The sequence below is a fragment of the Variovorax sp. GW821-FHT09D04 genome (genome assembly GCF_059416405.1).
The window spans coordinates 501,245-611,498 of record NZ_JBWKPA010000002.1 but is presented as its reverse complement, the minus strand read 5'-3'; the positions used below and the strand labels follow the sequence as shown (position 1 = coordinate 611,498).

The following is a 110,254-nucleotide window of genomic DNA, read 5'->3' as shown; positions in this document are numbered from 1 at the left end:
CCGAGGCGGAAGGCGGCAAAAAGAAGAAGGACGCGGCCGAGCGCTACCTGAAGGCCCTGCGCCCCGCGCAGGACGCACTGGGCGCGTTCAACGACGAGGCGGTCGCACTTGCGCTGTACCGCGAGGTCGCGGCGCGCGATCCGCGTGCGTGGTTCGCGGTCGGCTGGTTCAGCGCGCGCCGCGCAGCGGGGGCGACGGCGTGTCGCGATGCGTTGGAGACGATCGGCGAGGCGCCGAGGTTCTGGAAGAAGAACTAAGAAGAAACAACTGGCGAAGCGAACGCCGGGCCACGCGGCCCTCGGCGTTCGTCACCGACCCTGTCACTCAGTGATGGTGCCCATGCGCCCCATGCACATGTCGGTGCTCGATCTCCACCGGCAGCGCCGCGCGCACGTCCGTCACCTGCAGGCTGAACTTCAGCGCCTTGCCGGCCCAGGGGTGGTTGCCGTCGAGCAGCACGACCGGGCCCTTGATCTTGGTCACGGTGAACACGTGCTCGGTGCCGTCGTCGAGCCGGCCCTGCAACTGGCCGCCGACCTTCACGCCGGGTGGGAACTCGGTCTTGGGGATGGTGCGCACCAGCGCCTCGTCGCGCAGGCCGAAGGCGTCTTCGGGGGCGAGGTTCAGCGTGGTCTGGTAGCCCTTTTCCTGGCCGTCGAGCGCCTGCTCGATCTTGGGCAGGGTGTTCTCGTAACCGCCATGCAGGTAGGCCATCGGCTCGGGGCTGGCTTCGATGAGCTTGCCCTGGGCGTCGGCGACTTTGTACTTGAGGGTGACGACGGTGTCTTTTTCGATTTTCATGGCGGGCATTTTCACGCGAATGCCCATCGTTGCGCTGGGAGGCCGGACGAACCCCCAGGTGCCATGCCAGGGCGACGGCGTGAATGCCGGCGGATGCGCGTGGCGCCCTAAAGGCGCTTGCCGAATGCCGCGTCGCCGCTGACCGTGATGAAGAGCGCCTGGGTCGCCCGCGTTGCCGCGACATAAAAGAGCCGGGCTTCTTCGCGTTCGTCGTCGGTTTCGCGGGGCATGGCACCGCTTCCGACCACCGCAACGACGGGAAACTCAAGTCCCTTGCTGGCGTGCATCGTGAGCACCTTGATGGTGTCTGCGTCGGGCTTGAAGTCGCCCGTTCCCTTGCGGACTTGGTGCGGCAACTTTCGATGTCGCAGCGCGCTTGCGCACTCTTCCATGGCGGCGTACTGGCGACAGATCACGGCCATGTCGCCCCATGCATGCCCCTCCTGGTGTGCGGCGCTCAGCAACTCAGCGACCTTGACCGCCTCGTCACGCAACGTGGGCAGGCGAATCACCAAGGGCGCATGGCCTTCGCGTCCGCAACTGATGGGGTGCAGCAGCGGAATGCCGTCGTCGTCCTTGTCTTCCGCGGTCAGCAGATCGGAAGCGATCAGGCTCGCGGTCTGCAGGATCTGCTTGGTATTGCGATAGTTGATCTTGAGCACCGTGGTGCGGCCCTGCGCCTGGATGCCTACGCTCTTGAAGCTGAATTGCTTGGTGCGCTGCCGTTCGTAGATGCTCTGCGCATCGTCATACAGCAGCAACAGGCTGTTGGTGCCGGGGTCGACCATCTGCGTCACAAGCCGCAGCCATTCAGGCTGGAAGTCGTGGCCTTCGTCGATCAGCACGGCTTGGTACTGGCCTGAGGGAATCTGCTTGCGGTCCACGCCGCGGATCACGCGGTCGACGATTTCTTCCATGAGCTTCGACGTGCTCATTTTTTCCGTCGGCACCTGCCCGTACGCAACCAACTGGTCCCGGCACCATTTGTGGAAGTGGCGCGCATGCACCTTGTCGCTCAGGCCCTTGGCTTCCATGATCGACGCAAGTTTCACGGCCAACGGTTCGTTGTAGCAGAGCACGAGGATCGGCTTGGTGGTCACGCTCTTGGCCAGGTACTCGGCGCGATAGCCGAGGATCATGGTCTTGCCCGAGCCGGCCACCCCGTGGATCACGCGGTGGCCGTCCCCCAGGCTTCGAGCCAGTTGCTCCTGCTGCAGGTCCATCACCCGCAGAAGGTCGGGAACCAGCGCTTCCGCGTCGTTGTCGTCGAACAGGATGCCTTGGCTCTGTACCCTCACCTCAGGAAACAGCGTCCATCGCACACGGTCGATCTGCGGCAAGGAAAGCGTGCCGCGCATGAGCACTGGGAACATGCTCCAGAACTGGCTTTGCAGCGCTTCGGCGTCGACGCTTTCGGTCATTTCGTCAGAGCACACGACGCGATGGGCTTCGATGGCGCGATGCAATTCGGCTGCTTCGAACTGCTTGCGCGTGATGTTGGTCAGGACGACGCCGTAGCTCCACGGAAAGGTCAGCATGCCCTGCCATTTGCCTTCTGCGTGGACCAACTGCGCGTCGCGCTTGAGGGCGTCGACGACCTGATGCGCATGCTGGCGAGCCTGCTCGGCCGGGTTGATGACGGTCTTGGGGACGCCATCCGCCAGGATTTCCCAACTGCCCTTGCTGGCCTGGCGAATGGTGTCGAGCCGCCAGTCCTTCACTTCAAGAATCAAGAGTCCGCGATGCGGATGCAGCACAACGAAATCGGGATGCGAGCGTTTTGGCCCGACGGGCACGTCGTACCAAAGGAGGTAGTCGCTGTCGAGCTTTTGTTCCAGGCGCTCCGCGAGGCGCCGCTCGCCGGAGGTCATGCGGGAAACGCAACTGCCTAAGGCTGGGATGAGGGTGGCCAAGCTTCGGTCCGCTCCGAAATGATTGTTTCAAAACGTCTCTTGTAAAGCAGGCGGCGTTGCACCGCATCGCGGAACTACCCTGAAAGAGGGGCAACCCCTTTCAACTGCCAAATAAGTCACGAAATCAGAGGGCGCACTCGCGTCGCCCGCCATACATCCGGCAACGCCTCCTCCTCCCGCAGCTTCTGCGTCACCATCCCGATGAACGCCGACACCGCCCGCGGCAGGTGCTTGCGGCTCGGGTAGACCACGCTCAGCCCGTGCCCGGTGCGCTGGTACTGCGGCAGCACCGGCACCAGCCGCCCCGCCTCCACGTCGAGCCGCCCCATGGCCGGTGGCAGCAGCGCGATGCCCAGGCCGGCGATGGCGGCCTTGCGCAAGGCCTGCGCGGTGTTGCCGCTGAAACGGCCGCCCACCTGCACTTCTTCTTCCTTCCCGCCGGGCCCGGTCAGGCGCCAGGTGGTGCGGCCGCTCGGGTGGGCGGGAGTCACGCAGTCGTGGTCGGCCAGGTCTCCCAGCGTGGCAGGGGTGCCGCGCGCGGCCAGGTAGGCGGGGCTGGCGACGAGGCCGTCGGTGCGCGGGCCGAGCAGCTGGCGGGCGACGTACCCCGAGTCGGCCAGCGCGCCGCCGCGGAAGGCGATGTCGATCTGTTCGGCGATCAGGTCGGCCTTGGCGTCGCTGAGCACGAACTCGACGCGCACCAGCGGGTACGCCGCCAGGAAATCGGCCACCCAGGCCATGGGGAAGAAGTCGAAGAAATCGGCCGTGGCCGCCACGCGCACCCGGCCGCTGGGTTCCTGGCTGCCGGTGATGAGCGCCTGCCCGGCCTCGACCAGCCCGTCGACCGCCTCGGCGCAGCGCTCGTGAAAGTCCTGCCCGGCGCCGGTGAGCGTGAGCTTGCGCGTCGAGCGCTGCAGCAACCGGGTGCCGAGCTGCGCCTCCAATTGCTGGATGCGCCGGCTCACGGTGTTGGGCGGCAGGCCCAGCCGGCGGCCGGCCTCGGCAAAGCTGCCGTGGCGCACCACCTGCACGAAGACGGCGATGTCGTTGAGGTCGAGCATGGCGAGGCCTATTCCTTCTGTTCGTGGACGAGTGCAATCCGACTCTACCGTCTAGTCGATCAATGCGTGCGTGCCTAACCTTGGGTCCATGGCCTTGCGGCCTTCGACCACCCCCATTTCATTCAGGAGCACGCACCCCATGACCGGACAGCAACAACAACCCCGCATCGGCATCGTCATCGGCTCGACCCGCGAAGGCCGCTTCGGCGAGAAGCCCGCGCACTGGATCCACGAGATCGCGAAGCAGCGCACCGACCTCGCCTTCGAGCTGGTCGACCTGCGCGAGCACCCGCTGCCCTTCTTCAACGAAGCCGGGGCGCCCGCCTGGGGCCCGGTGAAGAACGAGGCCGCGCAGCGCTGGCAGGCCAAGCTGGCCACGTTCGACGGGCTCATCATCGTCACGCCCGAATACAACCACGGCCCGAGCGCGGTGCTGAAGAACGCGATCGACTGGGCCTACAAGGAGTTCATCCGCAAGCCGATCGGCTTCGTGGGCTACGGCGGCGTGGGCGCGGCGCGGGCGGTGGAGCAGCTGCGGCTGGTCGCGGTCGAGATGCAGATGGCGCCGGTGCGCCACGCGGTGCACATCGGCATGGTCGAGTTCCTGGGCATCTGGCAGCAGGGCAAGTCCTTCGACGACTTCCCGCACCTGGCGCAGTCGGCCACGGGCCTGCTCGACGACATGGCGTGGTGGACCCGCGCACTGAAGAACGCCAGGGAGGCCGTATGAGCGCGGTCGTTGCAGCAGACACCCGCGCCATCGTCTACCGCACGCGCGGCGCGAAGCACGGGCCGATCACGCGGCTCATGAGCCCCGGCGACCTGGGCGAGTACCTCAAGCCCTTCGTGTTCCTCGACCTGTTCGGCTTCGATGTCGACGGCGGCCACAAGGGCTTCGGCCTGCACCCGCACTCGGGCATCGCCACGCTGACGTGGCTCATCGAAGGCGACACGCTCTACGAGGACACGACGGGCGAACAGGGCGTGCTGCGCGGCGGCGGCGTCGAGTGGATGCGCGCCGGCAACGGCGTGTGGCACACGGGCGCACCGGCGCCGGGCGTGACGCGCGTGCAGGGCTTCCAGCTCTGGGTGGCGCTGCCGGCCGCCGAAGAAAACGCGCCCGCGCAGAGCATCTACCTCGCGCCCTCGCAGGTGCCGCAGGAAGGCCCGGCGCGCGTGCTGCTCGGGCGCCATGGCGCGGCGCAGAGCCCCATTCCGGCGCCCTCGCCGATGAGCTACCTGGCCGTGCAATTGAAGGACGGCGAACGCTGGCGCTACACGCCGCCCGCCGGCCACACGGTGGGCTGGGTGGCGGTGAATGCGGGCCGGCTCGACGCGGGCGACGGCACCGGCGGCCCCATCGGCACGGGCGAGCTCGCGGTGTTCGAGGAGTCCGGTGCGGCCATCGACGTCGTGGCGCAGGGCGACACGGCCTTCGTGCTCGGCTCGGCGGTGCCGCACCCGCACGAGCTGGTGATGGGCCACTACTCGGTGCACACGAGCCGCGCGACGCTCGACCGGGGCGAGGCCGAGATCCGGCGCATCGGCGCGAAGTTGCGCGAGGAAGGCCGGCTCGGCTGAGCGACGAACCGCGCGTAAGCCAGCATGCGCCGCGCGGGCGGCTGCGCCAGAATCGTTCGCTTCTGTTTTTCGCGAACGATCCCGCAGCCGCCCGCCATGAATCTCGTCGACGCCTTCGCCGCCCACGCCACCCGTTTCATCGACATCCGGCGCGACATCCACGCGCACCCCGAACTCGGTTTCGAGGAGCACCGCACCTCCGAGAAGGTCGCGAGCCTGCTCACCGAATGGGGCATCGAGGTGCATCGCGGCATCGCGGGCACGGGCCTGGTCGGCGTGCTACGCAAGGGCACGGGCACGCGCTCCATCGGCCTGCGCGCCGACATGGACGCGCTGCCGCTGCACGAGGCCAACGAGTTCGCCCACAAGTCGACGAACCCCGGCCGCATGCACGCCTGCGGCCACGACGGCCACACGACGATGCTGCTGGCCGCCGCCTGGCACCTGTCGCAACAAGGGCCTCATGACTTCGACGGCACCGTGCATTTCATCTTCCAGCCCGCCGAGGAGATGGGCAAGGCGGGCGCCAAGAAGATGATCGACGAGGGCCTGTTCGAGCGCTTCCCGTGCGACGCGGTCTTCGGGCTGCACAACTTTCCCGTCGGCGACGTCGGCCGCTTCGCGCTCAACGAAGGTGCGCTGATGGCGTCGAGCAACACCTACAAGATCACCGTGCACGGGCGCGGCACGCACGCCTCGATGCCGCACACCGGCATCGACCCGGTGGCCGCGGTGGTCACGCTGGCGCAGCAGCTGCAGACCATCGTGGCGCGCACCATTCCCAGCACCGAGCGCGCACTGCTGGCGGTCACGCAGCTGCAGGGCTCGGATGCGCCGAACGTGATTCCCGATGTGGCGACGGTGGGCGGCACGATCCGCACCTTTTCCATCGAGGCCATCGACAAGCTGGAGGCGCGGCTGCGCGAAGTGGCGGCCGGCGTGGCGGCGGCGCATGGCTGCACGGCCGAGGTGTACTTCAACCGCTCCTCGCCGCCGACCGTGAACCATCCGGCTGAGGCGCGCTTTGCCGCCGGCGTGATGCGCGAGGTGGTGGGCGACGACATGGTCACCGACAACTTCCCCGCCGTGATGGGCGCCGAGGACTTCGCGCACATGCTGCTCGCACGGCCCGGGTGCTATGCGTTCCTGGGCAATGGCGACGGCGACCACCGGCTCGATGGCCACGGGCCCGGCCCTTGCATCATCCACAACACCTCGTTCGACTTCAACGACGAGATCATCCCGATCGGTGCCAGCTATTTCGTGAAGCTGGTGCAGCGCTGGCTGCCGTCGGGCACCTGAAAAACGACTTTTTTGTTGACGATGAAAGCGGCCACCTCGATGACTTTTCCCCTGTTCACCCGACGTTCGCTGGCTGCGCTTGCAGCCGCCGTGGCCCTGGGCGGCCTTGGTGCCGCGCACGCGCAGCAGCGCGTGATCCACATCATCGTGCCCTTCGGCACGGGCGCCGTGCAGGACACGGTGGCGCGCGCCTTCAACAACGAGCTGGGCGTCGCGCTCGGCGGCAGCGCCATCGTCGAGAACCGCGCGGGCGCGGGCGGCACGGTGGGCGCCGCGGTGGCGGCCAAGGCGCCGGCCGACGGCAACACGCTGGTGCTGGCGGCGGCCAGCCACAACATCGCGGGCTTCCTGTACAGCAAGCTGCCTTACGACCCGCTGAAGGACTTTGTCGGCGTGGCCAACGTGGGCAATGCGGGCTACGTGCTGGCGGTGGCCAGCGGCATGAACGTGTCCAACACGGCCGACTTCATCAAGGAGGTCAAGGCCAACCCCGGCAAGTACAACTACGCCTCGGCGGGCAACGGCAGCGCCACGCACCTGGCGATGGCGTCGTTCCTCGCGAAGGCGGGCCTGCAGATGACGCACATCCCGACCAAGTCGACCGGCGAGGCCGTGAACGAGGTGCTCGCGGGCCGCGTGCAGGCGGTGATCTCGTCGAGCATCGGCGTGATGGGTTTCCAGGACGACGCACGCGTGAAGCTGCTGGCCTCCACGGGCCAGTCGCGCAGCCCCTTCCTGCCGAAGCTGCCGACGGTGGGCGAGAGCGGCCTGCCGGGCTACGCCTTCGATTCGTGGATTGGCCTGCTGGCACCGGCGGGCACGCCGAAGGCCGAGGTCGAGCGCATCAACGCGGCGGCCAACAAGGTGCTGGCCGATCCGGCGATCCAGGAGCGCTTCAAGCGCCTGGGCGTGGAGCCGCGCAGCCAGAGTGCCGAAGCTTTCCAGAAGCTGCTGCGTGCGGATTGGGATGCGATGGGGGTGGTGGTGAAGGCTTCGGGGGCGAAGGTCGACTGACCTTCTTGTTGTTGTCCGGGTGGGTGCTCCTGTCCGGGGCGCGTGCCCGGGCCACCGGGTACTTCCCTCCGCGAATGTCCCCCGGGGCTGCGCCCCTCCTCCTTGATTTCGCTGCGGGAAGCACCCAGTGTCCCGGGCACGGGACACGCTGCTGGTTCTCTGCCGATCAACCACCGCACTGATCCGATCACGTCGATGGGTTGCCTTGCGCAGCGAAATCAAGGGGGAGGCCGCAGGCCGGAGGACATTCGCGGAGCAAGGTGCCCCGTCGGCGGGATCGCCGCCCTGAACGGCCCGTTCGTTCACAGATATCACAGAACCCCAGCCACCGAAAGAGCGCTTGCCCCACAGATATCCACAAGATATGTACTTAATATATTTAAACTGAGGCAGGTATCCCATGCAGTCGGGCCCTGTCGTTTTTCATTGTTCCCAACCCTAGGAAGAAGCATGAAGTCACAAGCAGGCATGGTTTCCTCACTCAGTCTCGCGGGCCTGGTCGCCCTGGCCGTGGCCAGCCCCGCGCAGGCACAGGAGCAGGTGGTCAAGATCGGCCACAGCGGTCCGCTGTCGGGTCCCAACGCCTTCGCGGGCAAGGACAATGAAAACGGCATCCGCCTGGCCATCGAGGAGCTCAACGCGAAGAAGCTCAGCGTCGGCGGCAAGACGCTGAAGTTCGAGCTGATCTCCGAAGACGACCAGTGCGACGCCAAGACCGGCGTCAGCGTGGCGCAGAAATTCGTCGACGACGGCGTCAAGTTCGTCATGGGCCCGTACTGCTCGGGCGTGGCCATTCCGGCCTCGCGCATCTACAGCGACGGCGGCACGTTGGTGTCCACCGTGGGCACCAACCCGAAGGTCACGCAGGGCGGCTACAAGAACCTGTACCGCATCATCGCCAGCGACAACCAGATCGGCGGCGCCATGGCCGTGTACGCAGCCAAGGAACTGAAGGTGAAGAAGGTCGGCGTGATCGACGACCGCACCGCCTTCGGCCAGGGCCTCGCCGAAGAGTTCACCAAGGAAGCGAAGAAGCAGGGCCTCACCATCGTCGGCCAGGAGTTCACCACCGACAAGGCCGTCGACTTCACCGCCATCCTGACCAACATGAAGGGCAAGGCGCCCGAGGCGATCTTCTTCGGCGGCTACGCGCCGCAGGCCGCGCCCATGGCGCGCCAGATGAAGCAGCTGGCCGTGCCCGGCAAGCTGCTGGGCGGCGACACGGTGTGCAGCCCGGCCACCGGCAAGATCGGCGGCGACGCGGTGAACGACCTGGTGTTCTGCGCGCAGGGCGGCTCCATGCTCGAGAAGGCGCAAAGCGGTCCGGCCTTCAAGGAGAAGTTCAAGAAGCGCTTCAACGTCGACCCCGACGCGTACGCCGCCTCGTACTACGACCAGGTGCTGTTCATCGGCGAGTCGATGAAGAAGGCCAACGCCATCGATCCCGACAAGGTCGGCGCCGAGCTCTACAAGGCCACCTACAAGGGCGTGGCCGCCACCTACGCGTACGACGACAAGGGCAACATGAAGCAGGCGCCCATCACCGTCTTCACCTTCAAGAACGCGGCCCCGGTGCCGATCGCCAGTTACTGAGTGAGCCCCACACCCATGCAACGCATCCAGGTCATCGACTCGCACACGGGCGGCGAGCCCACGCGCCTTGTGATCGGCGGCTTTCCCGATCTGGGAAAGGGCTCCATGGCCGAGCGCCGCGCGCTGCTCGCAGATCAGCACGACAAGTGGCGCGCCGCGGCCGTGCTGGAACCGCGCGGCAGCGACGTCGTGGTCGGCGCGCTGCTGTGCGAGCCGGTGTCGCCGGATGCGGCGGCCGGCGTGGTCTTCTTCAACAACGCCGGCTACCTGGGCATGTGCGGCCACGGCACCATCGGGCTGGTCGCGAGCCTGGCGCACATGGGGCGCATCGGCGTGGGCGAGCACCGCATCGAGACGCCCGTGGGCACGGTGACGACCACGTTGCATGAAGACGGCTCGGTGAGCGTGCGCAACGTGCCCGCGTACCGGCACCTGCACCAGGTGGCGGTCGAGCTGCCGGGCCACGGCCCGGTGCGCGGCGACGTGGCGTGGGGCGGCAACTGGTTCTTCCTCGTGAGCGACCACGGCCAGCGCGTGGCGAGCGACAACCTCGCGGCGCTGACTGACTACACGGCCGCCTTGCGCAAGGCGCTGGCGGCGCAGGGCATCACGGGCACGAACGGCGCGGAGATCGACCACATCGAACTCTTCGCGAACGATGACCAAGGCGCCGACAGCCGCAACTTCGTGCTGTGCCCCGGCAACGCCTACGACCGCTCGCCCTGCGGCACCGGCACCAGCGCCAAGATCGCCTGCCTCGCGGCCGACGGCAAGCTCGCGCCGGGTGCGGTGTGGCGGCAGGCCAGCGTGATCGGCAGCGTCTTCGAGGCGAGCTACGCGATGGACGGCGACCAGGTCATTCCCACGCTGCGCGGCCGCGCGCACATCAGTGCCGAGGCCACATTGCTCATCGACGACGAAGACCCCTTCGGCTGGGGCATCCGCCTCTGACACCGGGGCGCATGGACGCGGACGTCATCGTCATCGGCGCCGGCATCGTCGGAGCGGCGTGCGCCTATGCGCTGGCGCAGGCCGGGCGCCGCGTGCGCGTGCTCGACGCGCGCCTGGGCGGTGCCACCGGCGCGGGCATGGGCCACCTCGTGGTGATGGACGACAACGCGGCCGAGCTCGAACTCAGCCGCCATTCGGTCGCGCAATGGCGCGCCCTCGCGCCGCGCCTGGGCGCCGACTGCGCCTACAGCCCCTGCGGCACGCTCTGGATCGCGGCGAACGACGAGGAAATGGCCGAGGCCGAACGCAAGCAGCAACGCTTGGGCGCGCTCGGCATCGAGAGCCGCCTGCTGGGCGCGGCCGAACTCGCACGCGCCGAGCCCGCGTTGCGCCCCGGCCTGTCGGGCGCGCTCGAAGTGCCGGGCGACGGCATCCTCTATGCGCCGAATGCGGCACGCTGGCTGCTCGCGCAGCACGCGGCCTTGGTGCAGGTCGAGTACGCGAAGGTCGAGGCCCTCGAGGACGACGGCACGCTGCGCCTGGCCGACGGCAGCCGCCGCACCGCGCCGCAGGTCGTGCTCGCCAACGGCATCGAGGCGACGACGCTGTGCCCCGAACTGCCGATCCGCCCGAAGAAGGGCCACCTGCTCATCACCGACCGCTACCCGGGCACGGTGCGCCACCAGCTCGTCGAGCTGGGCTACGTGACCAGCGCGCACCACAGCGACGGCGACTCGGTCGCCTTCAACGTGCAGCCGCGGCCCACGGGGCAGCTGCTGGTGGGTTCGTCGCGCCAGTTCGACACGACCGACCTGGCCGTGGAGGCGCCGATGCTCGCGCGCATGCTCCAGCGCACGCTCGACTACCTGCCGGGGCTCGCCGACCTGAACGCCGTGCGCGCGTGGACCGGCCTGCGCGCCGCCTCGCCCGACGGCCTGCCGCTGCTGGGCAGGCACCCGTGGCGCGAGAAGCTCTGGCTCGCCGTCGGCCACGAAGGGCTGGGCGTGACCACGGCACCGGGCAGCGCGCATGTGCTCGCGGCGCTGATGACCGGCGCGACGCCCGATTTCGACGCCGCGCCGTATGCGCCGCGCGGCCTGCGGGAGCGGGCATGAGCGCTCAGACCTTGCTGCACATCGATGGCCAGCCCGTGCGCGTGAAGGCGGGCAGCTCGGTCGCCGCTGCCTTGCGCGTTGCGGGCGGCATGGGCGCGGCGCGCACCTCGGTCACCGGCCAGCCGCGCGCGCCGTTCTGCGGCATGGGCGTGTGCCAGGAGTGCCGCGTGCAGATCGATGGGCGGCGACGCCTCGCATGCCAGACCGTGTGCGCCGAGGGCATGCGCGTGGAGACCACGGCATGAGCGGCGTGGCGATCGACGCGTGCGATGTGCTGGTCGTCGGCGCGGGCCCCGCAGGCATGGCCGCGGCCGTGGCGGCAGCGGCCAGTGGTGCGTCGGTCGTGGTGATCGACGACAACCCCGCGCCCGGCGGTCAGATCTGGCGTGACGGCCCCGGCGCGTCGCTGCCCCCGGAGGCACGCCGCTGGCGCGAGGCGCTCGCACGCCACGCGAACCTGCGTGTGCGCAGCGGCGCGCGTGTGGTCGCTGCGCCTGCTTCGCATGAACTGCTGCTCGAAGACGCCGAGGGCGCGACGCGCATGCGATGGACAAAGCTCATCCTGTGCACCGGCGCGCGCGAACTGCTGTTGCCCTTCCCCGGCTGGACGCTGCCCGGCGTGACGGGTGCGGGCGGGCTGCAGGCGCTGATCAAAGCCGGCCTGCCGGTCGAGGGCGAACGCATCGTCGTCGCGGGCAGCGGGCCCTTGCTGCTGGCCGCCGCCGCCACGGCCAAGGCGGCGGGCGCGCAGGTGCTGCGCATCGCCGAGCAGGCGTCGTTCGCTTCGGTCGCGGCCTTCGGTGCGAGCCTCGTGCGCTGGCCCGGCAAGGCCGTGCAGGCGCTCACGCTGGCCGATGCGCGCTACCGCACGGCGTCGCGCGTGGTCTCGGCCCAAGGCACGACGCAGGTCGAATCGGTGCGGCTGCGGCAAGGTGATCGTGAGGTCGAGATGGCCTGCGACCGCATCGCCTGCGGCTTCGGCCTCACGCCCAACACGCAGCTGGGCCAGCTGCTCGGCTGCGCGCTGGCGGGGCCGGGGCTCGCGGTCGACGCACTGCAGGCCACGAACGTCGCAGGCCTCTACGCGGCCGGCGAATGCACCGGCTTCGGCGGCAGCGAGCGCGCGCTGGCGCAGGGCACCATCGCCGGCCACGCGGCCGTCGGCGAGACCGCCCAGGCCCGCGCGCACGACCGCGAACGCGCCCGCTGGGACGCCTTCGCCGCCCAACTGCACCGCCGCTTCGCGCTGGCCGACGACCTCAGGGCCCTGCCCCGCCCCGACACGCTCGTGTGCCGCTGCGAGGACGTGCCCTTTGCCGCGCTCTCGGCCTGCACCGGCTGGACCGACGCCAAGCTGCACCGCCGCTGCGGCATGGGCGCCTGCCAGGGGCGCGTGTGCGGCGACGCGGCGCAGTTCCTGTTCGGCTGGACGCCGCCCGCGCCGCGCCCGCCGCTGGTGCCGGTGCGCATCGAGACACTGGCCGGGCTTGCAGCCCCCTGCGACGCCCGACAATGACGGCCACGCATCCGCACACGCACGAGCACATCCACACCCCCACCATGGCCGCCCCGAAGACCGCTCCCCGACCCCCGCCCAAGCGCCGCGCGGCCGACCTGGCCTACGACGCCATCGAGGCGCTGCTGTCCACCATGCAGCTGGAGCCCGGCAGCCAGATCGTCGAGGCCGAGCTGGCCGAGCGCACGGGCCTGGGCCGCACGCCGGTGCGCGAAGCGCTGATGCGCATGGTGTCGATCGGTCTCATCGTGCAGCAGCCGCGCCGCGGCCTGCTGGTGTCGACCATCGACCTGGCCGACCACCTGGACGTGATCCAGACCCGCCGCGTGCTCGAGCAGCTGATCGCCGCCTGCGCCGCGCGCCGCGCCACCGCGCCGCAGCGCCAGGCCATCGTGCGCTGCGCCGAGGCCATGGTCGAAGCCGCGGGCCGTGGCGACCTGAACGACTACATGCAGGCCGACCGCGCGCTCGACCTCGTCACGCACCAGGCGAGCCACAACGACTCGGCGGTGAAGGCGGTGGTGCCGCTGATCGTGCAGTGCCGGCGCTTCTGGTACGCCTACCAGCACGAGGGCGAGATCGTCGAGGGCGCCAACGCGCACCTCGAACTGGCGCAGGGCATCGCCACCGGCGACGAGGCCGCGGCCATCGCGGGCGCCGAGCGGCTCATGGACTACCTCGAAGTCTTCGCCCGGAAAATCATCGACAAGTAGGCCGAAGGGCCTCGCCCGCAGGCGTCCACACCGGGGAACTACGCGTGATCTGCCGGCGCCTTCGCCGCATACTGGCCCGATGGCCGCTGCACCCCGCGCTCGACCCGAAGACTTCTTTACCCCCGACGAGTGGCAATCGCTCACCGCGCGCTCGTCCTGGCGGGGCCTGTGGCTGGTGGCGCACTGCTGGGGCGTGATCGGCGCCGCGATGCTCGTGGGCATCATGTGGCCGTGGACGATTCCGCTCATGGTGCCGATCGTCGGCACGCGCCAGCTGGGTTTGTTCATCCTCATGCACGACGCCGCGCACGCGGGGCTGCACCGCAACCGCAAGGTCAACGACTGGGTGGGCTACTGGCTGTGCTCGCCCACGCTGCGCGACTACCGGCCGTATCACCTGCAACACCACCGCTTCGTGCAGCAGACCGAAGACCCCGACCTCGTGCTGTCGGCGCCTTTCCCGATCTCGCGCGACTCGATGTGGCGCAAGGTCGTGCGCGACCTCAGCGGCCAGACCTTCTACAAGCAGCGCTTCGGCCACATCGCTGACGGCATTCGTCAACGTGCACCGGGCGAATCGGCGCTGCGCGTGTTCGGGCGCGAACTCGCGAAGGACAGGCGTTTTCTCGTCGGCAACGGCCTGGGCCTGCTGGCCTTCACCGTGGCGGGCTATGGGTGGGCCTGGGTGGCGATGTGGCTGCTGCCGATGGCGACCTGGTTGCCGCTCGTGAGCCGCGTGCGCAACATCGCCGAGCATGCGCTGGTGGCGCAGAACGAGGCCGACCCGCTGCGCCAGGCGCGCACCACGCATGCCGGCTGGCTCGAACGCATCTTCGTGGCGCCCTACTGGGTCAACTACCACTGCGAGCACCACATGTTCACCAACCTGCCCTGCTGGGCGCTGCCGAAGGCGCACCGCCTGCTGCAGCGCCAGGGCGCGACCGCGCGCATGGAAGTGCAGCCCGGCTACCTGCAGCTGCTGCGCCAGGCAGCGCCAGTGGCGTAAGCCTTCAGCGGCTGGGTGCGGGCTGCACCGCCGCCACCGGCTGCGCACCGCGCTGCGCCTGCTGGCTCAGCCAGATGCTCGCGATCACGATGCCGATGCCCGCCATCTGCCAGCCCGAGAGGCTCTGGCCCAGCAAGGCCCAGCCCAGGATCACCGCCGTCACCGGGCTCAGGAAGGCCAGCGGCGCGATCGCCGAGGGCTCCAGCCGCGCCACGCCGCGGAACCACACGATGTAGGTGAGCGCGGCGCCGACCAGGCCGAGCCAGGCGAAGCCGACCCAGTTCATCGCCGTGAGCGCCGGCAGCGGCGGTTCCAGCCACAGCGCCACCGGCAACAGCAGCAGGCCGCCGGCCGTCAGCTGCCAGGCCGTGAAGGTCAGCGCCGACACCGGCGGCTGCCAGCGGCGGCTGAGCACCGTGCCGAAGGCCATCGACACGGCCGCCGCGAGCGCCGCGGCGATGCCCAGCGCGTCGAGCGTGGCATTCGGCGTGAGCACCAGCAGCGCCACCCCGCCCATGCCGATCACGGCCGCCGCCACCGACAGCGCGCGCACCGGCGCGCCCAGCAGCAGGCCGGCGAGGAACACCACGAACAGCGGCTGCACCGAGGTGATGGTGGCCGCCACGCCGCCCGGCAGCCGGTAGGCGGCCAGGAACAGCATCGCCCACAGCACCGAGAAGTTCAGCGCGCCCAGCAGCAGGATGCGCCCCCACCACGCCCGGGGCGGCAGCTGGCGCACGATCAGCATCAGCAGCAGGCCCGCCGGCAGCGCGCGCAGCAGCGCCACCGTCAGCGGGTAGTTCGCCGGCAGCAGCTCGGTGGTCACGATGTAGGTGCTGCCCCAGACCGCGGGCGCGATCGCGGTGAGCAGGAGGTCGGTGGTGCGGGAGGTCATGGCTCGAATCTACGGCGTTGACCTGTGGTTGTGAATGCTCGAATAATGAATTGATTCTTTGCTGACAGTCGTCAATCGAGCGCCGGCCCATGGACCATCTCACCGCCCTCAAGGTCTTTCGCACCACCGCCGCGGCGGGCAGCTTCGCCGGCGCCGCGCGGCAACTGGGGCTGTCGGCCGCAGCGGTCAGCAAGAACATCGCCGAGCTGGAGGCGCACCTGAAGGTGCGGCTGATCAACCGGACCACGCGCAGCATGAGCCTCACCGAGGCCGGCGCGGCCTACGTGGAGCGGCTCGCGCGCATCCTTGACGACCTGGACGAGGCCGACGCCGCGCTGGCGCCCGTGGGCGCGAGCCCGGGCGGCGTGCTGCGCGTGAGCGCGCCGCTGACCTTCGCGCTGACCTGCATCTCGCCGCACATCCCCGCCTTCATGGCGCGCCACCCGAACCTGCGGCTGGAGCTGAACCTGCAGGACACCCGCATCGACCTGATCGGCGAGGGCTACGACCTCGCGATCCGCGGCAGCGACCGACTTGAAGATTCGAGCCTGGTCGCGCGCGAGCTGATGACCATGACCCACGTGCTGTGCGGTGCGCCCGGCTACTTCGCGGCCCACGGCCGGCCCGCCGCGCCCGAAGACCTGAAGGCCCACGAGTGCGTGCAGTTCACGCTGTCGGGCCACGCGAACAAATGGACCTTCCGCCGCGCCGGGCGCAGCGTGGCGGTGCCGATCGACGGGCGCTACAAGGTCAGCTCCAGCATCGCCGTGCGCGACGCCCTGCTCGCGGGCTTCGGCCTGAGCCTGGTGCCGCGCATCTATGTCGAACCGGAGCTGGCGGCGGGCCGGCTCGAAGCCGTGCTCGCCGACTGGGAGGCGGATCGCACGCCGGTGTACGCCGTGTACCCGTCGCGTCACCTGGCGGCGAAGACGCGGGCCTTTGTCGACTTCCTGCTGGAGCGGTTCGCGGCGCGTTGAAGCGCGCGGGGGCTAGTCGCCCGCCGGCTCGGCGATCTCGGGCGCTTCCCACCCCAGCAGCTCGGCCAGCCGCTGCACGATCCAGCCGGCCTCGGGCACCGACACGCCCGATTCCGGCGTGGCGAGCCCCGCGTGGATGCGCCGCAGGATCTCGCTTTCGACCGGCACCTCGGTGTGGTGCTGGATCTGCGCATGGCCCACGAGGTGGCCGGCGAGGTCTTCGCAGATCTCGTAGCGCGCGCGCACCACGTCGATCGGCTCGCGCAGGCGCTGGCGTGCGTCGCTGTAGACCGCGAAGAACGAGGGCGGGATGTAGATCTGGTTGTCGTCGGACATGGCGGCGCGTGATGCAGGGCAGGCCCCAATGACAAAACGCGCCCGGGGGCGCGCTCGTCGTGGCTCCGAAGAAAGAGCCGCGGGGGCTGGATCAGCCGCCCTTGCTCGGACGCTTGCCCGGGTTCTTCTTGCTGCGCGTGGCGGTGCCGCGCTCGAGGCTGATCTTCTGGCCGCCACCGTTGCGCGGCACGGTGTAGCCGGGCATGGGCGTCGGCTTCGGGCTGGCAAGACGGTCGGCTTCGGTACGGATTTTCTTGGGCATGGAAAGCTCGGATAAAAAAGATGTTCGACCCCCGATTAGGCCACATCGGCAGATTTCGTCTGCCAAGCGCCCAAACAGGAGCATGGGAGGGATGTCAGGTCGACTGCGGTGTCAGCAGGCGCACCTTGACGCTCTTGCCCTTCACGCGGCCGTTGCCGAGCTTGCGGGCGGCTTCTTCGGCAATGCCGCGGTCCACCGCGACATAGGTCGAGAACTCGTTGACGTTGATCTTGCCGACCTGGTCCTTGGTGTAGCCGCAGTCGCCGGTCAGCGCGCCCAGCACGTCGCCGGCGCGGATCTTTTCCTTGCGCCCGCCCACGATCTGCAGCGTGGCCATGGGCGGCGTGAGCGGTGCGCCCTTGGCGGGCGTGAGCTCGGCCAATTGGTGCCATTCGGACTCGCGGCCCTGCAGCTGTTCGATCTTCCCGACGAAGCCCATCTCGTTCATGCTGGCCAGGTTCAGCGCCAAGCCTTCCGAGCCGCCCTGCTGGCCCACGCGGCCGGTGCGGCCCACGCGGTGGATGTGGATTTCGGAGTCGGGCGTCACGTCGACGTTGATCACGGCTTCGAGCTGCGCGATGTCCAGGCCGCGCGCCGCCACGTCGGTGGCCACCAGCACCGAGCAGCTGCGGTTGGCGAACTGCACCAGCACCTGGTCGCGCTCGCGCTGCTCCAGCTCGCCGAACAGCGCCATCGCGCTGAAGCCCTGCGCCTGCAGCACGTCGACGAGGTCGCGGCACTGCTGCTTGGTGTTGCAGAAGGCCAGCGTGCTCACGGGACGGAAATGGTCGAGCAGCAGGCTCACGGCGTGCAGTCGCTCGCTGTCCTTCACCTGGTACCAGCGCTGGCGGATCTTGCTGCCTTCATGCTGGGCCTGCACCGTGATCTGCTCGGGGTTCTTCATGAACTGCTGCGCGAGCTTGGCGATGCCTTCGGGGTACGTGGCCGAGAACAGCAGCGTCTGGCGTTCCTTCGGGCACTGGCGCGCCACCTTCACGATGTCGTCGAAGAAGCCCATGTCGAGCATGCGGTCGGCCTCGTCGAGCACCAGCGTGTTGAGCGCCGAGAGGTCGAGGTTCTCGCGCTCCAGGTGGTCCATGATGCGGCCCGGCGTGCCCACCACGATGTGCGCGCCGTGCTCCAGGCTGGCGATCTGCCCGCGCAGCGCGACGCCGCCGCACAGCGTGACGACCTTGATGTTTTCTTCGGCGCGCGCCAGGCGGCGGATCTCGGTCGTGACCTGGTCGGCCAGCTCGCGCGTGGGGCACAGCACCATCGCCTGGATGGCGAAGCGGCGCGGGTTCAGGTTGGACAGCAGCGCCAGCGCGAAGGCGGCGGTCTTGCCGCTGCCGGTCTTGGCCTGGGCGATCAGGTCCTTGCCGAGCAAGGCGGGCGGCAGCGCGGCGGCCTGGATGGCCGTCATCTGCGTGTAGCCGAGCTGGGTGAGGTTGGCCAGCATCTGGGGCGACAGCGCCAGCGTGGCAAAGCCGTGGGGTTCGGCCTGGAGGCCGCCGGCTGGGGAGGTGGTGGAGTTCATCGTTCGGCAGCCGGAGACAGACAGACAGGAAAACGCAAGAGGGAAAAAGTGACGGCCCGGAAAAGACAAAGGCCTTGCAGGGCCCCCTCCGGGAGGGCGCTCTGCAAGGCCGGCCGGGCGTCGCTCAGCGGCGGGGCGTGTTGTTGCCCGAGTTGGTCGGCGGGGGGCCGCGGCGTTCCAGGTGACGGAACGTGATGCGGCCCTTGGTCAGGTCGTAGGGCGACAGCTCGAGCGAGACCTTGTCGCCGGCCAGGATGCGGATGTGGTGCTTGCGCATCTTGCCGCCGCTGTAGGCGATCAGCTGGTGGCCGTTGTCGAGCGTGACGCGGTAGCGCGAGTCGGGCAGGACTTCGGTCACTGCGCCGTTCATTTCGATCAGTTCTTCCTTGGGCATGTGTGATTACCTCTGAATCGTTCGATGTGTGTTGGAGATGAAGATGGGCGTGTTGGTTTCAGTCGGCCGGCGGGTCAGCCGGCGTCCAGGAATCTGTCGTTGCGGTGCGGGAAGCAGAAACCTGCCCACCGCGATGCTGTTGCGAAAGTGTCCATGAAGCCTGGGGCGCTGCGTGCCGGTGCGGGGCGCGCAATGCCGAAAAATTAGTGAGAACGGACGCGCCGCACGCGCGATTCGCTTCAACAGGAACGAAGGCAGTGGTGGCATTCATGGGCGCCCGGTCTGGCGCTCCAACACACTGTGAAAGCCGGCGTGGCCCGAGGGCTGGAAACGAGAAGCCTGATGAATCCTGGATCCCGGATTCAGATGGCAACGCAGATCGGCCGGCGGGGGTGACGAAATTCTTCGTCGTGGTATCGAAACGAACCCGACATTATAGCTTGCAGGGCATGACAGTTGCTTGTCTTAAAAACAACGCTCGCATGAAAAAGGCCCCGAAGGGCCATCCATCCTATCAATTTAGCTATTGAAAATATAGCAACCCGCAGGATCAGGCGCAGGCCGGTACCGTCGACGCCGCAGGCGCCGCCGACCGGGCCCGCCGCGCCGCGCGCCACAGCAGCACCAGCCCCGCCAGCTGGGCGGCGGCGCCCACCCAGCCCACCGCGCTCACGCCGAACCACGCGATCGTCGCGCCGCCCAACCCCGAGCCCGCCGCGATGCCCAGGTAGACCGCCGAGGCGTTGAGCGACAGCGTCATCGGTGCGCGATCGGGCGCCAGCCGGATCAGCCGCACCGCCTGCGCCGGCCCGAAGCCCCAGCCGGCGAAGCCCCACAGCGCCGACAGGCCCACGATCAGCGGCAGCGCCAGCCCGCGCGGCAGCATCTGCGCGGCGAACGAGAGCCCGCCCATGATCACCACCAGCGCCAGCGCGAAGCCCCGCGCCATGCGGTCGGCGCCGAAACGGTCGGTGGCCCAGCCGCCGGTCGCGGTGCCCAGCGCGGCGGCCACGCCGATCGCGAAGAACACCGCGCCCACGCCCTCGGCCCCGAAGCCCAGCGTGTGCCCGAGGAACAGCGCGATGTAGGTGTAGAAGCTGAAGCCGCCCGTGGCCCACAGCACCGTGGCCAGCAGCGCCGGCGCCACGCCGGGCTCGCGCGCCACGGCGAAGGTCGAGGTGCGCGGGGCCGCGTCAGTGGGGGCCTGCGCCAGCGTGCGCGGCAGCCCCACGAACAGGCCCCAGGTGGCCAGTGCCGCCACCGCGGCGATCAGCAGGTAGGCCGTGCGCCAGCCGCCCCAGCCCGCGATCCAGGCGCCCAGCGGCACGCCGAGCGCCACCGCCACGGTGCCGCCGCCGGTCACGATGGCCAGCGCCCGGCCGCGCAGCGCGGGCGACACCATCGCCGCCGCCACCGCGCTGGCCGTCGGCAGGAACACGCCCGCCACCAGCCCGAGCGCGACGCGCGCCAGGGCCAGCTGCGCGATGCCGTGCGCCATCGAGGCCGCCGCCGTGAGGCCCGCGAACGTCGCCAGGCTGGCGATGAGCAGCGGGCGGCGCCCGAAGCGCGCGAGCAGCGCGGCCATCAGCGGCGAGCCGATCGCATAGCTCAGCGCGAACAGCAGCACCAGCTGGCCGGCCCGCGCGGCGCTGACCTGCAGGTCGGCCGCCAGCACCGGCAGCAGGCCGGCGACCATGAAGCTTTCGGTGCCGATGGCGAAGGCGCCCAGCGCGAGCCAGGCCAGGCCCAGGGGCAGGCGTTCGGCGGGCGGTTGCTGCTGTGAGGTTTCAGGAGCGGTGTGCATGGTGAAGGACTCCATGGATAAGTGTTCCAAGGCCTCCAGAATAGGATTGCAGGCGGCTCTTCAAAAGAACCACAATCGGCAAAGATCATGGAGCCACTTTTCGAGCTTGCCCTGCGCCTGCCGGCCGCCGGTTCGCGCGACCTGCTGCGCGCGCTGCACCGCCAGCTGCGCGACGCCATCCTCGATGGCCGGCTGCAGCCCGGCGCGCGCCTGCCCGCCACGCGCGCGCTGGCGCAGCGGCTGGGCGTGTCGCGCAACACCATGCTGGCGGCCTACGACCTGCTGCTGAGCGAGGGCTACCTGCTGGCGCGCCCGGGCTCCGGCACCTACGTGGCCGACACGCTGCCCGCGTTGCGGCGCGGCCGGGCCGCGCCCAAGGAGGCGGGCGCCGCGCCCCGGCGCGATCCGCGGCTGGTGCCGCTGAACGTGCCCGGCGCCGACCTCGCCCCCACGCTGCAGCCGCGGGCCGCGCGCGACGACTTCCGCGTCGGCCTGCCTGATGTCGGCGCCTTTCCGTTCGACATCTGGCGCCGCCTGTCCGACCGCGCGCTGCGCCGCGTGGCGCGCCAGACCGCCGACTACGCCGACCCGCAGGGCCAGGGCGCCCTGCGCGAGGCGATTGCGGCGCACGTGTCGTTCACGCGCGCGGTCGGCTGCACGGCCGACGACATCGTGGTCACGGCCGGCGCGCAGCAGGCCTTCGGGTTGCTCGCGCGCATCCTGGTGGTGCCGGGGCGCACGGTGGTGGCGGTCGAGCAGCTGTTCTATCCCTCGCTGCGCGAGGCCATGCTGGCCGCCGGCGCGAAGGTGGTCACGGTGCCGACCGACGACGAAGGCCTGTGCGTGGACCGCATCCCGCCCGAGGCGCGCGTGGTCTGCGTCACGCCCTCGCACCAGTTCCCGACCGGCGTGGCGATGTCGCCGCCGCGCCGGGCCGCCCTGCTGGCCTTTGCGCGGGCGCGCAACGCCGTGCTCATCGAGGACGACTACGACAGCGAGTTCCGCTTTGCCGGCCGTCCGCTCGACGCGCTGCAGACGCTCGACCGCGCCGGCTCGGTGTTCTACGTCGGCACCTTCTCCAAGAGCCTGTTTCCCGCGCTGCGCCTGGGCTTCGTGGTGGCGCCGCCCTGGGCCCGCGCGGCGCTGGTGCGGGCGCGCGAGCTGGCCGACTGGCACGGCCCGGTGCTCGGGCAGGAGGCACTCGCGGCCTTCATCGCCGAAGGGCACCTGGCGCGCCACATCCGCCGCATGCGCAAGTTGTACGGCGCACGGCGCAGCGCTCTGCTCGACGCGCTGGCGCGCCACGGCGCGGGCCGGCTCGAGGCGATCCCGTCCGATGCCGGCCTGCACCTGTCGGCCTGGCTGCACGGCGGCGCGCGCGACCATGTGGTGGTCGAGCGCGCCGCGGCGGCCGGCATCACCTTGCCGCCGCTGTCGCGTTTCGCGCCCGACCCGCAGGCACCTGACGCGCCCAACGGGCTGGCCTTCGGCTTCGGCCTGATCGCCGAGTCGCAGATCGACGGTGCCATCCGGCGGCTGGTGCGCCTGCTGTAGCGGCGGCGCCCTCAGGCGCTGTCCAGCGGCAGCCGGGTCGTGAACTTGGTGGTCGACAGCACGATGTCGCTCGAGTAGTTCTCCAGCTCCAGCGCGTCGCCCAGCTGCTCCTGCGCGAAGGCCTGGTAGTCGGGCAGCGAGCGCGCGCAGATCACCAGCACGAAGTCGGTCTCGCCGGCCACGCAGTGGCACTGCAGCACCTGCGGCAGCGCATGCACCTTGCGCTCGAAGGCCCCGATCGCCTCGCGCGTGGTGCTGCGCAGCGACACGCGCGAGATCACCAGCACCGGGAACCCCACGCGCGCGGCATCGAGGATCGCCACCTCCTCGCGGATCACGCCCGCGCGTCGCAGCCGCTGCACGCGCTTGAGGCAGGCCGAGGGCGAGAGGTTCACGCGCTCGGCCAGCGTCTGGTTCTGCAGGCCCGCGTCGGCCTGCAGTTCGGCCAGGATGCACTGGTCGATGCGATCGAGGGTGCCGGTTTTCATGGTGCCGCCAGTGTGGCGCAAGGTGCGCGCAATCGGCTTCGTTTTCGGGCCCGCACAACGACACCGGATTTCGCGGCCGATGGCTACGCTGGGGCTCCCCCGACGAACAAGGAGCATCCGATGGCCGAAGGCGCAACCTACGACCCCGTGGTCAGCAAGCACCTCGTGCGCTACGGCATGGGGCTGAGCCCGCATGTCATCGTCAAGGCGCGCGGCGCCACGCTGTGGGATGCGAGCGGGCGCGAGATCCTCGACTTCACCTCGGGCCAGATGTGCGCCACCATCGGCCACAACCACCCGCGCATCGTCGCGGCGATCGAGAAGGCCTGCGAAGGCGCGCTGCACCTGTACAGCGGCTTCGTCGGGCCGGCCGTGCCGGCGCTGGCCGGGCGGCTGGCGGCGATGCTGCCGCCGTCGCTGTCGAAATCGCTGTTCCTGTCCACCGGCGGCGAGGCCAACGAGGCCGCCGCACGCATGGCCCGCGTGACCACCGGCCGCTACGAGATCGTGGGCCTGAACGGCGGCTGGCACGGCGTGAACGGCGGCATGGCTGCGCTCACCTTCGCCGGCCGGCACCACGTCGACTACGGGCCGCGCAAGCCCGGCACCATGTCGATCCCCGCGCCGAACTGCTACCGCTGCCCCATCCGCCATTGCCGCGACGCCTGCGACACCGCCTGCCTCGATGTCGGCTTCGACATGGTCGATGCGCAGTCCAGCGGCTCGCTCGCGGCCTTCATTGCCGAGCCAGTGCTGAGTTCGGGCGGCGTGATCGTGCCGCCCGCCGGCTACTTCCCGAAGCTGCAGGCCAAGTGCCGCGAGCGCGGCATGCTGCTCATCCTGGACGAAGCGCAGACCGCCTTCGGCCGCCTGGGCAGCAACTTCGCGTTCGAGCAGGCGGGCGTGGTGCCCGACTTCCTCACCGTCTCGAAGACGCTGGGCGGCGGCCTGGCGATCGGCGCCACGGTCACCAGCGAAGCGATCGAGCAGGACTGCCACGAGAAGGGTTTTGTGCACGTCACCTCGCACGTGTCCGACCCGCTGCCAGCCGAGGTCGGCCTGGCGGTGCTCGACGTGCTCGAGGAAGAAGGGCTCAACCAGCGCGCCGCCGCCATGGGCGAACGGCTGAGCCGGGGCCTGGCCACGCTGAAGGCGCGGCACGAGGTGATCGGCGACGTGCGCGGCCACGGCCTGCTGCAGGGCGTGGAGCTGGTGAAGGACCGCGAGACCCGCGAGCCCGACGCCGAGCGCGGCCGCGCCATCACCGACGCCTGCATGGCGCGCGGCCTGAGCATGAACATCGTGGCCGTCGGCGGCATGGCGGCCGTGTGGCGCATCGCGCCGCCGCTGAATGTGAAGCCGGAGGAAATCGACCGCGGCCTGGAAATACTCGACGACGCGATCCGTTCGATGAGTTAGATCCCGAGCATCCGCCGGTTCGCCGCCACGTCCGCCCCACCGGCCGCGAAGTCGTCGAAGGCCCGGTCGGCCACGCGGATGATGTGGTCGCGGATGAAGGTCGCGCCTTCGCGCGCGCCGTCTTCCGGGTGCTTGATGCAGCACTCCCATTCGAGCACCGCCCAGCCCGGAAAGTCGTACTGCGCCATCTTCGAGAAGATGGCCTTGAAGTCAACCTGCCCGTCGCCCAGCGAGCGGAAGCGCCCGGCGCGGTTGATCCAGCTCTGGAAGCCGCCGTACACGCCCTGCTTGCCGGTCGGGTTGAACTCGGCGTCCTTCACGTGGAAGAGCTTGATGCGCTCGTGGTAGTGGTCGATGTAGGCCAGGTAATCGAGCTGCTGCAGCACGAAGTGGCTCGGGTCGTACAGCAGGCAGGCGCGCGGATGGTTGCCCACGCGCTCCAGGAACATCTCGTAGCTCACGCCGTCGTGCAGGTCTTCGCCGGGGTGGATCTCGTAGCCCACGTCGACGCCCACGGCGTCGAAGGCATCGAGGATCGGGCGCCAGCGGCGCGCCAGTTCGTCGAAGGCTTCCTCGATGAGGCCCGGCGGGCGCGGCGGCCACGAATACAGGTACGGCCAGGCCAGCGCGCCCGAGAAGGTCGCGTGCGCCGTGAGTCCGAGGTTCGCCGAGGCCTTGGCCGCGTGGTGCAGCTGCTGCACCGCCCACTGCTGGCGCGCGACGGGGTTGCCGCGCACCTCGGGCGCCGCAAAGCCGTCGAAGCCCGCGTCGTAGGCCGGGTGCACCGCGACCAGCTGGCCCTGCAGGTGGGTCGAGAGCTCGGTGATCTCCAGGCCGTGGCCTGCCAACGTGCCCTTGATCTCGTCGCAGTAGGTCTTGCTCTCGGCGGCGCGCTTCAGGTCGATGAGGCGCGTGTCCCAGCTGGGGATCTGCACGCCCTTGTAGCCGAGGCCCGCGGCCCATCCGGCGATGGCGTCGAGCGAGTGGAACGGGGCCGTGTCGCCCGCGAACTGGGCCAGGAAAATGCCCGGCCCCTTGATCGTCTTCATGCGTGTCTCCTGATGCGCCGCACAGCATACTTCGGGGGTTCGGCTGACACACGACCGAAGTTCGATGGGCGCACAATGAACTTTGTCCACAGGGAACCCATCGACATGTCTCAGCCTGTCGCCGCCCGGCTCAAGATCGGCTTGTCCGCCTGCTTCTCGCACGCCGACCCGGCCCGCTCGCTTTTCACGAACAAGACGCTGCAGTACGTCGAACAATCGATCGCCCACTGGCTCATGTCGGCCGGCGCGATGGTGGTGATGGTGCCCTGCCCCACGGGCGAGACGGCGCGCGGCGACACCAAGCTGTCGCACTACGCCGAGTGGCTCGACGGCGTGGTGATGCACGGCGGCGCCGATGTCTGGCCCGGCAGCTACGGCGAGGAGCCCCTGAAAGACGCCTGGATCGGCGACCAGATCCGCGACCTGTACGACCTCGCGCTGGTGGAAGCCTTCGAGCAGGCCGGCAAGCCGATCTTCGGCGTGTGCCGGGGCCTGCAGCTGATCAACGTGGCCTTCGGCGGCACGCTCTACCAGGACATCGAGGAGCAGCACGGCCACCCCGAGACGCTGCGCCACCGCGACCCGGTGACCTACGACCAGAACTTCCACCAGATCGAGATCGTCGAAGGCACGCGCCTGGCGAAGCTGTACCCCGAGGTGCGCACGGCGCGCGTCAACAGCATCCACCACCAGGGCATCAAGGGGCTCGCGCCCGGCTTCGAGATCGAGGCCTGGAGCCTGCCCGACCGCGTGCCCGAGGCGATCCGCCGCCGGCCCGAGAAGGGGCGCGGCTACATCGCGGCGACCCAGTGGCACCCCGAGTTCCACAAGTACGGCAGCACCGAGACCGTGGACGACACGCCGATCCTGCACGACTTCCTGTGGGCCTGCGCCACCGCCCGCGTGGCGCCGCGCACCAGCATGCGCGAGATGCAGGGGCGCATTCGCAACCGCGCGGCGCGGTTGCTGCGGCAGGCGCTGTTGCGGCGCTGAGTGTTGCTGTTCGGGGCGCGTGCACAGGCCACCGGGTACTTCCCTCCGCGAATGTCCCCCGGCCTTCGGCCTCCTCCTTGATTTCGCTGCGGGAAGCACCCAGTGTCCTGCGCCCGCTGAGCGCTGTCGTTGTGCCGGTCGATCAACGACTGCACTGCTCAACGCTCACGCCGCGTCGCGCAACAGGTGCTTGAGCAGCTTGCCCGTCGCCGTGCGCGGCAGGCTCTCGCGCACTTCGAAGATGCGCGGGATCTTGTAGCGCGCCAGCCGGTCCTCGAGAAAACGCACCAGCTCGCGCGCCTCGAGCGCGCGCCCGCCGCGCGCCACCAGCACCGCCGTCACGGTCTCGCCCCACTCGGGGTGCGGGCGACCGATGACGGCCACGTCCTGCACGTCGGGGTGGGCGCCCAGCGCGTCTTCCACTTCCTTCGAATAGACGTTCTCGCCGCCCGTGATGATCATGTCGCGCAGCCGGTCGACGATGAACAGGAAGCCGTCCTCGTCCACGCGCGCCAGGTCGCCCGTGCGGTACCAGCCTTGGGCGTCGAAGGCCTCGGCGCTCGCCTGCGGGTTGTCGAGGTAGCCCTGCATCGCGGCCGGCGAACGCAGGTGGATCTCGCCGACCTCGCCCGCGCCGCAGCGCCGGCCGTCGGCGTGGCGCACCTCGATCGCCACGCCGGGCACGCCCGCGCGGCCGATCGAGCCGGCCTTGGCGATCGCGTCTTCCGGGTAGAGCACCGTGCCCAGCGGGCCCGATTCGGTCATGCCGTAGACCTGCACGAAGCGGTCGCTGCGGTAGCTGTCGGCCAGCTTGCGTGCCATGTCGGCACCGAGCGGGCCGCCGCCGTAGGCCCACAGGCGCATCGCGCTGAAGTCGTAGCGTTGCACGTCGGGCACCACCGACAGCGGCGCCAGGAAGGCGATGGGCGCGCCGAAGGTGAAGGTGATGCGCTCTTCGGCCAGCGTGTCGAGAAAGGCCTTGGGCGCGTACTCGCGCAGCAGCACCACGGTGCCGCCCATCAGCAGCGTGCCCAGCAGCCAGTTGTTGAGCGGCGACGAATGCCACACCGGCATCGCGACCAGCGTGCGCTCGTTGCGCGACAGCGACATGCCCGCCGCCGTGCACACCGCCGCCATGAAGACGTTGCGGTGGCTGTGCAGGCAGCCCTTGGGCTTGCCCGTGGTGCCTGAGGTGTAGAGCACCTGGGCCAGCGTGTCGGTGCCGGGCGCCGGGGCGCTTGTGTCGTCACCGCCCAGCGGCGCGGCTTGCGCCATCAGGTCGTCGAACATCGGCAGGCCGTCGGCGGCGCTGTCGGTCGCGAGCCAGTCGCAGCGGTGCGCGATGCGCGCGGCGACCTGCGCCGCGAGCGTGCCGTCGGCCACGCACAGGCGCACGCCGGCATGGGCCAGCACGTAGTCGATCTCCGGCGCCTGCAGCTTGTGGTTGACCGGCACCACGGCCGCGCCGAGGCGCCAGGCGCCGAACATCGCGGCGACGAAACCGACCGTGTTGAAGCTCAGCAGCGCGACCTTGTCGCCAGGGCCCACGCCCTGGTCGCGCAGCACGGTGGCGGCGCGGCGCGAGAGGTCGGCGAAGTCGGCGTAAGTCCAGGCGCGGCCTGCGGCGCGCAGGCATTCGTGGGTGGGCTGGGTGCGGGCGTGCTGGTCGAGCAGGGAAACGAAATCCATCCGGGTTGTCTCCGCGTGCTCAGTGCCAGGCGGCGCGCACCAGCGCCGCGGGGTCGCTGGTGCCGGCGCTGATGCCGGTCACTGGGCCCCAGTCGGGATCGAAGCGGCTGGACACGAACGCCGCCGCCGCGAGCGGGCTCGCGTGCTGCAGCATCAAGCCGGCCTGCGCCGCGCGCACCAGCCGCTGCGTGAAGCGGCGCGCCTGGCGTTCCAGGTCTTGCGGCGCGAGCTGCACCATCTGGCGCAGGGCCTGCACCTCGGTCTGCAGGCGCGCTTCGCCGGCGGTCACTTCCTGCAGGTGGTCGAGCACGAGGTGCGCGTCGTCGGGGTTGCGCGACACGGCGCGCAGCACATCGAGGCACATCACGTTGCCCGAGCCTTCCCAGATCGAGTTGACGGGCGCCTCGCGGAACAGGCGGCCCATCGGGCCGTCTTCCACGTAGCCGTTGCCGCCGAACACCTCCATCGCCTCGCCCGTGAGCGCCACCGCGCGCTTGCAGTTCCAGAACTTGGCGGCGGGCGTGAGCAGGCGGCGCCAGGCCGTGTCCAGCGGCGCGGGCGAGCCGAAGCGCGAGGCCAGCTCCATCGCCAGCAGCGTGGCGCTTTCGGTTTCCAGCGCCATGTCGGCCAGCAGCTCGGTCATCACGGGCTGGTCGACCAGCGCCTTGCCGAAGGCAAAGCGGTTGCGCGTGTAGTGCAGCGCCTGCGCGAAGCCCTGGCGCATGAAGCCGGCGCTGGCGAGTGCGCAGTCCAGGCGCGTCACGGTGGCCATCTCGATGATGGTCGGGATGCCGCGGCCTTCGTCGCCCACGAGCACGCCCCAGGCCTCCTTGAACTCGACCTCGCTGCTGGAGTTGGAGCGGTTGCCGACCTTGTCCTTCAGGCGCTGGATGTGGATCGCGTTCTTGCTGCCGTCGGGCCGCCAGCGCGGCACGAAGAAGCACGAGGAGCCGTGCTCGTCGGTCTTGGCCAGCACCAAGTGGCCGTCGCACATCGGCGCCGAGAAGAACCACTTGTGGCCCGTGATGAGGAACTCGCTGCCCCACGGGCCGCTGCCCGCCGGCACGGCGCGCGTGGTGTTGGTGCGCACGTCGCTGCCGCCCTGCTTCTCGGTCATGCCCATGCCGACGGTCATCGAGGTCTTGCCTTCGAGCGGGATGTCGCGTGGGTCGTGCACGTGGGCGGCGAGCTTGTCGCGCAGGTCGGCGTACAGCGCGGCGTTGCGGCGCATCACGGGGATGCAGGCCTTGGTCATGGTGGTCGGGCAGGTGGAGCCCGACTCGATCTGGCTGTGCATGTACAGCGAGGCGCCGTAGCCCACCCAGGCCGAGGGCCGTTCGTCGAAGAACGGCAGGTTGGCGATGCCGTTGCGCCGCGCGATCGACATCATGGTGTGCCACGCGGGGTGGAACTGTACGCTGTCGATGCGCGTGCCGGTGCGCGAGTGCGTGTGCAGCTCGGGCTCGTGGCGGTTGGCGTCCTCGGCGGCGCGCAGCGTGGCCTCGGCGCCGTACTCGGCACCCTGGCGCACCAGCTCGTCGTCACGCCAGGCGGCGCCGCCGCGCCCCACCGCGCCGCGCAGGGCGGGGTCGCTGGTGTAGACGTTGTAGTCCTTGAGCTCGGGGACCTGGTTGTCGGGGTGGATGCCGGGAATGGTCATGGCGTTGTCTCCGTGAATCGGTGAAAGAAGGGCGTGTTCAGGCGGCGGCGCGTTCGCGCACCACCAGCGTCTGGGTCGCGAGGCCGATGAGGCCGCGCGTGTCGTACAGGTGGGACACGGTGAGGCCCGCGCCGCCGGCGTGCATCTCGGTGCTGGCGCGCAGGCCGATCCACTCGCCCTCGGGCACGCGGAACAGGTTCAGGCTGAGGTCGGCGTTCGAGAACAGGAAGTCGGCGGGCGACAGCACCCAGCTCAGGCCGTTGCCGAAGTCGGCCGCCGCCGCCGCGCGCATCGCGGGCGAGGTGGCCACGCCGCGCACCAGCGGCACCGCCAGCCGGAACCACGCGGCGCCCGCGCCGGGCTGCGCGATGTCGCCCTGCGCCAGGCGCGATTCGACGGCGGTCTGGTGGAACGAGAGGCCGTCGGGCAGGCCGGGAATGCGCAGGCGCTCGGTGCAGTCCTCGGGCAGCGGGCGCAGTTCACGCGGCGCGTCGCCCGCGGGCAGGTTCGCCGGCAAGGTCAGCGGCGATGTCTTCAGCAGCAGCGCGTGCGCGCGGGCCACCACCGTGTCGCCCGCGAGCAGGTCGATGCCCACGCGCACCGTGGCGCGCGAGGCCTGCGACTGCGTGCGCGTGGTCAGCGGCGCCACCGGCACCGGCTTCACCAGCTCCAGCGTGAGCCGCGCCAGCTGCCAGCCGGGGCCGGGCGCCGCGCGTTCGGCGATGTGCGCGAGCAGCGCGGCGGGTGCGCCGCCGTGCTGCGCGCGCGGGTCCCACGGGCCGCGCGAGAGCGCGTCGGGCAGCCACGCATCGCCCTCGCCGGTGTAGACGGCGGGGGGCGTTGTCTCGGGGGCGCGGTCGGGCGAGGTCATTGCAGAATGCCTTTCGATGGGATCAAAAATTCTAGGAACAACCCGCCCGCGAGGTGTTCGGGTTCGGCGGCCATGACCCGCGCCCGCGCACCCGCTGCCACCCCGAGGAGGAAGCCGCGCCAGTCCCGCGCGCGCCACACCTCGCAGGCGCTGCAGGAAGCCTTTGTTCGGCTTTTGGTCGAGAAGGGCTACGCCGCCATCACGATCCGCGAGATCGTGGCCGTGGCGGGCACGGGCCTGGGCAGCTTCTACGAGTACTTCGAGAACAAGGAGGACCTGGCGCGCGTGTGCCTGCACCTGCGTTCCAAGGCGCTGCTGCTGGACATGCGCGCGGTTGTGGCCACGAATGAAGGCCGACCATGGCGCGAGATCGTCGACGCGGTGATCGATGCGCAGCTCGAGGCGCACCGCACGCAGCCCGTGGCCTGGGGCGCGCACTACCTGCTGGAGCGCCACCTCTCCAGCCCCGAGGCCTACCGCAAGATGTACGACCGCTTCGTGGCCGAATGGGTGGGCGTGCTGGACGCGGCGGGCGACGTGGGGGCCGACGCCCCGCAGAAGAAGGAAGCGGCGCGCGTGTGCCAGACCATCATCTACGGGCTGGTCGCGCACACCCACATCGGCACGGGCGGGCGGCCCGACCTGCAGACGCTGTCACGCCAGTTGCGCGATGCGCTGCGGGGCTACCTGGCGACAGTCGCCTGAGGCTCTCGCTCAGCGCGACGACTTGTTCGTCGTGCCGCTGACGCCGGCGTCGATGGTGCCGAACACCGTCACGCCGCTGCCCGATGAAGACGTGGAGGAGGACGAAGACGGCGACGGCGCGGTGCCGGCGCAGCCCGAGACCAGCAGACCGGTCGCAAGGACGGCGAGGGCGGCAAGGATCGACTTCACGGCAGGACTCCAGAAAACTAAGGACGTCCCACTATAGGCCGGGGGCTCCGGCCGCCCTGTAACAAAGACACCAGCCGCCGCAGGGGCGGCGGTGTTCAGCCTGCCACGCGCGGGTCGGTCGCCAGCAGCATTTCGACCATCGAACGCAGGTCGGCCTGCAGCCGCGTGGCGCCGGCTTCGTCGAGCGCCAGCGTGGCCTCGTCCATGTAGAGCTTGCGGTTGATCTCGACCTGGATGCTGTGCCGGTTCGCCGCCGGGTTGCCGTGCCGGCGCACCAGCTCCACGCCCTTGTACGGGTGGTTGTAGTCCACGCTGTAGCCGCGTGCGCGCAGGTGTTCGCACAACTTGTGCGACAGCGCCGGGTCGGCCGTGCTGCCGTCGCGGTCGCCGATCACGAAGTCCGCGTGCGCCAGCCCCGGGAAGTCGGTGGCGTGGCTGCCCGCGATGGCCGGCATCGAGTGGCAGTTGATGTGGATGCTGTAGCCGTGCCGCGCATGCGCGTCGTCGATGGCCTGGGCCACCGCCGCGTGGTACGGGCGCCAGCACTGGTCGATGCGCTGGCGCACCTCGGTCACCGTGAGCGGCCGGTCGTAGATCGGCAGGCCCTCGTCGGTGAGCTTCCAGATCAGGCCCTTGCCCAGGCGCACCTTCGACAGCACGCGCGGGTCGGTCGACACCGGGTCGGTCCATGGACCGTCGAGCATCGTGGTGTCGACCTCGGTCATGTCGCGGTTGGCGTCGAGGTAGCTGCGCGGAAAGTGCGCCTCGATCCAGGCGGCGCCCATGTCGCTCGCGAAGGCGTAGAGCTTCTCGACGTGGGTGTCTTCGGCCCGGCGCAGCGTGGCGAGCTCGCACACGGGCCGGAAGTCCTCGGGGTAGACGGTGCCGCTGTGCGGGGAGTCCAGCACCAGCGGGGTGTGCCCGGCGACGCTCGTCACTTGGGCGCGGGTTTGAATCAGTTTCAGGACTGGATGCATAGGCGGTGTCGGTCAGTCCAATCGGATGCGCGCGAAGGCGGCCACCTTCTTCATCTTCTCGATCTCGCTCGCGATCTGCTTCGTGAACTCGGCCGGCGTGGTGCCCGAGGCGTACAGCCCCTGCAGCGCCAGGCGCTCGCGCACCGCGGGGTCCTTCAGCGCGGTGGCCACGGCCTGCTGCATGCGCAGCACCAGCTCGGGCGGCGTGCCGGCGGGCGCGATCATGCCGAACCACGAGGGGTCGTTGCTGGCCGCGTAGCCCAGTTCGCCATACGTCGGCACCTCGGGCAGCACGTCGAGGCGGCCGCTCCAGGACACGGCCAGCGCCTTCAGCTTGCCGGCCTTCACGTGCGGCAGCGACGAGGCCACCTGGTCGAAGTACACCGGCACCTGGCCCGCGAGCACGTCGTTGATGGCCGGGCCCGCACCGCGGTAGGGGATGTGCACCATCGAGGTTCCGGTGCTGCTCTTGAACAGCTCGCCCCACATGTGGCCGATGGTGCCGTTGCCCGGCGAGGCGTACGACACCTTGCCCGGGTTGGCCTTCAGGTACTTCACGAGTTCCGCGAAGCTGCCGACCGGCAGCACGGCCGGGTTGATGACGATCACGCCCGGCGCCTTCACCAGCTCGGTCACGGCGGCGAAGCCCTTGATCGGGTCGTAGGGCAGCTTCTGGTACACGGCCGGGTTCACGCCGTGCGTGGACAGCGTGGCCACGCCGAAGCTCAGGCCGTCGGGCGTGGCGCGCGCCAGCTCGGCCATGCCGATCGAGCCGCCCGCGCCGGCGCGGTTGTCGATCACCACGGGCTGCTGGAGGATCTTGGCCAGGGGCTCGGAGAGCACGCGGGCCGTGATGTCGGTGGCGCCACCGGGCGGGAAAGGCACGACCAGGCGGATCGGCTTGCCTTGGGCAAAAGATATTCCTGGGGCGAAAGAAACGGCAGCCAGGGTGGAGAGGAAATGACGACGTTGCATGAGGGTTCTTCCAATGGAACGATGAGTGAATGTGCAAAGCTGCAGCTCACCTGAAGCAAAGGATATACCCGATATCATTCCAATCTGGAATGACTTGATGGGCTCCCCCATGCCGCTGCGACGCCTCAACCCGCCCCTGAACCTGCTGCGCGCCTTCTCCACCGTGGTGCGCTTCGGCGGCGTCTCGCGCGCGGCCGAGGCGCTGCACCTCACGCAGGGTGCGGTCAGCAAGCAGGTGCAGGAGCTCGAGCGCTGGATCGGCGCGCCGCTGTTCGAGCGCAGCCGCAAGCGCCTGGCGCTCACGCCGGCCGGCGAGCGCTACGAAAAGGCGGTGCGTGCCCTGCTGGCGCAGCTGGAGGCGGCCACGCTGGAGCTCATCACCAGCGGCGACGGTGGCGGTGCGCTGCACCTGTCGACCCTGCCCACCTTCGGCGCCAAGTGGCTGATTCCGCGCCTGCCCGATTTCCAGCAGCGCCATCCGCAGATCACGCTGCATTTCGTGCCCTTCGTGCACGGCTACGACTTCGAGCGGCCCGAGCTCGACTGCGCCATCCTGTTCGGCGACGGCCACTGGCCCGGCGCGCGCTCGCACTACCTCGCGGGGCAGGACGTGGCGCTGATCGCGCCGCGCGCCGCGCAGGCCGAGGCCGCCATCCGCACGCCGCAGGACGTGGCGCGCTGCACCCTGCTGCGCCATGTGAGCGTGCCGCAGTCGTGGCTGCACTGGAGCGAGGCGCACGGCGTGCGCGGGCTCGACCCGCTGGCCGGCCTGCAGTTCGACCAGTTCCAGACCATGATCCGCGCCGTCATGGCCGGCATGGGCGTGGCGCTGGTGCCGCGCTGCCTGGTGCAGGACGAGATCACGTCGGGGCTGGTGGAAGAGCCGCTGCCCAACGGCGGCTACCGGGGCAGCGAGGGCTACTGGTTCTGCTACCCCGAAGGGCGCGGCCAGCTGGCCACGCTGGATCATTTCCGCAACTGGCTGCTGGCCGAGGTCGACCGCAGCGGGGAAGCGACGGCGCTGCCGCTGGCTGCGCCGCCCTGAGCTGCTACTCGGGCTTGGCGCCCGAAGCCTTCACCGCCGCACCCCAGAGCCCGATCTCGCTCGCCACGAAGCGGTCGAACTCGGCACCGGTCGTCGGCGCCGGCTCGGAGCCCCGGTCGCGGATGAAGCGCGCCATCTGCTCGCTCTTCAAGATGTCGGTCACTTCGTGGTTCAGCCGCGCCACGATCTCGGGCGGCGTGCCGCGCGGCGCCATCAGGCCGAGCCAGCCCACGGCCTCGAAGTTCTTGGTGCCCGCCACGCCGCTCTCGCGCACGGTGGGCACCTCGGGCAGTTGCGACGAGCGCGTGGCCGACGTCACCGCCAGCGCAACCGCCTTGCCCGACTTGATGTGCGGCAGCGCGGCCGTCACCGAGTCGACCATCAGCGGTACCTGGTTGCCCAGGAAATCCGCCTGCGCCGGCCCGCTGCCCCGGTACGGAATGTGCGTGATGAACACATGCGCCGCCGATTTGTACATTTCGCCCGACAGGTGCTGCGTGCCGCCGATGCCGGCGCTCGCGTAGCTCAGCTTGCCGGGCTCGGCCTTGGCGCGCGCCGTGAGCTCGGCCAGCGTGCGGATGCCGCTCTCGGGCGTGGCCAGGAACACCAGCGGCACCTTCGCGATCAGCGAGATGCCGACCAGGTCGCGGCGTGGGTCGAAGCCCGGCTTGGTGTAGAGCGTCTGGTTCACCGCCATCGCGCTGCCCGCCACCACCAGCGTGTAGCCGTCCGCCGGCGCGCGCACCACGAACTCGGTGCCGATGTTGCTGCCCGCGCCCGCCTTGTTGTCGACGATCACGGGCTGGCCCAGCCGCTTGCCGAGCTGTTCGGCGAGCGCGCGGGCAAAGATGTCGGTGGCCTGTCCGGGTGGGAAAGGCACGACCAGCTTGACGGGCTTGTCAGGCCACGCGGCGGCCTGGGCCAGGCCCGCGCCGCCCAGCAGCATCGCTGCACACAGGGCGGTGGCGAGGTGTCGGCGCTGCATGCGTCGTCAGGCCGCGTCGGGCGCCGAGAGGTGCTTGCCCACGATGCCCGCGAGTTCGAACATCGTCACCTGGTCCTTGCCGAACACCGGCTTGAGCTTGGCGTCGGCGTTGATCGCGCGCTTGTTGGTTGCGTCCTGCAGGCCGTTGGCCTTGATGTAGTCCCACAGCTTCTTGATGACCTCGGTGCGCGCCACCGGTTCGGCGCCGATCACCGCGGCCAGCGAGTCGCTGGGCTTGAGGCCCGCGCCCGGCTTGCGCGGCTTGGCTGCCTTCTTCTCGGCCGGTGCCTTCTTGGCGGCGGGCGTCTTCTTCGCCGCGACCTTCTTGGCCGCCGCGGTCTTGGCGGCCGGCTTGCCGAAGGTCTTGCGCGGCGGGAACTTGCTGCCGCCTTCGCGCGGTGCGAATTCGAAGGTCACCTTGCCTTCTTCGGCGTTCCACGTGAGGAAGGCCTTGAAGGCGCGGCGCGTGCGCATCGAGACGAACTTGTCGAGCAGGTCGGTCTTGCCGGTGGCGAGCAGCTTTTCCATCTGGTCGCGCTCGACGGGCTGCTGCAGGATGATCTTGCCGGTCTTGAAGGTGCAGCTGGGGGTCGGCTGCTCGTTCGTCGGCACCGACTTCTCGCAGACGTAGTTGCTGCCGTGATCGAACACCGGCGCGCCGCAGACCGGGCACGGGCCCACGGTGTCCTGCTGGCTGAAGTCGACGATCTCGCCGCTGTCTTCGTTCTTGTCGTCGCCGAAGTCGAACTCGAGCTTCCAGTTCTTCGCTTCTTCCCCGTCGTACTTGAGGATGATCTCGGCGGTGAAGGGCCAGCCCGCCTTGGAGCGGAAGCCCTCGAGCGGGCCGATGTGCTTGTTGGCCAGCAGCTGCTCGGCCTCGGCCACCTCGAAGGTGCGCCCCGCCGGCGACTTGCCGAACGAGAAGCCGCAGGCGTCCTCGCCCGTGCCGCTCTTGCCGGTGCAGCCGTAGCGGCGGTAGTTTTCCTTCACCACGCCGCCGCAGTTCGGGCAGGGCGTGGCGAGCGTGGCGTAGTCGCCCGGCACGGTGTCGCGGTCGTACTCCTTGGCCTTCTTGACGATGTGTTCCGTCATCTCGGCGATCTCGCGCATGAAGGCGTCGCGGCTCAGCGCGCCCTTCTCCATCTGCGCGAGCTTGTATTCCCACTCGCCCGTGAGTTCGGCCTTGGACAGTTCTTCCACGCCCAGGCCGCGCAGCAGCGTCATGAGCTGGAAGGCCTTGGCGGTCGGGATGAGTTCGCGGCCTTCGCGCAGCATGTACTTCTCGGCGATCAGCCCTTCGATGGTGGCCGCGCGCGTGGCTGGCGTGCCCAGGCCCTTCTCCTGCATGGCCTCGCGCAGCTCGTCATCGTCGATCGTCTTGCCGGCGCCTTCCATGGCGCCCAGCAGCGTGGCTTCCGAATAGCGTGCGGGCGGGCGCGTCTTCAGGCCCTTGAGGTCGGCCGACTCGTTCTGCACGATCTCGCCCGGCTTCACCGGCACGAGGCGCTTGCCGTCCTTGTCGTCTTCCTTCTCGTCGTCCTGGGCTTCCTTGCCGTAGATGGCGAGCCAGCCCGGCTTGACCAGCACCTTGCCGTCGGTGCGGAAGGGGTACTTCTTGCCGCCCTGCTCCACCGTGCTGATGCGCGTAGTCACCTGGTGCTCGGCGCTCGGGAAGAACACCGACAGGAAGCGGCGCACCACGAAGTCATACAGCTTCTGCTCGGCCTCGCTCAGGCCGCTCGGGGCCTGCAGCGTCGGGATGATAGCGAAGTGATCCGACACCTTGGCGTTGTCGAAGATGCGCTTGTTCGGCTTGACGTAGTTGCCGTCGACCGCCTGCTGCGCGAACGGCGCCAGGTGCTTCATGCCGCTGCCGGCGAGCATCTCCATGGTCTGCTTGACCACCGGCAGATAGTCTTCCGGCAGTGCGCGCGAATCGGTACGCGGGTAGGTCAGCGCCTTGTGGCGTTCGTACAGGCTCTGCGCGAGCGCGAGCGTGGTCTTGGCACTGAAGCCGAAGCGGCCGTTGGCCTCGCGCTGCAGCGAGGTCAGGTCGAACAGCGCGGGCGAGGCCTGCGTGGTGGGCTTGCTCTCTTCGGTGACGGTGGCGGGCTTGCCGCGCGAGGCGTCGGCGATGGCGCGGGCTTCCTGCTCGGACCACACGCGGTCGGCGCGCTGCTCGGCATCGGGTTCGCCGTTGGCCAGGAGCGGCGCGTTGGCCTTCTTCCAGTCGGGGTTGAACCACTTGCCGGGGTACTGGCCGGCCTCGGCCGCGAAGCTGCCGTGGATTTCCCAGTACTCGCGCGAGACGAACTTGCGGATCTGCTCCTCGCGCTCCACCACCACCGACAGCGTGGGCGTCTGCACGCGGCCCACGGTCGTGAGGAAGAAGCCGCCGTCGCGCGAATTGAAAGCGGTCATGGCGCGCGTGCCGTTGATGCCCACCAGCCAGTCGGCCTCGGAGCGCGAGCGCGCGGCGTCGGCCAGGCCCTGCATCTGCTTCTCGGTGCGCAGCGCGTCGAAGCCGTCGCGGATCGCCTGCGGCGTCATCGACTGCAGCCATAGCCGCTTCACCGGCTTGCCCAGCGGGCTCTTGCCGCCGGCGTACTGTTCGATGAGGCGGAAGATCAGCTCGCCCTCGCGGCCCGCGTCGCAGGCGTTGATGAGCTGCGTCACGTCCTTGCGCTTGGCCTGCTTGACCACGGCGTTCAGGCGCGTCTTGGTCTTGTCGACCGGCTTGAGGTCGAAGTGCGGCGGGATCACCGGCAGGTTGGCGAAGCTCCACTTGCCGCGCTTGACGTCGAATTCCTCCGGGGCCTGGATCTCGACCAGGTGGCCCACGGCGCTGGTCACGACGTAGGTGTCGTTCTCGAAATGCTCGTCATGTTTGTCGAACTTGCCGGCCACCGGCGTGAGGGCCCGGACGATGTCCTGGGCCACCGACGGCTTTTCTGCGATTACCAAAGTCTTTGTCATCTGAGGGCTCTCTATACTCTGCGGCTTCCGCGTGCGCACGCGCGCACACGCATGTGTGCATATTCAACCTAACAGACTTCGGCGATGCCTTCCAAATCCCCACTTTCCGCCGGCCGCGACAAGGAAGCCGTCCCCGTGACCGAGCCCGAGGCCCGGTCCGCCGCCACGCGCTCCGGTGGCCGGCGCATCCAGATGCGCCGCTCGGACGTCCACGGCAACGGCGTGTTCGCCCTGCAGGACCTGGCCGAAGGTGAAACGCTGATCGAATACAAGGGCGAGGTCATCAGCTGGAAAGAGGCGCTGCGCCGCCACCCGCACGACCCGACCCAGCCGAACCACACCTTCTACTTCCACATCGACGACGGCCGCGTGATCGACGGCAATGTGAAGGGCAACGACGCGCGCTGGATCAATCACTCGTGCGAGCCGAACTGCGAGGCCGACGAAGTCGATGGGCGCGTTTATATCAAGGCCCTGAGAAACATCGCCGCCGGCGAGGAACTGAACTACGACTACGGCCTGATCATCGACGAGCCGTACACCGAGAAGCTGCTGTCCGAGTTCCCGTGCTGGTGTGGTTCCGAGATGTGCCGCGGCACGCTGCTGACGCCCAAGGACGAGGACGAAGAAAAAGACAAGAAGAAAAAGAAGAAGGCCAAGAAAAAAGCCGAGAAGAAGAAGGCCGAGGCCAAGGAAGCGAAGAAGGCTGAAAAGAAAGCCGAGAAGAAAAAATCGGACAAGAAGGCCGACAAGAAAAAGGCCGACGGCAAGAAGAAGTCCAAGGGCGACGCCCCGGCCGCCGCCGGAGACTGACGATGGCCACGACGCCGGCCAGCGCCTGGTTCGAAGACCGGATCGCCGCGACGGTCGCGCCGCTGCTGCCCGGCTTCGCGGTCGAGGCCGTGGCCGAAATCGATTCCACCAACACCGAGCTGATGCGCCGCGCGCGCGCCGGCCGCACCGACCCCGTGCTGCTCGTGGCCGAGCGCCAGACGGCCGGGCGCGGTCGCCTCGGCCGCCCGTGGCAGAGCGCGCAGCAGCCCGAGGCGCCCGCCTCCCTCACCTTTTCGCTCGGCATGCCGCTGGCGCCGGCCGACTGGTCGGGCCTGTCGCTGGCCGTGGGCGTGAGCGTGGCCGAAAGCCTCGACCCGACGGGCGCGCACCAGGTCGGCCTGAAGTGGCCCAACGACATCTGGGTGAACGACCGCAAGCTGGTCGGCATCCTCATCGAAACGGCGATGCCGCAGACGGCGCGGCCCGATGCCGCGCGCTACCTCGTGGTGGGCATCGGCATCAACATCGGCCCGCGCGAGGGCGACGGCATGCGCACGCCGCCGGCCTGGCTGCGCCAGTGGCAGCCCGACGCGTCCGCGCCCGAGGTGCTGCTGTCGCTGGCCGAGCCGCTGGTGCGCAGCGTGCTCGCCTTCGAGGCCCACGGCTTCGCGCCCTTTGCCGAACGCTTCGCGGCGCGCGATGTGCTGCGCGGGCGCGAGGTGACGCTCAGCGACGGCACCGCCGGCCTGTGCGAAGGCGTGGCCTGGGGCGGCGAACTGCAGGTGCGCACCGACGCCGGCCTGCAACTGATCTCGAGCGACGAGGTGAGCGTGCGCCCGCGCGGCATGTCTTTCTGAGCGAGGGCATGAAGCTGCGCCTGGTCCTCATCGCCCTGCTCGCCGCCAACGCGGGCTACTGGCTGTGGACGCGCGGCGACCTGGCCGGCTTCGGGCTCGCGCCCGCGGCGCTCGACGAGCGCGAGCCGCAGCGCATGGCGCGGCAGATCCACCCCGAGTGGGTGCAGATCCGCAAAGACGCCAAGCCTTCGGGCACGCCCGCGCCCTGAGCGGATCAGGCCGCAGCAGCGCGCGCGAACATGCGCCGCGCCTTGGCCAATGCGGCCTGCAGCTTTTCTTCGGACGGCGGTTCGTGCGAGCTGGAGCTCAGGCCGAACTTCTTGCCCGCGATTTCCTGCACCGCGACCAGGATGCCGCCCAGCACGGCCGGATCGGTCTCGGTGTCGAGCGCCTGGCGCAAGGGCTCGAGCGCCTTGGGCGCAGCGCTGCGGCGGTTGAACACGATCTGCATCAGCGCGCTCGCGGCCCATCGGCGGTTTGCGGCGACGGCGTCGTGCGCGAGCAGCGGCACGACCTTGGCGATGTCGGTCGTGCCGCCGAGCCAGCCGATCACCCACAGCCCCTTGCAGCGCAGCTCGTCGTTCGGCGACGCGAGCGCGGCGCGCGCGAGGGCCGCGGTCTCTTTCAGGCGCCGGCCCTTGCGGTACTTGAAGCCGCCGAGCAGCTGCAGCACCGTGGCCTGCATCGCAGGGTCGGGCTCGCGGTCGAACTGCGCGAGCAGGTGGTCTTCGGCTTCGTCGCCGCGCTCGCCGAACTTGCGGCAGAGCCAGTCGTAGAGCTCGCTGTCCATGCCGGTGTCGTGCAGCAGCGTGTAGTGGAAGGCGAGCGCTTCGGGCGATTGCAACTCGAGCAGATCGGCGCCGAAGTCGAACATGTCGGACACGTCGGTGTCGATGCGGATTTCCAGGAAGCGTTGGCGCAGCGTGTCGAGCGGATTCATTCGGACGGGGCCTCCTCGAAGCGCACGGTGAAGAGCGCGCCCGGCGGGTGCTTGCCGGGGTGCGCGTCTTCGAGCTTGACCCGCGCGCGGTGCTGGTTGGCGATCTCGCGCACGATCGGCAGGCCCAGCCCGGAGCCGTCGGCCTCGTTGCCGAGCACGCGGTAGAAGGGCTCGAACACCAGCTCGCGGTCGGCCTCGGCGATGCCGGGGCCGTTGTCTTCCACCTGCACCAGCTGCACGTGGCCGAAGGGGTCGGCCAGCACGCGCGCCGTGACCACGCCGGGGCGCTCGGGCGTCGAGGGCGTGTAGTTGAGCGCGTTGTCGACCAGGTTGCGCACCAGCTCCTTGAGCAGCGTCGGGTTGCCGTCGACCATCACGCCGGGCGCGCCGGCCTGGACGCCGTCGTAACCGAGGTCGATGCGCTTTTCGATGGCGCGCGGCACGGCCTCGCGCACCACCTCGATGGTCAGCCGCGCGAGGTCGCAGGGCTGGCAGTGCGTCATGGCGCTGGTGCCCTCGGCGCGCGCCAGCGACAGCAACTGGTTCACGGTGTGGGTGGCGCGCACGCTGGCGCGGCCGATCTGCTTGAGCGACTGCTTGAGCTCGTCGGCGTTGGCGCCCTCGCGCTGCGCCAGGTCGGCCTGCATGCGCAGGCCTGCGAGCGGCGTCTTGAGCTGGTGGGCGGCGTCGGCCAGGAAGCGCTTCTGCGTGAAGATGGAGTCGTTGAGCTTGTCGAGCAGCTCGTTCACCGACGACACCAGCGGCACCACCTCGAGCGGCACCGAGGATTCGTCGAGCGGGCTCAGGTCGCCCGGGCGGCGCTCGCGGATGCGCGCCTCGACCACCGACAGCGGCTTGATGCCGCGCACCAGCGCCAGCCAGATCAGCAGCACCGCCAGCGGCAGGATCGCGAACTGCGGCAGCAGCACGCCCTTGATGATCTCGGTGGCGAGCACCGCCTGCTTCTCGCGCGTCTCGGCCAGCTGCAGCAGCGACGGCGGCACCTCTTCGCTGCCGCTGGGAATCCACAGCGAGGCCACGCGCACCGGCTGGCCGTGCACCGTGCTGTTGTGCAGCAGGACCACGTTGGTGCCGGGCGGGTCGTCCACGTTGGGCTGCGGCAGGTCGCGCTCGCCGTGCAGCAGCGTGCCGTGGCCGTCGAGCAGCTGGTAGTAGATGTGGCCCGCGTCGTCGGCACGCAGGATCTCGCGCGCCGACTGCGACAGCACGAACTGCGTCTGCCCCTGCTTCACCGTGACCAGCTCGGCCAGCACCTTCACGTTGTGCTCCAGCGCGCGGTCGAAGGGCGCGTTGGCGATGCCCTGCGCCACCAGCCAGGTCACGCCGATGCTCACCGGCACGAGCAGCAGCAGCGGCGTGAGCATCCAGTCGAGGATCTCGCCGAACAGGGAGCGCTGGGCGCGCTGGAAGAGCTTCAAGGGAGTTCCTGGCAAGACGAAAGAACGCGGGCGAGCGTGAACTAGTACTGCGATTCGCAGGTGTGACGTTTCATTGACAAGGTGTGACTGGTTGTAGCCTTGACGTGCAGTTTCTGCAATTCAAAAACATCAGGGAGAAATCATGAAGCAAAAGACCGTGGGCGGCTGCCCCAAGCCGCTCTGGATGGCCGCGACCGTGTTGGCCGCCAGCGTGGGTGTCACCGCATGCGGCGGTGGAGGTGGTGGAGGCGGCGGTGGCATGCCGATGCTGCCGATCGCACCGGTTCCGGCGCCCGCCCCTGCGCCCTCCCCAGCCCCGGCGCCCGCGCCCGCACCGGCCGAGAACCGTGCCGCTGTGCCGGGCTCCGAGCCGTCGCCCTCGCTGAGTGCGCCGCAGCCCGGCTCCACCGCCGCGGTGGGCAACGACAGCGAAGGCATCTACGCGGGCGTGCGAGGCATTGCCTTCGTCGGCACCAACGGTTCGTTGGCAGGCAGCTTCCTCGGGGGCACGATGTGGGGTTCGCTGAAGGTCACGGGGCTCGACTGGTCGTTCAACCCGGACACCGAGTTGTATGTTCCGCCCAACGCATATCCGGTGACGGGCTCGGGCACCTTCACGCCGAAGAAGTCGGTGGATGGCACCTACGCCTACGACAACCGCAGGCCGTCCGATGTCGGCCCGCTGGCCTACACGATCGAGAACGCGCTGGCGGTGTCGCAGGCGAGCATGACCGGCACGTGGTCCAACACCGACAGCAGCCCGAGCCTGGGCGTGACGGTGCAGGTCGATGGCCAGGGCGTGTTCACTGGCAGCACGAGCGGCGTGCAGATCGGCCAGTGCACGCTCTCGGGCACTGTCGCCCTGGCGCAGCCCGGCTCGGCCAAGAACATGTACAGCCTCACGCTGAAGGCCGTGAATGCCGCCACGGCCAGCACCAACGACTGCAAGCTCACCCCCGCCGCCACCGGCAGCTATGCCGGGCCAGCCATCATCGGGCTGGTACCGGCGGGCGTGTACGACAGCAATGGCTACTTCCGCAGCCTCATGTTCCTGATCCGTTCGAACACCGGCGCCACGCTGCTCGTCAATCTGCGCAAGCAGCCCTGACGGCATTTCGCGCGGGCGGGGCACGCTCAACCGGGAATCTTCTCGAGGCAGTAGCCCAGCCCGCGCACCGTCGCGATGCGCACCGGTCCCTTCTCGATCTTCTTGCGCAGGCGGTGGATGTAGACCTCGATGGCGTTGATGCTCACCTCTTCGCCCCACTCGCACAGCCGGTCCACCAGCTGGTCCTTGCTGACCAGCCGGCCGGCGCGCTGCAGCAACACCTCGAGCAGGCCGAGTTCGCGCGCCGACAGCTCGATCATCTTGCCGTCGATGGTCGCCACCCGGCCGGCCTGGTCGTAGACCAGCGGGCCGTGGCGGATCGCGTTGCTGGTGGCGCCCATGCCGCGTCGCGTGAGGGCGCGCACGCGCGCCTCGAGTTCCTGCAGGCTGAAGGGCTTGGCCATGTAGTCGTCGGCGCCGTGGTCCAGGCCCTTGACGCGCTCTTCCACGCTGTCGGCCGCCGTGAGCACCAGCACCGGCAGCTGCGAGCCGCGCGCGCGCAGGCGCTTGAGGATCTCGATGCCGTGCAGGCTGGGCAGCCCGAGGTCGAGGATCAGCAGGTCGAACTCGCTGTGGGTCATGAGCGCGGTGTCGGCCTGCGAGCCGTTGGCCACGTGATCGACCGCCGCGCCCGAGGTGCGCAGGCTGCGCAGCAGGGCATCGGCCAGCACCTGGTCGTCTTCGGCAATCAGTATTCGCATGAGCCACCTCCGGCGGATTCAGGCGCCATGCCGGCGCAGTTCACATTTGTCTCAGCGCGAGTCTAGCCCGCTGTATAGGCTTCGAGTCCGATGGTTACCACGGTGGCGATCTCGTCGCCCACGCTGGCGCGGAACTCGCGCTCGGTCTGTGTCACGGCGCGGCGGAAGGCGTCCAGCCAGGCCAGCCCGTCGGCCGTGAACAGCACGCGCCGCGCGCGCGCATCGAGCAGATCGGGCCCGCGCGTGACCAGCCCCCAGGCCTCGCACTGGTCGACCAGCGTGCCCATGGCCTGCTTGGTCATGCCGGCGCGCTCGGCCAGTTCGGTCAGGCGCGAGCCCTCGCGCGCCAGGTGCCGCGTGATGTGGATGTGCGCCGCGCTCACCTGCGCGCGCGCCGCCAGGTTGGACAGCGCCAGCGGCACGTCGATGTCGTGCGCCATGAGCGCCAGCACACGCTCGTCGAAGCGGCGCATCGCATGGCCCAGCAGGCGGCCCAGGTGGGTCTGGCGCCAGGCGTCGGGATCAGTGGGAAAGGCGGGGTCGGCCATGGCCTCAGATGGTAAGGCAAACTGACTTTAAAGTGGGTTTGCGAAACGCCATGAGCCCCTACACTACTGTTCAAGCATCCAGCCTGTGGTTAAAAGCAGATGGATGAACCCCGACACAAACCGTTGATATTCAAGGAGATTTCCACATGGACGCAGTCGTCAAGGGCGCAAGCATCTCGGTCGCCAACAGTGAAAAGGCCAAGGCCCTGCAGGCCGCGCTGGCCCAGATCGAAAAGCAGTTCGGCAAGGGCACGATCATGCGCCTGGGCGAAGGCGAGGCGCTCGAAGACATCCAGGTGGTGTCCACCGGCTCGCTGGGCCTGGACATCGCGCTGGGCGTCGGCGGCCTGCCCCGTGGCCGCGTCGTTGAAATCTACGGCCCGGAATCCTCGGGCAAGACCACGCTCACGCTGCAGGTGATCGCCTCCATGCAGAAGCAGGCCGGCACCTGCGCCTTCGTCGACGCCGAGCACGCGCTCGACGTGCAGTACGCCCAGAAGCTCGGCGTGAACCTGTCCGACCTGCTGATCAGCCAGCCGGACACCGGCGAGCAGGCGCTCGAGATCGTCGATTCGCTGGTGCGCTCGGGCGCCGTCGACCTGATCGTGGTCGACTCGGTCGCCGCGCTCACGCCCAAGGCCGAAATCGAAGGCGAAATGGGCGACTCGCTGCCCGGCCTGCAGGCCCGCCTGATGAGCCAGGCGCTGCGCAAGCTCACCGCCACGATCAAGAAGACCAACTGCATGGTCATCTTCATCAACCAGATCCGCATGAAGATCGGCGTGATGTTCGGCTCGCCCGAAACCACCACCGGCGGCAACGCGCTGAAGTTCTACGCCTCGGTGCGCCTGGACATCCGCCGCATCGGCACCATCAAGAAGGGCGACGAAGCCATCGGCAACGAAACCAAGGTGAAGGTGGTGAAGAACAAGGTCAGCCCGCCGTTCAAGACGGCCGAGTTCGACATCCTGTTCGGCGAAGGCATCAGCCGCGAGGGCGAGATCATCGACATGGGCGTGAACGCCAAGATCATCGACAAGTCGGGCGCCTGGTACGCCTACAACGGCGAGAAGATCGGCCAGGGCCGTGACAACGCCCGCGAATTCCTGCGCGAGAACCCCGACCTGTCGCGCGAAATCGAGAACAAGGTGCGCGAATCGCTGGGCATTCCGCTGCTCGCGGCCGATGCCGGCAGCGAACCCGAGAAGGCCGAGAAGCCCGCCAAGGCCTCGAAGGCTGACAAGGCGGCAGAGTAAGTTCGACGGGGCGGCCTTCGCGTGTTGCGTGGGCCGTCTGAGCGACCCACCCCCGAATGGCCTTCAGCGCCCCCTCCCTCAAAGGCCGCGCCCTGCGCCTTCTGAGCCAGCGCGAGCATTCGCGCGCGGAGCTGGAGCGCAAGCTGGCCAGGCACGAGGAAGAGCCCGGCACGCTGGCGAAGGCGCTCGACGAGCTGGCCGCCAAGGACTTCATCAGCGAGCCGCGCGTCGTCGCCTCGGTGCTGCACCAGCGTGCCGCTCGCTCGGGCGCGCTGCGCGTGAAGCAGGAACTGCAGGCCAAGGGCATCGCGCCCGAAGCCATCGCGCAGGCGGTGGCCGGCTTGCAGGAGACCGAAGTCGAGCGCGCCACGGCCCTGTGGCGCCGCCGCTTCGACGCGCCACCCGCCGATGCGAAGGAGCGCGCGAAACAGATGCGATTCCTGATGGCGCGCGGTTTCTCGGGCGCCGTCGTGTCCAAGGTGCTCAGGAGCGACTTCGATGACACAAGCGACGACCCCAACGGCGAATGAAGGCGACGCGGCCCTGTCCCGCGTCATCACGCAGCGCGTGCAGTGCGAATGGCGCGACGCCTACGCGCTCGCGTCCGACCCGAAGCGGCTGCCCGACTGGGCCAGCGGCCTCGCGAAGAGCGCGCTGGTGCCGCACGGCGACCACTGGATCGTGCGCACGCCCGAAAGCGGCGAGGCCCGCATGCGCTTTGCGCCGCCCAACGACCTGGGCGTGCTCGACCACTGGGTGGCGCCCGAAGGCGTGCCCGAGGTCTACCTGCCGTTTCGCGTGATCGGCGTGGCGCCTGGCGTGTGCGAGCTGCAGTTCACGCTGCTGCGCCAGCCGCACATGGACGATGCGGCCTTTGCACGCGATGCCGGATGGATCGCGCGCGACCTGCAGGCCCTGCGCCGCCTGCTCGAGGCGGGCTGAGCCCGGCCTGGTTTACTCGGTGGCCGTGACGTCGTCGGCCAGCGGGTTCTCGGCCTTGTACGCGGCGATGTCGCGCACGTTCTTCTGCACCGCCACCGCGCCGAACAGGCTCAGCAGGAAGGCCATGGCGTAGAAGCCCTTCTCGCTCGCGGCCAGCGAGGCGTTGAACAGGCCCACGGCCAGCAGGCCCACCGACAGCAGCAGCGAGACCCAGCACAGGCCGAAGTAGATGCCGGTGACCGAGATGCCCTCGAGCCGGTCGCGCACCGTCTTTTGCAGCGACACGGCCGAGAACAGACCGTACATGAGGATGGTGAAGTAGTAGCCCTTCTCGTTGAGCTGCATCGCGGCATTCCACAGCCCGAGCAGGTACACGATGGCGCCGATGATCAGCGCGGCCCAGGATGCGGCGACGAATGCGCCGGTCGGTTTCTGAAACTTGACGGTTCCCATGACGATCCTCCTCGTTGTTGTGTGGCGCGATTATGGTGCGGGAAGGCGGTGGCATGATCGCCAGCGACCGGCCTCGCAGGAGGCGGCTTTCCAGAAAAACCGGAGGAACCCTTCATGTCGTCGCCACCCGCCCACCCGCAATCTCTCGTTCGCACCGGCGCCAAGGCCGGCTTCGCCTTCGCCGGCTCGGCCATCAAGGGCGCGCTGATCGGCCTGTTCCTCGGCGGCGGGGTGTTTTTCTACTACCTGAGCCAGCTGCAGGGCCCGGGCATCCCGGCGGCGCGCGCCGGTGGCGCGGGCGCCATCCTGGCGCTGATCATGTCGCCGCCGCTGCTGGTGGCCGTGCTGCTGTCGCTGTTCGTCGGCGTGTACTTCCTGCTCGGCGTGCAGCGGGGCCGCGCCCGCGCGATGCAGCACCTGGTCGCGGCGCGCGGCGAGGCCGTGTCGCAGCGGCTGGGCGACGCGATCGCGGGCCGCATCGAAGCCATGCCGCGCACCCACGGCGGCCTGCAGCGCGTGGCCGACTGGCTCTCACCCGACGCCCTGTGCCAGCAGCTCGCGCCGGTGCTCGGCGAAGGCCGGGCCGTGCGCGCGGTGGTCGGCTTCGTGCTGGGCCGCCTGCCCCTGAGCGACATGCTGGCCGAGTGGCAGCAGGAGCGTGCCGCGCACGGCGCGACGACGCCCGCAACGGGCGAAGACCCCGCGTTGCGCGCCCTGCTCACGCGCCGCATCCACGAGGTGCTGCAGGAGATGTCGACGCCCTCGCGCAAGCTCTTCTACATCGCGCTGGTGGCGCAGGCCGTCCTGCTGGGCGTGGGGCTGTGGCTCGTGCGCTGAGCCCGACCGTCTTCGTTGGTCTTGAGGCGTGCAGCTGCTGCGGCGCTGACGCCTCGGCGACAATCAGCGCCCGCGCGGGCCTTGCGGTGTGCGCGGCCTCCATGCCTGCCTGTCTCCCCTGCCCCCCGCTTTCATGATCGTCCGGAAACGCCCGTCCGGGCTCAAGCTGTTTCTGTCCTGGCGGGGCTCCGTCCTGCCGCGCATCGCTGCGGCGCTCACGCTCAACGTGATCGTGGCCATCGTCGTCACGGTGCTGCATGGGCGCTTCGGCTCCATCAAGATCCCGCTGGGCACCGTGCCCTTCGCGCTGCTCGGCTTGCCGCTGGCGATCTTCCTGGGCTTTCGCAACACCGCGGCCTACGACCGCTTCTGGGAAGCGCGCAAGCTCTGGGGCGAAGTGATCCTGCGTTCGCGCAACCTGGCGCGCCAGTGCCAGAGCCTCATCGACGGCGATGCGCCGGTGAACGCCGGCGCCGACACCGTCCGCCGCCTGGACGACCTGCGCGTGCGCATGACCCTGCGCGCCGCGGCGTTTGCCCATGCGCTGCGCCACCAACTGCGCGGCACCGATGCCGCCAGCGACACCAAGCCTTTCCTGCGCGACGCGGAGTGGCAGGGCCTGACGCAGGTCGCCAACCGGCCGCATGCGCTGCTGATGCACATGGGCGCCGACCTGCGCGAAGCGCTGCGCGCGCGGCGCATCGACCCGGCGCTGGCGGCGGGTGTCGACGGCACGCTGTCGGCGCTGAGTGCCGCAGCCGCATCGTGCGAGCGCATCCTCAGCACGCCCATTCCCTTTTCGTACACGCTGCTGCTGCACCGCACGGCGTACCTGTACTGCTACCTGCTGCCCTTCGGGCTGGTGGACTCGGTCGGGTTCATGACGCCGGTGGTGGTGCTGATCGTGGCCTACACCTTCTTCGGCCTGGACGCGCTCGGCGACGAGATCGAGGAGCCCTTCGGCACCGAGTCGAACGACCTGCCGCTCGAGGCCCTGTGCCGCACGCTCGAGATCGACCTGTGCCAGTCGGTGGGCGCCCCGGCGCCGGCGCCGCTGGTGCCGGTCGACTACTTCCTGCGCTGACACCCGCCGCGCGCGCGGTGCCGGCTTTTCTTTTTCCTGCCTGACGAAAGAAAGACGTTTTGTCCCCCATGCCGCACGAAGACCGCATCCGCCTGCCCGCCCTGCGCAGCAGGATCACCACCGCCGAAGCCGCCGCCGAATGGATCCGCGACGGCATGGTGGTCGGCATGAGCGGGTTCACGCGCGCCGGCGACGCCAAGGCCGTGCCGCTGGCCCTCGCGGCCCGCGCGCGCCGCGCGCCGATGAAGATCACGCTGATGACCGGCGCCTCGCTCGGCGGCGACGTGGACCGCCAGCTGACCGAGGCCGGCGCCATCAGCCGGCGCATGCCGTTCCAGGTCGATACCGTGCTGCGCCAGGCGATCAACCGCGGCGAGGTGATGTTCATCGACCACCACCTGTCGGAAACCGTCGAGATGCTGCGCACGCGGCAGATCCCGCCGATCGACATCGCGATCATCGAGGCGGTGGCCATCACCGAGACCGGCGCGCTGGTGCCGAGCACCTCGATCGGCAACAGCGCGAGCTTCGCGATCCTGGCCGACAAGGTGATCGTCGAGATCAACACCTCGCAGTCGACCGCGCTCGAAGGGCTGCACGACATCTTCATTCCCAAGCACCGCCCGCAGCGCGAGCCGATGCCGCTGGTGGCGCCGCACGACCGCATCGGCACCAGCGCCATCGAGATCCCGCCCGAGAAGATCCTGGGCATCGTGATCACCGACAAGGCCGACAGCACCTCCACCGTGCTGCAGGCCGATGCCGAGACCGCGGCCACCGCGGCGCACCTGGTGGCCTTCTTCGAGCGCGAGGTGGCGCAGGGCCGGCTCACCGAGCGGCTGCTGCCGCTGCAGGCGGGCATCGGCACGGTGGCCAACGCGGTGATGTCGGGGCTGGGCGCGGGGCCGTTCGAGCACCTCACGATGTATTCAGAGGTGCTGCAGGACTCGACCTTCGACCTGTTCGACGCCGGCAAGCTGGACTTCGCCTCGGGTTCGTCGATCACGCTGTCGCCTGCAAAGGCGCGGCAGGTGTTCGGCGACCTCGAGCGCTACAAGGACCGGCTGGTGCTGCGGCCGCAGGAGGTGAGCAACCACCCGGAGATCATCCGGCGGCTGGGCATCATCGCGCTGAACACGGCGCTGGAGGCCGACATCTACGGCAACGTCAATTCGACGCACGTGCTGGGCACGCACATGATGAACGGCATCGGCGGCTCGGGCGACTTCGCGCGCAACGCCTACCTGTCGATCTTCGCGACCAAGTCGGTCGCCAAGCAGGGCGCGGTGTCGAGCATCGTGCCGATGGTGTCGCACGTGGACCATGCGCCGCAGGACGTCGACATCCTGGTCACCGAAGTGGGCCTGGCCGACCTGCGCGGGCTGGCGCCGCGCGAGCGGGCGGCGGCGATCATCGCCAACTGCGCGGCCGAGCCGTACCGCGCGATGCTGCAGGACTACCACGCGCGCGCCGTGGCGACCTGCGGCGGCCACACGCCGCACCGGCTGGAAGAGGCGTTTTCGTGGCACGTGCGCTACCGCGACACGGGCACGATGCGGGTCGACTGAAAGCAAAAAAGGCCGGTCCTTGCGGGCCGGCCTTTCCTTCTTGTCAGCGCTTGAAGCGGGGGCTCAGAGCGCCAGCATCAGCTTGAGGTTCTGCACCGCGGCGCCGCTGGCGCCCTTGCCCAGGTTGTCCAGGCGCGCGATCACCACGGCGTGGCGGTGGTCCTCGTTCGGGAACACGCGGATCTCGAGCTGGTTGGTGTCGTTGAGCGCCAGCGCGTCGAGCTTGCCGTCGTCGGTCGGCGGGAGCACCTTCACGAACTGCTCGGGTGTGTTGCTCTTGGCATAGTGGGCGGCCAGGGCGTCCTGTAGGTCGCCGGCCTTCGGCTTGCCGGGCAGCAGGTCGAGGTGCAGCGGCAACTGCACCAGCATGCCCTGCTTGAAGTTGCCCACCGACGGAATGAAGACCGGGCGGCGCGTGAGGCCGGTGTAGGTCATGATTTCAGGGATGTGCTTGTGCTTCAGGCCGAGCGCGTAGGTCTCGAACAGCGGCGCCTTGCCGGCCTCGTAGTCCTCGATCATGGTCCGGCCGCCGCCCGAATAGCCGCTCACCGAAGGCAGCGACACCGGGAAATCGGCCGGCAGCAGGCCCGCGTCGACCAGCGGACGCACCATGGCGATGGCGCCCGTGGCGTAGCAGCCGGGGTTGCCGACGCGGTCGGCCTTGGCCACGGCCTGCCAATGGCCTTCGACGAGTTCGGGGAAGCCGAAGACCCAGCCCGGCGCGATGCGGTGGGCGGTCGAGGCGTCGATGATCTTGGGCTTCTTGCCCGGGAGCTGGTCGATCAGCGCGACCGACTCGCGCGCCGCATCGTCGTGCAGGCACAGCACCACGAGGTCGACGCCGGCCATCAGCTCGCGCTTGGCGGCCACGTCCTTGCGCAGCTCGGGCGCGATGCTCACGAGCTCGATCTGCGGCATCGTCTGCAGCCGCTCGCGAATTTGCAGGCCGGTGGTGCCGGCTTCGCCGTCGATGAAAACCTTGGCCATATCGGAGTATGCGTAGGGTGGCTAGAAGAAAGTACGTATTGACCGCAACCGCGCATCAAGTATTGGTGCGGCGCACCATGATACAGTCCGCGGTTGTTCGCCGCCCCCAGCCGTCAGGCTGCCGTCGCCCGCGAACAACAGAGCAGAAACAACAGTCTCACTCCCGATCTCCCGTTCTCAACCTCCTCCTTCCGAGAGACATCCCTCATGAAGATTCACGAGTACCAAGGCAAGGAAATCCTTGCCAAGTTCGGCGTGCCGGTGCCGCGCGGCATCCCGGCCTATACGGTTCAGGAGGCGGTCGAGGCCGCCCAGAAGCTTGGAGGCCCGGTCTGGGTCGTCAAGGCCCAGATCCACGCGGGTGGCCGCGGCAAGGGCGGCGGCGTCAAGGTCGCCAAGTCGATCGAAGACGTCAAGAAGCTGGCTGGCGAGATCCTCGGCATGCAGCTCAAGACCCACCAGACCGGCCCTGAAGGCCAGAAGGTGCGTCGCCTCTACATCGAAGACGGCGCCGACATCAACAAGGAATACTACATTTCGGCCGTGACCGACCGCGCCACCCAGAAGGTGGCGTTCATCGCTTCGAGCGAAGGCGGCATGGACATCGAGGAAGTGGCCCATTCCACCCCCGAGAAGATCATCACGGTCTACGCCGACCCCAAGGACGGCCTGACCGACGCGCAAGCCAAGGAAATCGCCGACGGCATCGGCATGCCGGCCGACTCGACCGCCCAGACGGTCGACATCCTGAAGAAGCTCTACACCTGCTACATGGAGACGGACGCCTCGCTGGTCGAGATCAACCCGCTCAACCGTGACAGCAAGGGCAACGTCGTCGCCCTGGACGCCAAGTTCAACTTCGACAGCAACGCGCTGTTCCGCCACCCCGAAATCGTGGCCCTGCGCGACCTGGACGAAGAAGACGCGGCCGAAGTCGAAGCCTCGAAGTTCGACCTCGCCTACATCTCGCTGGACGGCAACATCGGCTGCCTGGTGAACGGCGCCGGCCTGGCCATGGCCACCATGGACACCATCAAGCTGTTCGGCGGCGAGCCGGCCAACTTCCTGGACGTGGGCGGCGGTGCCACCCCCGAGAAGGTCACGGAAGCCTTCAAGATCATGCTGAAGAACAAGAACGTGGAAGCCATCCTCGTGAACATCTTCGGCGGCATCATGAAGTGCGACACCATCGCCACCGGCGTGATCGCAGCCTGCAAGGCCGTGAACCTGCAAGTGCCGCTGGTCGTGCGCATGAAGGGCACCAACGAAGTCGAAGGCAAGAAGCTGCTGGCCGAGTCGGGCCTGCCGATCATCAGCGCCGACACCATGGCGGACGCGGCCCAGAAGGTCGTGGCAGCAGTCAAGAAGGCCTAAGGAACAAGTCATGTCGATCTACATCAACAAAGACACCAAAGTCATCACGCAAGGCATCACCGGCAAGACCGGCCAGTTCCACACCGAGAAGTGCCAGGAATACGCGAACGGCAAGAACGCCTTTGTGGCGGGCGTGAACCCGAAGAAGGCCGGCGAGTCGATCTTCAACATCCCGATCTTCGGTTCGGTGAAGGAAGCCGCCACGCAGACCGGCGCCACCGTGTCGGTGATCTACGTGCCGCCGGCAGGCGCCGCGGCCGCCATCTGGGAAGCTGTCGAAGCCGACCTGGACATGGCGATCTGCATCACCGAAGGCATTCCGGTTCGCGACATGCTCGAAGTGCGCAACAAGATGAAGGCCAAGGAAGCGGCCGGCGGCAAGAAGACCCTGCTGTTGGGCCCGAACTGCCCCGGCCTGATCACGCCCGACGAGATCAAGATCGGCATCATGCCCGGCCACATCCACCGCAAGGGCCGCATCGGCGTGGTCTCGCGTTCGGGCACGCTGACGTACGAAGCCGTGGCTCAACTGACGGAAATCGGCCTGGGCCAATCGTCGGCAGTCGGCATCGGCGGCGACCCGATCAACGGCCTGAAGCACATCGACGTGATGAAGGCCTTCAATGATGACCCGGACACCGACGCCGTCATCATGATCGGCGAAATCGGCGGCCCCGACGAGGCTGACGCAGCCCGCTGGTGCAAGGACAACATGAAGAAGCCGGTCGTCGGCTTCATCGCCGGTGTCACCGCCCCTCCCGGCAAGCGCATGGGCCACGCCGGCGCGCTGATCTCGGGCGGTGCCGACACGGCCGAAGCCAAGCTCGCCATCATGGAAGAGTGCGGCTTCACCGTGACGCGCAACTTCTCGGAGCTGGCCAAGCTGCTCAAGGGCAAGCTGTAAAAAGCACACCCACCGCTGGCGGCATTCCCGCCGCTCGCATTACCACGCAGAAATGAAAAAGCGCCCGCATTGAGTTGCGGGCGCTTTTTTAACTACAACACAGTGGAATCAGAGACATGGAACTTCTTCAAAGCACGGACTTCTGGATCGGTCTGATCAAGATCGTCTGGATCAACATCATCCTCTCGGGCGACAACGCCGTCGTGATCGCCATGGCGGCGCGATCGCTGCCGCCCGCGCAACAGAAAAAGGCCGTGCTGTTCGGCTCGGGCGCGGCCGTCGTGCTGCGCATCGTGCTGACGGTGGTGGCGGCCAAGCTGTTGGCGCTGCCCTACCTGCAGATCATCGGCGGCGCCCTGCTGCTGTGGATCGGCCTGCAGCTGCTCAGCGAGGAAGACGAAGGCGACGGCGATTCCCAGGAGTACGGCAGCATGTTCGCGGCCGTGCGGACCATCCTGCTGGCCGACCTGGTGATGAGCCTGGACAACGTGATCGCCGTGGCGGCCGCCGCGCAAGGCAGCATGGTGCTGCTGGTGTTGGGTTTGGCCATCAGCATCCCCTTGGTGATTTTCGGCAGCACGCTCATGATCAAGCTCATGGAACGCTTCCCGATCATCGTCATGCTGGGTGCCGCGCTGATCGGCTGGGTCGGCGGCGAGACCATCGTGAGCGACGTGTCGCTGCACGAGGCGCTGGCGGCCAACCCCTGGATGCACTACGTGGGCGCGATCGCCGGCGCGGTGCTCGTCGTGGCCCTGGGCCGCTTCCTGCAACGGCGCGCACGCGCTGCTGCGCACTGATCCCTTCAAAAAGCGAGCGCTGACAAACGATGGCAGGTGTTGGCGTTTCCCTTTTCTCCAGTCGACCGGCGCTGAGCTGGGAGTTTGCGGCGCTGACCGATGTCGGGCGCCTGCGCGCTCACAACGAAGACGCTGTGCACGTCGACCCGGCCCTCGGTCTGGCGCTGCTGGCCGACGGCATGGGCGGCTACAAGGGCGGCGAGGTGGCCAGTGCCATGGCCATTTCGCTGATGCACGCGAGCTTCGGCCGCTGGTTCGCCCAGGCCGGCATGCAGGCGCCCGCCCGCGTGGTCCGGCGTGCGCTGCAGGCGGCCACCGACGAGGCCAACGGCGCCATCCTCCAGGCGGGCATCACCCACGAAGAACTGCGAGGCATGGGCACGACCCTGGTGCTGGCGGCGTTCCGCCCCCAGCGCGTGGTGGTCGGCCACATCGGCGATTCGCGCTGCTACCGCCTGCGCAACAACAAGCTGGAGCAGCTCACGCGCGACCATTCGCTGCGCCAGCAGCAGCTTGACGCGGGCGCCATCACGCCCGAAGAGGCCCTGAACTCCCCCACCCGCAACCTCGTGACGCGGGCCGTGGGCGTGGAAGCCCAGGTGTTGCTGGAGATGCACGAGCACAGCGCCAGGCCGGGCGACCTGTACATGCTGTGCTCCGACGGGCTCAGCGAGATGGTGCCGGATGCGCAGCTTTTCACGCTTTTGAGCCGTGATCTGGGGCTGAAGGAGATGGCTTCACTTTTGGTTGCAATTTCAAACGACAATGGCGGACGGGATAACATTTCAGTTGTTCTGGCCAAGGCGGGCGTCAGCGAAGCGACCCGCGGGGCCATGTAGCAGCCAACCCAGGCGGCGGACCGTTTGCGCCGCCTGACGGTGCTGGATCTTTGCAAACGGGGAGTAATCGGCCATGCCGAAGATGATCATTTCGGTCGATGGCGTCGTCATCGGCCAAGTGGCGCTCGCCAAGAACCGCACGACGTTGGGCCGGCGCGCCTACAACGACATCGTGATCGACAATCTCGCCGTCAGCGGCGAGCATGCCGTGCTGCACATGAGCGGCGGCGAAGTCGAAATTGAAGATCTCAACAGCACCAACGGCACCTACGTCAATGCGCTGGCCGTCCAGAAGCAGGCGCTCCAGGACAACGACGTCATCGAGGTCGGCGGCTGCCGCATCCATTTCCGCTCGCACAGCAACCTCATGGCCGGCCCCGGCTCCGTGCGGGCCTCGCTCTCCGAGTATTCGGCGCCGATGCCGCTCTCGTCGGCACCCACCGAATCGGGCGCGCTGGTCGAGCTGGGCGTGCCCGTGCTGCGCGTGCTCTCGGGCGCCAACGAAGGCCAGGACGTCCCGCTGCAGAAGGTGGTCACCACCATCGGCAAGCCCGGCGTCGCCGTGGCCGTCGTCACCCGCCGCCGCCAGGGCTACGTGGCGGCCACCGTCGTCGGCAGCGTCACGCTCAACGGCGCCCCGCTGGGCGCCGAGGCCGTCGCGCTGCAGGAGGGCGACGTGCTCGAACTCGGCGGCGCCTCGCGCATGCAGTTCGTCCGGGTCTGAGCCGGCCCGGACGCCCTGCTCCGCTCCCCGTTTTCTCGCCGGCAGGCATCCGTTGTCCAAGGCTGATCGGCCATGAGCGCAGCGCCGGGCCGCCCCAAGCAAGCTCGCACCGCAGTGCGAAGCACGGAGGTACGTCAATGAGCGCATTGCGGCGGCACTGGCCGCGCATCGCCATCACGCTGCTACCGGTGGTGCTGGCGCTGCTCCATGCCACCGGCGCCTGGCGGCTGGGCGTGATCGAGCACCTGGACCACCTGATCTACGACGCCCGCCTGCGCGCCACCATGCCGGGCACGCCCGACACGCGGGTCGTGATCGTCGATGTCGACGACGCCAGCCTGGCGCGCGAGGGCCAGTGGCCCTGGCCGCGCGACAAGATTGCCAACCTCACGACGGAACTGCTGGCCCGCCAACACGTGGCTGTGCTCGGCTTCGACGTGATGTTTCTCGAGCCCGATCGCAGCTCCGGCCTCGGGCGCCTGAAGGAGATCGCAGCCGGGCCATTGAGCGGCGTGCCGGGCCTCGCTGCCGAAATCGATCAGCTCGCGCCGACCCTCGACCACGACGCCACACTGGCCCAGGCCCTGCGCGGCCAGCCCGTGGCGCTGGGCTACTACTTCACCCGCACCGAACAGCCCAGCGCCAAGGGGCTGCTGCCGGCGACGCCCGTGCTGCCGCCCGACGCCTTTCCGCCCCATGCTTCCTTCGTCACGCTCTGGAACGGCTTCGGCGCCAGCCTGCCGGTGCTGGGGCGCGCGGCGCCGGTCGCGGGGTTCCTGAACACCCTGGTTGGTGACGGCAGCGACGACGGCGTGATTCGCAGCGTGCCGCTCATTGCCCGCTACGAAGGCGAGCATGCGTCGCCCGGGCACTACGAGTCGCTGGCGCTGGCGGTGTACCGGCTGGCGAACGGCTCGCCGCCCGTGCGGCCGGCGCTCGTGGCCGGCGACGGCAACTTTCCGCGCCTGCAGGCGCTGGTGCTGGGGTCGCTGCGCATCCCGGTCGACCAGAGTGCCAGCCTGCAGGTGCCGTTCCGCGGCCCCGGCGGGCCGCGCGCAGGGTCGTTCCGCTACGTGGCCGCCGCCGACGTGCTCGATGGCCGGCTGGCGCCGGGCGAACTCAAGGACAAGATCGTGCTGCTCGGCGCCACCGCGCCCGGCCTGCAGGACCTGCGCGCCACCCCGGTCGGCGCGGCGTTCCCGGGCGTCGAAGTGCACGCCAACATCGTCTCGGGCTTGCTCGACCGGCGCCTGCTGGCCGTGCCCGACTACGCGCCGGGTTATGAAGTGCTGACCGTGCTGGCGGCGGGGTTGCTGCTCGCGTTCGGGCTGTCGCTGCTGTCCGCGTCGCGCGCCGTGCTGCTCGGCGCGGGCGTGGTCGCCGCGCTGGTCGGCCTCAACACCTGGCTCTACGTCGGCCACAGCCTCGTGCTCCCGCTGGCGTCGGCGCTCGTTATGGTGGCGCTGGCCTTCGCGCTCAACATGAGCTGGGGCTACTTCGTCGAATCGCGTGCGCGGCGCGGGCTGGTGCGGCTTTTCGGCACCTACGTGCCACCGCAACTGGTCGACGAAATGCTCGTGCGCCCCGGCCGCTACAGCATGCGCGCCGAGAGCAAGGAAATGACCGTGATGTTCTGCGACATGCGCGACTTCACCCGGCTGTCCGAGCAGATGGCGCCGGCCGAGCTGCAGGCCTTCCTGAACACCGTCTTCAGCCGGCTCACCGAGGTGATCAGTGCACACCGCGGCACCGTCGACAAATACATGGGCGACTGCGTCATGGCCTTCTGGGGCGCGCCCATCGACACGCCCGGCCATGCCGCGCTTGCCGTGCAGGCGGCTATCGACATGGCCGCCGCCGTGCACGACATCAACCGCCAGCACCGTGCCAACGGCCGCCCCGAGATCAGCGCGGGCATCGGCCTGAACAGCGGCCTCATGAGCGTCGGCGACATGGGCTCGACCGCAAGGCGTAGCTATACCGTGGTCGGCGACGCGGTCAATCTCGCGTCCCGGCTCGAGGGCCTGAGCGGACACTACGGGGTCGAGATCGTGGCCAGCGGCGCCACCCGCGAGGCGGCGCCCGGGTTCGTCTGGCAGGAACTCGACAGCGTGCGCGTCAAGGGCAAGGCCCAGGCTGTGGCCATCTACACCCCGCTCGCGCCGCAGGCCGATGCCGAGGCGCAGGACCCGACACGGCAGCAACTCGACCGCTGGAGCCAGGTGCTCGCCGCCTACCGCCGCCAGGATTGGGCGCTGGGCCGGAACTTGCTGGCTCCCCTGCTCGCCGCGGATGCGAAAAAAGTCCTTTACCAGCTCTACGCCCAGCGTTTAGCCTCGATGGCGCTTCGCCCGCAGGACCCGGACTGGGACGGCGCCACCCGGTTCGACACCAAATGACGACAGACGCATACAAGGGGTCTTCCACAATGCAGGTTCGCGTGCTGGGTTGCTCGGGCGCCATCGCCAAGGACTGCCGCACCACCTCGTTCCTGGTCGATGCGGACCTGCTCGTGGACGCCGGCACGGGTGTCGGCGACCTCACCCTCGACGAGATGGCCGCCATCGACGACGTGGTGCTCACCCACTCGCACCTCGACCACATCGCCGCCCTGCCCCTGATGCTCGACGCCGTCGGCAGCCGCCGCGCCCGGCCGCTGCGCGTGCATGCCCTGGCCGCCACCATCGACGCGCTGCGGGCGCATGTGTTCAACAACGTCATCTGGCCGAATTTCGAACGCATTCCCAGCCCCGAATCGCCGTTCGTGAGCTTTCACGAGATCGCGGTCGGGCAACGCCTCGAACTGGGCAGCGACGCCCCCAAGCTGATCGAAGTGCTGCCGGCCGTCCACACCGTGCCGGCCTGCGGCTTCGCCATCCGCCGGGCCGAAGGTGGCGCCCACTGGGTCTTCAGCGGCGACACCGAACGCAACCCGCCCTTCTGGGAGCGCATCAACGCGATCGACGTGGCGATGCTGGTCATCGAGACGGCCTTCAGCTCCCGCGAGGAGGCTTTGGCCGAACGCAGCCTGCACCTGTCGCCGGTGGCGCTGGCGCACGAGCTGGCGCATATCGATCCGGGCAAGCAGTACCCGATCTACATCACCCACACCAAGCCGGCCGAGACCGAGGAAATCATGAGCCAGATCGAGATGCTGGCGGGGCGGGAGGTGGCTGGGTTGGCGCAGCGGGACATCCGTTGGCTCAAGGCGGATGGAGTGCTGACCTTCTGACAGGGCCCGGTCGGGCATGACAAATTTGTCGACACAATTGGCATCTGAGTGCGAGTTGTGTCACATCATGTAACCATCTTGTGACCAAAGACGGCCTGATCGAGGGCTGCAGGGTGGGGAAACCGGGTGGCACGGATGCTGCGGAAGTTACCCCGCTCCGGGCTGGTTCCCGGGCTCTACAAACCAACCTGGAGTTAATGAATGAACCGTCGTTCTATCGCACGCAATGTGCAAAAGGGTTTCACCCTGATCGAATTGATGATCGTTGTGGCGATCATTGGTATCTTGGCTGCTGTGGCTCTGCCGGCGTATCAGGATTACACCAAGCGCGCAAAGGTGACGGAGCTGATTTTGGCTGCGTCGGCGTGCCGCACGACGATTAGCGAAGTCGTGCAATCGGCCACAGGCACCTCATTGCCGAACGCAGGTGCATGGGGGTGCGAATCGACTTCTGCCACTTCCCAGTACGTGGCCAGTGTGGCAACCAGCAATGCCGGCGTGGTTACCGTCACGGCTCAGAATATTCCGGGCGTTACCGGAACCATTACCTTGACGCCGTACGTAGGCGCCACTGGAACGACTGTTCCCACTGCCGGTTCGGTTATCGGTCGTTGGGTCTGCAACGGCACCATCGATCCCAAGTTCCGTCCGGGTTCATGCCGCGGGTAATAATTCTCTGAAAGAAATGGGCAGCTTCGGCTGCCTTTTTTTATGTCCAAATTTTCGCTTCGGCAAGTCCTGATTTTTATTACGTCGAGCCTGATTGGGGTTGGCTGGCTTGTTCCCAATCATTACGCGCCATGGGTATCTGCATGGAGCGACGGAGCCTCAATTCTGGTCTTTTTCTTGATGGCGGCTCTGATTCTTGCCGAAGTCAAAATAATAGATCGAGGAAAACAGTCGGCGTTGCTGATGTTTGTCGCGTGCGTTTCGGTTGTTGTTGTTGTTTTTCAGGTTGCATTCGGGAAAATAATATATAGCGGTGATGCACTTGTTTCTGTCTTTTACATACTGATTTGGCTCGGTTGTGTCATTGTTGGGTCTATTGCAAAAGATAAATTGGGAAATGAGTGGTTGTTGGCTTTCTTGGGCGGGCTTGCCGGATTTTCGATTCTGAGTGTCACTATTGCATTGCTTCAGTGGACCGGTTCCCAGGAGTTGGGCGTTTATTTTGCGGAGCTGAAACCGGGGGGGCGCCCATTTGCGAACGTTGCACAGCCCAATCATTTTGGGACTATTTGTTTCGTGGGGCTGTGCGTTGCGCTTTATATTTATGAGCGAAAATTGGTCGGGAGGCTGCCATTTTTTCTTTTTGCCTGCTTTTTTGTCATTGGCATGGTACTGTCTCAGTCACGGACTGGTTTGCTTCAGTTGGCCATTCTTGTGATTTTGCTATGGATGAAGAAGGGGAAATTTCTAATTCGAATTTCAGGAGTTCTGTTATTGCTCTTGTGCGTGCTTGCATTGATTGGCGTCTTCAAGTTTCGTGAAATAAACGATTTTCTGCTTCTTGGTGGCGGGCGTAATTTCCAAAGCTCAGTTGGACAAGAAATAAGGCTGTCTTATTGGGTATCAATGGTCGATGCATTAAGACGCGAGCCGCTCTGGGGTTACGGATGGCAACAGGTCGGGGCGGCGCAATATGCGATTGCACCTGATCATCCTAGCGTCGGAGCTTATTTTGAACACAGTCACAATCTTATTCTTGACTTGATGCTCTGGAATGGGGTTTTTTTGGGTGCTGCTCTTGTGTTGGCCTTGGCCATTTGGTGTTTTGGGGTATTTTTTAAATTGAGGGATGCATCGGAGTTGTGGGTATTTGCCATAATTGTCGGGCTCTTTGTTCATTCGATGCTGGAATACCCTTTTGACTATGCGTATTTTTTAATTCCGCTTGGAATTTTGATGGGATGGCTTCAGAGGGGGGGAGGGGTTGATTTGAAAATGAAAAAAGGGAAGAGTCTGTGTTGTATTCTTGCTCTCACATTCCCACTTTTTCTTGTGATTGTGTTTGACTATGCTCGCTTTGAAGAATCCTTTCGAGAATTTCGACTGGAGGCGGCTGGGATAGGGGCGGAAGCGATGGTGATCTCCACTCCGAATGCTATCGTATTGAATCAGCTAGAGAGTTTTCAAAAATTCGCTGCCAAAGAGGCGCGGCCGAATATGACAGTGGATGAGTTGAATTCAATGAAAATGACAGCGTTGCGGTATGGATATCCTCCTGTCTTATTTCGATATGCTCTTGCGTTGGGGATGAATGACAAAAGTGATGCTGCTCAAGCCGTGATTCTTAGAATTTGCAAAATTCACGGAAGAAAAATGTGCCAAGAAGCTATTGAAAATTGGGGTGCCCTAGCAAAAAGGAATCTTAACTTGCCAAGCATTAATTTCAATGCCGAGAGCGCGATTGAGTAGTGATTTTGTGAGTTGGAGAAATTCAATGACGTGGATCTTGAAATTTTTGCGTAGGCAAGATGCTGCCTTTGAGGGTTTGCAATTCATTTGTCAATCTCAACAATGAAAATCCGAGGCTTTGCTTTGGCTAATATTCGAGTGATGGTGCCAATTAGTTCGGAATTCATCGATCCAGCGTCAACACTTTTGAGTCGGTGATTTTGAGTCGGGTCACGCGCGAAATCGATCAAACTATTGACTCGGTGCAATGTCGTGAGTTGTGGTAACTCGTGTCGCCATAAGCCTAGGCGCCCTTCGCGAGGCCGCAGCAACCGTCGATAAAGTTGGTGCAAAAAGAGCCAGCGCAAGCTGGCATGTCTCTGCCAGATGGTCGCTTGGGAGCGATGAGCGGCGGCTTTGTGTCCTCCAAGAATGGATAGCATTCGATTCACATATGGACACATTACAAAACAAATGCAAACGCTCGTCGCCAGGAAGCGTCAGCGCGGCCTGACGGCCATCGAGCTGCTCGTCACGCTCGCCATCCTCGCGATCTTGGTCGGCATCGCCGCCCCGTCGATGTCGCGCTTCATCAATCAGTGGCGCGCCTCCAATACCGTCAATGCCCTGACTGGCTCGCTGCGCATTGCGCGCACCGAGGCGATTGCGCGTGGACGCCCGGTTGTTGTGTGCCGGGTGGCGTCCAGCACCGCCACCGCCTGTGAGACCGCCGCGGGCGCCAAAGGCTACGCCAGCGGCTGGATCGTGTTCGTCAACAACGATCGCGACGCCAACAACGACTTTTCTTCGACGAACGGCGATGAACTGTTGCTTCGTCAGGTGGAGCCCTCCGGCATCGCGTCCATCAAGCTCAAGACCGCAGGGCGCTTTGTCTTCATGCCCAACGGTCTGCTGAACGGCGCTGCCAACGGCATCGACATCGACGCCACCGGTTTCAGCAGTGCCAGCGCCACGCCGTGGGCGCGCAAGGCCCTCTGTATCACCAAGCCCGGCCGTGTTCGTTCCGTAGCGAACGCGTCCGACTGCGATAGCAACGAGGGATGAGGTCGCCCGACAGCTCGGCCGTACCTGGACAGCCCCGCCCTCTTTTCACGGACATGAAAACCCACAACAGACAACGAGGCGCCACCCTCATCGAGGTGCTGGTGGCCATCGTCATCCTGGCCGTTGCCCTGTTCGGCATGGCGGGGCTCACATCCTCGGCCATCAAGTACAACCAGTTCTCCCGCATGCGGGCCACCGGCTTGAGCCTCGTGACCGACTACACGGAGCGCGCCCGAGCCAATCTCTCCGGCTTTGCGAACTACGCCAACACCACGGCGTACACCGCCAGCACGCGTTCGGCCGCTACGACCGACCCCACGGAGGCACCGGCCAGTTGCCAGGTCGATACCTCCAATCCCACGAATCCCATCAATACCTGCGGCGCGGCCATTGCGAACTACGACAAGTCCCAGTGGCTCACCAACGTCGCCAATCGGTTGCCGGGCGGCACCGCCTACGTCACCGCAGACCTGACGGACGCACCGGCGGGCGTGAACGGCCTGCCAGCCACCCGCGTGCTGAACATCTGGTTGATCTGGACCTCGATCCAGGAGGGCGATGGCTTTCGTCAGTCGCAGCCGTGTCCCAAGGGCGCCAACATTTCCGAGACGACCGAGGCTTCGCTGACCTGCATGTATTTCCGGGTCACGCTATGAGGAACACCGCAACCTTCTCGCCCCGTGCGCGCCGGCAGCACATCGCCGGCTTCACCCTGCTCGAATTGCTGATCGCGCTGACGCTCGGGCTGGTGATCTTGGCGTCCAGCCTCTCGATCTATGTCGCATCCAGTCGGGGCAGCCAGATGTCCCAGGTCGAAACGCAGATGAACGAGGACGGCATCCTCGCGCTCAACCTGATCCAGCAGCAACTCAAGCAAGCTGGTTACTCGCGGCAGATCATTCCAGGCAGCGGTGCCACTGTGATGGGCAACTACGCGGGCCCGGCTGTGCGTGGGTGCGACGGTGGCTTTACCGATGCCACCGCTGCGGGCGCCTTTGGCAGCCTAGCGTGCAAACCGGGCGGCGGCAGCGACGCCATCGCCATCCGGTACGAGGCCACCACGGACAACACGACGCCCTCGACCGACAGCACGCCGTTGGCGACAAATTGCGTGGGCACCGGCATCTTCGCGGCGACCCCCTCGCAGGTGGCCCCACCTCCGACGCCCGCGTCTGCAGCGCCAAACTACACCCTGGCAGACAACCGCTACTCGGTGACTGACGCGAGTACGCAGCCCATGCTGTCCTGCCGCGGATCGGAGAAAAGCGGCGCAACGGCCAACATCATCGGCACCGCGCAGCCGCTGCTGGCCAATGTCGAAGACATGCAGATCCTCTACGGCGTGGCCAATCGCCCCAGCGCCGAACTGGCCTCTACCTACGATCCCATGCGGCACCAGATCGTCCAGTACCTGGGTGCGTCCGGGGTCGACGCGTTGGCCAGCAGCGGTGTCCTTCCCGATCTCACTGAAGACCGCTGGAGCCGTGTGCTGAGCGTGCGCGTGTGCCTGCTCATGCGCAGCGATCGGACCGTGAAGGACGTGCCCGCCGGCGGGACGTCTTACAAGAACTGCAGCAACGTTGACATCACGAACAACGATGGCTATCTGCGCAGGGCCTACATCACCACGGTGCTGTTGAGAAACCGCCTGATCATCCAATGAGCACCACGCCTTTTATTCATCGCTGCCCGCACATACTGTTGGGACGTACCCCTGTTGTCCGGCGAGAGCGTGGTGCGGTGCTGGTCATCACCCTGATCCTGATCGTGATCATGTCGCTGCTGGGCACATTCGCCATCCGCAATGCGACCCAGAGCGAGCGCAGCATCAACGGCATCCGCTCCACCGAAGTAGCTCGGGAGGCCGCGGAAACCGCGCTGCGTTTCTGCGAGCAGGTGGCCATTTTCGATGGCGACGGCAAGGACTACACCGAGTACTCCACCACGGGCCTGCGCGGCAAGATCATTACCACCACGATCGGTTCGGAGTTCGACCTCGCCGCCGAGTGGCGCAAGAGCGCCAGCTGGACCGGCAATAACGTGATCAGCCTTCCGTCGGACTATTACAACAAGAAGCCCTCCGGCACCGACGTCGACTCCGCACAGCTGGACATCGCGCCGCGTTGCCTCATTCAGAAGATCGAAAGCACGTCCACGCCCAAGCTCACGGGCTACCTGATCACCGCCCGGGGCTTCGCCAACAACGCCAAGTTCGACAGCTCGACCGGGAAATCCACCCGGGGCTCCGAATCATGGATGCAGTCCGTGCTGTCGCGCAGCAGTTGATTCCATGCACCCGCCTCTCTCCGCTATGACATACCTACCTTTCGATTCCCGTCGGTCCCGTCGCGGCTTCACCTTGATCGAAGTCATGATCGTCGTCGCGATCGTTGCCATCCTTGCGGCCGTCGCGTTGCCGAGCTACCAGGAGCATGTGCGTCGTTCCAAGCGTGCCGAAGCCCAAGGCATCCTGATGGAAGCCGCGCAGTTCATGCAGCGCTATTACTCGGCCAATGACCGCTACACCGCCAGTGCGGGAGGCACAAGCGCCAGCGAAGTCGAACAGAAGAACGGCGACGTCAGCATGCTTCCCGCGAACCTGCGCAATTCGCCCAAGACGGGCGCCGCCAACTACACCATTGCCGTGTTTGCGCCCGACACCACGCACAGCTACACCCTCAAGGCCACCCGCACCGGCAGCATGAGCGCAGACAAGTGCGGCACGTTGACCCTGAACAGCCAAGGCGTGAAGGGGGTAGCGAGCCCCGCCACGGGCATCGACGTTGCGGATTGCTGGAAATAGCGAACGCAACGGTTCGCTCAAACAAATAGCAGTGCCTGAGATCCGGTTGGTTGCGCACCACGAGCGTCGCACCACGTCACCGGCCTCACGGCACCCTTGAAGAAACACCAGATCGCCCGGGGAAATAAGCGATGAACACTGCATTCCAGACCCTTGCACCGACCACGCAGACAACCTGCGCGTGGCGAGCTTTTCGACGGATCGCGCACCGTTTGATCGCTGCGCTCGTTGTTGCAGCTTTTCCTGTGGTCGGCGCGTTTGCTGCCGGCTCGCCCAGCCAAGCGCCATTGTTCAGTGCAGTGCCGGGCGCCAAGCCCAACCTGATGTTCGTACTGGACAATTCAGGATCGATGGCGTACGAATACCAGGAAGGGTATTCGATGCCTGAAAGATGCAAAGGCAGTTCGTGTGATTACGCGTGGTATCGCATGCGATCGAGCAGCGTCAACACGCAGTACTACAACCCTTCGATTACTTATTCGCCTCGAGTCAATTCAAACGGTGTCGCAGAAGTCAATCCGCTTGTTTTCATAGACAACCAATCATCCAGAAAATTTACGTATTCGGCGCCGGGCATCGATTACACGATCAATGACGATAATTACGTCCCGTCCTATGTCACGTACACGACGGCGGGCAGCATAGACAGTGATGCGAAATTTTCCTATGTTCGATGCACGAACACCAGCTGCTCCTCCAATACCACGACAGATATCACTCCGACATCAGGCAGCGTGACGTTGCCCACCGGGCACAAGCGCACAGATTGCGGAGCAAATGCGACCGAGTGCACCAAAGCAAAAGAACTTCAAAACATTCTCAATTGGTATCGCTGGTATCGCACTCGCACCCTCGCGGTCAGTACGGCCGTGGGTCAGGCGATGCAAAACTATGACAACAAGTTTCGTGTGGGATATGTTCAATACAACTACACCAACACGGCAACCGAAAAAAGCGGAACGGCAACCAGCATCGTACGAGGTGTTCGGTATTTCATCGACGACAAAGATGATGCCAATAAGAAGTGGAAAACACAGTTCTACAACTGGATCTATGGAATCATTCCGGCTCAAGGAACGCCAAGCCATAATACGCTGTCCCTCGCAGCCAGCTATTACAATGGTGACGTCAAATCGACTTACGGAAATCCCTGGAAAAATGATCCAACAAGCACGGGTGAAACCAGCGCAGCCAACGATCTGAGCTGCCGGCGCGCTTATTCAATCGTGTTGTCCGATGGCGCGTGGAATTCTGCAACCACAAAAAACGCCGATATCAAATATGCCAGCACGCAGGGCACGAATTACAGCGGAAATCCGTCTGGCAACCCCGCCGCGCTTCAATTCAACCCGAGCGGAGCCACGGGGTCCAGCAATACCAATACCAATCTGGCAACCAGGCTCGCAGCCCGCAATCTCTACATCCCTTACAGCGATGGAGAGGCCAGCAGCTACGGTTTCGCCGACCTGACGGCCCGTTACTTCTGGCGCACGGACTTCTCCGACACACTGCCTAATAACGTCCCTCCCATTGAAGGCCAGCACAACCCCACTTTCTGGCAGAACATGACAACCTTCACGATTGGCTGGGGGTTGACGCCGTCGGGGGAGTCTGGAACGGCCAACGGTTTGACCTGGGCACAAATCAATGCATACAACAACGATTGGCTTGCCGGTAATTCAACAACGCGTCCCAAGTGGGCATCTGGCGATTTGAACTCGACCTCTGGCAGTGCGGCCGATGCCCGGCGCGTCGATGACTTCATCCGCGCCGGCTTCACTGGTGGTGGTCGCGCGTACAGCGTCTATTCGGGCGAAGATGTTCGCCAAGCTCTCGACAATGCGCTCAGCAGCATGGTGGGTTCGGGCAACGATGCCGGTGTGGCCGTGTCAGGCAACAGCAGCGAATTCCAGACACTGGAAAACCAATACAAGTACACGACGGAATATCAAACGGCCGACAACAGCGGCGACATCAAGGCTTTCCAGCTGAATGCCAGCGGCGGCTATCTTTCCGTGGATTCGTCCGGCAAGGCAGTTCCCGCATGGTCCGCCAATGCCAAGATGCCGGCCCTGACGAGCCGGAAGATTTTTTCCCTGTCGGACTACGACGCCAATGCGCCCAGCAAACTCGCCACCAAGCGTGTGGAGTTGAACTACAACACGACGCTGAATAATTTGCCGCTCGACTTCAAGGCGCTGTTGAATGCGGACAACCTGCAAAAAACCGACAGCAGCTTCATCCGCTACCTGTTGGGTGAGGACCCGCAGAAGGACATCAACAACACCGTCTATCGCTCACGCAAGCAGCCGATCGGCGCCTCGGTCAATTCGCCGCCGGTGTTCGTGGGTGGACGTATCGACATGGGCTACAACATCTATGGCTCGGTCGATGGCAAGGACACCTATGCCGCCTATAAGGGCAACAAGACATCGCTGCCTCCGACCATCTTTGCGGCCACCAACAACGGCAAGGTCCATGTGCTGAACGCCGCCAAGAACGACACCACGCTGTCGGGCATTCCGGCCGGTACGGAACTGGCCGAATTCATGCCCAAGGGGGCCATGGCCTCACAGATCGATCTGGCCAACTCGAATTTCCGCTTCCGCTACACGCTTGACGGGCCATTGGTGGAGCACGACGTGTACGACACGAACAACCTGACCCCTGCGGGCGGAGCCGCCGCATGGCGCCAACTGGTGTTCGGCACGGGTGGGCGCGCGGGCAGTTTCATGTATGGCTTGGAGTCACCCATGAACTCGGGGAACCGGACCCCGACCAAGGATCACTTTCTCTGGGAATTGAACAACAAGACCGAGGGATACGACAACCTGACCAATGTGACCAACAACCCCACCGCAGGTCAGCTGGACGACGGCACTTGGGTTGTGTTGACGGGCAGCGGCCACTACCCGGCGACGGGCAAGCAGGTCGGCCTGTATGTGGTGGAGGCGATCACCGGAAAACTCAAGAAATTCATCCCGCTGCCAGCCGCGTTTGGCAACGCCGTCACCGGCGGCAACCGCGGCCTGGGCGGTGTAGTCGCCGTGCGGGACACCACCCGCAAGATCGTTGCCGCCTATGCCGGTGACGCCAACGGCAATCTGTGGCGTTTCGACCTGCGTAGTTCGAAGTTCGTGGTGTCCTATGACCGGCCGCTGTTCACCACGCCGGGTGGCAAGACGCAGCCCATCTACGCGGCGCCGACATGGCAGGTCCACCCCGGCGACGCGAGCGCCTGCACGTACAGCACCACGTCGCAGTGCGGCGCCATCGTGGTGGTGGGCACCGGCATCCTGTTGGACGAGGACGACCTGACGACGCCTGCAACAAAGCAGGCCATCTACGGCATCTGGGACCAGACGCCGATCGGGGGCAACGACAAGACGGGCTTCAACAAGGTCGTGCTCGCGGATCTGGTGGCGCAAACCATCGACACGGGGTCGGCGAAACTGGGAACCGGCATCGAGAATGGCAAGAATTTCTACCAAGTCAGCGCCAACCCCGTGGACTGGAAAACCAAAAAGGGGTGGTTGCTGAATCTGGGGGTGATCAACTACACCGGGGCCATGGCCAATGGTGAACGCGTTGTGGGCGACCTGGCCAACCTGGGCAGCAGCGTGATGATCACGTCATTCCTGCCGGAAGACCGGAACCTGGGCCTCGAGTCCTGCACGGCCACCGGCAGCCTGCCCAACATCATCTATGTGCTCGACGCGCTGACGGGCAAGAACAAGTATTCCTTCGACGTCGATTCCAATGGCAGCTTCGATTTCTATTCGATCGTCTCCATTCCTGCTGGTGGCTTCACGCGTGGCAACGTGAGTTCGCGCAACATGATCGGCCAGCCGAACGAAGGCCGGCCGGACCTGAGGCCCGATGTCGATTGCACCAACGAGACTGGCTATCTGACCGGGGTGGGCGGCACGCAGAAGGCCGGTGACGGCTGCTCGGCGCCCAAGGTCTGGCGCCGCGCCTGGAGGCCGGTGGTTTCGCCACCGTTCTGAGATCCTGACGGTACGGCAAGCTGTCGCCGGCAGGGTTGTCGGGCGTTGCTCTCTGGCCCGACCGGGCCGCCGTTCGGAAATTCGGGCCAAGGGCACAATGTCAACGGATGACCGTTGACATTGCCTGCGCCCCCGCACCTGTGGCCGACCGCGCAAGTCTCGTGGTGCTTGCGGGGCTGGTGGCATTCCCTTTCTTGAGCCCGCTGGTCGCGGGACCCTCAGTCAATACTTGGCAGTCGTTCGTCACAGGGGCATGCCTTGCAGGACTGCTGGTGCTGATGCCAACAGGCCCTCTGCAACGAAAGATGTGGATCTGGTTGGCCGCAAGTGCGTTCTTCGTCGTGCTGTCAGACGTGGGCCGAGTCACCGCGATCCTGTGGCCCACATTGGGCGTGTTCGTGGGAATAGGCGCTGCAGCCTCCATTGGCGCGGGGGCGGTCAGCGGTCAAGGGTCGCATGCCCGTTCAGTGGCGATGGGCCTGCTCGTCTCAGGCTTGCTGACCGCGGTCCTTGGCCTGCTCCAGTACTACGGCTGGACGGAGTTTCTTGGCCACCTGACCACCTCTCCCTCCGAAGGACGTGCCTGGGGGAATCTTCGCCAGCGCAACCAGTTCGCGACGCTGATCAACCTTGCCTTGGTCGCGGCGTTATGGCTGTATGCGTCGCGGCGATCTCGACGCACTGGATGGGCGTTGAGTGTCGCAGCCGTTCTGCTGGTCGCAGCCGTGGCGGCGTCAGTATCCCGCACGGGCTTGCTGCAATTGCTGTTGATCGCCAGCATCGCCGCCGTCATGGCATGGCGGGAGCGCCGCGGATCGCAAGGAGGCGCGCAGAGCGAGCGTTTCGGTCTTCCTGCGCCGTGGGTCCTGTTCGGCGCGATTCCCTTGTATGTCGCATTTCATTGGCTGTTGCCGTATCTGGCCAGTGCCGGCACTGCGGTTTCCGGCACCGGCATGCTCCACCGCCTGCAACCCGCCGTCGTCACCACCGACAGCCGCATCGTCCTCTGGCAGAACGTCCTGACCCTGATCGCCCAGCGCCCCCTCACCGGCTGGGGCTGGGGCGAGCTCAGCTTCGCGCATTTCGCCACGCTGTACGGCGGCCCGCGTTTCCCCGTGATCCTCGACAACGCCCACAACCTGCCGCTGCACCTCGCGGTCGAGCTGGGCATTCCGGCGGCGCTGCTCATCTGCGGCGGCTTTCTGTGGATGGTGGGGGCGGCAAAGCCTTGGCGCGAGCGCGATCCTTTGCGGCTGATGGCGTGGGGCCTGCTCGGCGTCATCCTCGTGCACAGCCTGCTCGAGTACCCGCTCTGGTACGGCCCGTTCCAGTTAGTGTTCGGCCTGTGCCTCGGCATCCTGTGGCCGGCATCGCCCAAGCGCCCGGAAGCGAACGGCAGAAAACTCGCTGCATTCGCAGCCGCCGCGGCCTGGGTCGTCGTCATCGGCTACGCCGCCTGGGACTACACCCGCATCAGCCAGATCTACCTGCCGCGCGACGCCCGCATGCCGGCCTACCGCGACGACACGCTCGCCAAGCTCCAGGGCTCATGGCTGTTCTCACGCCAGGTGGACTTCGCCGAGGTGACGCTGACAGCCGTCACGCCGGCGAATGCCGCAAACATGCTCGAACTGGCCGGGCGCGTGCTGCACTTATCGCCCGAGCCGCGTGTCATCGTGAAGCTGATCGAAAGCGCCGAGCTGCTGGGGCGCGATGCAGAAGCGCACGCGCTGGCCGAGCGCTTCCGTGTAGCGTTTCCAGCCGCGTTCGCCCGCTGGCTGGACAACCGCCCGGACGACGCGCCCGAACTGTAGCCGCTGGATTTCAGCCCGCCGTCGCGACGTAGCTGCCCGACTTCCCGCCGTGCTTCTCCAGCACATGCACGTCGGTGATCCGCATCCCGCGGTCCACGGCCTTGCACATGTCGTAGATGGTGAGCAGCGCGACCTGCACGGCGGTCAGGGCTTCCATTTCCACGCCGGTCGGGCCGACGGTCTCGACGGTCGCGGTGCAGGCCACCTGCGGCGCCTGGCCGCCCTCGGCGAGCGCGAAGGCCACGGCCACGCGGGTCAGCGCCAGCGGGTGGCACAGCGGGATCAGGTCGCTGGTCTTCTTGGCCGCCTGGATGCCGGCGATGCGCGCGATGCCCAGCACGTCGCCCTTCTTGGCGGTGCCCGATTCGATCAGCGCCAGCGTCGCGGGCTGCATCTCGATGCGGCCGGTGGCCACAGCCACGCGGTGGGTGGCGGGCTTGGCCGCCACGTCGACCATGTGGGCCTGGCCCTGGGCGTCAAAATGGGTGAGGGTGCTCATCGGTGAACGTTCGTTTTGAAGATGCATCATACGAGCCCGAGCCACAGACGAGGAATGCCGCGCTTGACTCCCTCTTCCCACAAGAAAACGCGCCCGACGCCCCTCCGGCATGCGGTGTGCGCTACCTTTTTGATAGCTTCCCAGGTGCTGTTGCCGGCCCCCGCGCTGGCGCAGGTGCAGCAGATCCTGCCGGGCCTCGGTGACGGCGGCGAGATGACGGCCAGCGCCGAGCGCCGGCTGGGCGACCAGATCGTGCGCGAGCTGTACCGCGACACCGACTACATCGACGACCCGGTGATCGCCGCCTACGTGCAGGACATCTGGCAGCGGCTGCTGGCCGCTGCGCGCTCGCGCGGCGAGCTCACGCCCGAGCTCGACGAGCGTTTCGCTTGGACCATCCTGCTGGGGCGCGACCGAAACATCAACGCCTTCGCGCTGCCGGGCGGCTACCTCGGGCTGAACCTGGGGCTGCTGGCCGCGGTCGGCAGCCGCGACGAGTTGGCGACGGTGCTCGGGCACGAGCTGTCGCACGTCACGCAGCGCCACATCTCGCGCATCATGAGCAAGCAGGGCAAGCAGATGCCCCTGATGATCGCCGGCCTGATCTTGGGGATGATCGCGGCCAGCAAGAGCCGCAATTCCGACGCCGGCCAGGCGGTGATAATGGGCAGCCAGGCGCTGTTCATGCAGAACCAGCTGAGCTTCTCGCGCGACATGGAGCGCGAGGCCGACCGCATCGGCTTCGGCGTGATGACGCAGGCGGGCTTTGCGCCGCAGGGCGCCGCGGCGATGTTCGAGAAGCTGCAGTACGCCTCGCGCCTGAACGACAACGGCTCATACCCCTACCTGCGCAGCCACCCGCTGACGACCGAGCGCATCTCGGACATGCAGGGCCGGTTCCAGTTCCGTGCCGAAGCGGCACCGCCGACGGTGCCGCTGGTGATGGACCACGCGATGGTCGCCTCGCGCGCCCGCGTGCTGACGCGCCCGGGTGTCGACGTGCTGCGGCTGTGGGTCAATGCGGCGTCGAGCGGCGAGTTCGCGGGCAGTTCACCGGCCCAGCAGGCGGGCACGCTCTACGCGGCGGCGATGGCGGCCAAGGAGCTGCGCGATTTCAAGGCGGCGCGCGCATTGGCCGAGCGGCTCGTGGCCCGCACGGCCGACGATGCGGCCGCAAGCAAGCAGGCGCGCTGGCTGCAGGCCGAGATCGAACTCGCGGCCGGTGGCGCCTCTCGCGCGGCGGCACTGCTCGACGCCAAGTCGAAGGAGCGGCCTGAGATGATCCTCGCGGCCGAAGCGGCGATCGCCCAGCGCCAGCCTGCGCCGATGGTGCCCGTGCTGCGCGACTGGGTGGCCGTTCATCCGCGGGACGCCACGGCCTGGCGCACGCTGGCCAATCTGTACGGCGCGCAGAACGACACGCTGCGCGCGATCCGCGCCGATGCCGAGGCCAACGTGGCGATCCTCGACTACCCGGCGGCGCGCGACCGCTTCAAGGCGGCGCAGGAGCTGGTCCGCAAGTCGGGCGCGCCCATCGACCACTACGAGGCATCGATCATCGACACGCGCGCGCGCGCCGTCGACGTGCTGGTCAAGCAGCAGGCCGAGGAGCCGCCGCTGAAGTAGTGAAGCGACGAGGGGCGGCGCTCAGCGCCGGGAGGACAGCAGCCCGCCCAGCGCGCTCTCGATGAGCAGCCCGAGCAGCGAGTAGATCAGCGAGCCCAGCAGCGCGGCGAGGAAGCCGTTCACATGGAAGCCGCCGAGCAGGCCCGAGGCGGCCCAGAACAGCAGGGCGTTGATCACGAACAGGAACAGCCCGAGCGTGACGATGGTGACCGGCAACGTGAGGATCACCAGCACCGGCCGCACGACCATGTTGAGCAGGCCGATCACGGCCGCCGCGAGCAGCGCCGAACCGAAGCTCTGGACCTGGACGCCGCTGTAGAGGTAGGCGACCGCGAGCAGCGCGACGGCGCTGAGCAGCCATTTGAGGAGGATGCGCATGCGCCGCAGGATACCCCACGGGCCCGCACAAAAGAACAAGCCCCGCTGCGTTGCCGCAGCGGGGCTTGTGTCGGTTCGGGAGGGCGTGCGGCCCTGATCAGGCTTATTCGGCCAGCTCGTTGGCCAGCACCAGCAGCGCGCCCATGCCCATCACGGCGCCGGGAAAGGCCCAGCCCGATTGCTTGGCCGGGGTCTGGTCGGGCGTGACCGGTTCCAGGTCGACGCCGATCTTCGGGCGGCGCGCATCGACCACGTGGGTGGCCGCGTGCTCGCGCTTGAGTTGCTGCGTCAGGTCGGTCAGCGGGCCCTTGGCCAGCACCGCCGTCACCTGGCCGCCGTTGCGTTCGAGCAGCGGCAGCATCTGCGCCTGCACCTTGCTGAACCACTTGGCGCGCCAGTTCTCGCGCGCGCTGTGGCTCACCCACTTGCTGATCCGGTGTGTCATGCGCGGCGCGCAGGCCACGAGCACCCAATGGCGCGCCACGACGTTGTCGGCATCCGGCGCCAGTTCGGCGAACTGCTCGCTGGCATAGACGGCGTCGTCGACGTAAAGAATGATCTTTTCCATGAGTGCTCTCCTTTGATAGTTAGAGTGACAGAGACCGGATTGATGCAAGAAGTTTCAGTGCGGGGCGTTTATCGTTCAACGAACGCTCAGTGGGCCGGGGTGGCGGGGGCCGGCTTGCGCGAGGCCACCCACTTGCCGATCGCCAGCACCAGCAGTGCACCGATGATGCCGGCGGCGTACTTGATGGTGTCGGTCTGCGGCACCTTCGGCACCCAGGTCCAGTTGGCGGGGTTCGCCAGGGCGGGGTCGGACACGGCCATCGTGCCGGCGATCCAGCCCAGCAGCATGCCGCCCAGCGTGATGATCATCGGGAAGCGGTCCATCAGCTTGATGACCAGCTGGCTGCCCCAGACGATGATCGGGATGCTCACGAGCAGACCGAAGATCACCAGCGGCATCTGGTGGCCGTCGCCCGCGCCTTGTGCGGCACCGGCGATGGCGATCACGTTGTCCACGCTCATGACCAGGTCGGCCACGATCACGGTCTTCACGGCGCCCCAGAGGCGGTCGCTGCCGGCGATGTTGCCGTGCGCGTCGTCATGGTCGGGGGCCAGCAGTTTCACGCCGATCCACAGCAGCAGGATCGCGCCCACCAGCTTCAGGAACGGAATCGCGAGCAGCGTGAGCGCGAAGAAGATCAGGATCACGCGCAGCACGATGGCGCCGGCGGTACCCCACAGGATGCCCTGGGTGCGTTGCGCGGGCGGCAGCTTGCGGCAGGCCAGCGCGATGACGACGGCGTTGTCGCCGCCCAAAAGAATGTCGATCATGATGATCTGACCGACTGCGACCCAGAATTCCGGGGCCATGAACTGTTCCATAGATTCCTCTTTGTCTTGGCGCCACGCCCGCAGCTCCCTGATGGGGACCACGACGGGCAGCGGCATGCCGATGCGTTTCGATTCACCCTGCACGGGTGCGGTCGAAAGCGGGGGAGCGAAGGCCGGGTGACACCGGGGACTTGCGAACGCTTCGACCAAACCTGCGCAGGTTCAAATCGAAGGTCTCGCTCGACAACAGCAAGCGCGCCGACCTGCGTCCGCGCGTGTGTCGCCCGACAGGCCGGAAGTGTTGTGCTTCGTATTGACGACCTGACGATTCACGCTGCCCGGGGACAGCGATCGGGAGCTACTCCCCTTCGTGGGCGGGATTAGAGCATTGAAGACCGCGCCGAGGCAACCAAAAGTTTTCTTTACATTTGAGGGCAAATGTCCGGAGGGGCGCATGCAGTGGGCATTGGATGCTCCATTTTTGGGAGCGACTATGGCCCTAAGAAGGAGCGGGACATTGCGGGACTATGATCGCCGCTCGCTGTTTTTTCACTCTCCATGGCCGCCATCCACATCACCGACATCGAGGCCGCCATCAACCACTGGCGCGAGAAGTCTCCCTCGCCCGACGGCATCACGCTGGCGCCCGAGCTGCGCGCGCTGGCCGAGGTCTACGCGCTCATGGTCTTCCACCACGAAGACGAGGTCGACGAGGTCGGCTTTCCCGCCAAGGCCTGGGCCGCCTGGCTCGACTGGTACCACAGCACGCCCGACACGCCCTGCATCGCGATCTGCTCGACCAGCCAGGGCGACGACGAGTGCAAGGGCTGCGGCCGCAGCTTCGACGAGGTGCAGTACTGGCCGGCCATGACGCCGGTCGAGAAGCGCGTCACCTGGCGCCGCATCACCATGGAAGACTCGGCCTGGCGCTTCAACCGCTATGCCGAGCGCGCACGCGAAGCCGAGCCCACCGCCGCGCAGCCCGAGTTCGACCCGGACGACGAGAAGCACTGGGCCCCCTGACCATGCGCCGCCTCGCGCAAGCCCCCAACCTCGCGATCGCGACCGTGTGGGCGCACGCCTTGTGCGAGGAGGGCGTGGCCGCGACGGTGCAGCGCGAATTCCTCGGCGCGGTCATGGGCCAGCTGCCGCCTGACCAGTGCCTGCCCGAGATCTGGATCGACGACGAATCGCAGTACGAACTCGCGAAGCGCCTGCTGCACGAGCTGCAGAACCGCCCGCAACGCAGCTGGCTGTGCGTGTGTGGCGAGCAGGTCGAAGGCGGTTTCGAGCAGTGCTGGCAGTGCGGCGAGATGATGCCGGCGGCCTAGCCGCCCGGGCTCGTTACTTCCAGCGCAGCAGCTCGACGTCGATGCTGTTCACGCCGTCGCCCAGCGTCAGCGTGCTTTCCTGGATCGTCGCCTGCAGCTGCATGCTGCGCTGCGCTAGCCTGGCGAGCGCCTGCGAGGCCTCGGTCGGCACGCGGTAGACCTTCAGGTTCTGCGGCCGCGTGAGCTTGCTCTCGATGCCGCGCCACCAGATCTCGGCCGCGTGGTTGAAGCAGTAGACGATCACTTCATCGGCCTTGCCGCAGGCCTTGATGATGGGCTTGTCTTCCGGCTGGCCGACCTCGATCCAGATCTTGGTCTGGCCCGTGAAGTCGCGCAGCCACACGTCGGGCTCCTCGACGTTCGACAGGCCCGCGCCGAAGGCCAGCGTGCCGTCGCCGTTGCAGATGTCCTGCAGCTGGTGCGCGTTGAGCGCGAGCGCGACCAGCCGGATCATCATCCGCTCGTCGGTCTCGCTGGGGTGGCGCGCCAGGGTCAGCGCATGGTCGGCGTAGTAGCCGTGGTCGATGTCGGCCACCGCGAGGGTGGCCTTGAAGATGGTGGATTTGAGAGCCATGGGTGCGCGAGTGTATGCGCGCGCCCCTTCGGCCTCAGAACGCCAGCGACGCCTGCAGGTACACCGTGCGCGGCTGGCCCACGTACTTGCCGCCGTTGTTGTCGACCGAACGGTTGTAGTAGCGGCGGTCGAACAGGTTCTTCACGCCCACGGCCAGCTTCAGGTGGCTCAGCGAGGGGCCGAAGTCGTAGGCGGCACGCAGGTTCACCGTGCCGTAGCCCGGGATGTCGCCCAGCCGCCCGCTCGGGTCTTCCACGGTGATGTACTTCGCGCCGTCGTCCGGCGAGCCCGGCGAACGCTGCTTCGATTGCGCGTAGAGGTCGGCGTTGAGCGTCCACGGCCCGCGCTCGTAGCGCGCGCCGAGCGTCGCGACATGCCGCGAATAGAAGGGCAGGTCGCGCCCCGCGAACGCGCCGGCCTTCGAGGTGGCCTGCGTGTACGTGTAGGAGCCCGACACCGACAGCCCCTTGAGCGCGTCGCTCAGGCTGCCCAGGTCGTAGCGCAGCGCCGACTCCAGCCCGCGGTGGCGCGTGGCGCCCAGGTCGGTCCACTGGCCGACGTCGCCGGTGATGGAGCGCGCCAGCTGCAGCTCCTTGTCGAAGTTGATGTTGAACAGCGTCAGCTCGCCGCTCCACGATTCGCCCTTGTACTTGGTGCCGATCTCGTAGGTCTTGGCCTTTTCGGGGTGCAGGCTGGTGGTCGACTGCGCGAGCTGGGCGTACTGCTGCGGCCCGAACGACACGCCGGCATTGGCGAACAGCGTCCAGCGCTCGCTCATGCGGTAGAGCACCGACAGCGTGGGCAGCACCTCGTTGGAATCGATCTTCGGGTAGATCGCGTTGGTGATGCGGTTGTTGGCCACCGTGAACACGTCGTTGTGCGAGCGGAAGGACTCGTAGCGCACGCCGGGCGTGACCGTCCAGTTGCCGAAGTCGATGCGGTCGTCGATGTAGAACGCGTGCGCGGTCGTGCCGCCCTTGCTGGTCTGGTACGCCGGCTGCGCGAGCGCGTAGGCGTCGAAGCCCGGCGCCGGCCGGTAGTAGCTGCTGCGCGTGGCCACCTCGGAGGCCTCTTCCTTCAGGTAGCGCGCGCCGATGCTGATTTCCTGCACCACGCTGCCCGAGTCGATCAGGCGCGAGTAGCGGGGCTCGAAGGCGTAGGTCTTGTAGTTGCGCGGCGCGGTGGTCAGGCGGCGCCGGTTGACGTTGGCGCCGGTGCCTTCCTGCTCGAGGTAGCTGCTGCGGTACGAGTCCGTGTAGTAGGTCAGCATCTCGAACTTGTTCACGCCGTCGTTGTGCGTGTACTTGAGCGAGCCGTCGGTGCGGCGGCCCGTGAATTCGTCGTAGGGGCGGTCCGACTGGAACGGGTTGGCCGCGAACTGCGCCGTCGTCAGGCCGCCGGGCATGCGCCCCTTGCCTTCGAAGTGGTGCAGCGAGATCTCGATGTCGTCGGTCTTCGAGATTCGGTAGGCGCCCTTGAGCATCAGGTCGTCGATGCGGGTCTTGTCGTTGCTCTGGCGAAAGCCGTCCCCGTGCGTACCTGAATAAAGCAGTGCCAGCCCCAGGCCGTTCTCGTTGGTGCCGCCGATGAACAGGCTGGGCGTGCTCTTGGTGCCGCCGCCGTGGCTGGCGCTCTCCACGCCCACGCCCACTTCGCCCGCGAACTGCTTGGGGATCGAACGCGTCACGAAGTTGATGATGCCGCCCACGTTCTGGGGGCCGTAGCGCACCGAGCCTGCGCCGCGCACCACGTCGACCGCCTCGAGGCTGCCCAGCGACACCGGCGCCAGCGACAGCTGCGGCTGGCCGTAGGGCGCGTAGGCCAGCGGCACACCGTCCAGCAGCACGGTCGAGCGCGGCGACAGCCGCGAGGTCAGGCCGCGCACGCCCACGTTGAGCGAGATGTCGCTGCCGCCGGTGCCGTTGCTCTCCTGCACCTGCACGCCGGGCACCTGGCGCAGCACGTCGCGCACGCTGGCCGAGCCGCTTTCCTGGATCTGCTGGCGCTCGACGATGCTGCGCGCGCCGGCGTGCTCGAGCACCTTGGTCTCGGTGGGCGTGCCGAGCCAGTCGCCGGTGACGGTGATGGCCTCGAGCGACTTCGACGGCTCGGCGTCGGCCGCGAAGCTGTGCAGGCTCAGGGGCAGCAGGGCCAGGGCGATGGCGGTTTTCTTATGCGGGAACAAGGGGAGTCCTCCTCGATGTATTTGTGATGGATGAAGGGATGGGGTGTGCGTCGTTCAGGGCGCCGTGCCGCGGGACAGCGCCTGGCTGCGCGCGGCCGCAGCCACGGCGCGCCGGCGCCACCAGAGCCAGACGCCGCTCAGGCCGAGGCCCGCCAGCGCCAGGCCCAGCAGCGCGGTGACCGCCTGGTGCACCACGCCGCCGAGCACGCCGGTGTGCAGCGGGTAGATCACGGCCACCGCGCCATTGCCGGTGTCCATGTCCTGCCAGCGGCGCACACCGAGCAGCTCGCCCGTGACCGGATGCACCCACACCGAGCCGATGCCGTTCGGGTGCGGGTCGTCGGCGAGCCGGAAGCGCACGCGCAGCGGCCGGTCCGATCGGCCGGGCACCTGCACGTAGCCGATGGGCTGGCCGGGGAACACGGCCTGCGCGCGGGCGACGAGGTCGTCGAGCGGCAGGCGAGGGCCGTTGGCGGTGCCCTTGGGCACGATCGGCGCCTTGGCCGGCGTCTGTCCAAGGGTGGTCGAGATGAAGCCGCCCAGCGGCCGCCAGGCCATGTAGGCGCCGGTGAAAACCGACACCGCGATCAGCAGCCCGAGCACGGCGCCGCCGGTGCGGTGCAGGTCGAACAGCCCGCGCAGCAGGCCGCGGTCCAGCACGATGCGCAGCGAGGGCGGCCAGCGTGCCGGCCACCACAGCACCACGCCGGTGACCAGCAGGAACAGGTACGCCAGCGCGGCGATGGCGAGGATGCCCTTGCCCGTGTCTTCCAGCAGCAGGCTGCTGTGCAGCTCGAACAGCAGGTTGTAGGCGCCTTCGTGCGTGCCGCGGCGGCCCTGTTCGGCGCCGGTGGCGGGGTCGAGGTAGAGCGTGCCGTCCCACGGGCCGCGCACCAGCACCCAGAGCGTGTCGCCGGGCTGGCGTGGCGGGCGCAGCGTGAAGTTGGTGTCGGGGCCGAACTCGGCGAGCAGGCGTTGGCGCAGGGGCTCCAGCGGCGCCGGAGGCGTGCTGCTGTTGCTGTTCGCGACGAAGAACTCAGGATGCGCCGCGCGGTCGAGCGGCAGCGCCACCACCAGCAGGGCGCCCAGGAGCGCCGTGAGGGCGAGCAGCGGCCCGAGCGTGAGGCCGATCCATCGGTGGAGCGTGAGCCAGAGGCGTCTCAGTGGGGCGCGCCGCATGAACAACGGGGACGTCGGGGCGTCCCGTCAGGGTTGTCGGCTGGCGTGCCCTGCACAGGGCACGTTGGCTGGGAGGTATCGGTGGGCGAACGAGGCGCACCGGCCGTGGGCGGCACGGGCCGGTGGATCGGCGCGGGGGAAGCCTAAATTCTACGAGCGAGTTCGGCGGCCTTGCCGGTGTAGCTGGCGGGCGTCATGGCCAGGAGGCGGGTCTTCTCTTCCTCGGGAATGGCCAGCGAGCGGATCAGCCCGTGCAGCGCCTCGGCCGTCACGGTCTTGCCGCGCGTGACTTCCTTGAGCTGCTCGTAGGCGCCCTGCACGCCGAAGCGGCGCATCACGGTCTGGATCGGCTCGGCCAGCACTTCCCACGAGGCCTCGAGGTCGTCGGCCAGCGCTTCCTGGTTGATCTCGAGCTTGCCCAGGCCGGTGGCCAGGCTCGCGTAGGCCAGCGTGGCGTAGCCGAAGGCCACGCCGATGTTGCGCAGCACCGTGCTGTCGGTCAGGTCGCGCTGCCAGCGGCTGATGGGCAGCTTTTCGCTCAGGTGGCGCAGCACCGCGTTGGCCAGGCCCAGGTTGCCTTCGGCGTTCTCGAAGTCGATCGGGTTGACCTTGTGCGGCATGGTCGACGAGCCGATCTCGCCCTTCTTCAGGCGCTGCTTGAAGTAGCCCAGGCTCACATAGCCCCAGATGTCGCGCGAGAAGTCGACCAGGATCGTGTTGACGCGCGCCACGGCATCGAACAGCTCGGCCATGTAGTCGTGCGGCTCGATCTGGATGCTGTACGGCTGGAAGCTCAGGCCCAGGCCCAGCGGCGCGGGCGTCTCGACGACCTTGCGGCTGAAGGCTTCCCAGTCGAACTCGGGCCAGGCGGCCAGGTGGGCGTTGTAGTTGCCCACGGCACCGTTCATCTTGCCCAGCAGCTGCACGGCGGCGATCTGCGCGCGGGCCTTGGTCAGGCGCACCGCCACGTTGGCGATTTCCTTGCCGACGGTGGTGGGGCTGGCGGTCTGGCCGTGCGTGCGCGAGAGCATCGACACGTCGGCGAACTGGTGCGCCATCTCGCGCAGCTTGGCGATCAGGCCGTCGATGGCCGGCAGCACCACGGTGTCGCGCGCGGCCTGGATCTGCAGGGCGTGGCTGGTGTTGTTGATGTCCTCGCTGGTGCAGGCGAAGTGCACGAACTCGGCGGCGGCCAGCAGCTCGGGGCGGGCCTCGAACTTCGACTTGATCCAGTATTCGACGGCCTTCACGTCGTGGTTGGTGGTCTTCTCGATGTCCTTGATGGCCAAGGCGTCGGCCTCGGAAAAGTGCGACACCAGCCCCATCAGGTACTTGCGGGCGCCGCCCGTGAGGGGCTTGAACTCGGCAAAGCCGCAGTCGGACAGCGCAATGAACCAGGCCACCTCCACCTGCACGCGACGGTGCATATAGCCCTGTTCGCTCATCAGCGGGCGCAAGGCCGCGAGTTTGGCCGCATAGCGGCCGTCAAGGGGGGAGAGGGCGGAGACGGTGGAAAAGCTCATGCCCGAATTTTAGGCGGCTGCCGGGTGGCCGCGCCGCGGGGGAATTCGGGCGCCGTCTTTTTCCCTTCACCTAAAATGCCTGCGAACAAACGTTAACAAGCGATGGGGAGAGAGCCTTCATGAAACTGATCGGATCCGCCGCCAGCCCGTATGTGCGCAAGGTGCGCGTGGTGCTGGCCGAAAAGCGGCTCGACTACCAGTTCGTGATCGAAGACGTCTGGTCCGCAGACACCACGATCGCCCATTCGAACCCGCTGGGCAAGGTGCCGTGCCTGATCATGGAAGGCGGCGAGGCGATGTTCGACTCGCGCGTCATCGTCGAATACATCGACACCCTGTCGCCCGTGGGCAAGCTCATTCCGCAGCAAAGCCGCGAGCGCGCCGAGGTCAAGACCTGGGAAGCGCTGGCCGACGGCGTCATGGACGCCGGCGTGCTCTGGCGCCTCGAAGCCACCTGGACCGGCCGCGCCGACGCCGAGCGCAGCGCCGCCTGGATCGAGCGCCAGCGCGCCAAGGTCCAGGCCGGCGTGGCCGCCATGGCCAAGGGCCTGGGCGACAAGCCCTTCTGCAGCGGCATCCACCTGAGCCTGTCCGACATCGCGGTCGGCTGCGCGCTGGGCTGGCTGGGGCTGCGGTTTCCCGAGATCGACTGGCGCGGCGACCACGCCAACCTGGCCAAGTTGTACGACAAGCTCATGCTGCGGCCGAGCTTCATCGACACCCAGCCCTGAAACGACAAAGCGCCCCGTGGGGCGCTTTTTTCTTGGGGCCGTTCGGGCCACCGCATGCGGGAAGGCCGAGGGGGCGCTGCGTCATCGCGGGCCCCGCTGTCGGCGGGAAGACAAAAATGCTGCGAGGCGCCCCGACACGAAGGAGGGAGGGAGGGAGGAGGAGAAGAATCGCCTCGGGATTTCAACCGGACGGCAGGCGCCCGGAAGACCTCGCAACATGAAAACCTGTGGGCCTTGGCCGCCCACGCTCAAGTATGAGCGCGGTGCCGCCGCACGGTTCCCGTTCGAGAGGTAAACGTTTGTGACTCAAAGTTCACATTGCAGGGCCGGTCAGTCGCCGCTGGGGCCGAGCTGTTTCTCGATCACCTGGATGAAGCCGTTCTCGTCGGGCGCCGTCATGCTCGACCAGGCCTGCACCACCTTGCCGTCGCGCCCGATCAGGTACTTGTAGAAGTTCCACTTCGGCGTCGTGCCCGAGGCCTGCGCGAGCTGCTTGAACAGCGGGTTGGCGTCGGTGCCGCGCACCGACGACTTGGCGAACATCGGGAATTTCACGCCGAAGGTGCTTTCGCAGAAATCGGCGATTTCCTTGTTGGAGCCCGATTCCTGGGAGAAATCGTTCGACGGGAAGCCCAGCACCACCAGGCCGCGGGCGCGGTACTTCATGTCCAGCGCCTCCAGCCCCTTGTACTGCGGCGTGAAGCCGCAAAAACTGGCCGTGTTGACCACCAGGACCACTTTTCCGGAGTACTGGCACAGGTTCTGGGGCTTTTCATCCTGCAGCCGCGGGAAGCTGTGCTGCAGGATCGCCGGGCATCCGGCGGCGCCGCCCACCGCGGGCGCGGCAGGGGCGGCGGGGGCCGTCTGGGCACCCGCCGACAGGGCGGCGGACAGGCCCGCTACGAGGGAAAAGGCCGTGGCGCAACGTCGCAGCATCGACAATCGGGCGGGGGTTCGCATGACGGGCTCCTGGATCGAAAAGGGGGGTGTGCATCTATGGCGCGGGCGCGCGCGTAAGCACATCATCGCGCGTCTGTCACGGGCGCGCCAAACGGCCCGACTAAAATCGGCGGCCATTGAAAGACTTTGATGCTCTACCCGGAACTCTTCAGACAACTCGAATCCGTCCGCTGGGACATGGACAAGGACATCCCCTGGCAGTCGTTCGACGCTTCCTTGCTGACTGAAGAGCAGGCGCAGACCATCAAGATGAATGCCATCACCGAGTGGTCGGCGCTGCCGGCCACCGAGATGTTCCTGCGCGACAACCGGCACGATAGCGACTTTTCGGCGTTCATGTCGATCTGGTTCTTCGAAGAGCAGAAGCACTCGCTGGTGCTCATGGAGTACCTGAAGCGCTTCAGCCCGCAGCACGCGCCCACCGAGCAGGAGCTGCACGAGGTGCGCTTCGACTTCGACCCGGCGCCCCCGCTCGAAACCCTCATGCTGCACTTCTGCGGCGAGATCCGCCTGAACCACTGGTACCGCCGCGCCGCCCAGTGGCACACCGAGCCGGTCATCAAGCACATCTACACCACGCTGAGCCAGGACGAAGCCCGCCACGGCGGCGCCTACCTGCGCTACATGAAGCGCGCCATGGAAAAGTTCGGCGACGAGGCCCGCGCCGCCTTCACCAAGGTCGGCGTGCTGATGGCCAGCGCGCGCCGCACCGCCCAGGCGCTGCACCCGACCAACCTGCACGTGAACAAGGCGCTGTTCCCGAACGACACCATCCAGAGCCGCATGCCCGACCCCGACTGGCTCGAGCACTGGCTGGACAAGCAGATCAAGTTCGACGCCGGCTGGGAAACCAAGGTCGGCGAGCGCATCCTGCACAACCTGAGCCTGCTGATGAACCGCAGCTTCAAGACCGTGCAGGAGCTGAACCGCTACCGCAAGGAAGTCTCGGCCACGCTGGGCCCCAAGCCCGAATACCAGGGCGCCTGAGCCGCACCCGCGACCCGACAAATCGCCCCGCATGCCGGGGCGATTTTTTTTGGGCGCGGGTTGTCACAGCGCGCCGGCGTCAAACGTCTAATCGGGCATGGACGACCCGACCCTCACCTTCGACAGCCACCGCCGCCGCCTCCAGGGCATCGCCTACCGCATGCTCGGCTCCGTGGCCGAGGCCGAAGAGGTGGTGCAGGACGCCTGGCTGCGCTGGCACGAGGCCGACAAGGCCAGTTTCGACAGCGCCGAAGCCTGGCTCGTGACCGTCGTCACGCGCCTGTCGATCGACCGGCTGCGCAGCGCCAAGGTCCAGCGCGAGCACTACATCGGCCCGTGGATGCCCGAGCCCACGCTCACCGGGTCGCCCGACACGCCCGAGGAAACGCTAGCGCGCGTCGACAACATCTCCGTCGCCTTCCTGGCCGTGCTCGAGCGCCTGGCGCCCGAGGCGCGCGCCGCCTTCCTCATGCGCGAGGTGTTCGACGCCGACTACGACGAGATCGCCCAGACCCTCGGCAAGAGCGAGGCCGCCTGCCGCCAGTTGGTGCACCGCGCCAAGGCCCAGGTGCAGGAGGCGCGCCCGCGCTTCCAGGTCTCGCGCGACACCCACCAGCGCTTGCTGCGCGCCTTCGCCGACGCTGCCGCGCGCGGCAGCATGCAGGACCTGAAGGCGCTGATGGCCGAGGACGTCGAACTCATCGGCGACGGCGGCGGCAAGGTGCAGACCTTCAGCAAGATCCTGCGCGGCAGCCAGCGGCTGGCGCAGCTGTACTTCTCGCTCTGGCGCCGCATGGGCGCGGGCGTGCGCATGGAGCTGGTCGAGCTCAACGGCGAACCCGGCATGCTGCGCTTTCTGGACGGCGAACTCGAATCGGCCCAGACCTTCGAGATCGAGGGCGAGCGCATCGTGCGCATCCGCGCCCAGCGCAACCCCGACAAGCTGGCGCGCATCGCCCAGCTGTTCGCGGCCAAACGGGGCGCTTGAAGAAAAAATTCGGGCAGCCTGTCACAGGGCCGGTGGCTGGCGCGTCTTCAGGGTGTAGCAAGCAGATTTCGCTGTTTTCCTTCAACCACCCTGGAGTACATCTCATGAGCCAAGCCCCCGCCCTCCGTCTCGCCTGGACCAAGTTCGCCCCGAAGTCCTTCCAGGCCATGATCGCCGTCAACGGCAGCTTCGAGTCGAGCACGCTCGGCAAGGTGCTGATCGACCTCGTCTTTGCCCGCGTCTCGCAGATCAACGGCTGCGCCTACTGCCTGGACATGCACGTGCGCGACCTGCGCGTGCAGGGCGAAGACTGGCAGCGCATCAACAGCCTGGCCACCTGGCGCGAGGTGAGCCTGTTCAACGAACGCGAGCGCGCCGCGCTGGACTGGGCCGAAACGCTCACGCGCCTGGCCGACCACCACGCCGATCGCGATGCCGAGTTCGAAGCCCTGAAGGCCGTGTTCAGCGACCAGGAAATCGTCGAGCTCTCGCTCGCCGTGGCGCAGATCAACGCCTGGAACCGCCTCGGCGTGGGCCTGCGTTCGCAGGTCGTGGCCAAGGCGATGCCCTGAGCCTCAGCGCCGCTCGACCACCATCGGCGCGATGCGCAGACTGTCGCGCAGCTGCGTGACGGCCTCGCCCGCCGCATTGCGCGATGGGAACGGCCCGGCCTGCAGGCGGTGCGTGCCGGCTTCGCTGAACACGCGCAGCTGCGGTGCCAGCGTGGGCAGCCCGCGCGCGGCCTGACTTCTCAGCGTCTCGGCGCCGTCGCGTTCGCGGAACGCGCCGAGCTGCACCCAGAAGCCGGCGGCAGCGGAAGAGGGCGTCGATGGCGCCGATGACGTGGCAGGCGCGGCGAGCGGGGCCAGCGGCGCGAGGTCGGTCACCACCATCGCCTCGCGCGGTCCGGCCGGGGCCTCGGGTTCCGACGGTGCCGCGGCCATCACCGGCGTCTGCGGTGCCACGGGCATCGTCGCGGCGGGGGCTGCCGCGGCGGTCATCGCGACCGGCGCGACCCAGGCCGACGGCACGGCCACCGGCGCCGCCGCCACCCGGATGGGAGCCGGTGCCGGCGCAGGCGCCGCGGCATAGGCCGTGCCCGCATCGCGGCGCCAGGCGCCGGTGCGGATGTCGTCGTTGGTGATGCGCTCGATCTCCACCGGCGCCACGCCGCGCAGCAGGTCGAGCTTCAGCGCCGCCGTGTAGCTCAGGTCGATCACGCGGCCGTCCACGAAGGGGCCGCGGTCGTTCACGCGCACGATCACCTCGCGCCCGTTGGCCGGGTTGCGCACCCGCACATAGCTCGGCAGCGGCAGCGTCTTGTGCGCGGCCGTCATGGCGTACATGTCGTAGGGCTCGCCGCTCGCGGTCGAGGCCGCATGGAACTTGCGCCCGTACCACGAGGCGATGCCCGATTCGCGGAACGGCCGGTCGTCGGTGATCGGCACGTAGCCCCGGCCCAGCACCGTGTACGGCTTGCTGGTGCCGCCGCTGCTGCGGATCGCCTCGATGCGGGGTTCGGCGTCGGGCACGCGGTCGAGGTCGGACGGGATGTTGCTGCCGGGGCCGTCGCGGCCACTGGCGACGCCGCCGCCACTGCTGCGCGGTCCGCTGGCGCAGCCGGCCAGCACGAGCGCCGCGGCCAGGGCGCAGGCCGTCAGCGCGCGGGAGGCGAGGGCGCGGTCAGCCAAAGACCGCCTTCCACAAGGCCAGCATGGCGTCGCGTTCGGCGCTCAGGGCGGGCGGCGTGACCTGCGTGGGCTCTTCGTTCAGGCGTGCGGTGTGCTGCACGCGGCGCAGCTCGCGGTAGGCGGTGGCGGCGTTGCGGCCCACGCCTTCGGGCAGCAGCCCGGCCTGCTCGGCGCGCAGCAGCAGCGCGATGTTGCCCAGGTTGGGAATCAGCTCGGGGTGCGCGCCCGAGGCCGACAGCACCAGGAACTGCACCGCGAACTCGGCGTCGACCATGCCGCCGGGGCTGTGCTTCACGTCGAAGCGGTCGGCCTTCACGGGGCGGGCGCCGCGCAGCTTGTTGCGCATGCCGATGATCTCGGCCTTCAGCGCCTCGCGGTCGCGCGGCGCCACCAGCACGGCTTCGCGCACCTGGTCGAAGCGCGCACCCAGTTCGGCGCCGTGGTCGGCGCTGCCCAGCACGAAGCGCGCGCGCGTCATGGCCTGGTGCTCCCAGGTCCACGCGGTGTTGCTGCCGCGCCCGAGCTGGTACTTCTCGTAGGCCTCGAAGCTGGTGGTGAGCAGGCCCGAGTTGCCGTTGGGCCGCAGCGCGGTGTCGATCTCGAACAGGTCGCCCTCGCGCGTCTTCACCGTGAGCCAGTTGATGAGCTTGCGCACGTAGGCCGCATAGACCTCGCCGGCGCGTTCGTCGTCGTCGTCGTAGACGAACACGATGTCCAGGTCGCTGCCGTAGCCGAGTTCTTTGCCGCCCAGTTTTCCGTAGCCGATGATCGCGAACTGCGGCACCTCGCGGTGCCGGTTGCGCACGTGCGGCCAGCACCAGCGTGCGGTCACGCGCAGCGTGGTGTCGGCCAGCGCGCTCAGGTCGTCGGCCACCTGCTCGACGGTGATGCGGCCATCGACGTCGCGCGCCAGCGTGCGGAACACCTCGGCGTGATGGGCGTGGCGCAGCAGGTTCAGCAAACGCTCTTCGTCGGCCTCGCCGGTGCGGGTGAGCGAGGTGTGACGTGCTTCGAGCTCGCGTTCGAATTCGTCGGCGATGAAGCGGCCCGAGAGCATCTCGTCGCTCGCGAGCTCGTCGATCACGCCCGGGTGCTGCATGAGGTAGCGCGCGGGCCATTTCGCGGCGCCCAGCAGGCGCAGCAGGCGCTCCTGCACGGCGGGGCGTTCGACCAGCAGCGCCAGGTAGCTCTCGCGGCGCATCAGCGGCTCGATCCAGTCGGCCCAGCGCATGGCGGCATCGACATGGCGCGGCGTCTGTCCCGCGCCCTCGCCGTCGGGCTCCTTCAGCCACTGGCCGGTGCGTTGCACCAGCTGGCGCAGGCGGCCCCGGGTTTCCTCGCGCAGGGCGAGCACGCGCGGCGTCTCGCACCAGTCGCGGATGCGCTCGGCGAACACGGGCGGCAGGTCGTCGAGCAGGTCGGCCAGGTCGGCGGGCGCGGCGGCCTTCTTGCCGTTGCACTTGCCGTTGCAGGGCTTCTCGCCGCCCAGCAGCTTGTCGAATTCCTGCGCCACGAACTCGCGGTGCGTGTCGAGCTGTTCGAGGAAGGGGCAGCAGTCGGCATAACCCATCGACTGCGCGATCCAGCGCAGGTCGTCGTCGTTGACCGGCAGCACGTGGGTCTGCTGGTCGTCCAGGTACTGGATGCGGTGCTCCACGCGGCGCAGGAACTCGTAGGCCGCGGCCAGCGTGTCGGCCGTGTCCTGCGGCATGAGGTTGGCGCGCGCCAGCCGCTGCAGCGCGTCGAGCGTGGGGCGCGTGCGCAGTTCGGGGAACTGGCCGCCGCGCACCACCTGCAGCAGCTGCACGGTGAATTCGATTTCGCGGATGCCGCCGCGCGAGAGCTTCACGTCGTTCGCGCGCTCGGGGCGTCCGGCGCTGCGGCGCGCCGACTGCTCGCGAATCTGGCGGTGCAGGATGCGCAGCGAATCGAACACGCTGTAGTCCAGATAACGGCGGAACACGAAGGGCAGCACCACGTTGCGCAGCGCCTGGGCCTGGCCGCCGAGCACCACGGCGCGCGGCGCGACCACGCGGCTCTTCATCCAGGCAAAGCGCTCCCATTCGCGGCCCTGCACCTGGAAATACTCTTCGAGTGCGTCGAGCGAGACCACGCTCGGCCCCGAGTTGCCGTTGGGCCGCAGCGCCAGGTCGACGCGGAACACGAAGCCGTGCTCGGTCACGTCGCCCACCAGCGCATAGATGCGCTTCACGGCCCGCGCGAAGTACTCCTGGTTGGACAGCTTGCCGCGCCCGTCGGCATCGCCGGCCGTGTCGCCGTCCACGTCGTACAGGTAGATGAGGTCGATGTCGCTGGACACGTTGAGCTCGCGCGCGCCGAGCTTGCCCATGCCGATCACCCACAGCTGCGAGCGCTGGCCTTCGGGGCCGAGCGGCGCGCCGTGCTGGGCGTCGAGTTCATGGCAGGCGTCCTGGCAGGCGATGTCCAGGGCCAGTTCGGCCAGCTCGGTCACGGCGGTGGTCACCACCGCGAGCGGGGCCTGCTGGTCGCAGTCGAGTGTGACCAGACGTTCCATCGTGAGCTGGCGCACGATGCGCAACGCATCGCCCACGGCCACGCCGCGTGCGCGCAGGGCGTCGTAGGCGACGGTCATCGATTCGCGCCGGGGCTCGCCGGGCGGCAGCAATTCGAGCTCGGCCGCATAGCGGCGACGCAGCCGCTGGACGAATCGGGAACTGGAAGAAAACGCGGGAGGCGTCGGATTGGATGGCAACTGATTCACACTGGTGTGGGTTGGCGCGGAACCCGGCTCAAGGCTGGCGGTCATAATTCCCGACACAGCGCGATCCTCAATGAACGACACGGCGTCTTCCCCTTCACGTCTGCTCCAAATCACCGCTGTGACAGCGCGCTGGCTATTGGGTCTGCTCTTCGCTGCGTGGCTTCTGCTGGCACTGTCAGTCGTGGTCCTGCACGCGTGGATTGTGCCGCGAATCGGCGATTTTCGCGGTGCACTCGAGGCGCAGGCTAGCAAGGCCATCGGTGTCCCGGTGCGCATCGGCGCCATCACCGCCCGTTCCGAAGGGCTATTTCCGGCCTTCGAATTGCGCGACGTGGTGCTGCAGGACGCAGACCAGCGCGAGGCCCTTCGCCTCGTGCGGGTGGTGGCGAGCGTGTCGCCGCGCTCGCTGTGGCGCCTGAATTTCGAGCAGCTCTATATCGAGGGCCCGCAGCTCGACGTGCGCCGCGACACTCAGGGAAAACTCCATGTGGCTGGATTGCACATGGAGACCGACACGACCGGAGAAACCCGCGCCGCCGACTGGTTTTTCGCGCAGCGCGAGTTCATCATCGAAGGCGGCACCGTGCGCTGGACCGACGAGCAGCGCCGCGCCGAACCGCTGCTGCTGACTGACGTGCGCTTCGTGTCCCGCAACGGCGCGCGCCGCCACGGCCTGCGGCTGGACGCCACGCCGCCGGCCGGCTGGGGCGAGCGCTTCACGCTGCGCGGCCAGTTCCGCCAGCCGCTGCTGTCGATCCGCAGCGGCCACTGGCAGACCTGGGACGGCCAGCTCTATGCCGACCTGCCCTACATCGACGTCACGCGCCTGGGCCAGTACGTCTCGCTCGACGCGCGCATCCGCGAAGGCAACGGCGCGCTGCGCCTGTGGGCCGACGTGGACGACGGGCGCATCGTTGGCGGCGCGGCCGACCTGGGCCTGAACCGCATCGACGCCTCGCTCGGCAAGGGCCTGCAGCCGCTGGTGCTGCGCGCCGTCACCGGCCGGCTGGCGGGACAGATGAACGCGGACACCTTCGAGTTCTCGACCACCGCATTGCAGTTCGACACCGTCGACGGCCTGCGCTGGCCGGGCGGCAACCTGTGGCTGCAGCACACGCCGGCCAAGGGCCGCACGCCCGAGCACGGCGCGCTGAAGGCCGACCGGCTCGACCTCGCGGCGCTGGCGCTCATCGCCGACCGCCTGCCGCTGGGCGAGGCCACGCACCGCGTGCTGGGCGCCTATGCGCCGCGCGGCCTGGTCGAGCGCATCGACATGAACTGGCAGGGCGCGCCCGACGCGATCGCGCGCTACCAGGCCAAGGGCCGGGTCAGCGGCCTGCGCGTCGCCTCGCAGCCGGCGCCGGCCGCCACCGCCCAAAGCACCCCGGCGCCGGCCGGCAGCCCCGCCGCGCCGCCGCGCGTGCACCCCGGCACCCCGGGCCTGAGCGGCGCCACGCTCGACTTCGACGCCAGCCACACCGGCGGCACCGCCACGCTGGCCATGGCCAAGGGCACGCTCGAATTCCCCGGCGTGTTCGAAGACCCGGTGATCCCCATCGACCGCCTCTCGACCCAGCTGCAGTGGAAGCTCGACAACGGCGCCATGCAGGTGCAGGTGTCGAAGCTGCGCTTCGCCAATGCCGACGCCGAGGGCGAGGCCGAAGCCCACTGGCGCACCAGCGACCCGGCCACCTCGAGCAGCCGCGCGCAGCACCCCGGCGTGCTCGACCTGCAGGGCAAGCTCACGCGCGCCGACGGCACCCGCGTGTTCCGCTACCTGCCGCTCGACATTCCGCAGCACACGCGCGACTACGTGCGCGAATCGGTCGTCAAGGGCACCGCCAGCACGGTCGATTTCCGCGTGCGCGGCGACCTGCACGACATGCCCTTCATGGACCCGAAGCAGGGCGAATTCCGCATCGCGGCCAAGGTGTCGGACGTGCACTATGCCTACGTGCCGCCCTCGCTCGCGGCCGCCACCGCCGCGCCCGCGACCCCGGCGTCGCGCACCGGCCCGCCCGCCGCGCCGCCGCCCGTGTGGCCGGCGCTCACCGGCGTGTCGGGCGAGCTGGTGTTCGAGCGCGCGGGCATGCTGGTGCGCAATGCGCGCGGGCGCATTGCCGGCGCGCCCGGCGTCGAGGTCACGAAGGCCGAGGCGCAGATCGCCGACATGTCGCACCACGCCGCGCTGTTGCGTGTCGATGCGCAGGCCAAGGGGCCGTTGGGCGAAGTGCTGCGCGCCGGCGCGCCGCTGGCCGGCGAGGCCGGGCCGTTCCTGCAGCGCGCGCGCGCCACCGGCTCGGCCGACTACAAGCTGCGCCTGGACCTCCCGCTGGAAAACGTCGACAACACCAAGGTGCAGGCCACCGTGACGCTGGCCGACAACGAGCTGCAGGTGGTGCCCGAGGCGCCGCCGTTCACGCAGGCGCGCGGCACCCTCAACTTCACCGACACCGGCTTCTCGCTGGCCGGCGTGCAGGCCCGCCTGCTGGGCGGCGAGGTGCGCGTCGAAGGCAAGGGCCGCTTCAGCGGGCCGCAGCGCGAACTGGCGCTGAAGGCACAGGGCACGGCCAGTGCCGAAGGCCTGCGCGGCGCGCGCGAGGTCGACTGGCTCGCGCGCCTGGCCAAGCACGCCACCGGCAGCACGCCCTACGCCGCCACCTTCTCGATGCGCGACGACACGCCCGAGTTCTCGCTCACCAGCAGCCTGCAGGGGCTGGCGCTGGCGCTGCCCACGCCGCTGGTCAAGACGGCCGAAGAGCTGATGCCGCTGCGCATCGAGAAGAAGGTGCTGGCGCGCGACGCCCGCCGCGCCACGCAGGACCAGCTGACGCTCGAGCTCGGCCGCGTCGGCTCGGTGCAGTACGTGCGCGAGCTGTCGGCCAACGGCCAGGCGCACGTGCTGCGCGGCGGCATCGGCATCGGGCTGGCGTCCGGCGAGACGGCGCTGCCGCCCGACCGCGGCGTGTTCGCCAACGTCAACGTCGCCAAGCTCGACATGGGCGCCTGGCAGACGCTGGTGGGCACCGCCGCGGTGGTCGGCGGCGGCGAGCGCGCCGACGATCCCGACCTGGCCTACCTGCCCACGCGCATCGCGGTGCGCGCGCAGCAGCTGGGCATCGCGGGGCGCACCCTGCACAACGTGGTGCTCGGCGGCACGCGCGAAGGTGCGCTGTGGCGCGCCAACGTCGACGCCTCCGAGCTGAGCGGCTACGCCGAGTACAGCCACAGCCAGGCCGGCCGGCTCTATGCGCGGCTCGCGCGCCTGAAGATCGCACCGGCCGAGGCCACGCAGGTCGAGACCCTGCTCGACGAGCAACCCGGCACCCTGCCGGCGCTGGACATCGTGGTCGACGACTTCGAGCTGCTCGGCAAGCGCCTGGGCCGCGCCGAGATCGACGCCGTCAATCGCGGCGGGCGCGAATGGCTGCTCAACAAGCTCGCCTTCAGCGTGCCCGAGGCCACCTTCACCGCCAAGGGCACCTGGGCCGCGCCGGCGGGCGGCGGCGCAAGCGCCGGCCAGCGCCGCACCACGGCCATGAACTTCAAGCTCGACATCGCCGACGCCGGCGACCTGCTCACGCGCTTCGGCATGCCGGGCGTGCTGCGCCGCGGCAAGGGGCGACTCGAGGGCGAGGTGAACTGGCGCGGCTCGCCGTTCTCGCTCGACTACCCCAGCCTGGGCGGCCAGTTGCAGGTCGACGTGGAGCAGGGCCAGTTCCTCAAGGCCGACCCGGGCCTGGCCAAGCTGCTGGGCGTGCTGAGCCTGCAGGCGCTGCCGCGCCGGCTCACGCTCGATTTCCGCGACGTGTTCAGCCAGGGCTTCGCCTTCGACTTCATCCGCGGCGACGCCAAGATCAACAAGGGCATCGCCAGCACCAACAACCTGCAGATGAAGGGCGTGAACGCCGCCGCGCTCATGGACGGCTCGGCCGACATCGTGCGCGAGACGCAGAACCTGCGCGTGGTGGTGGTGCCCGAGATCAACGCCGGCACGGCCGCGCTGGTGGCCACAGCCATCAACCCGGCCATCGGCCTGGGCACCTTCCTCGCGCAGTGGGTGCTGAGCAAGCCGCTCGCGGCGGCCGCCACGCAGGAGTTCCACGTCGAAGGCACCTGGGCCGACCCCAAGATCGCCAAGGTGCCGCGCTCGCTGCAGCTGCTGCCCGGCCTGCCGGGTGGATCGACATCCACGGGCGCCAGCGAAGGCAAGAAAACGGAGACCACGCAATGAAAGTCGCAGCCATCCAGATGGTGTCCGCCATCGCCCGCGAAGCCAACCTCGTGCGCGCCCACGCGCTGCTCGGGCAGGCGGCGCGCGACGGCGCCGAGCTCGCGGTGCTGCCCGAGTATTTCTGCATGATGGGCGCGCGCGACACCGACAAGCTAGGCCTGCGCGAAACCGCGGGCGCCGGCACGGTGCAGGGCTTCCTGGCCGACGCGGCGCGCGAGTTCGGCCTGTGGATCGTGGGCGGCACGCTGCCCATCGAGAGCGACGACGCCGACCACGTGTTCAACAGCTCGCTGGCCTTCTCGCCCGAGGGAAAGTGCGTGGCGCGCTACGACAAGATCCACCTGTTCTTCTTCGACAACGGCACCGAGCGCTACGACGAGCGCCGCGTCATCGCGCCGGGCGCGCAGCCCGTGGTGTTCGAGCTGCCCTCGCGCGACGGCCACGCCTGGCGCGTGGGCATGAGCGTGTGCTACGACCTGCGCTTTCCCGAGCTGTACCGCGCGCTGGCAGGGCAGGGCGCCGACCTGCTGCTGGTGCCCAGCGCCTTCACGCGCACCACCGGCGCCGCCCATTGGGAGGTGCTGCTGCGCGCGCGCGCCATCGAGAACCTGGCCTGGGTGGTCGCACCCGCGCAGGGCGGCACGCACGAGAACGGCCGCCAGACCTGGGGCCAGTCGCTGGTCATCGACCCCTGGGGCACGGTGGTGGCGCAGCAGGCCGCCGAAGAGGGCGTGGTGCTGTTCGACCTCGACGCCCGGCAGGTCGAGCGCACGCGCGCCCAGCTACCCGCGCTGTCGCACCGCGTGCTCGCCTGACGATGGCCGACGAGGCGCTCGAGGTTTCCGCACCGCCGCAGCGCCGGGCCTGGGTCGTCGCCTTCGCGCGCCTGCGCTCGCTGTGGAAGCGCTGGTTTCTGTGGCTGCTGCTGGCGGTGCTGGTGTCGGCGCTGCTGGTCACCGTCGTGTGGCTGGCCGGCCGGCACGAGGTCGAGCAGGTGCAGGCCGCGCTGGAGCGCGACACCGCCGACGCCGTCGTCGACCTGCGCAGCGGCCTGCAGCGCAACGCCCAGAGCCTGCGCGCCACGCTCGCGCCGGGCATGGAGCGCACGCACTGGGCCGACCGCGCGGCGGCGCAGTTGCGCGAGCACCGCGAATGGCTGCGGCTCGAGTGGCGCGATGCGCAGCTGCAACCCATCGAAGCCGTGAACACGCCCTACCGCACGCGCATCCTCGAGGAGAGCAACCGCGGCCCCGCGCAGGCCGACGTGGCGCAGGCCTGCGCCACCGCGCGCAAGGCCGGCGCGCCCGCCTACTCGCCCAGCCACTACGTGCCCGTGGCCGGCGGCGGCGGCGTCGAGGTGATGGAGCTGTGCCTGCCGATGGACGCCGGCGACTACCTGGTGGCCAGCTATTCGCTGCGCGACACGCTGGTCGAGCTGGTCGGCCCCACGCTCACGCGCGGCCAGGAGGTCGCCTTCACCGAGGCCGACGGCACGCGGCTGGTGGCGCTAGGCACCTCGCGGCGCATCGGCACGCGCGTGTTCACCTCGCAGCAGCGCATCGACCTGCCGGGCGCCTCGCTCATGCTGCGCGTGGACGGCTGGCGCGCCGCGCCCGACCTGTTCCCGAACATGCTCACGGCGCTGGTCACGGCGATCTCGATCGCGCTCGTGTCGGTGCTCGTGCTGCTGGCGCGCGACACCCGCCGCCGCCTGCGCGCCGAGCGCGACCTGGCCGACGCGCTGGCCTTTCGCAAGGCGATGGAAGACTCGGTCATCACCGGCCTGCGCGCGCGCGACCTGCAGGGGCGCATCACCTACGTCAACCCGGCCTTCTGCGAGATGGTCGGCTTCACGCCCGAAGAGCTCATGGCCGACAGCGTCGAGGCGCCCTACTGGCCGACCGAGCTGGCGCACGAATACCACCTGCGGCAAACGCGCCGCTTCGCCGGCGGCCTGCCGCCGCGCGAGGGCTTCGAGTCGGTCTTCATGCGCAAGGACGGCACGCGCTTTCCGGTGCTCATCTTCGAGGCCCCGCTGATCAACGCGCACAAGGTGCAGACCGGCTGGATGAGCGCCTTCATCGACGTGAGCGAGCAGCGCCGCGTCGAGGAACTCTCGCGCGCCAGCCAGGAGCGCCTGCAGGCCAGCGCGCGCCTGGCCACCGTGGGCGAGATGGCCTCGCTGCTGAGCCACGAGCTCACGCAGCCGCTGGCCGCCATCGCCAGCTACGCCACCGGCTCGCTCAACCTGATCGGGCCCGAGGCGCGTGGCGAGCAGGCCGAGGTGGCCATGGCCGTGAAGCGCATCGCCGAGCAGGCCGACCGCGCCGGCCAGGTGATCCGCAGCGTGCACGACTTCGTGCGCCGGCGCGACCGCATGCGCGAGGCCGTGGCGCCGCAGGCGCTCATCGACGCCGTGCTGCCGCTGGTGCGCTTGCAGGCGCGCAAGCTCGACGTGACGATCGAGATCGTGTGCGAAGAGCGCCTGCCCGCCGTGGTGTGCGACCGCACGCTGGTCGAGCAGGTGCTGCTGAACCTGGCGCGCAACGCCATGCAGGCCATGGACGGCGCCGACCACGCGCCCGGCAGCCGTGTGCTGCGCCTGCGCGTGGCGCGTGCCCTGCCGGTGGGCGCCACCGTGCCGGCCGACGGCCGGCGCTGGCTCGAGTTCTCCGTGGCCGACCTGGGCTGCGGCATCAGCGAGGAGGTGGCGGCGCGCCTGTTCACACCCTTCTTCACCACGCGCCCCGACGGCATGGGCCTGGGCCTGAGCCTGTGCCGCACCGTGGTGGAGCAGCATGGCGGCGCGCTGATGTTCGAGCCCAACCGTCCCCGGGGCACCGTCTTCAGGTTTACGCTCCCGGCTGCGGGATAGCCGCCTTTTTCTTCTTCTTCGTTTTCTCTGTTCCGCTGGACCTCATGGCATGCAACCGCTGATCGATGGCTTGATCTTTATCGTGGACGACGACGCCAGCGTGCGCGAGGCGCTGGCCTGGCTGCTGCGTTCGCGCCGCCTGGCCAGCGAGCACTTCGGCAGCGCCGAGGCCTTCGAGCAGTACCTGGACGAGGCGCCGCTGCCCGATCAGCCGCGTTGCCTGCTGCTGGACGTGCGCATGCCCGGCATGAGCGGGCTGGTGCTGTTCGACCGGCTGGCCGAACGCGGCCTGCTGGCCGAGATGCCGGTGATCTTCCTGACCGGCCATGCCGACGTGCCCACCGCCGTCGAGGCGGTCAAGCGCGGGGCCTTCGACTTCTGCGAGAAGCCGTTCTCGGACAACGCGCTGGTCGACCGCATCGAGCAGGCGCTGGGCATGTCGCAGCGCGCGCTCGAGGTGCAGCGCGTGCGCCGCGGCCTGGCCGACCGCATCGCCGAGCTGACCGACCGCGAGCGCGACGTGATGCGCCTCGTGGTCGAGGGCCTGCCGAACAAGCTCATCGCCGACCAGCTCGCGATCAGCGTGCGCACGGTGGAGGTCCACCGGGCGCGCGTGTTCGAGAAGATGGAAGTGAAGTCGGCGGTGGAGCTCGCCAACCGCCTGCGCGATCTCTAGCCTGCAGGCGGGGCCTCAGCTGTGCACGTGCTGCGCCGCGCCGTCGCGCGTGGCCATCTCCAGCATGCTGCGGCCGTCGACGATGCCGTCCTCGCCCAGCCCGGCAATCGCGCCCTCGAACACGCAGAACAGCACGCAACCGCCGTCGGAGCGTGGCTGGTGGATGTCGCCGGCGGGCTCGTGCATGTAGTCGCCTGGGCGGCCGATGTCGTTGCGCTCGTAGTAGATGTCGCCTTCGAGCACGATCACCTCGATGGCGCCCAGGTGGTGATGGACCGGCGCCTCGGTGCCGGGATCGACCTTCAGCAGGCAGGTGAAGCCGCCGCTGCGCCGGTTGATGCTCAGCAGCTTGTAGGCCACGCCGGGCATGACCCACGGCTTCCATGGATAGTTGTCGAGCTTCTGGAAATGCGGGTACGGCAGCGTGATGCGCGCGTGGGCGGCGCTGGCGGGCGGCGTGGCTTTCAGGGCGGTCAGGGTCATGGTGTCTCCGTGGGTGATGCGGCCGGGATCGGCCTGCGAAGCCAGTCTAGGAGCGGCTTCTCACGCCATGGCCTGTTGGCCCGAACGAAGCACGGGATGTCGAAAGTGGCGCGCTTTTGCGCAAGTTGCAGCGCGGTTCAGCGCATGCGGCGATAGGCGCCTGGCGCCACGCCGACGAACGCACGGAAGCGCGTCGAGAAGTACGCGGCGCTGCCAAAGCCCATGCGCGCGGCCACGGCTTCCACGGGCAGGTCGCTGGTGCGCAGCAGTTCGGCGGCGCCTTCCAGGCGGCGGCGCAGCAGGTACTGGTAGGGCGCCATGCCGCTGGCCGCCTTGAAGCTGCGGATGAAGTGGTCCTGCGACAGGTGCACCAACGCTGCCAGGTCGGCCAGCCTCAGCGGCGTGGCCAGGTGCGCGTCGATGTGCTCGGTCACCCGGCGCAGCTGCCGCGGCGTCAGGACCGGCTGCCGGCGCGCGCCCTCCGCGCGCGGCAGCGCACCGCGCCCCGGTGCGCAGTGGCGCCGCACGAGGTGATGCGCCAGCAGGTGCTGGCTCTGCGAGAGCAGCAGCGAATCGGGGCTTGCGGGCACGCTGCCGTACAGCTCCACCTCGCTCACCAGCATCTGGAAGAAGCCCTGCAGCCACGGGTCTCGGATCGCGAAGAAGGGATCGATCTCCGCCGCCGGCCCGAGGCCTTCCTCGGCCGCGACGCGCGCGATCAGCGCCTGCCCGATGTACAGGTGCACCACGCCGCAGCGCCCGCCGATCTCCCATTCGGTGCCGTCGCAGGGGATGAAGCTCACGCTGCCCAGCCGCGAACGCGAGGCGACGAGCTTGCCGCGTTCGTACTTGCGCACCGCCGTGCTGCCGTTCACGTGCAGCACCAGCACGTGATGCGCCGCGTCGTGGAAGGGCAGCCAGCACGCGTCCTGCTGCCAGCGGGCGGCGAACAGCTGGTCGCCGCCGGTCACGAGGTACTGGGGTCGCGCACCGGTGCCCGCGGCGATGATGTCCGGGGCAAAGCGGGATGCGACGCTCGATGGGGCCGGCGCGATGGCGTTCATCGGAGTTTCCTCTCGTGTCCGCCCGGCACGCGGTGCGCGCGCCGCGTGCAGGCCGCGCGATGTTAGGGCCGGCGGTGCCGTGCCCTCATGCGGGATTTCCTCACGGTGCCGCGCGACATGCGCGCAGCACCTGGGCTCAGATCTTCTCGGCGACGAAGATTTCGACGCGGCGGTTCTGCGCGCGGCCAGCAGCCGTGCCGTTGTCCGCCAGCGGCTCGCGCGAGCCGCGGCCGTCGGTGGTGATCACGGTGGTCGACACGCCGCGGCCCACCAGGTGGTTGCGCACGCTGTCGGCGCGGCTCACCGAGAGGCGCTCGTTGCCTTCCTCGCTGCCCGTGCTGTCGGTGTGGCCGACCACGCGCAGGCTGGCGGTGGTGGCGCTCTTCAGGCCTTCGGCGACCTTGTCCAGCACCTGCGCCAGGTTGCGCTTGACGTTGGCGCGGCCGGTGTCGAACGAGAGTTCATTCGGAATCACGACGTGAAGCTGGTTGTCGGCGGTCTGCGAGATCACCACGCCGGTGCCCTTGGTGGAGCTTTCGAGTTCGGCCTTCAGCGCGTCCAGTCGGGCGGTCCAGCTGTTGGCCGGTGCGGCCTGCTGTGCGGCCGGTGCTTCGGCCGGCGGGGTCGACGATGCGCACCCCGCGATGAACAACACAGCGGCCAGGGCCGCGCTAGACACAACAAACTTCCTCATGAATTTTCCCTCTGCTTGGACCAATGAAAACTGAAACGGGAACCGGCCGTTCGATAGGGCGGCCGGTTTCCCGGTGGGGCGGCGATCAGCCGCGCTGTGCGCGCTCGCCCACGTAGATCTCGACGCGGCGGTTCTGTGCCCGGCCGGCGTCGCTGTTGTTGTCGGCCACCGGCTCATGCGAGCCACGGCCTTCGATGCGGAACGCCGCGGCGCTCACGCCGCGTGCCACCAGGTAGTCGCGCGTGCTGGCGGCGCGGTCCACCGACAGCGGGTTGTTGATGGCGTCGGAGCCGGTGCTGTCGGTGTGGCCGATGATGCGCACCTCGGCGTTCGGGTTGTTGCGCAGGCCGTTGGCGAACTGGTCGAGCACGGGCGCGAAGTTCGACTTGATGTTGGAGCGGCCCACGTCGAACGACACGTCGCTCGGAATGGCGAGCTTGAGCTCGTTGTTGGCGGTCTGCGTCACGGCCACGCCGGTGCCTTGGGTGGCGGCTTCCATCTGGCGCTTCTGGTTTTCCATGCGCTGCGACCACAGGTAGCCGCCGAGCGCGCCGGCCGCCGCACCGACCACCGCGCCCGTGCCGATGGCACCGCGGTTGCCGCCGGTGGCCGAGCCGATGGCGGCGCCGCCGAGCGCGCCGATGCCGGCACCGATGCCGGTGTTGCGCTGGGTGTCGGTCATTCCGCCGGCACAGCCGGACAGGACGAGGGCAGCTGCGGTGGTTGCAAGAACGAACTTTTTCATGGCGATCCCTTTCAAGGTTGAATCAAGCGGGCCACAGCTTAGCCCCCGGCGGGTATGCGATGGTACGTGCTCAAAGCCCTACGGAAAATAAGAAAACTTTCGCCATCGCCCGTGAATGCTGCGATGATTGCTACTAAAGTTGTAGCAATGGGGTGCTTGTCCGACAGTGGGCCGCGCCGTGTGGCTACACGAGCAATTCACACTTTGGGCGGCGAATCCTTGTCCTCACGCTCGGCGTCGGGGTCGTCATGCAATTCACCCTTGTTACGCCCGGAAAACATGGTCCACCAGATGATCAAGATCAGGACGAGTCCCGCGGCGAGGGCTTCAAGCAGAATCAAACCCATGAGAAATGGACTCCAGTGGCTGGTCGGGCTTGCGATCGTAGCAACGCTCGCCGGCTGTTCCCTCGGCCCCCGTGCCCCCGACACCCCCACCCGACCCACCGTCACCCCGCCGCGCGACCTCGGTCCGCTGACCGGATCGCTCGCGCATCCGAAAAGCCGCTGGGTGCCCGTGGGCTGGTCCGAACTGCCGGGCTTCAGCGAAGACCCGCTGCATGAGGCGTGGATCGCGCTGCTGGCCAACTGCGCACGCCCCAACGCCGCCTTCGCGCCGCTGTGCCGCGAGGTGCGCCAGCTGGCCATCGCCACGCCCGAGGAGCAGCGCCGCTGGATGACCGACCGGCTGCAGCCCTACCGCGTCGAATCGCTCGCGGGGCAGAGCGAAGGCAAGCTCACCAGCTACTATGAGCCCGTGTACGAGGCCTCGCGCGTGCCCTCGGCCGGCTTCAGCGTGCCGCTGTACCAGGCGCCCGACGGCCTCGTGCCCAAGCGCCCCTGGTTCACGCGCCAGGAGATCGAGACCCTGCCCGAGGCCCAGGCCGCGCTGCGCGGTCGCGAGATCGCCTGGATGGCCGACCCCATCGACGCGTTGATGCTGCACATCCAGGGCTCGGGCCGCTTGCGCATCACCGAGGCCAACGGCTACCAGCACACCGTGCGCGTGGCCTACGCGGCCACCAACGAGCAGCCGTATCGCAGCGTGCAGCAGTGGCTGATGAGCCAGGGCGTGGCCAAGGTCGGCAAGTGGCCCGACGACACCAAGGCCTGGGTGGCGCAGAACCCGCAGCGCGTGTCGCAGCTGCTGTGGAGCAATCCGCGCTACGTGTTCTTCCGCGAAGAGACCATGAGCGAACTCGACGCCGCCTTCGGCCCGCGCGGCGCGCAGGGCGTGCCGCTGACGGCAGGGCGCTCCATCGCGGTCGACCGCGAGAGCATTCCCTACGGCACGCCGGTGTGGCTCGCCTCGAACGGCCCGACCGCGCAATTGCAGAAGCTCGTGGTGGCGCAGGACACGGGCAGCGCCATCCTGGGCGCCGTGCGCGCCGACTACTTCGCCGGCACCGGCGCCGAGGCCGGCCGGCTGGCGGCGAGCGTGAACCAGCCGCTGCGGTTGTGGGCGCTGTGGCCGAGGCAGTTGCCGGCGCCCTGAGGGCCATTTCTTTTCCTTGAACGACACGACGGCGCGGTGATCCCGCGCCGTTTTGCATGCCGCCGACCGTGCGTGGGCGGGGTGTGTTCGTGGCGGTCGTCATCGTTCTGTCATGCGCGATGCATGCCTTCGTCATGGGCGCCTTTTAAGGTCTGCGCCCTGACAGAGGTCGACTTTCGGCCTCATGCCGAACCACCCACGATCCCTGGAAAACAAATGACTGATCAAGCCAAGGCGCCCGGCGCCTCCCGCCGTCACGCCCTGAAACTGCTGGGCGCCGCCCCGATGCTCCCGCTGGGCGGCGTCGCCTTCCTCACCGCCTGCGGCGGTGGTGGCGGCGGTGGCCAGGCCTTCCCGCCCTTCGTGGTGCCGCCGCCGGCCCCCGCGCCGGCGCCCGCACCGGCTGCGCAGTTCGTCTCGGCCGAATTCAACGGCATGGCCGCGCCCACGCTGGCCGACCCGGCCGCCATGGCCACGAACACGGTCGGCTCCACGCTCAAGGTGTCGTTCGACAACGGCAGTTCCACCGAATACCGCCTGGCCTACCAGCCCTTCTTCCTGACCGGCGACATGGTGCCGGACGGCAAGGGCGGCAAGATCCTCGCGGGCGGCTACGTCGACATCAAGAACCAGCCGATCATCGACGCCTCGGTGGCGGGCAAGGAGCGCCAGTTCTTCTCGGACAGCCCGGACGGCACCTCGCTGATCTCGCTGCCCAACGCCAACGTGCCCGGCGTCAAGGGCAAGGCGGTGTTCGCCGTTGTGCAGTTCGAATACACCAGTCGCAACCTGAAGGGCGACAACACCTACGGCACGCTGCCTTCGCCCATCGCGGTGCTCACGCTCGACCAGGACCAGACCACCGGCAAGCTGAGCCTGGTCAAGTACCACAACGTCGACATGTCGAGCGCTCACGGCCTGTGGATCACCTGCGGCGCCAGCCTGTCGCCGTGGAACACCCACCTGTCCAGCGAAGAGTACGAGCCCGACGCCACCACCGCCGCCGGCACCGACATGTTCAAGGCCTACAGCAAGAACGTGTTCGGCGACGAGACCAAGGCCAACCCGTACCACTACGGCCACCTGCCCGAGATCACCGTGAACCCCGACGGCACCGGCAGCGTGAAGAAGCACTATTGCATGGGCCGCATCTCGCACGAGCTGATCCAGGTCATGCCCGACAACCGCACCGCCATCATGGGCGACGACTACACCAACGGCGGCTTCTTCATGTTCGTCGCGGACAAGGAAAAAGACCTGTCGGCCGGCACGCTCTACGTGGCCCGCTACGAGGCCGGCTACTCGATCGACCCCGCCGCTGCATCCGCCACCAAGATGACGTGGATCAACCTGGGTCATGCCACCAGCGCCGAGATCGAGGCACTGGCCGGTTCGCTGAAGGCCACCGACATCATGGACGTGACCACCACCAACCCCGCCGACCCCACGTACACCCACATGTTCCTGGACGGCAAGGAAAGCTGGGGCCGCGTGAAGCCCGGCATGGAAAAGGCCGCGGCCTTCCTGGAAACCCACCGCTACGCCAACGTGAAGGGCGCCAGCATGGCCTTCACCAAGATGGAAGGCACCACCGTCAACATCAAGGACAAGGTGGCCTATTCCGCGCTGCAGAACATCCAGGACTCGATGGTCAGCGGCGGCAAGGGCTGGTCGGCGGCCAACAACATCGCGTTGCCCAAGAAGCTCAGCGCCGGCGGCGTGATGGCGCACAACCTGGCTGGCGGCCAGAAGGACACCGACGGCAAGTCCATCAACAGTGACTGGGTGCCGACGCAGACCCGCGCGTTGATCGTGGGCGAAGACCTCCCCACGCCCGACGTGCTGGGCAACACCTCCAGCCCCGACAAGATCGGCAACCCCGACAACATCAAGTTCTCGGAAAAGCTGCGCACGCTGTTCATCGGCGAGGACAGCAGCAGCCACGTCAACAACTTCCTGTGGGCCTACAACATCGACACCAAGAAGCTCTCGCGCCTCATGTCGATCCCCGCGGGTGGCGAATCGACCGGCCTGCATGCCGTGGACGAGATCAACGGCTGGACCTACATCATGAGCAACTTCCAGCACGCGGGTGACTGGGGCGGCATCCACTCGAAGGTGCAGGCCACGCTCGACCCGCTGGTGCGCGCCAACTACAAGGACCGCTACGCCGCGGCCGTCGGCTACCTCACGGCCGACCCGATCCAGATCAAGCTGGCGAAGTAAGGCGAGGCTGCCGCTGCGGCGGCTTGCGCTTGCTTCAGGACGGCGCTGCTGGCAACGGCAGCGCCGTTTTGTATCTGACCTGCTTGAGCGCAAAGCTCGAGCGGATCTTCTCGATCCCCGGGATCGGCGTGAGCTGCTCCATGATGAAGCGCTCCAGCGCCGCCATGTCGGCCACGGCGATGCGGATCAGGTAGTCGCTGTCGCCGGTCATCAGGTAGCACTCCATCACCTCGTCGTGCTCGGCGATGCGCTGCTCGAAGTCGGCCAGCGACTGCTTGCTCTGCGTGGTCAGGCTGATCGAGATGAACACGTTGAGCCCCAGGCCCAGCGCCTTGGCGTTCGCCAGCGCCACATAGCGGTCGATCACGCCGCTCGTCTCCAGCACCTTCACGCGTGCCAGGCAGGGCGAGGGCGACAGGTGCACGCGGCGCGCCAGTTCGACGTTCGACAGGGCGCCGTCGCGTTGCAGCTCGTCGAGAATGCGCAGGTCGATGGCGTCGAGTTCCATGAAATTCCGTAAAGCGCTTGGGTTGCGGCATTTTATGCTTGTGAATAGCCATGAAGTCGTTGGTGCCGGTAGCTAATTTTCCGCAAGGCGGCTTAAAGTGCTGGCATGAACGCCCCGATCTCCGCCGACCAGATGCGCGCCCTGTTGCTCGACACGCCGCCGTCGCACGACCCCGACCCCGAAGAGACCGCCGAATGGCGCGACGCCTTCCTGGCGCTGGCGCAGACGCAAGGTCCGCAGCGCGCGCGCCAGATGCTGGCCGAGCTGGCGCGCCTGGCGCGGCAGCAGCGCATCGGCTGGCAGCCCGAGCTGGCCACGCCGTACGTCAACACCATCGCCGCGGCCGACCAGCCGCCGTTCCCGGGTGACCTCGCGGTGGAGGAAAAGCTCGCCTCGCTCATGCGCTGGAACGCGCTCGCCATGGTGGCCAAGGCCAACCAGGCGTACGGCGAACTCGGCGGCCATATCGCCAGCTACGCGAGCGCGGCCGACCTGTTCGAGACCGGCTTCAACCACTTCTTCCATGCGCGCAGCCCGGCGCACCGCGGCGACCTCGTGTTCTTCCAGCCGCACAGCGCACCCGGCGTGTATGCGCGGGCCTACCTCGAAGGCCGCCTGAGCGAAGAAGACCTGAACCACTACCGCCAGGAACTCACCGCCCCGGCCTTCACCGGCGGCAGCGGCGCGCGCGGGCTGTGCAGCTACCCGCACCCGTACCTGATGCCGGACTTCTGGCAGTTCCCCACCGGCTCGATGGGCATCGGCCCGATCAGCTCGATCTACCACGCGCGTTTCATGCGCTACCTCACGCACCGCAACCTCTTGAACTGCGAAGGCCGCAAGGTCTGGGGCGTGTTCGGCGACGGCGAGATGGACGAGCCCGAATCGATGAGCGCGCTGACGCTCGCCGCGCGCGAAAAGCTCGACAACCTCGTGTGGGTCGTCAACTGCAACCTGCAGCGCCTCGATGGCCCGGTGCGCGGCAACGGCCGCATCATCGATGAGCTCGAAAAGCTCTTCGCGGGCGCCGGCTGGAACGTCGTCAAGCTCGTGTGGGGCAGCGACTGGGACGGCCTGTTCGCGCAGGACGTGAGCGGCGCGCTCGCGCGCGTGTTCGCCGAAACCGTCGACGGCCAGATGCAGACCTTCGCGGCCAAGGACGGCCGCTTCAACCGCGACAACTTCTTCGGCCAGAACCCCGAACTCGCGCGCCTGGCCGAAGGCATGACCGACGAGCAGATCGACCGCCTGAAGCGCGGCGGCCACGACCTCGTGAAGATCCACGCCGCCTACGCCGCCGCTGCCGCCCACAAGGGCCAGCCCACCGTCATCCTGGCCCACACCAAGAAGGGCTACGGCATGGGCAGCGCCGCGCAGGGCAAGATGACCACGCACTCGCACAAGAAGATGGGCGACGTCGACCTCATCGAGTTCCGCGACCGCTTCAACCTGCCGCTCACCGACGCGCAGGCCACCGCGATGGACTTCTACCGCCCGGCCGAAGACAGCGCCGAGATGCGCTACCTGCGCCAGCACCGCGAAGCGCTCGGCGGCGCCATGCCGCGCCGCGAGACCGCCTGCGACGTCGTGCCCAAGCCCGACATCGCGGCCTACGCGCAGTTCGCCACGGCGGCGGCCGGCAAGGAGATGAGCACCACCATGGCCTTCGTGCGCATGCTGGGCAACCTCATGAAGGACAAGGCCCTGGGCCCGCGCATCGTGCCCATCGTGGCCGACGAGGCGCGCACCTTCGGCATGGCCAACCTGTTCAAGCAGGTGGGCATCTATTCGAGCGTGGGCCAGCGCTATGCGCCGGAAGACATCGGCTCGGTGCTGAGCTATCGCGAAGCCACCGACGGCCAGATCCTCGAAGAGGGCATCAGCGAGGCCGGCGCCATCGCCAGCTGGACGGCCGCGGCCACCAGCTACAGCGTGCACGGCCTGGCGATGCTGCCGTTCTACATCTACTACTCGATGTTCGGCTTCCAGCGCGTGGGCGACGCCATCTGGGCGGCGGCCGACCAGCGCGCACGCGGCTTCCTGCTGGGCGCCACGTCGGGGCGCACCACGCTCGGTGGCGAAGGCCTGCAGCACCAGGACGGCAGCAGCCACCTCGTGGCCGCGACGATCCCCAACTGCAAGGCCTACGACCCGGCCTTCGCGGGCGAGATGGCGGTCATCGTCGACGCGGGCATCCGCGAGATGATGGTCGAGCAGCAGGACGTGTTCTATTACGTCACGCTCATGAACGAGAACTACGCGCAACCCGACCTGCCGGCCGGCGCCGAGGCCGACATCCTGCGCGGCTGCTACCGCTTCGGCACGTATGCGCCGGCATCGGGCAAGGCGAAGCAGAGCGTCACGCTGCTGGGCTCGGGCGCGATCCTCACCGAAGTCATCAAGGCCGCGCAACAGCTGGCCGACGAAGGCATCGCGGCCGAGGTGTTCAGCGTCACGAGCTGGAGCGAACTCGCACGCGACGGCCAGGCCTGCGAGCAGCGCGCGCTGGCCGGCGAGAAAGATGCCGGCACGCCCTTCGTCGCGCAGCAGCTCGGCAAGGGCGGCAAGGCCCCGATCGTCGCCGCCACCGACTACGTGCGCGCCCTGCCCGAGAGCGTGCGCGCCTTCCTGCCCGAAGGCCGCCGTTACCTCACGCTGGGCACCGACGGCTTCGGTCGCAGCGACACGCGCGCCGCGCTGCGCGGTTTCTTCGGCGTGGACGCAGCGAGCATCGCGCGGGCCGCGCGGCACGCGCTCGGCGCCTGACGCCGGCGCGGCCATGCGGCGTGACGGTGCGGTGCCTGCGTTAGAGTCGCAGGCCCCACCGCCTTCCCGCGCCCATGACCGCCCGCTTCCAGTCCCTTGCTCCCGCCGTCCGCCTGGCCGACCAGGTGGCGGAAGCGCTCGTGGCCGAGGTGCGCAGCGGGCGCCTGTCGGAAGGCGACCGGCTGCCCACCGAGACCGCGTTGGCCACCCAGTTCGGCGTGAGCCGCACGGTGGTGCGCGAGGCGGTGTCGCGACTCAAGTCGCTCGGGCTGGTCGATTCGCGACAGGGCAGCGGCGTGTATGTGCGCGCTGCCGGGGTGGAGCCGCTGCGCTTCGAGATGCCGCATGTGGCCTCGCGCGAAGCGGTGGTGCAGATGGTCGAGCTGCGCCGCGCGCTCGAGGCCGAGGTGGCCGCGCTCGCGGCCGAGCGCCGCACGCCCGAGGACATGCTGCGCATCCGCGACGCCATCGATGCGCTGCACGCGGCGGTGTCGATGGGCGGCAACGGGGCCGACGAGGACGTGCGCTTTCACCGCGCCATCGCCGAGGCCGCGCGCAACCCCTTCCTCATCGGCACGCTGCAGTACCTGCGGCAGTTCCTGCATGGCGCCACCCGCGTCACGCGCGCCAACGAGGCGCGCCGTGCCGACTTCGTGCGCGAAGTGGCGCAGGAGCATGCGCGCATCGTCGAGGCGATCGATGCCGGCGACCCGCTGGCCGCGCGCGAGGCCGCCAAGGCCCACATGGACAACGCCATCCGCCGCATCGAGCAGGCCGACCCGGCCTTCTGGCAGCAGGAAGGCGCCCAGCTCGCCCGACCCCTGGTCGAAGGCTGGCCTGCGGGAAAGTAAGCCCACGCTTACGGTTTTCTCAAGAGGGCAGAATGTGCGGGTTATCCCGTATCCGGGAGCTTGTCTTAAATTTGTATGATGACCTGACAAGTAAGGGGCGACCGCGCCGCAGGGTGACGGGACGGCCCCGTTTTTTCATCCAGCGGACTCCCTCCCAATGACTTCCACCCTCCAGGCCGGCGCGCCCCTCGCGGCTGACGCGCCCGACGCCGCGCTCGAAAAACGCGCCTACGCCAAGGTGTTCTGGCGCCTCGTGCCCTTCCTGATGCTGTGCTACGTGGTCGCGTACCTCGACCGCGTGAACGTCGGCTTCGCCAAGCTGCAGATGGGCGCGGACCTCGGCTTCAGCGAAACCGTGTTCGGCCTGGGCGCCGGCATCTTCTTCCTGGGCTACTTCCTGTTCGAGGTGCCCAGCAACCTGCTGCTCAACCGCGTGGGCGCGCGCGTGTGGATCGCGCGGATCATGATCACCTGGGGCCTGCTGTCGGCCTGCTTCGTGTTCGTGGAAACGCCGACCAGCTTCTACATCCTGCGCTTCCTGCTCGGCGTGGCCGAGGCGGGCTTCTATCCCGGCGTGATCCTGTACCTGACGCACTGGTACCCGTCGCACCGGCGCGCGCGGATCATCGCGGTGTTCATGTCGGCGATTCCCGTGGCGGGCATCTTCGGCAACCCGCTGTCGGGCTGGATCATGGACGCCTTCCACGGCGTGTCGGCCATGCACGGCTGGCAGTGGATGTTCATCATCGAAGCCATTCCCGCCGTGCTGGTGGGCGTGATGGTGCTGTTCTACCTGGACAACGGCATCAAGCATGCACGCTGGCTCTCGCCCGAAGAGAAGCAGTTGCTGCAGCGCGAGGTCGACCGCGACCAGGCGCACGGCGCCAAGGGCCCGCACTCGGTGGGCGCGATGTTCCGCGACGCGCGCGTGTGGTGGATGGCGCTCATCTACTTCGCCTTCGTGATGGGCCAGTACGCGCTGACCTTCTGGCTGCCCACGCTGGTGAAGGCCACGGGCGTGCAGGGCAACTTCAACATCGGCCTGCTCAGCGCCATTCCGTTCCTGTGCGCGATCGTCGCGATGAACCTGTTCGGCCGCAGTGCCG

General features: G+C 68.0%; 102 protein-coding genes (2 of these 102 cut by a window edge). 60 read left to right on the top strand and 42 right to left on the bottom strand.

Annotation, left to right across the window (positions count from 1 at the left end):
• Positions 1-257: the end of a CYTH and CHAD domain-containing protein gene (locus AC07O4_RS09100; protein WP_495304341.1), read on the top strand. It extends 1,321 nt beyond the left edge of the window; 257 of the gene's 1,578 nt are visible here — the last part of the coding sequence; its start codon lies off the left edge, out of view; its stop codon occupies positions 255-257.
• 67 nt (positions 258-324) lie between these two features.
• Here the strand turns inward: AC07O4_RS09100 and AC07O4_RS09095 are convergent, their stop codons facing one another.
• From AC07O4_RS09095 to AC07O4_RS09085, 3 genes are all read right to left on the bottom strand, one after another.
• Positions 325-801: an FKBP-type peptidyl-prolyl cis-trans isomerase gene (locus AC07O4_RS09095; protein ID WP_062473516.1), complete on the bottom strand. Its 477-nt coding sequence runs from the start codon at positions 799-801 to the stop codon at positions 325-327.
• A gap of 107 nt (positions 802-908) precedes the next feature.
• Complete coding sequence (locus AC07O4_RS09090) at positions 909-2,714, bottom strand: DEAD/DEAH box helicase (protein WP_369630706.1); 1,806 nt, start codon at positions 2,712-2,714, stop codon at positions 909-911.
• Between the two features lie 116 nt (positions 2,715-2,830).
• Complete coding sequence (locus tag AC07O4_RS09085) at positions 2,831-3,775, bottom strand: LysR family transcriptional regulator (RefSeq protein WP_495304340.1); 945 nt, start codon at positions 3,773-3,775, stop codon at positions 2,831-2,833.
• A 139-nt stretch (positions 3,776-3,914) separates the two neighbouring features.
• Between AC07O4_RS09085 and AC07O4_RS09080 the strand changes: the two genes are divergently transcribed.
• The 11 genes from AC07O4_RS09080 to AC07O4_RS09030 all read left to right on the top strand — a co-directional run bounded on the left by AC07O4_RS09080 (position 3,915) and on the right by AC07O4_RS09030 (position 14,566).
• Entirely contained in the window at positions 3,915-4,505 is a 591-nt protein-coding gene (locus AC07O4_RS09080; RefSeq protein WP_495304339.1) for an NADPH-dependent FMN reductase, read from the top strand.
• A complete protein-coding gene (locus tag AC07O4_RS09075) occupies positions 4,502-5,356 on the top strand; it encodes a pirin family protein (protein WP_495304338.1) in 855 nt (284 codons plus the stop codon). The genes AC07O4_RS09080 and AC07O4_RS09075 overlap by 4 nt, the downstream gene beginning before the upstream one ends.
• 96 nt (positions 5,357-5,452) lie before the next feature.
• Positions 5,453-6,658 carry a M20 aminoacylase family protein gene (locus tag AC07O4_RS09070; RefSeq protein ID WP_495304337.1) on the top strand — a complete coding sequence of 402 codons (1,206 nt, stop codon included), beginning with the start codon at positions 5,453-5,455 and terminating at the stop codon, positions 6,656-6,658.
• Between the two features lie 39 nt (positions 6,659-6,697).
• Positions 6,698-7,672 (top strand): tripartite tricarboxylate transporter substrate-binding protein, encoded by a 975-nt coding sequence (locus AC07O4_RS09065; RefSeq protein ID WP_390347712.1) that lies wholly within the window; start codon positions 6,698-6,700, stop codon positions 7,670-7,672.
• A gap of 450 nt (positions 7,673-8,122) precedes the next feature.
• The gene (locus tag AC07O4_RS09060) at positions 8,123-9,265 is read left to right on the top strand and encodes a branched-chain amino acid ABC transporter substrate-binding protein (RefSeq protein ID WP_492698494.1); all 1,143 of its coding nucleotides are present in this window, start codon (positions 8,123-8,125) and stop codon (positions 9,263-9,265) included.
• Between the two features lie 15 nt (positions 9,266-9,280).
• Complete coding sequence (locus AC07O4_RS09055; protein WP_495304336.1) at positions 9,281-10,216, top strand: 4-hydroxyproline epimerase; 936 nt, start codon at positions 9,281-9,283, stop codon at positions 10,214-10,216.
• A gap of 11 nt (positions 10,217-10,227) precedes the next feature.
• Positions 10,228-11,331 carry an NAD(P)/FAD-dependent oxidoreductase gene (locus AC07O4_RS09050; RefSeq protein WP_495304335.1) on the top strand — a complete coding sequence of 368 codons (1,104 nt, stop codon included), beginning with the start codon at positions 10,228-10,230 and terminating at the stop codon, positions 11,329-11,331.
• The gene (locus tag AC07O4_RS09045; RefSeq protein WP_495304334.1) at positions 11,328-11,576 is read left to right on the top strand and encodes a (2Fe-2S)-binding protein; all 249 of its coding nucleotides are present in this window, start codon (positions 11,328-11,330) and stop codon (positions 11,574-11,576) included. The genes AC07O4_RS09050 and AC07O4_RS09045 overlap by 4 nt, the downstream gene beginning before the upstream one ends.
• Positions 11,573-12,847 carry an FAD-dependent oxidoreductase gene (locus tag AC07O4_RS09040; protein WP_495304333.1) on the top strand — a complete coding sequence of 425 codons (1,275 nt, stop codon included), beginning with the start codon at positions 11,573-11,575 and terminating at the stop codon, positions 12,845-12,847. The genes AC07O4_RS09045 and AC07O4_RS09040 overlap by 4 nt, the downstream gene beginning before the upstream one ends.
• Entirely contained in the window at positions 12,844-13,560 is a 717-nt protein-coding gene (locus AC07O4_RS09035; RefSeq protein WP_492730163.1) for a GntR family transcriptional regulator, read from the top strand. The genes AC07O4_RS09040 and AC07O4_RS09035 overlap by 4 nt, the downstream gene beginning before the upstream one ends.
• A 79-nt stretch (positions 13,561-13,639) precedes the next feature.
• Positions 13,640-14,566, top strand: a complete 927-nt coding sequence (locus AC07O4_RS09030; protein WP_495304332.1) for a fatty acid desaturase family protein — start codon at positions 13,640-13,642, stop codon at positions 14,564-14,566.
• A gap of 4 nt (positions 14,567-14,570) precedes the next feature.
• Here AC07O4_RS09030 and AC07O4_RS09025 read toward each other — a convergent pair whose 3' ends face one another.
• A complete protein-coding gene (locus AC07O4_RS09025) occupies positions 14,571-15,461 on the bottom strand; it encodes an EamA family transporter (protein WP_492730166.1) in 891 nt (296 codons plus the stop codon).
• A gap of 89 nt (positions 15,462-15,550) precedes the next feature.
• On the opposite strand from AC07O4_RS09025, the gene AC07O4_RS09020 reads away from it, so the two are divergent.
• Positions 15,551-16,438, top strand: a complete 888-nt coding sequence (locus AC07O4_RS09020; protein ID WP_492738816.1) for a LysR family transcriptional regulator — start codon at positions 15,551-15,553, stop codon at positions 16,436-16,438.
• 12 nt (positions 16,439-16,450) lie between these two features.
• On the opposite strand, the gene AC07O4_RS09015 is transcribed toward AC07O4_RS09020, so the two are convergent.
• The 5 genes from AC07O4_RS09015 to AC07O4_RS08995 all read right to left on the bottom strand — a co-directional run bounded on the left by AC07O4_RS09015 (position 16,451) and on the right by AC07O4_RS08995 (position 20,771).
• Entirely contained in the window at positions 16,451-16,774 is a 324-nt protein-coding gene (locus tag AC07O4_RS09015; RefSeq protein ID WP_095747332.1) for a hypothetical protein, read from the bottom strand.
• A gap of 91 nt (positions 16,775-16,865) precedes the next feature.
• A complete protein-coding gene (locus AC07O4_RS09010; RefSeq protein ID WP_167395080.1) occupies positions 16,866-17,036 on the bottom strand; it encodes a hypothetical protein in 171 nt (56 codons plus the stop codon).
• A 94-nt stretch (positions 17,037-17,130) separates the two neighbouring features.
• Complete coding sequence (gene dbpA, locus AC07O4_RS09005) at positions 17,131-18,573, bottom strand: ATP-dependent RNA helicase DbpA (protein ID WP_495304331.1); 1,443 nt, start codon at positions 18,571-18,573, stop codon at positions 17,131-17,133.
• 124 nt (positions 18,574-18,697) lie between these two features.
• A complete protein-coding gene (gene infA / locus AC07O4_RS09000) occupies positions 18,698-18,967 on the bottom strand; it encodes a translation initiation factor IF-1 (RefSeq protein ID WP_062482563.1) in 270 nt (89 codons plus the stop codon).
• A gap of 550 nt (positions 18,968-19,517) precedes the next feature.
• The gene (locus AC07O4_RS08995) at positions 19,518-20,771 is read right to left on the bottom strand and encodes an MFS transporter (protein WP_495304330.1); all 1,254 of its coding nucleotides are present in this window, start codon (positions 20,769-20,771) and stop codon (positions 19,518-19,520) included.
• A gap of 87 nt (positions 20,772-20,858) precedes the next feature.
• Here AC07O4_RS08995 and pdxR point away from each other — a divergent pair, with 87 nt between their 5' ends.
• On the top strand, positions 20,859-22,325 hold the full coding sequence (pdxR, locus tag AC07O4_RS08990; RefSeq protein WP_495272657.1) for a MocR-like pyridoxine biosynthesis transcription factor PdxR: 1,467 nt from the start codon (positions 20,859-20,861) through the stop codon (positions 22,323-22,325).
• An 11-nt stretch (positions 22,326-22,336) separates the two neighbouring features.
• On the opposite strand, the gene AC07O4_RS08985 is transcribed toward pdxR, so the two are convergent.
• Positions 22,337-22,813: an Lrp/AsnC family transcriptional regulator gene (locus tag AC07O4_RS08985; protein ID WP_159274176.1), complete on the bottom strand. Its 477-nt coding sequence runs from the start codon at positions 22,811-22,813 to the stop codon at positions 22,337-22,339.
• 120 nt (positions 22,814-22,933) lie between these two features.
• Here AC07O4_RS08985 and AC07O4_RS08980 point away from each other — a divergent pair, with 120 nt between their 5' ends.
• Positions 22,934-24,232 (top strand): aspartate aminotransferase family protein, encoded by a 1,299-nt coding sequence (locus AC07O4_RS08980; RefSeq protein ID WP_495304329.1) that lies wholly within the window; start codon positions 22,934-22,936, stop codon positions 24,230-24,232.
• Here the strand turns inward: AC07O4_RS08980 and AC07O4_RS08975 are convergent.
• Positions 24,229-25,281: a sugar phosphate isomerase/epimerase family protein gene (locus AC07O4_RS08975; RefSeq protein ID WP_495304328.1), complete on the bottom strand. Its 1,053-nt coding sequence runs from the start codon at positions 25,279-25,281 to the stop codon at positions 24,229-24,231. The genes AC07O4_RS08980 and AC07O4_RS08975 overlap by 4 nt on opposite strands.
• Before the next feature lie 105 nt (positions 25,282-25,386).
• On the opposite strand from AC07O4_RS08975, the gene AC07O4_RS08970 reads away from it, so the two are divergent.
• Entirely contained in the window at positions 25,387-26,274 is an 888-nt protein-coding gene (locus AC07O4_RS08970) for a gamma-glutamyl-gamma-aminobutyrate hydrolase family protein (RefSeq protein ID WP_095948354.1), read from the top strand.
• A gap of 165 nt (positions 26,275-26,439) precedes the next feature.
• Here the strand turns inward: AC07O4_RS08970 and AC07O4_RS08965 are convergent, their stop codons facing one another.
• Genes AC07O4_RS08965 through AC07O4_RS08955 form a run of 3 tightly spaced genes read right to left on the bottom strand, consistent with a single transcriptional unit; the run spans position 26,440 to position 30,494 of the window.
• A complete protein-coding gene (locus AC07O4_RS08965) occupies positions 26,440-27,963 on the bottom strand; it encodes a class I adenylate-forming enzyme family protein (protein WP_495304327.1) in 1,524 nt (507 codons plus the stop codon).
• 19 nt (positions 27,964-27,982) lie between these two features.
• On the bottom strand, positions 27,983-29,623 hold the full coding sequence (locus tag AC07O4_RS08960; protein ID WP_495304326.1) for an acyl-CoA dehydrogenase family protein: 1,641 nt from the start codon (positions 29,621-29,623) through the stop codon (positions 27,983-27,985).
• A 37-nt stretch (positions 29,624-29,660) separates the two neighbouring features.
• A complete protein-coding gene (locus AC07O4_RS08955; protein WP_495304325.1) occupies positions 29,661-30,494 on the bottom strand; it encodes a thioesterase family protein in 834 nt (277 codons plus the stop codon).
• A 72-nt stretch (positions 30,495-30,566) separates the two neighbouring features.
• On the opposite strand from AC07O4_RS08955, the gene AC07O4_RS08950 reads away from it, so the two are divergent.
• Positions 30,567-31,199 carry a TetR/AcrR family transcriptional regulator gene (locus AC07O4_RS08950; RefSeq protein WP_495304324.1) on the top strand — a complete coding sequence of 211 codons (633 nt, stop codon included), beginning with the start codon at positions 30,567-30,569 and terminating at the stop codon, positions 31,197-31,199.
• 9 nt (positions 31,200-31,208) lie between these two features.
• Here the strand turns inward: AC07O4_RS08950 and AC07O4_RS08945 are convergent, their stop codons facing one another.
• From AC07O4_RS08945 to AC07O4_RS08935, 3 genes are all read right to left on the bottom strand, one after another.
• Positions 31,209-31,388, bottom strand: a complete 180-nt coding sequence (locus tag AC07O4_RS08945) for a hypothetical protein (RefSeq protein ID WP_062480395.1) — start codon at positions 31,386-31,388, stop codon at positions 31,209-31,211.
• 95 nt (positions 31,389-31,483) lie between these two features.
• A complete protein-coding gene (locus AC07O4_RS08940; RefSeq protein WP_495304323.1) occupies positions 31,484-32,365 on the bottom strand; it encodes an N-formylglutamate amidohydrolase in 882 nt (293 codons plus the stop codon).
• 12 nt (positions 32,366-32,377) lie between these two features.
• Positions 32,378-33,340 (bottom strand): tripartite tricarboxylate transporter substrate binding protein BugE, encoded by a 963-nt coding sequence (locus AC07O4_RS08935; RefSeq protein ID WP_062480391.1) that lies wholly within the window; start codon positions 33,338-33,340, stop codon positions 32,378-32,380.
• 109 nt (positions 33,341-33,449) lie between these two features.
• On the opposite strand from AC07O4_RS08935, the gene AC07O4_RS08930 reads away from it, so the two are divergent.
• Entirely contained in the window at positions 33,450-34,385 is a 936-nt protein-coding gene (locus AC07O4_RS08930) for a LysR substrate-binding domain-containing protein (protein WP_495304322.1), read from the top strand.
• 4 nt (positions 34,386-34,389) lie between these two features.
• Here the strand turns inward: AC07O4_RS08930 and AC07O4_RS08925 are convergent, their stop codons facing one another.
• Positions 34,390-35,370 carry a tripartite tricarboxylate transporter substrate binding protein gene (locus AC07O4_RS08925; protein WP_495304321.1) on the bottom strand — a complete coding sequence of 327 codons (981 nt, stop codon included), beginning with the start codon at positions 35,368-35,370 and terminating at the stop codon, positions 34,390-34,392.
• A gap of 6 nt (positions 35,371-35,376) precedes the next feature.
• The gene (locus AC07O4_RS08920) at positions 35,377-38,346 is read right to left on the bottom strand and encodes a DNA topoisomerase III (protein WP_307695268.1); all 2,970 of its coding nucleotides are present in this window, start codon (positions 38,344-38,346) and stop codon (positions 35,377-35,379) included.
• A gap of 84 nt (positions 38,347-38,430) precedes the next feature.
• On the opposite strand from AC07O4_RS08920, the gene AC07O4_RS08915 reads away from it, so the two are divergent.
• From AC07O4_RS08915 to AC07O4_RS08905, 3 genes are read left to right on the top strand one after another with little or no spacing between them, the layout of a single operon-like run.
• On the top strand, positions 38,431-39,159 hold the full coding sequence (locus AC07O4_RS08915) for an SET domain-containing protein (protein ID WP_492687074.1): 729 nt from the start codon (positions 38,431-38,433) through the stop codon (positions 39,157-39,159).
• A 2-nt stretch (positions 39,160-39,161) separates the two neighbouring features.
• Positions 39,162-39,977 (top strand): biotin--[acetyl-CoA-carboxylase] ligase, encoded by an 816-nt coding sequence (locus tag AC07O4_RS08910; RefSeq protein WP_492737545.1) that lies wholly within the window; start codon positions 39,162-39,164, stop codon positions 39,975-39,977.
• Between the two features lie 8 nt (positions 39,978-39,985).
• Entirely contained in the window at positions 39,986-40,186 is a 201-nt protein-coding gene (locus AC07O4_RS08905) for a sporulation protein (RefSeq protein WP_095948345.1), read from the top strand.
• Positions 40,187-40,191: 5 nt separating this feature from the next.
• Here AC07O4_RS08905 and AC07O4_RS08900 read toward each other — a convergent pair whose 3' ends face one another.
• Both AC07O4_RS08900 and AC07O4_RS08895 read right to left on the bottom strand, forming a co-directional pair.
• Complete coding sequence (locus tag AC07O4_RS08900) at positions 40,192-40,917, bottom strand: HEAT repeat domain-containing protein (RefSeq protein WP_495304320.1); 726 nt, start codon at positions 40,915-40,917, stop codon at positions 40,192-40,194.
• Positions 40,914-42,356: a sensor histidine kinase gene (locus AC07O4_RS08895; RefSeq protein WP_495304319.1), complete on the bottom strand. Its 1,443-nt coding sequence runs from the start codon at positions 42,354-42,356 to the stop codon at positions 40,914-40,916. Before AC07O4_RS08895 ends, AC07O4_RS08900 begins: the two co-directional genes overlap by 4 nt.
• A gap of 142 nt (positions 42,357-42,498) precedes the next feature.
• On the opposite strand from AC07O4_RS08895, the gene AC07O4_RS08890 reads away from it, so the two are divergent.
• Positions 42,499-43,464, top strand: coding sequence for a hypothetical protein (locus AC07O4_RS08890; protein WP_487847660.1), 966 nt, complete (start codon positions 42,499-42,501; stop codon positions 43,462-43,464).
• Positions 43,465-43,490: 26 nt separating this feature from the next.
• Here AC07O4_RS08890 and AC07O4_RS08885 read toward each other — a convergent pair whose 3' ends face one another.
• On the bottom strand, positions 43,491-44,165 hold the full coding sequence (locus AC07O4_RS08885; RefSeq protein ID WP_056575150.1) for a response regulator transcription factor: 675 nt from the start codon (positions 44,163-44,165) through the stop codon (positions 43,491-43,493).
• Positions 44,166-44,227: 62 nt separating this feature from the next.
• Positions 44,228-44,713 (bottom strand): MarR family winged helix-turn-helix transcriptional regulator, encoded by a 486-nt coding sequence (locus AC07O4_RS08880; RefSeq protein WP_495304318.1) that lies wholly within the window; start codon positions 44,711-44,713, stop codon positions 44,228-44,230.
• A gap of 146 nt (positions 44,714-44,859) precedes the next feature.
• On the opposite strand from AC07O4_RS08880, the gene recA reads away from it, so the two are divergent.
• From recA to AC07O4_RS08865, 3 genes are read left to right on the top strand one after another with little or no spacing between them, the layout of a single operon-like run.
• Positions 44,860-45,969 carry a recombinase RecA gene (gene recA / locus AC07O4_RS08875; RefSeq protein WP_062482792.1) on the top strand — a complete coding sequence of 370 codons (1,110 nt, stop codon included), beginning with the start codon at positions 44,860-44,862 and terminating at the stop codon, positions 45,967-45,969.
• Positions 45,970-46,025: 56 nt separating this feature from the next.
• The gene (gene recX / locus AC07O4_RS08870) at positions 46,026-46,499 is read left to right on the top strand and encodes a recombination regulator RecX (protein ID WP_095950433.1); all 474 of its coding nucleotides are present in this window, start codon (positions 46,026-46,028) and stop codon (positions 46,497-46,499) included.
• Positions 46,468-46,911 carry a polyketide cyclase gene (locus AC07O4_RS08865; RefSeq protein ID WP_095950434.1) on the top strand — a complete coding sequence of 148 codons (444 nt, stop codon included), beginning with the start codon at positions 46,468-46,470 and terminating at the stop codon, positions 46,909-46,911. The genes recX and AC07O4_RS08865 overlap by 32 nt, the downstream gene beginning before the upstream one ends.
• Positions 46,912-46,923: 12 nt before the next feature.
• Here the strand turns inward: AC07O4_RS08865 and yiaA are convergent, their stop codons facing one another.
• A complete protein-coding gene (gene yiaA / locus AC07O4_RS08860) occupies positions 46,924-47,364 on the bottom strand; it encodes an inner membrane protein YiaA (RefSeq protein WP_062482786.1) in 441 nt (146 codons plus the stop codon).
• Between the two features lie 114 nt (positions 47,365-47,478).
• On the opposite strand from yiaA, the gene AC07O4_RS08855 reads away from it, so the two are divergent.
• The 3 genes from AC07O4_RS08855 (at position 47,479) to scpC (ending at position 50,853) form a co-directional block, all read left to right on the top strand.
• On the top strand, positions 47,479-48,201 hold the full coding sequence (locus AC07O4_RS08855; RefSeq protein WP_495304317.1) for a hypothetical protein: 723 nt from the start codon (positions 47,479-47,481) through the stop codon (positions 48,199-48,201).
• A gap of 133 nt (positions 48,202-48,334) precedes the next feature.
• Entirely contained in the window at positions 48,335-49,285 is a 951-nt protein-coding gene (locus AC07O4_RS08850; RefSeq protein WP_495304316.1) for a bestrophin family protein, read from the top strand.
• A gap of 68 nt (positions 49,286-49,353) precedes the next feature.
• On the top strand, positions 49,354-50,853 hold the full coding sequence (scpC, locus tag AC07O4_RS08845) for a succinyl-CoA:acetate CoA-transferase ScpC (protein WP_495304315.1): 1,500 nt from the start codon (positions 49,354-49,356) through the stop codon (positions 50,851-50,853).
• 63 nt (positions 50,854-50,916) lie between these two features.
• On the opposite strand, the gene argC is transcribed toward scpC, so the two are convergent.
• A complete protein-coding gene (gene argC, locus AC07O4_RS08840; RefSeq protein WP_495304314.1) occupies positions 50,917-51,840 on the bottom strand; it encodes an N-acetyl-gamma-glutamyl-phosphate reductase in 924 nt (307 codons plus the stop codon).
• Between the two features lie 207 nt (positions 51,841-52,047).
• On the opposite strand from argC, the gene sucC reads away from it, so the two are divergent.
• The 16 genes from sucC to AC07O4_RS08760 all read left to right on the top strand — a co-directional run bounded on the left by sucC (position 52,048) and on the right by AC07O4_RS08760 (position 71,799).
• The gene (gene sucC, locus AC07O4_RS08835) at positions 52,048-53,214 is read left to right on the top strand and encodes an ADP-forming succinate--CoA ligase subunit beta (RefSeq protein WP_062475330.1); all 1,167 of its coding nucleotides are present in this window, start codon (positions 52,048-52,050) and stop codon (positions 53,212-53,214) included.
• A gap of 10 nt (positions 53,215-53,224) precedes the next feature.
• Positions 53,225-54,118 (top strand): succinate--CoA ligase subunit alpha, encoded by an 894-nt coding sequence (sucD, locus tag AC07O4_RS08830; RefSeq protein WP_056575184.1) that lies wholly within the window; start codon positions 53,225-53,227, stop codon positions 54,116-54,118.
• A gap of 116 nt (positions 54,119-54,234) precedes the next feature.
• The gene (locus AC07O4_RS08825; RefSeq protein WP_492687065.1) at positions 54,235-54,918 is read left to right on the top strand and encodes a TerC family protein; all 684 of its coding nucleotides are present in this window, start codon (positions 54,235-54,237) and stop codon (positions 54,916-54,918) included.
• Positions 54,919-54,947: 29 nt separating this feature from the next.
• The gene (locus AC07O4_RS08820; RefSeq protein WP_070063289.1) at positions 54,948-55,757 is read left to right on the top strand and encodes a Stp1/IreP family PP2C-type Ser/Thr phosphatase; all 810 of its coding nucleotides are present in this window, start codon (positions 54,948-54,950) and stop codon (positions 55,755-55,757) included.
• Between the two features lie 73 nt (positions 55,758-55,830).
• Positions 55,831-56,481, top strand: coding sequence for an FHA domain-containing protein (locus tag AC07O4_RS08815; protein ID WP_495304313.1), 651 nt, complete (start codon positions 55,831-55,833; stop codon positions 56,479-56,481).
• Positions 56,482-56,618: 137 nt separating this feature from the next.
• A complete protein-coding gene (locus AC07O4_RS08810) occupies positions 56,619-58,880 on the top strand; it encodes a CHASE2 domain-containing protein (RefSeq protein ID WP_495304312.1) in 2,262 nt (753 codons plus the stop codon).
• 29 nt (positions 58,881-58,909) lie between these two features.
• Positions 58,910-59,713: a 3',5'-cyclic-nucleotide phosphodiesterase gene (locus AC07O4_RS08805; RefSeq protein WP_492743531.1), complete on the top strand. Its 804-nt coding sequence runs from the start codon at positions 58,910-58,912 to the stop codon at positions 59,711-59,713.
• Positions 59,714-59,914: 201 nt separating this feature from the next.
• Complete coding sequence (locus tag AC07O4_RS08800; protein WP_492743493.1) at positions 59,915-60,382, top strand: pilin; 468 nt, start codon at positions 59,915-59,917, stop codon at positions 60,380-60,382.
• A gap of 42 nt (positions 60,383-60,424) precedes the next feature.
• A complete protein-coding gene (locus tag AC07O4_RS08795) occupies positions 60,425-62,131 on the top strand; it encodes a PglL family O-oligosaccharyltransferase (protein ID WP_495304311.1) in 1,707 nt (568 codons plus the stop codon).
• A 453-nt stretch (positions 62,132-62,584) separates the two neighbouring features.
• Entirely contained in the window at positions 62,585-63,175 is a 591-nt protein-coding gene (locus AC07O4_RS08790; protein ID WP_492743497.1) for a GspH/FimT family pseudopilin, read from the top strand.
• A 53-nt stretch (positions 63,176-63,228) separates the two neighbouring features.
• Complete coding sequence (gene pilV, locus AC07O4_RS08785) at positions 63,229-63,831, top strand: type IV pilus modification protein PilV (protein ID WP_307637715.1); 603 nt, start codon at positions 63,229-63,231, stop codon at positions 63,829-63,831.
• Positions 63,828-64,838 carry a PilW family protein gene (locus AC07O4_RS08780; protein ID WP_492743499.1) on the top strand — a complete coding sequence of 337 codons (1,011 nt, stop codon included), beginning with the start codon at positions 63,828-63,830 and terminating at the stop codon, positions 64,836-64,838. The genes pilV and AC07O4_RS08780 overlap by 4 nt, the downstream gene beginning before the upstream one ends.
• Positions 64,835-65,461, top strand: a complete 627-nt coding sequence (locus AC07O4_RS08775; protein WP_492743501.1) for a pilus assembly PilX family protein — start codon at positions 64,835-64,837, stop codon at positions 65,459-65,461. The genes AC07O4_RS08780 and AC07O4_RS08775 overlap by 4 nt, the downstream gene beginning before the upstream one ends.
• 85 nt (positions 65,462-65,546) lie before the next feature.
• Positions 65,547-65,978 (top strand): type IV pilin protein, encoded by a 432-nt coding sequence (locus AC07O4_RS08770; RefSeq protein ID WP_495304310.1) that lies wholly within the window; start codon positions 65,547-65,549, stop codon positions 65,976-65,978.
• Between the two features lie 131 nt (positions 65,979-66,109).
• Positions 66,110-69,985 (top strand): pilus assembly protein, encoded by a 3,876-nt coding sequence (locus AC07O4_RS08765; RefSeq protein WP_492743504.1) that lies wholly within the window; start codon positions 66,110-66,112, stop codon positions 69,983-69,985.
• Between the two features lie 305 nt (positions 69,986-70,290).
• Complete coding sequence (locus AC07O4_RS08760; RefSeq protein WP_495304309.1) at positions 70,291-71,799, top strand: PglL family O-oligosaccharyltransferase; 1,509 nt, start codon at positions 70,291-70,293, stop codon at positions 71,797-71,799.
• Positions 71,800-71,809: 10 nt separating this feature from the next.
• On the opposite strand, the gene moaC is transcribed toward AC07O4_RS08760, so the two are convergent.
• Positions 71,810-72,298, bottom strand: coding sequence for a cyclic pyranopterin monophosphate synthase MoaC (moaC, locus tag AC07O4_RS08755; RefSeq protein ID WP_062475294.1), 489 nt, complete (start codon positions 72,296-72,298; stop codon positions 71,810-71,812).
• 54 nt (positions 72,299-72,352) lie between these two features.
• On the opposite strand from moaC, the gene AC07O4_RS08750 reads away from it, so the two are divergent.
• On the top strand, positions 72,353-73,924 hold the full coding sequence (locus AC07O4_RS08750) for a M48 family metalloprotease (RefSeq protein ID WP_492743508.1): 1,572 nt from the start codon (positions 72,353-72,355) through the stop codon (positions 73,922-73,924).
• 21 nt (positions 73,925-73,945) lie between these two features.
• Here the strand turns inward: AC07O4_RS08750 and AC07O4_RS08745 are convergent, their stop codons facing one another.
• The 3 genes from AC07O4_RS08745 to AC07O4_RS08735 form a co-directional block, all read right to left on the bottom strand.
• Positions 73,946-74,302 (bottom strand): phage holin family protein, encoded by a 357-nt coding sequence (locus tag AC07O4_RS08745; RefSeq protein ID WP_095747298.1) that lies wholly within the window; start codon positions 74,300-74,302, stop codon positions 73,946-73,948.
• A gap of 103 nt (positions 74,303-74,405) precedes the next feature.
• The gene (locus tag AC07O4_RS08740) at positions 74,406-74,870 is read right to left on the bottom strand and encodes a hypothetical protein (RefSeq protein WP_070063278.1); all 465 of its coding nucleotides are present in this window, start codon (positions 74,868-74,870) and stop codon (positions 74,406-74,408) included.
• Positions 74,871-74,956: 86 nt separating this feature from the next.
• Entirely contained in the window at positions 74,957-75,691 is a 735-nt protein-coding gene (locus tag AC07O4_RS08735) for a TerC family protein (protein ID WP_062475282.1), read from the bottom strand.
• A gap of 507 nt (positions 75,692-76,198) precedes the next feature.
• On the opposite strand from AC07O4_RS08735, the gene AC07O4_RS08730 reads away from it, so the two are divergent.
• Together AC07O4_RS08730 and AC07O4_RS08725 are read left to right on the top strand one after the other, a co-directional pair.
• Positions 76,199-76,663: a DUF3717 domain-containing protein gene (locus AC07O4_RS08730; RefSeq protein WP_095747297.1), complete on the top strand. Its 465-nt coding sequence runs from the start codon at positions 76,199-76,201 to the stop codon at positions 76,661-76,663.
• A gap of 2 nt (positions 76,664-76,665) precedes the next feature.
• A complete protein-coding gene (locus tag AC07O4_RS08725) occupies positions 76,666-76,971 on the top strand; it encodes a putative signal transducing protein (RefSeq protein WP_095747296.1) in 306 nt (101 codons plus the stop codon).
• A 13-nt stretch (positions 76,972-76,984) separates the two neighbouring features.
• Here the strand turns inward: AC07O4_RS08725 and AC07O4_RS08720 are convergent, their stop codons facing one another.
• The 4 genes from AC07O4_RS08720 to purB form a co-directional block, all read right to left on the bottom strand.
• Entirely contained in the window at positions 76,985-77,545 is a 561-nt protein-coding gene (locus AC07O4_RS08720) for a YaeQ family protein (protein ID WP_095950452.1), read from the bottom strand.
• A 34-nt stretch (positions 77,546-77,579) separates the two neighbouring features.
• Positions 77,580-79,730, bottom strand: a complete 2,151-nt coding sequence (locus AC07O4_RS08715; RefSeq protein ID WP_495304308.1) for a TonB-dependent receptor family protein — start codon at positions 79,728-79,730, stop codon at positions 77,580-77,582.
• Positions 79,731-79,784: 54 nt separating this feature from the next.
• Positions 79,785-80,909 (bottom strand): PepSY-associated TM helix domain-containing protein, encoded by a 1,125-nt coding sequence (locus AC07O4_RS08710; protein ID WP_495304307.1) that lies wholly within the window; start codon positions 80,907-80,909, stop codon positions 79,785-79,787.
• 143 nt (positions 80,910-81,052) lie between these two features.
• Entirely contained in the window at positions 81,053-82,432 is a 1,380-nt protein-coding gene (gene purB, locus AC07O4_RS08705; protein ID WP_095950454.1) for an adenylosuccinate lyase, read from the bottom strand.
• A gap of 119 nt (positions 82,433-82,551) precedes the next feature.
• Between purB and AC07O4_RS08700 the strand changes: the two genes are divergently transcribed.
• Complete coding sequence (locus AC07O4_RS08700) at positions 82,552-83,163, top strand: glutathione S-transferase N-terminal domain-containing protein (protein ID WP_062475264.1); 612 nt, start codon at positions 82,552-82,554, stop codon at positions 83,161-83,163.
• A gap of 330 nt (positions 83,164-83,493) precedes the next feature.
• Here the strand turns inward: AC07O4_RS08700 and AC07O4_RS08695 are convergent, their stop codons facing one another.
• Positions 83,494-84,123, bottom strand: coding sequence for a glutathione peroxidase (locus tag AC07O4_RS08695; RefSeq protein ID WP_070063272.1), 630 nt, complete (start codon positions 84,121-84,123; stop codon positions 83,494-83,496).
• A 129-nt stretch (positions 84,124-84,252) separates the two neighbouring features.
• Between AC07O4_RS08695 and AC07O4_RS08690 the strand changes: the two genes are divergently transcribed.
• The 3 genes from AC07O4_RS08690 (at position 84,253) to AC07O4_RS08680 (ending at position 86,670) form a co-directional block, all read left to right on the top strand.
• The gene (locus AC07O4_RS08690; protein WP_062475258.1) at positions 84,253-85,110 is read left to right on the top strand and encodes a ferritin family protein; all 858 of its coding nucleotides are present in this window, start codon (positions 84,253-84,255) and stop codon (positions 85,108-85,110) included.
• 97 nt (positions 85,111-85,207) lie between these two features.
• Positions 85,208-86,098 carry an RNA polymerase sigma-70 factor gene (locus AC07O4_RS08685; RefSeq protein ID WP_495304306.1) on the top strand — a complete coding sequence of 297 codons (891 nt, stop codon included), beginning with the start codon at positions 85,208-85,210 and terminating at the stop codon, positions 86,096-86,098.
• Between the two features lie 104 nt (positions 86,099-86,202).
• The gene (locus AC07O4_RS08680; RefSeq protein ID WP_062475252.1) at positions 86,203-86,670 is read left to right on the top strand and encodes a carboxymuconolactone decarboxylase family protein; all 468 of its coding nucleotides are present in this window, start codon (positions 86,203-86,205) and stop codon (positions 86,668-86,670) included.
• A 3-nt stretch (positions 86,671-86,673) separates the two neighbouring features.
• Here the strand turns inward: AC07O4_RS08680 and AC07O4_RS08675 are convergent, their stop codons facing one another.
• Together AC07O4_RS08675 and glnE are read right to left on the bottom strand one after the other, a co-directional pair.
• Positions 86,674-87,789, bottom strand: a complete 1,116-nt coding sequence (locus AC07O4_RS08675; protein WP_495304305.1) for a septal ring lytic transglycosylase RlpA family protein — start codon at positions 87,787-87,789, stop codon at positions 86,674-86,676.
• Positions 87,782-90,577, bottom strand: coding sequence for a bifunctional [glutamate--ammonia ligase]-adenylyl-L-tyrosine phosphorylase/[glutamate--ammonia-ligase] adenylyltransferase (gene glnE, locus AC07O4_RS08670; protein ID WP_095747291.1), 2,796 nt, complete (start codon positions 90,575-90,577; stop codon positions 87,782-87,784). Before glnE ends, AC07O4_RS08675 begins: the two co-directional genes overlap by 8 nt.
• A 25-nt stretch (positions 90,578-90,602) precedes the next feature.
• Here glnE and AC07O4_RS08665 point away from each other — a divergent pair, with 25 nt between their 5' ends.
• Genes AC07O4_RS08665 through AC07O4_RS08650 form a run of 4 tightly spaced genes read left to right on the top strand, consistent with a single transcriptional unit; the run spans position 90,603 to position 98,317 of the window.
• Entirely contained in the window at positions 90,603-94,766 is a 4,164-nt protein-coding gene (locus AC07O4_RS08665; RefSeq protein WP_495304304.1) for a YhdP family protein, read from the top strand.
• The gene (locus tag AC07O4_RS08660) at positions 94,763-95,581 is read left to right on the top strand and encodes a carbon-nitrogen hydrolase family protein (RefSeq protein WP_095747289.1); all 819 of its coding nucleotides are present in this window, start codon (positions 94,763-94,765) and stop codon (positions 95,579-95,581) included. The genes AC07O4_RS08665 and AC07O4_RS08660 overlap by 4 nt, the downstream gene beginning before the upstream one ends.
• Before the next feature lie 2 nt (positions 95,582-95,583).
• Positions 95,584-97,641, top strand: coding sequence for a sensor histidine kinase (locus AC07O4_RS08655; protein WP_495261356.1), 2,058 nt, complete (start codon positions 95,584-95,586; stop codon positions 97,639-97,641).
• 49 nt (positions 97,642-97,690) lie between these two features.
• Positions 97,691-98,317: a response regulator transcription factor gene (locus AC07O4_RS08650; protein ID WP_062480799.1), complete on the top strand. Its 627-nt coding sequence runs from the start codon at positions 97,691-97,693 to the stop codon at positions 98,315-98,317.
• A gap of 15 nt (positions 98,318-98,332) precedes the next feature.
• On the opposite strand, the gene AC07O4_RS08645 is transcribed toward AC07O4_RS08650, so the two are convergent.
• From AC07O4_RS08645 to AC07O4_RS08625, 5 genes are all read right to left on the bottom strand, one after another.
• Positions 98,333-98,800 carry a 2,4'-dihydroxyacetophenone dioxygenase family protein gene (locus AC07O4_RS08645; RefSeq protein ID WP_495304303.1) on the bottom strand — a complete coding sequence of 156 codons (468 nt, stop codon included), beginning with the start codon at positions 98,798-98,800 and terminating at the stop codon, positions 98,333-98,335.
• 137 nt (positions 98,801-98,937) lie between these two features.
• On the bottom strand, positions 98,938-99,864 hold the full coding sequence (locus AC07O4_RS08640; RefSeq protein WP_495304302.1) for a helix-turn-helix domain-containing protein: 927 nt from the start codon (positions 99,862-99,864) through the stop codon (positions 98,938-98,940).
• Between the two features lie 136 nt (positions 99,865-100,000).
• Entirely contained in the window at positions 100,001-100,558 is a 558-nt protein-coding gene (locus tag AC07O4_RS08635) for an OmpA family protein (RefSeq protein ID WP_062480792.1), read from the bottom strand.
• A gap of 85 nt (positions 100,559-100,643) precedes the next feature.
• Positions 100,644-101,303 carry a YiaD family glycine zipper/OmpA-like lipoprotein gene (locus AC07O4_RS08630; protein ID WP_062480790.1) on the bottom strand — a complete coding sequence of 220 codons (660 nt, stop codon included), beginning with the start codon at positions 101,301-101,303 and terminating at the stop codon, positions 100,644-100,646.
• A 197-nt stretch (positions 101,304-101,500) separates the two neighbouring features.
• Positions 101,501-101,650 carry a hypothetical protein gene (locus AC07O4_RS08625; protein WP_167395077.1) on the bottom strand — a complete coding sequence of 50 codons (150 nt, stop codon included), beginning with the start codon at positions 101,648-101,650 and terminating at the stop codon, positions 101,501-101,503.
• Between AC07O4_RS08625 and mltA the strand changes: the two genes are divergently transcribed.
• Positions 101,649-102,797 carry a murein transglycosylase A gene (gene mltA / locus AC07O4_RS08620; RefSeq protein ID WP_062480787.1) on the top strand — a complete coding sequence of 383 codons (1,149 nt, stop codon included), beginning with the start codon at positions 101,649-101,651 and terminating at the stop codon, positions 102,795-102,797. The two genes, AC07O4_RS08625 and mltA, sit on opposite strands and share 2 nt — an antisense overlap.
• Before the next feature lie 216 nt (positions 102,798-103,013).
• Positions 103,014-105,023, top strand: coding sequence for a PhoX family protein (locus tag AC07O4_RS08615; RefSeq protein WP_495304301.1), 2,010 nt, complete (start codon positions 103,014-103,016; stop codon positions 105,021-105,023).
• Between the two features lie 34 nt (positions 105,024-105,057).
• Here AC07O4_RS08615 and AC07O4_RS08610 read toward each other — a convergent pair whose 3' ends face one another.
• Positions 105,058-105,531, bottom strand: coding sequence for an Lrp/AsnC family transcriptional regulator (locus tag AC07O4_RS08610; RefSeq protein WP_159279182.1), 474 nt, complete (start codon positions 105,529-105,531; stop codon positions 105,058-105,060).
• Positions 105,532-105,636: 105 nt separating this feature from the next.
• Between AC07O4_RS08610 and mdeB the strand changes: the two genes are divergently transcribed.
• The 3 genes from mdeB to AC07O4_RS08595 form a co-directional block, all read left to right on the top strand.
• Positions 105,637-108,297 carry an alpha-ketoglutarate dehydrogenase gene (gene mdeB, locus AC07O4_RS08605; RefSeq protein WP_495304300.1) on the top strand — a complete coding sequence of 887 codons (2,661 nt, stop codon included), beginning with the start codon at positions 105,637-105,639 and terminating at the stop codon, positions 108,295-108,297.
• Between the two features lie 74 nt (positions 108,298-108,371).
• Positions 108,372-109,148, top strand: a complete 777-nt coding sequence (locus AC07O4_RS08600; protein ID WP_070063260.1) for a FadR/GntR family transcriptional regulator — start codon at positions 108,372-108,374, stop codon at positions 109,146-109,148.
• A 157-nt stretch (positions 109,149-109,305) separates the two neighbouring features.
• On the top strand, positions 109,306-110,254 hold the 5' portion of the coding sequence (locus AC07O4_RS08595; RefSeq protein WP_487847631.1) for an MFS transporter. The gene runs 377 nt beyond the window's last position; 949 of the gene's 1,326 nt are visible here — the first part of the coding sequence; the start codon lies at positions 109,306-109,308; its stop codon lies off the right edge, out of view.

What these genes read in the sequence shown, in the direction of transcription:
- pilV (WP_307637715.1), top strand. Translation starts at nt 63,229, where the DNA reads ATGAAAACCCACAACAGACAACGAGGCGCCACCCTCATCGAGGTGCTG.
- AC07O4_RS08940 (WP_495304323.1), bottom strand. Translation starts at nt 32,365, where the DNA reads ATGCATCCAGTCCTGAAACTGATTCAAACCCGCGCCCAAGTGACGAGC.
- AC07O4_RS08775 (WP_492743501.1), top strand. Translation starts at nt 64,835, where the DNA reads ATGAGCACCACGCCTTTTATTCATCGCTGCCCGCACATACTGTTGGGA.
- AC07O4_RS09030 (WP_495304332.1), top strand. Translation starts at nt 13,640, where the DNA reads ATGGCCGCTGCACCCCGCGCTCGACCCGAAGACTTCTTTACCCCCGAC.
- purB (WP_095950454.1), bottom strand. Translation starts at nt 82,432, where the DNA reads ATGAGCTTTTCCACCGTCTCCGCCCTCTCCCCCCTTGACGGCCGCTAT.
- AC07O4_RS09095 (WP_062473516.1), bottom strand. Translation starts at nt 801, where the DNA reads ATGAAAATCGAAAAAGACACCGTCGTCACCCTCAAGTACAAAGTCGCC.
- AC07O4_RS08740 (WP_070063278.1), bottom strand. Translation starts at nt 74,870, where the DNA reads ATGGAAAAGATCATTCTTTACGTCGACGACGCCGTCTATGCCAGCGAG.
- AC07O4_RS09050 (WP_495304335.1), top strand. Translation starts at nt 10,228, where the DNA reads ATGGACGCGGACGTCATCGTCATCGGCGCCGGCATCGTCGGAGCGGCG.
- AC07O4_RS08725 (WP_095747296.1), top strand. Translation starts at nt 76,666, where the DNA reads ATGCGCCGCCTCGCGCAAGCCCCCAACCTCGCGATCGCGACCGTGTGG.
- AC07O4_RS08905 (WP_095948345.1), top strand. Translation starts at nt 39,986, where the DNA reads ATGAAGCTGCGCCTGGTCCTCATCGCCCTGCTCGCCGCCAACGCGGGC.
- AC07O4_RS09085 (WP_495304340.1), bottom strand. Translation starts at nt 3,775, where the DNA reads ATGCTCGACCTCAACGACATCGCCGTCTTCGTGCAGGTGGTGCGCCAC.
- AC07O4_RS08610 (WP_159279182.1), bottom strand. Translation starts at nt 105,531, where the DNA reads ATGGAACTCGACGCCATCGACCTGCGCATTCTCGACGAGCTGCAACGC.
- AC07O4_RS08615 (WP_495304301.1), top strand. Translation starts at nt 103,014, where the DNA reads ATGACTGATCAAGCCAAGGCGCCCGGCGCCTCCCGCCGTCACGCCCTG.
- AC07O4_RS09040 (WP_495304333.1), top strand. Translation starts at nt 11,573, where the DNA reads ATGAGCGGCGTGGCGATCGACGCGTGCGATGTGCTGGTCGTCGGCGCG.
- AC07O4_RS08720 (WP_095950452.1), bottom strand. Translation starts at nt 77,545, where the DNA reads ATGGCTCTCAAATCCACCATCTTCAAGGCCACCCTCGCGGTGGCCGAC.
- recA (WP_062482792.1), top strand. Translation starts at nt 44,860, where the DNA reads ATGGACGCAGTCGTCAAGGGCGCAAGCATCTCGGTCGCCAACAGTGAA.
- argC (WP_495304314.1), bottom strand. Translation starts at nt 51,840, where the DNA reads ATGGCCAAGGTTTTCATCGACGGCGAAGCCGGCACCACCGGCCTGCAA.
- AC07O4_RS08965 (WP_495304327.1), bottom strand. Translation starts at nt 27,963, where the DNA reads ATGGATTTCGTTTCCCTGCTCGACCAGCACGCCCGCACCCAGCCCACC.
- AC07O4_RS09065 (WP_390347712.1), top strand. Translation starts at nt 6,698, where the DNA reads ATGACTTTTCCCCTGTTCACCCGACGTTCGCTGGCTGCGCTTGCAGCC.
- AC07O4_RS09015 (WP_095747332.1), bottom strand. Translation starts at nt 16,774, where the DNA reads ATGTCCGACGACAACCAGATCTACATCCCGCCCTCGTTCTTCGCGGTC.
- AC07O4_RS09070 (WP_495304337.1), top strand. Translation starts at nt 5,453, where the DNA reads ATGAATCTCGTCGACGCCTTCGCCGCCCACGCCACCCGTTTCATCGAC.
- AC07O4_RS08630 (WP_062480790.1), bottom strand. Translation starts at nt 101,303, where the DNA reads ATGAAAAAGTTCGTTCTTGCAACCACCGCAGCTGCCCTCGTCCTGTCC.
- mltA (WP_062480787.1), top strand. Translation starts at nt 101,649, where the DNA reads ATGAGAAATGGACTCCAGTGGCTGGTCGGGCTTGCGATCGTAGCAACG.
- AC07O4_RS08730 (WP_095747297.1), top strand. Translation starts at nt 76,199, where the DNA reads ATGGCCGCCATCCACATCACCGACATCGAGGCCGCCATCAACCACTGG.
- AC07O4_RS08765 (WP_492743504.1), top strand. Translation starts at nt 66,110, where the DNA reads ATGAACACTGCATTCCAGACCCTTGCACCGACCACGCAGACAACCTGC.
- AC07O4_RS08770 (WP_495304310.1), top strand. Translation starts at nt 65,547, where the DNA reads ATGATCGTCGTCGCGATCGTTGCCATCCTTGCGGCCGTCGCGTTGCCG.
- AC07O4_RS08810 (WP_495304312.1), top strand. Translation starts at nt 56,619, where the DNA reads ATGAGCGCATTGCGGCGGCACTGGCCGCGCATCGCCATCACGCTGCTA.
- AC07O4_RS08735 (WP_062475282.1), bottom strand. Translation starts at nt 75,691, where the DNA reads ATGGAACAGTTCATGGCCCCGGAATTCTGGGTCGCAGTCGGTCAGATC.
- recX (WP_095950433.1), top strand. Translation starts at nt 46,026, where the DNA reads ATGGCCTTCAGCGCCCCCTCCCTCAAAGGCCGCGCCCTGCGCCTTCTG.
- AC07O4_RS08655 (WP_495261356.1), top strand. Translation starts at nt 95,584, where the DNA reads ATGGCCGACGAGGCGCTCGAGGTTTCCGCACCGCCGCAGCGCCGGGCC.
- AC07O4_RS08955 (WP_495304325.1), bottom strand. Translation starts at nt 30,494, where the DNA reads ATGACCTCGCCCGACCGCGCCCCCGAGACAACGCCCCCCGCCGTCTAC.
- AC07O4_RS08600 (WP_070063260.1), top strand. Translation starts at nt 108,372, where the DNA reads ATGACCGCCCGCTTCCAGTCCCTTGCTCCCGCCGTCCGCCTGGCCGAC.
- pdxR (WP_495272657.1), top strand. Translation starts at nt 20,859, where the DNA reads ATGGAGCCACTTTTCGAGCTTGCCCTGCGCCTGCCGGCCGCCGGTTCG.
- AC07O4_RS08850 (WP_495304316.1), top strand. Translation starts at nt 48,335, where the DNA reads ATGATCGTCCGGAAACGCCCGTCCGGGCTCAAGCTGTTTCTGTCCTGG.
- AC07O4_RS08930 (WP_495304322.1), top strand. Translation starts at nt 33,450, where the DNA reads ATGCCGCTGCGACGCCTCAACCCGCCCCTGAACCTGCTGCGCGCCTTC.
- AC07O4_RS08700 (WP_062475264.1), top strand. Translation starts at nt 82,552, where the DNA reads ATGAAACTGATCGGATCCGCCGCCAGCCCGTATGTGCGCAAGGTGCGC.
- AC07O4_RS08935 (WP_062480391.1), bottom strand. Translation starts at nt 33,340, where the DNA reads ATGCAACGTCGTCATTTCCTCTCCACCCTGGCTGCCGTTTCTTTCGCC.
- AC07O4_RS08920 (WP_307695268.1), bottom strand. Translation starts at nt 38,346, where the DNA reads ATGACAAAGACTTTGGTAATCGCAGAAAAGCCGTCGGTGGCCCAGGAC.
- AC07O4_RS08625 (WP_167395077.1), bottom strand. Translation starts at nt 101,650, where the DNA reads ATGGGTTTGATTCTGCTTGAAGCCCTCGCCGCGGGACTCGTCCTGATC.
- AC07O4_RS08815 (WP_495304313.1), top strand. Translation starts at nt 55,831, where the DNA reads ATGCCGAAGATGATCATTTCGGTCGATGGCGTCGTCATCGGCCAAGTG.
- AC07O4_RS08685 (WP_495304306.1), top strand. Translation starts at nt 85,208, where the DNA reads ATGGACGACCCGACCCTCACCTTCGACAGCCACCGCCGCCGCCTCCAG.
- AC07O4_RS09025 (WP_492730166.1), bottom strand. Translation starts at nt 15,461, where the DNA reads ATGACCTCCCGCACCACCGACCTCCTGCTCACCGCGATCGCGCCCGCG.
- AC07O4_RS08950 (WP_495304324.1), top strand. Translation starts at nt 30,567, where the DNA reads ATGACCCGCGCCCGCGCACCCGCTGCCACCCCGAGGAGGAAGCCGCGC.
- AC07O4_RS08780 (WP_492743499.1), top strand. Translation starts at nt 63,828, where the DNA reads ATGAGGAACACCGCAACCTTCTCGCCCCGTGCGCGCCGGCAGCACATC.
- glnE (WP_095747291.1), bottom strand. Translation starts at nt 90,577, where the DNA reads ATGACCGCCAGCCTTGAGCCGGGTTCCGCGCCAACCCACACCAGTGTG.
- yiaA (WP_062482786.1), bottom strand. Translation starts at nt 47,364, where the DNA reads ATGGGAACCGTCAAGTTTCAGAAACCGACCGGCGCATTCGTCGCCGCA.
- infA (WP_062482563.1), bottom strand. Translation starts at nt 18,967, where the DNA reads ATGCCCAAGGAAGAACTGATCGAAATGAACGGCGCAGTGACCGAAGTC.
- AC07O4_RS08980 (WP_495304329.1), top strand. Translation starts at nt 22,934, where the DNA reads ATGGCCGAAGGCGCAACCTACGACCCCGTGGTCAGCAAGCACCTCGTG.
- dbpA (WP_495304331.1), bottom strand. Translation starts at nt 18,573, where the DNA reads ATGAACTCCACCACCTCCCCAGCCGGCGGCCTCCAGGCCGAACCCCAC.
- AC07O4_RS08640 (WP_495304302.1), bottom strand. Translation starts at nt 99,864, where the DNA reads ATGAACGCCATCGCGCCGGCCCCATCGAGCGTCGCATCCCGCTTTGCC.
- AC07O4_RS08790 (WP_492743497.1), top strand. Translation starts at nt 62,585, where the DNA reads ATGCAAACGCTCGTCGCCAGGAAGCGTCAGCGCGGCCTGACGGCCATC.
- AC07O4_RS08805 (WP_492743531.1), top strand. Translation starts at nt 58,910, where the DNA reads ATGCAGGTTCGCGTGCTGGGTTGCTCGGGCGCCATCGCCAAGGACTGC.
- AC07O4_RS08995 (WP_495304330.1), bottom strand. Translation starts at nt 20,771, where the DNA reads ATGCACACCGCTCCTGAAACCTCACAGCAGCAACCGCCCGCCGAACGC.
- AC07O4_RS09060 (WP_492698494.1), top strand. Translation starts at nt 8,123, where the DNA reads ATGAAGTCACAAGCAGGCATGGTTTCCTCACTCAGTCTCGCGGGCCTG.
- AC07O4_RS08695 (WP_070063272.1), bottom strand. Translation starts at nt 84,123, where the DNA reads ATGCGAACCCCCGCCCGATTGTCGATGCTGCGACGTTGCGCCACGGCC.
- AC07O4_RS08975 (WP_495304328.1), bottom strand. Translation starts at nt 25,281, where the DNA reads ATGAAGACGATCAAGGGGCCGGGCATTTTCCTGGCCCAGTTCGCGGGC.
- AC07O4_RS08800 (WP_492743493.1), top strand. Translation starts at nt 59,915, where the DNA reads ATGAACCGTCGTTCTATCGCACGCAATGTGCAAAAGGGTTTCACCCTG.
- AC07O4_RS08760 (WP_495304309.1), top strand. Translation starts at nt 70,291, where the DNA reads ATGTGGATCTGGTTGGCCGCAAGTGCGTTCTTCGTCGTGCTGTCAGAC.
- mdeB (WP_495304300.1), top strand. Translation starts at nt 105,637, where the DNA reads ATGAACGCCCCGATCTCCGCCGACCAGATGCGCGCCCTGTTGCTCGAC.
- AC07O4_RS09075 (WP_495304338.1), top strand. Translation starts at nt 4,502, where the DNA reads ATGAGCGCGGTCGTTGCAGCAGACACCCGCGCCATCGTCTACCGCACG.
- AC07O4_RS08885 (WP_056575150.1), bottom strand. Translation starts at nt 44,165, where the DNA reads ATGCGAATACTGATTGCCGAAGACGACCAGGTGCTGGCCGATGCCCTG.
- AC07O4_RS08635 (WP_062480792.1), bottom strand. Translation starts at nt 100,558, where the DNA reads ATGAGGAAGTTTGTTGTGTCTAGCGCGGCCCTGGCCGCTGTGTTGTTC.
- sucD (WP_056575184.1), top strand. Translation starts at nt 53,225, where the DNA reads ATGTCGATCTACATCAACAAAGACACCAAAGTCATCACGCAAGGCATC.
- AC07O4_RS08900 (WP_495304320.1), bottom strand. Translation starts at nt 40,917, where the DNA reads ATGAATCCGCTCGACACGCTGCGCCAACGCTTCCTGGAAATCCGCATC.
- AC07O4_RS08795 (WP_495304311.1), top strand. Translation starts at nt 60,425, where the DNA reads ATGTCCAAATTTTCGCTTCGGCAAGTCCTGATTTTTATTACGTCGAGC.
- AC07O4_RS09035 (WP_492730163.1), top strand. Translation starts at nt 12,844, where the DNA reads ATGACGGCCACGCATCCGCACACGCACGAGCACATCCACACCCCCACC.
- AC07O4_RS08865 (WP_095950434.1), top strand. Translation starts at nt 46,468, where the DNA reads ATGACACAAGCGACGACCCCAACGGCGAATGAAGGCGACGCGGCCCTG.
- AC07O4_RS08855 (WP_495304317.1), top strand. Translation starts at nt 47,479, where the DNA reads ATGTCGTCGCCACCCGCCCACCCGCAATCTCTCGTTCGCACCGGCGCC.
- AC07O4_RS09020 (WP_492738816.1), top strand. Translation starts at nt 15,551, where the DNA reads ATGGACCATCTCACCGCCCTCAAGGTCTTTCGCACCACCGCCGCGGCG.
- AC07O4_RS08825 (WP_492687065.1), top strand. Translation starts at nt 54,235, where the DNA reads ATGGAACTTCTTCAAAGCACGGACTTCTGGATCGGTCTGATCAAGATC.
- AC07O4_RS08970 (WP_095948354.1), top strand. Translation starts at nt 25,387, where the DNA reads ATGTCTCAGCCTGTCGCCGCCCGGCTCAAGATCGGCTTGTCCGCCTGC.
- sucC (WP_062475330.1), top strand. Translation starts at nt 52,048, where the DNA reads ATGAAGATTCACGAGTACCAAGGCAAGGAAATCCTTGCCAAGTTCGGC.
- AC07O4_RS08745 (WP_095747298.1), bottom strand. Translation starts at nt 74,302, where the DNA reads ATGCGCATCCTCCTCAAATGGCTGCTCAGCGCCGTCGCGCTGCTCGCG.
- AC07O4_RS09080 (WP_495304339.1), top strand. Translation starts at nt 3,915, where the DNA reads ATGACCGGACAGCAACAACAACCCCGCATCGGCATCGTCATCGGCTCG.
- AC07O4_RS08910 (WP_492737545.1), top strand. Translation starts at nt 39,162, where the DNA reads ATGGCCACGACGCCGGCCAGCGCCTGGTTCGAAGACCGGATCGCCGCG.
- AC07O4_RS08690 (WP_062475258.1), top strand. Translation starts at nt 84,253, where the DNA reads ATGCTCTACCCGGAACTCTTCAGACAACTCGAATCCGTCCGCTGGGAC.
- AC07O4_RS08660 (WP_095747289.1), top strand. Translation starts at nt 94,763, where the DNA reads ATGAAAGTCGCAGCCATCCAGATGGTGTCCGCCATCGCCCGCGAAGCC.
- AC07O4_RS08915 (WP_492687074.1), top strand. Translation starts at nt 38,431, where the DNA reads ATGCCTTCCAAATCCCCACTTTCCGCCGGCCGCGACAAGGAAGCCGTC.
- AC07O4_RS08650 (WP_062480799.1), top strand. Translation starts at nt 97,691, where the DNA reads ATGCAACCGCTGATCGATGGCTTGATCTTTATCGTGGACGACGACGCC.
- AC07O4_RS08645 (WP_495304303.1), bottom strand. Translation starts at nt 98,800, where the DNA reads ATGACCCTGACCGCCCTGAAAGCCACGCCGCCCGCCAGCGCCGCCCAC.
- AC07O4_RS09055 (WP_495304336.1), top strand. Translation starts at nt 9,281, where the DNA reads ATGCAACGCATCCAGGTCATCGACTCGCACACGGGCGGCGAGCCCACG.
- AC07O4_RS08665 (WP_495304304.1), top strand. Translation starts at nt 90,603, where the DNA reads ATGAACGACACGGCGTCTTCCCCTTCACGTCTGCTCCAAATCACCGCT.
- AC07O4_RS08880 (WP_495304318.1), bottom strand. Translation starts at nt 44,713, where the DNA reads ATGGCCGACCCCGCCTTTCCCACTGATCCCGACGCCTGGCGCCAGACC.
- AC07O4_RS08680 (WP_062475252.1), top strand. Translation starts at nt 86,203, where the DNA reads ATGAGCCAAGCCCCCGCCCTCCGTCTCGCCTGGACCAAGTTCGCCCCG.
- scpC (WP_495304315.1), top strand. Translation starts at nt 49,354, where the DNA reads ATGCCGCACGAAGACCGCATCCGCCTGCCCGCCCTGCGCAGCAGGATC.
- moaC (WP_062475294.1), bottom strand. Translation starts at nt 72,298, where the DNA reads ATGAGCACCCTCACCCATTTTGACGCCCAGGGCCAGGCCCACATGGTC.
- AC07O4_RS08890 (WP_487847660.1), top strand. Translation starts at nt 42,499, where the DNA reads ATGAAGCAAAAGACCGTGGGCGGCTGCCCCAAGCCGCTCTGGATGGCC.
- AC07O4_RS08820 (WP_070063289.1), top strand. Translation starts at nt 54,948, where the DNA reads ATGGCAGGTGTTGGCGTTTCCCTTTTCTCCAGTCGACCGGCGCTGAGC.
- AC07O4_RS09045 (WP_495304334.1), top strand. Translation starts at nt 11,328, where the DNA reads ATGAGCGCTCAGACCTTGCTGCACATCGATGGCCAGCCCGTGCGCGTG.
- AC07O4_RS08750 (WP_492743508.1), top strand. Translation starts at nt 72,353, where the DNA reads ATGCCGCGCTTGACTCCCTCTTCCCACAAGAAAACGCGCCCGACGCCC.
- AC07O4_RS08960 (WP_495304326.1), bottom strand. Translation starts at nt 29,623, where the DNA reads ATGACCATTCCCGGCATCCACCCCGACAACCAGGTCCCCGAGCTCAAG.
- AC07O4_RS09010 (WP_167395080.1), bottom strand. Translation starts at nt 17,036, where the DNA reads ATGCCCAAGAAAATCCGTACCGAAGCCGACCGTCTTGCCAGCCCGAAG.
- AC07O4_RS08925 (WP_495304321.1), bottom strand. Translation starts at nt 35,370, where the DNA reads ATGCAGCGCCGACACCTCGCCACCGCCCTGTGTGCAGCGATGCTGCTG.
- AC07O4_RS08710 (WP_495304307.1), bottom strand. Translation starts at nt 80,909, where the DNA reads ATGCGGCGCGCCCCACTGAGACGCCTCTGGCTCACGCTCCACCGATGG.
- AC07O4_RS08985 (WP_159274176.1), bottom strand. Translation starts at nt 22,813, where the DNA reads ATGAAAACCGGCACCCTCGATCGCATCGACCAGTGCATCCTGGCCGAA.